The organism is Pseudomonas sp. R151218B TE3479, from assembly GCF_053629195.1.
Genome location: NZ_JBRJHV010000001.1, coordinates 851,182 through 966,524, shown reverse-complemented (window position 1 = coordinate 966,524; position 115,343 = coordinate 851,182). Strand labels below are relative to the sequence as shown.

89 protein-coding genes and 1 pseudogene (2 of these 90 only partly in view) are annotated in these 115,343 nt (G+C 59.5%); 50 read left to right on the top strand and 40 right to left on the bottom strand.

Annotated elements, in window-relative coordinates:
• The 6 genes from atpD to AB7M32_RS04370 all read left to right on the top strand — a co-directional run.
• Nucleotides 1–534 carry the final stretch of a F0F1 ATP synthase subunit beta gene (atpD, locus tag AB7M32_RS04395; protein ID WP_003187186.1) on the top strand. Its footprint begins 843 nt before the window's first position, so 534 of the gene's 1,377 nt are visible here — the last part of the coding sequence; its start codon lies beyond the left edge, outside the window; its stop codon occupies nt 532–534.
• A 45-nt stretch (nt 535–579) separates the two neighbouring features.
• Nucleotides 580–1,005 (top strand): F0F1 ATP synthase subunit epsilon, encoded by a 426-nt coding sequence (locus tag AB7M32_RS04390; RefSeq protein ID WP_072407653.1) that lies wholly within the window; start codon nt 580–582, stop codon nt 1,003–1,005.
• Nucleotides 1,006–1,120: 115 nt separating this feature from the next.
• Entirely contained in the window at nt 1,121–2,488 is a 1,368-nt protein-coding gene (gene glmU / locus AB7M32_RS04385; protein WP_454249194.1) for a bifunctional UDP-N-acetylglucosamine diphosphorylase/glucosamine-1-phosphate N-acetyltransferase GlmU, read from the top strand.
• Nucleotides 2,489–2,694: 206 nt separating this feature from the next.
• A complete protein-coding gene (locus AB7M32_RS04380) occupies nt 2,695–3,471 on the top strand; it encodes a DeoR/GlpR family DNA-binding transcription regulator (protein WP_060739917.1) in 777 nt (258 codons plus the stop codon).
• 1 nt (nt 3,472) lies between these two features.
• Complete coding sequence (gene glmS, locus AB7M32_RS04375) at nt 3,473–5,305, top strand: glutamine--fructose-6-phosphate transaminase (isomerizing) (protein ID WP_454249193.1); 1,833 nt, start codon at nt 3,473–3,475, stop codon at nt 5,303–5,305.
• A gap of 783 nt (nt 5,306–6,088) precedes the next feature.
• Nucleotides 6,089–7,081 (top strand): hypothetical protein, encoded by a 993-nt coding sequence (locus AB7M32_RS04370; RefSeq protein WP_454249192.1) that lies wholly within the window; start codon nt 6,089–6,091, stop codon nt 7,079–7,081.
• A gap of 501 nt (nt 7,082–7,582) precedes the next feature.
• Here the strand turns inward: AB7M32_RS04370 and AB7M32_RS04365 are convergent.
• On the bottom strand, nt 7,583–8,257 hold the full coding sequence (locus AB7M32_RS04365; protein WP_454249191.1) for a hypothetical protein: 675 nt from the start codon (nt 8,255–8,257) through the stop codon (nt 7,583–7,585).
• Between the two features lie 450 nt (nt 8,258–8,707).
• Between AB7M32_RS04365 and AB7M32_RS04360 the strand changes: the two genes are divergently transcribed.
• The 4 genes from AB7M32_RS04360 (at nt 8,708) to AB7M32_RS04345 (ending at nt 16,035) form a co-directional block, all read left to right on the top strand.
• Entirely contained in the window at nt 8,708–10,603 is a 1,896-nt protein-coding gene (locus AB7M32_RS04360) for an ATP-dependent nuclease (RefSeq protein WP_454249190.1), read from the top strand.
• Nucleotides 10,600–12,318, top strand: a complete 1,719-nt coding sequence (locus AB7M32_RS04355; protein WP_454249189.1) for a UvrD-helicase domain-containing protein — start codon at nt 10,600–10,602, stop codon at nt 12,316–12,318. The genes AB7M32_RS04360 and AB7M32_RS04355 overlap by 4 nt, the downstream gene beginning before the upstream one ends.
• Nucleotides 12,319–12,535: 217 nt before the next feature.
• The gene (locus AB7M32_RS04350) at nt 12,536–13,801 is read left to right on the top strand and encodes an abortive infection family protein (RefSeq protein WP_454249188.1); all 1,266 of its coding nucleotides are present in this window, start codon (nt 12,536–12,538) and stop codon (nt 13,799–13,801) included.
• 824 nt (nt 13,802–14,625) lie between these two features.
• Nucleotides 14,626–16,035: a DUF3298 domain-containing protein gene (locus tag AB7M32_RS04345; RefSeq protein ID WP_454249187.1), complete on the top strand. Its 1,410-nt coding sequence runs from the start codon at nt 14,626–14,628 to the stop codon at nt 16,033–16,035.
• Between the two features lie 1,679 nt (nt 16,036–17,714).
• Here the strand turns inward: AB7M32_RS04345 and AB7M32_RS04340 are convergent.
• The gene (locus AB7M32_RS04340) at nt 17,715–18,647 is read right to left on the bottom strand and encodes a hypothetical protein (RefSeq protein ID WP_454249186.1); all 933 of its coding nucleotides are present in this window, start codon (nt 18,645–18,647) and stop codon (nt 17,715–17,717) included.
• 14 nt (nt 18,648–18,661) lie between these two features.
• The gene (locus tag AB7M32_RS04335; RefSeq protein ID WP_454249185.1) at nt 18,662–19,006 is read right to left on the bottom strand and encodes a hypothetical protein; all 345 of its coding nucleotides are present in this window, start codon (nt 19,004–19,006) and stop codon (nt 18,662–18,664) included.
• A 127-nt stretch (nt 19,007–19,133) separates the two neighbouring features.
• Between AB7M32_RS04335 and AB7M32_RS04330 the strand changes: the two genes are divergently transcribed.
• Entirely contained in the window at nt 19,134–19,319 is a 186-nt protein-coding gene (locus tag AB7M32_RS04330; protein WP_454249184.1) for a hypothetical protein, read from the top strand.
• Between the two features lie 535 nt (nt 19,320–19,854).
• On the opposite strand, the gene AB7M32_RS04325 is transcribed toward AB7M32_RS04330, so the two are convergent.
• Both AB7M32_RS04325 and AB7M32_RS04320 read right to left on the bottom strand, forming a co-directional pair.
• Complete coding sequence (locus tag AB7M32_RS04325) at nt 19,855–20,562, bottom strand: NUDIX hydrolase (protein ID WP_454249183.1); 708 nt, start codon at nt 20,560–20,562, stop codon at nt 19,855–19,857.
• Nucleotides 20,552–21,109, bottom strand: a complete 558-nt coding sequence (locus tag AB7M32_RS04320) for an adenylyltransferase/cytidyltransferase family protein (protein WP_454249182.1) — start codon at nt 21,107–21,109, stop codon at nt 20,552–20,554. The genes AB7M32_RS04325 and AB7M32_RS04320 overlap by 11 nt, the downstream gene beginning before the upstream one ends.
• 179 nt (nt 21,110–21,288) lie before the next feature.
• Here AB7M32_RS04320 and AB7M32_RS04315 point away from each other — a divergent pair, with 179 nt between their 5' ends.
• From AB7M32_RS04315 to nudK, 4 genes are read left to right on the top strand one after another with little or no spacing between them, the layout of a single operon-like run.
• Nucleotides 21,289–21,936: a nicotinamidase gene (locus tag AB7M32_RS04315; protein ID WP_454249181.1), complete on the top strand. Its 648-nt coding sequence runs from the start codon at nt 21,289–21,291 to the stop codon at nt 21,934–21,936.
• Between the two features lie 9 nt (nt 21,937–21,945).
• The gene (pncB, locus tag AB7M32_RS04310; protein ID WP_454249180.1) at nt 21,946–23,175 is read left to right on the top strand and encodes a nicotinate phosphoribosyltransferase; all 1,230 of its coding nucleotides are present in this window, start codon (nt 21,946–21,948) and stop codon (nt 23,173–23,175) included.
• A 1-nt stretch (nt 23,176) separates the two neighbouring features.
• Nucleotides 23,177–24,010 (top strand): ammonia-dependent NAD(+) synthetase, encoded by an 834-nt coding sequence (gene nadE / locus AB7M32_RS04305; RefSeq protein ID WP_454249179.1) that lies wholly within the window; start codon nt 23,177–23,179, stop codon nt 24,008–24,010.
• Between the two features lie 42 nt (nt 24,011–24,052).
• Nucleotides 24,053–24,649 (top strand): GDP-mannose pyrophosphatase NudK, encoded by a 597-nt coding sequence (nudK, locus tag AB7M32_RS04300; protein ID WP_092257085.1) that lies wholly within the window; start codon nt 24,053–24,055, stop codon nt 24,647–24,649.
• A 28-nt stretch (nt 24,650–24,677) separates the two neighbouring features.
• On the opposite strand, the gene ftrA is transcribed toward nudK, so the two are convergent.
• Entirely contained in the window at nt 24,678–25,673 is a 996-nt protein-coding gene (gene ftrA / locus AB7M32_RS04295) for a transcriptional regulator FtrA (RefSeq protein ID WP_454252098.1), read from the bottom strand.
• A gap of 325 nt (nt 25,674–25,998) precedes the next feature.
• Here ftrA and AB7M32_RS04290 point away from each other — a divergent pair, with 325 nt between their 5' ends.
• From AB7M32_RS04290 to AB7M32_RS04270, 5 genes are all read left to right on the top strand, one after another.
• The gene (locus AB7M32_RS04290; protein WP_454249178.1) at nt 25,999–27,282 is read left to right on the top strand and encodes a cation:proton antiporter domain-containing protein; all 1,284 of its coding nucleotides are present in this window, start codon (nt 25,999–26,001) and stop codon (nt 27,280–27,282) included.
• Nucleotides 27,283–28,077, top strand: a complete 795-nt coding sequence (locus AB7M32_RS04285; protein ID WP_454249177.1) for a HalD/BesD family halogenase — start codon at nt 27,283–27,285, stop codon at nt 28,075–28,077.
• Nucleotides 28,078–28,159: 82 nt separating this feature from the next.
• Nucleotides 28,160–28,906, top strand: coding sequence for an iron-containing redox enzyme family protein (locus AB7M32_RS04280; protein WP_454249176.1), 747 nt, complete (start codon nt 28,160–28,162; stop codon nt 28,904–28,906).
• Nucleotides 28,903–29,832: an EamA family transporter RarD gene (gene rarD / locus AB7M32_RS04275; protein WP_454249175.1), complete on the top strand. Its 930-nt coding sequence runs from the start codon at nt 28,903–28,905 to the stop codon at nt 29,830–29,832. The genes AB7M32_RS04280 and rarD overlap by 4 nt, the downstream gene beginning before the upstream one ends.
• 55 nt (nt 29,833–29,887) lie before the next feature.
• Nucleotides 29,888–30,877 carry an aspartate-semialdehyde dehydrogenase gene (locus AB7M32_RS04270; protein WP_454249174.1) on the top strand — a complete coding sequence of 330 codons (990 nt, stop codon included), beginning with the start codon at nt 29,888–29,890 and terminating at the stop codon, nt 30,875–30,877.
• Between the two features lie 58 nt (nt 30,878–30,935).
• Here AB7M32_RS04270 and AB7M32_RS04265 read toward each other — a convergent pair whose 3' ends face one another.
• Nucleotides 30,936–33,149 carry an LTA synthase family protein gene (locus AB7M32_RS04265; RefSeq protein ID WP_454249173.1) on the bottom strand — a complete coding sequence of 738 codons (2,214 nt, stop codon included), beginning with the start codon at nt 33,147–33,149 and terminating at the stop codon, nt 30,936–30,938.
• A 335-nt stretch (nt 33,150–33,484) separates the two neighbouring features.
• Here AB7M32_RS04265 and AB7M32_RS04260 point away from each other — a divergent pair, with 335 nt between their 5' ends.
• A complete protein-coding gene (locus tag AB7M32_RS04260; protein ID WP_092442639.1) occupies nt 33,485–34,387 on the top strand; it encodes a LysR family transcriptional regulator in 903 nt (300 codons plus the stop codon).
• Between the two features lie 125 nt (nt 34,388–34,512).
• Nucleotides 34,513–35,139, top strand: a complete 627-nt coding sequence (locus tag AB7M32_RS04255; protein WP_454249172.1) for a glutathione S-transferase family protein — start codon at nt 34,513–34,515, stop codon at nt 35,137–35,139.
• Between the two features lie 190 nt (nt 35,140–35,329).
• On the opposite strand, the gene AB7M32_RS04250 is transcribed toward AB7M32_RS04255, so the two are convergent.
• The 8 genes and pseudogenes from AB7M32_RS04250 to AB7M32_RS04215 all read right to left on the bottom strand — a co-directional run bounded on the left by AB7M32_RS04250 (nt 35,330) and on the right by AB7M32_RS04215 (nt 44,334).
• Nucleotides 35,330–36,460, bottom strand: coding sequence for a glycosyltransferase family 4 protein (locus tag AB7M32_RS04250; RefSeq protein WP_454249171.1), 1,131 nt, complete (start codon nt 36,458–36,460; stop codon nt 35,330–35,332).
• A complete protein-coding gene (locus AB7M32_RS04245) occupies nt 36,461–37,591 on the bottom strand; it encodes a glycosyltransferase family 4 protein (RefSeq protein ID WP_454249170.1) in 1,131 nt (376 codons plus the stop codon).
• Entirely contained in the window at nt 37,582–38,949 is a 1,368-nt protein-coding gene (locus AB7M32_RS04240; protein ID WP_454249169.1) for a glycosyltransferase family 4 protein, read from the bottom strand. The genes AB7M32_RS04245 and AB7M32_RS04240 overlap by 10 nt, the downstream gene beginning before the upstream one ends.
• Nucleotides 38,946–40,211: an ABC transporter ATP-binding protein gene (locus AB7M32_RS04235; RefSeq protein ID WP_454249168.1), complete on the bottom strand. Its 1,266-nt coding sequence runs from the start codon at nt 40,209–40,211 to the stop codon at nt 38,946–38,948. Before AB7M32_RS04235 ends, AB7M32_RS04240 begins: the two co-directional genes overlap by 4 nt.
• The gene (locus tag AB7M32_RS04230) at nt 40,211–41,008 is read right to left on the bottom strand and encodes an ABC transporter permease (protein WP_072407617.1); all 798 of its coding nucleotides are present in this window, start codon (nt 41,006–41,008) and stop codon (nt 40,211–40,213) included. Before AB7M32_RS04230 ends, AB7M32_RS04235 begins: the two co-directional genes overlap by 1 nt.
• Nucleotides 41,008–42,450, bottom strand: coding sequence for a mannose-1-phosphate guanylyltransferase/mannose-6-phosphate isomerase (locus AB7M32_RS04225; RefSeq protein WP_454249167.1), 1,443 nt, complete (start codon nt 42,448–42,450; stop codon nt 41,008–41,010). Before AB7M32_RS04225 ends, AB7M32_RS04230 begins: the two co-directional genes overlap by 1 nt.
• A gap of 3 nt (nt 42,451–42,453) precedes the next feature.
• Complete coding sequence (gene gmd, locus AB7M32_RS04220; RefSeq protein WP_454249166.1) at nt 42,454–43,422, bottom strand: GDP-mannose 4,6-dehydratase; 969 nt, start codon at nt 43,420–43,422, stop codon at nt 42,454–42,456.
• A pseudogene (locus tag AB7M32_RS04215) lies at nt 43,419–44,334 on the bottom strand (GDP-mannose 4,6-dehydratase). The gene gmd and the pseudogene AB7M32_RS04215 overlap by 4 nt, the downstream one beginning before the upstream one ends.
• A 427-nt stretch (nt 44,335–44,761) precedes the next feature.
• Here AB7M32_RS04215 and AB7M32_RS04210 point away from each other — a divergent pair.
• The 7 genes from AB7M32_RS04210 (at nt 44,762) to AB7M32_RS04180 (ending at nt 53,982) form a co-directional block, all read left to right on the top strand.
• Nucleotides 44,762–46,381, top strand: a complete 1,620-nt coding sequence (locus tag AB7M32_RS04210) for a glycosyltransferase (RefSeq protein WP_454249165.1) — start codon at nt 44,762–44,764, stop codon at nt 46,379–46,381.
• The gene (locus tag AB7M32_RS04205; RefSeq protein WP_454249164.1) at nt 46,375–47,667 is read left to right on the top strand and encodes a glycosyltransferase; all 1,293 of its coding nucleotides are present in this window, start codon (nt 46,375–46,377) and stop codon (nt 47,665–47,667) included. The genes AB7M32_RS04210 and AB7M32_RS04205 overlap by 7 nt, the downstream gene beginning before the upstream one ends.
• A complete protein-coding gene (locus AB7M32_RS04200; RefSeq protein WP_454249163.1) occupies nt 47,664–48,533 on the top strand; it encodes a class I SAM-dependent methyltransferase in 870 nt (289 codons plus the stop codon). Before AB7M32_RS04205 ends, AB7M32_RS04200 begins: the two co-directional genes overlap by 4 nt.
• A complete protein-coding gene (locus AB7M32_RS04195; protein WP_072407606.1) occupies nt 48,530–49,684 on the top strand; it encodes an acyltransferase family protein in 1,155 nt (384 codons plus the stop codon). Before AB7M32_RS04200 ends, AB7M32_RS04195 begins: the two co-directional genes overlap by 4 nt.
• Nucleotides 49,678–50,490, top strand: coding sequence for a class I SAM-dependent methyltransferase (locus AB7M32_RS04190; RefSeq protein ID WP_454249162.1), 813 nt, complete (start codon nt 49,678–49,680; stop codon nt 50,488–50,490). The genes AB7M32_RS04195 and AB7M32_RS04190 overlap by 7 nt, the downstream gene beginning before the upstream one ends.
• Nucleotides 50,491–50,651: 161 nt before the next feature.
• Nucleotides 50,652–51,845, top strand: coding sequence for a DUF3142 domain-containing protein (locus tag AB7M32_RS04185; protein ID WP_454249161.1), 1,194 nt, complete (start codon nt 50,652–50,654; stop codon nt 51,843–51,845).
• Nucleotides 51,832–53,982 carry a hypothetical protein gene (locus AB7M32_RS04180; RefSeq protein ID WP_454249160.1) on the top strand — a complete coding sequence of 717 codons (2,151 nt, stop codon included), beginning with the start codon at nt 51,832–51,834 and terminating at the stop codon, nt 53,980–53,982. The genes AB7M32_RS04185 and AB7M32_RS04180 overlap by 14 nt, the downstream gene beginning before the upstream one ends.
• A gap of 134 nt (nt 53,983–54,116) precedes the next feature.
• On the opposite strand, the gene lpdA is transcribed toward AB7M32_RS04180, so the two are convergent.
• A complete protein-coding gene (lpdA, locus tag AB7M32_RS04175) occupies nt 54,117–55,517 on the bottom strand; it encodes a dihydrolipoyl dehydrogenase (RefSeq protein ID WP_454249159.1) in 1,401 nt (466 codons plus the stop codon).
• Nucleotides 55,518–55,738: 221 nt separating this feature from the next.
• Between lpdA and AB7M32_RS04170 the strand changes: the two genes are divergently transcribed.
• From AB7M32_RS04170 to cfaB, 5 genes are all read left to right on the top strand, one after another.
• Nucleotides 55,739–57,700, top strand: coding sequence for an SPFH domain-containing protein (locus tag AB7M32_RS04170; protein WP_454249158.1), 1,962 nt, complete (start codon nt 55,739–55,741; stop codon nt 57,698–57,700).
• Nucleotides 57,697–58,737, top strand: a complete 1,041-nt coding sequence (gene hflC, locus AB7M32_RS04165) for a protease modulator HflC (RefSeq protein WP_454249157.1) — start codon at nt 57,697–57,699, stop codon at nt 58,735–58,737. The genes AB7M32_RS04170 and hflC overlap by 4 nt, the downstream gene beginning before the upstream one ends.
• Nucleotides 58,734–59,786: a protease modulator HflK gene (hflK, locus tag AB7M32_RS04160; RefSeq protein ID WP_454249156.1), complete on the top strand. Its 1,053-nt coding sequence runs from the start codon at nt 58,734–58,736 to the stop codon at nt 59,784–59,786. The genes hflC and hflK overlap by 4 nt, the downstream gene beginning before the upstream one ends.
• Entirely contained in the window at nt 59,783–61,702 is a 1,920-nt protein-coding gene (locus AB7M32_RS04155; RefSeq protein ID WP_454249155.1) for a heavy metal translocating P-type ATPase, read from the top strand. The genes hflK and AB7M32_RS04155 overlap by 4 nt, the downstream gene beginning before the upstream one ends.
• A 182-nt stretch (nt 61,703–61,884) precedes the next feature.
• Nucleotides 61,885–63,072: a C17 cyclopropane fatty acid synthase CfaB gene (gene cfaB / locus AB7M32_RS04150; protein ID WP_072407588.1), complete on the top strand. Its 1,188-nt coding sequence runs from the start codon at nt 61,885–61,887 to the stop codon at nt 63,070–63,072.
• Here the strand turns inward: cfaB and cls are convergent.
• Nucleotides 63,069–64,508 carry a cardiolipin synthase gene (gene cls / locus AB7M32_RS04145; RefSeq protein ID WP_060739952.1) on the bottom strand — a complete coding sequence of 480 codons (1,440 nt, stop codon included), beginning with the start codon at nt 64,506–64,508 and terminating at the stop codon, nt 63,069–63,071. The genes cfaB and cls overlap by 4 nt on opposite strands.
• 141 nt (nt 64,509–64,649) lie before the next feature.
• Here cls and AB7M32_RS04140 point away from each other — a divergent pair, with 141 nt between their 5' ends.
• A complete protein-coding gene (locus AB7M32_RS04140) occupies nt 64,650–65,171 on the top strand; it encodes a DUF3617 domain-containing protein (RefSeq protein WP_454249154.1) in 522 nt (173 codons plus the stop codon).
• Between the two features lie 124 nt (nt 65,172–65,295).
• On the opposite strand, the gene AB7M32_RS04135 is transcribed toward AB7M32_RS04140, so the two are convergent.
• The 5 genes from AB7M32_RS04135 to AB7M32_RS04115 form a co-directional block, all read right to left on the bottom strand.
• Nucleotides 65,296–66,171, bottom strand: a complete 876-nt coding sequence (locus AB7M32_RS04135; protein ID WP_454249153.1) for a metal ABC transporter substrate-binding protein — start codon at nt 66,169–66,171, stop codon at nt 65,296–65,298.
• 11 nt (nt 66,172–66,182) lie between these two features.
• Nucleotides 66,183–67,049: a metal ABC transporter permease gene (locus tag AB7M32_RS04130; protein WP_454249152.1), complete on the bottom strand. Its 867-nt coding sequence runs from the start codon at nt 67,047–67,049 to the stop codon at nt 66,183–66,185.
• Nucleotides 67,049–67,717 carry a metal ABC transporter ATP-binding protein gene (locus AB7M32_RS04125; protein WP_454249151.1) on the bottom strand — a complete coding sequence of 223 codons (669 nt, stop codon included), beginning with the start codon at nt 67,715–67,717 and terminating at the stop codon, nt 67,049–67,051. Before AB7M32_RS04125 ends, AB7M32_RS04130 begins: the two co-directional genes overlap by 1 nt.
• On the bottom strand, nt 67,714–68,610 hold the full coding sequence (gene folE2, locus AB7M32_RS04120) for a GTP cyclohydrolase FolE2 (RefSeq protein WP_454252097.1): 897 nt from the start codon (nt 68,608–68,610) through the stop codon (nt 67,714–67,716). The genes AB7M32_RS04125 and folE2 overlap by 4 nt, the downstream gene beginning before the upstream one ends.
• A gap of 115 nt (nt 68,611–68,725) precedes the next feature.
• Entirely contained in the window at nt 68,726–69,118 is a 393-nt protein-coding gene (locus AB7M32_RS04115; RefSeq protein WP_454249150.1) for a glutamine synthetase, read from the bottom strand.
• A 145-nt stretch (nt 69,119–69,263) separates the two neighbouring features.
• Between AB7M32_RS04115 and zigA the strand changes: the two genes are divergently transcribed.
• Together zigA and AB7M32_RS04105 are read left to right on the top strand one after the other, a co-directional pair.
• Nucleotides 69,264–70,472 (top strand): zinc metallochaperone GTPase ZigA, encoded by a 1,209-nt coding sequence (gene zigA, locus AB7M32_RS04110; RefSeq protein ID WP_454249149.1) that lies wholly within the window; start codon nt 69,264–69,266, stop codon nt 70,470–70,472.
• Nucleotides 70,472–71,122, top strand: a complete 651-nt coding sequence (locus tag AB7M32_RS04105) for a DUF1826 domain-containing protein (RefSeq protein ID WP_454249148.1) — start codon at nt 70,472–70,474, stop codon at nt 71,120–71,122. Before zigA ends, AB7M32_RS04105 begins: the two co-directional genes overlap by 1 nt.
• Here AB7M32_RS04105 and AB7M32_RS04100 read toward each other — a convergent pair.
• On the bottom strand, nt 71,119–71,472 hold the full coding sequence (locus tag AB7M32_RS04100) for a hypothetical protein (RefSeq protein WP_060739960.1): 354 nt from the start codon (nt 71,470–71,472) through the stop codon (nt 71,119–71,121). The two genes, AB7M32_RS04105 and AB7M32_RS04100, sit on opposite strands and share 4 nt — an antisense overlap.
• A 27-nt stretch (nt 71,473–71,499) precedes the next feature.
• Between AB7M32_RS04100 and AB7M32_RS04095 the strand changes: the two genes are divergently transcribed.
• The gene (locus AB7M32_RS04095; protein ID WP_454249147.1) at nt 71,500–72,465 is read left to right on the top strand and encodes a CobW family GTP-binding protein; all 966 of its coding nucleotides are present in this window, start codon (nt 71,500–71,502) and stop codon (nt 72,463–72,465) included.
• A gap of 12 nt (nt 72,466–72,477) precedes the next feature.
• Here the strand turns inward: AB7M32_RS04095 and AB7M32_RS04090 are convergent, their stop codons facing one another.
• A complete protein-coding gene (locus AB7M32_RS04090; protein ID WP_053126721.1) occupies nt 72,478–72,900 on the bottom strand; it encodes a DUF3301 domain-containing protein in 423 nt (140 codons plus the stop codon).
• A 119-nt stretch (nt 72,901–73,019) separates the two neighbouring features.
• Between AB7M32_RS04090 and pdxY the strand changes: the two genes are divergently transcribed.
• Nucleotides 73,020–73,892: a pyridoxal kinase PdxY gene (gene pdxY, locus AB7M32_RS04085; protein WP_072343581.1), complete on the top strand. Its 873-nt coding sequence runs from the start codon at nt 73,020–73,022 to the stop codon at nt 73,890–73,892.
• A 123-nt stretch (nt 73,893–74,015) separates the two neighbouring features.
• Here pdxY and AB7M32_RS04080 read toward each other — a convergent pair whose 3' ends face one another.
• On the bottom strand, nt 74,016–74,501 hold the full coding sequence (locus AB7M32_RS04080) for an acyl-CoA thioesterase (protein ID WP_039593237.1): 486 nt from the start codon (nt 74,499–74,501) through the stop codon (nt 74,016–74,018).
• A gap of 279 nt (nt 74,502–74,780) precedes the next feature.
• Between AB7M32_RS04080 and AB7M32_RS04075 the strand changes: the two genes are divergently transcribed.
• A complete protein-coding gene (locus tag AB7M32_RS04075) occupies nt 74,781–76,544 on the top strand; it encodes a cation:proton antiporter (protein ID WP_072407564.1) in 1,764 nt (587 codons plus the stop codon).
• Between the two features lie 13 nt (nt 76,545–76,557).
• Here AB7M32_RS04075 and AB7M32_RS04070 read toward each other — a convergent pair whose 3' ends face one another.
• The 3 genes from AB7M32_RS04070 to uvrD all read right to left on the bottom strand — a co-directional run bounded on the left by AB7M32_RS04070 (nt 76,558) and on the right by uvrD (nt 80,458).
• Nucleotides 76,558–76,965 (bottom strand): SMI1/KNR4 family protein, encoded by a 408-nt coding sequence (locus AB7M32_RS04070; RefSeq protein ID WP_042731763.1) that lies wholly within the window; start codon nt 76,963–76,965, stop codon nt 76,558–76,560.
• Nucleotides 76,966–77,105: 140 nt separating this feature from the next.
• A complete protein-coding gene (locus AB7M32_RS04065; RefSeq protein WP_454249146.1) occupies nt 77,106–77,981 on the bottom strand; it encodes a Tim44 domain-containing protein in 876 nt (291 codons plus the stop codon).
• A gap of 296 nt (nt 77,982–78,277) precedes the next feature.
• Complete coding sequence (gene uvrD / locus AB7M32_RS04060) at nt 78,278–80,458, bottom strand: DNA helicase II (RefSeq protein WP_072407560.1); 2,181 nt, start codon at nt 80,456–80,458, stop codon at nt 78,278–78,280.
• Nucleotides 80,459–80,720: 262 nt separating this feature from the next.
• Here uvrD and AB7M32_RS04055 point away from each other — a divergent pair, with 262 nt between their 5' ends.
• Nucleotides 80,721–83,594 carry a putative bifunctional diguanylate cyclase/phosphodiesterase gene (locus AB7M32_RS04055; RefSeq protein ID WP_454249145.1) on the top strand — a complete coding sequence of 958 codons (2,874 nt, stop codon included), beginning with the start codon at nt 80,721–80,723 and terminating at the stop codon, nt 83,592–83,594.
• Nucleotides 83,595–83,663: 69 nt separating this feature from the next.
• Here the strand turns inward: AB7M32_RS04055 and AB7M32_RS04050 are convergent, their stop codons facing one another.
• A complete protein-coding gene (locus AB7M32_RS04050; RefSeq protein ID WP_454249144.1) occupies nt 83,664–83,978 on the bottom strand; it encodes a hypothetical protein in 315 nt (104 codons plus the stop codon).
• A 431-nt stretch (nt 83,979–84,409) separates the two neighbouring features.
• On the opposite strand from AB7M32_RS04050, the gene hexR reads away from it, so the two are divergent.
• Together hexR and AB7M32_RS04040 are read left to right on the top strand one after the other, a co-directional pair.
• Nucleotides 84,410–85,276 (top strand): transcriptional regulator HexR, encoded by an 867-nt coding sequence (hexR, locus tag AB7M32_RS04045; protein WP_003187110.1) that lies wholly within the window; start codon nt 84,410–84,412, stop codon nt 85,274–85,276.
• A gap of 229 nt (nt 85,277–85,505) precedes the next feature.
• Nucleotides 85,506–85,715, top strand: coding sequence for a PA3496 family putative envelope integrity protein (locus AB7M32_RS04040; protein ID WP_092200358.1), 210 nt, complete (start codon nt 85,506–85,508; stop codon nt 85,713–85,715).
• Here the strand turns inward: AB7M32_RS04040 and AB7M32_RS04035 are convergent.
• Entirely contained in the window at nt 85,657–86,619 is a 963-nt protein-coding gene (locus AB7M32_RS04035) for a LysR family transcriptional regulator (protein WP_092442671.1), read from the bottom strand. The two genes, AB7M32_RS04040 and AB7M32_RS04035, sit on opposite strands and share 59 nt — an antisense overlap.
• 187 nt (nt 86,620–86,806) lie before the next feature.
• On the opposite strand from AB7M32_RS04035, the gene AB7M32_RS04030 reads away from it, so the two are divergent.
• Together AB7M32_RS04030 and oadA are read left to right on the top strand one after the other, a co-directional pair.
• The gene (locus AB7M32_RS04030; RefSeq protein ID WP_025216234.1) at nt 86,807–88,222 is read left to right on the top strand and encodes an acetyl-CoA carboxylase biotin carboxylase subunit; all 1,416 of its coding nucleotides are present in this window, start codon (nt 86,807–86,809) and stop codon (nt 88,220–88,222) included.
• 13 nt (nt 88,223–88,235) lie between these two features.
• On the top strand, nt 88,236–90,044 hold the full coding sequence (gene oadA, locus AB7M32_RS04025; RefSeq protein ID WP_072407549.1) for a sodium-extruding oxaloacetate decarboxylase subunit alpha: 1,809 nt from the start codon (nt 88,236–88,238) through the stop codon (nt 90,042–90,044).
• 197 nt (nt 90,045–90,241) lie between these two features.
• Here the strand turns inward: oadA and AB7M32_RS04020 are convergent, their stop codons facing one another.
• The 3 genes from AB7M32_RS04020 to AB7M32_RS04010 all read right to left on the bottom strand — a co-directional run bounded on the left by AB7M32_RS04020 (nt 90,242) and on the right by AB7M32_RS04010 (nt 94,417).
• Nucleotides 90,242–92,347: an autotransporter domain-containing protein gene (locus AB7M32_RS04020; protein WP_454249143.1), complete on the bottom strand. Its 2,106-nt coding sequence runs from the start codon at nt 92,345–92,347 to the stop codon at nt 90,242–90,244.
• 418 nt (nt 92,348–92,765) lie between these two features.
• Nucleotides 92,766–93,599, bottom strand: coding sequence for an amino acid ABC transporter permease (locus tag AB7M32_RS04015; RefSeq protein WP_454249142.1), 834 nt, complete (start codon nt 93,597–93,599; stop codon nt 92,766–92,768).
• Nucleotides 93,596–94,417 (bottom strand): ABC transporter substrate-binding protein, encoded by an 822-nt coding sequence (locus AB7M32_RS04010; protein ID WP_454249141.1) that lies wholly within the window; start codon nt 94,415–94,417, stop codon nt 93,596–93,598. The genes AB7M32_RS04015 and AB7M32_RS04010 overlap by 4 nt, the downstream gene beginning before the upstream one ends.
• A 114-nt stretch (nt 94,418–94,531) precedes the next feature.
• Here AB7M32_RS04010 and AB7M32_RS04005 point away from each other — a divergent pair, with 114 nt between their 5' ends.
• The gene (locus AB7M32_RS04005) at nt 94,532–95,431 is read left to right on the top strand and encodes a homocysteine S-methyltransferase family protein (protein ID WP_454249140.1); all 900 of its coding nucleotides are present in this window, start codon (nt 94,532–94,534) and stop codon (nt 95,429–95,431) included.
• Between the two features lie 176 nt (nt 95,432–95,607).
• On the top strand, nt 95,608–100,557 hold the full coding sequence (locus AB7M32_RS04000; RefSeq protein WP_454249139.1) for a hypothetical protein: 4,950 nt from the start codon (nt 95,608–95,610) through the stop codon (nt 100,555–100,557).
• A 54-nt stretch (nt 100,558–100,611) separates the two neighbouring features.
• On the opposite strand, the gene AB7M32_RS03995 is transcribed toward AB7M32_RS04000, so the two are convergent.
• From AB7M32_RS03995 to AB7M32_RS03985, 3 genes are read right to left on the bottom strand one after another with little or no spacing between them, the layout of a single operon-like run.
• Nucleotides 100,612–101,286 carry a GNAT family N-acetyltransferase gene (locus AB7M32_RS03995; RefSeq protein WP_454249138.1) on the bottom strand — a complete coding sequence of 225 codons (675 nt, stop codon included), beginning with the start codon at nt 101,284–101,286 and terminating at the stop codon, nt 100,612–100,614.
• Between the two features lie 10 nt (nt 101,287–101,296).
• Nucleotides 101,297–101,743: an N-acetyltransferase family protein gene (locus AB7M32_RS03990; protein WP_454249137.1), complete on the bottom strand. Its 447-nt coding sequence runs from the start codon at nt 101,741–101,743 to the stop codon at nt 101,297–101,299.
• A 2-nt stretch (nt 101,744–101,745) separates the two neighbouring features.
• Nucleotides 101,746–102,387, bottom strand: a complete 642-nt coding sequence (locus AB7M32_RS03985) for an FMN-binding negative transcriptional regulator (RefSeq protein ID WP_454249136.1) — start codon at nt 102,385–102,387, stop codon at nt 101,746–101,748.
• Nucleotides 102,388–102,487: 100 nt separating this feature from the next.
• On the opposite strand from AB7M32_RS03985, the gene pdxR reads away from it, so the two are divergent.
• On the top strand, nt 102,488–104,032 hold the full coding sequence (gene pdxR, locus AB7M32_RS03980) for a MocR-like pyridoxine biosynthesis transcription factor PdxR (protein WP_454249135.1): 1,545 nt from the start codon (nt 102,488–102,490) through the stop codon (nt 104,030–104,032).
• A gap of 218 nt (nt 104,033–104,250) precedes the next feature.
• On the opposite strand, the gene AB7M32_RS03975 is transcribed toward pdxR, so the two are convergent.
• The 3 genes from AB7M32_RS03975 to AB7M32_RS03965 all read right to left on the bottom strand — a co-directional run bounded on the left by AB7M32_RS03975 (nt 104,251) and on the right by AB7M32_RS03965 (nt 111,240).
• The gene (locus AB7M32_RS03975; protein WP_454249134.1) at nt 104,251–108,864 is read right to left on the bottom strand and encodes a dermonecrotic toxin domain-containing protein; all 4,614 of its coding nucleotides are present in this window, start codon (nt 108,862–108,864) and stop codon (nt 104,251–104,253) included.
• Nucleotides 108,865–109,096: 232 nt separating this feature from the next.
• A complete protein-coding gene (locus AB7M32_RS03970) occupies nt 109,097–110,197 on the bottom strand; it encodes a polyamine ABC transporter substrate-binding protein (protein ID WP_454249133.1) in 1,101 nt (366 codons plus the stop codon).
• 11 nt (nt 110,198–110,208) lie between these two features.
• Nucleotides 110,209–111,240 carry a histone deacetylase family protein gene (locus AB7M32_RS03965; RefSeq protein ID WP_072348086.1) on the bottom strand — a complete coding sequence of 344 codons (1,032 nt, stop codon included), beginning with the start codon at nt 111,238–111,240 and terminating at the stop codon, nt 110,209–110,211.
• Between the two features lie 679 nt (nt 111,241–111,919).
• Between AB7M32_RS03965 and AB7M32_RS03960 the strand changes: the two genes are divergently transcribed.
• A complete protein-coding gene (locus AB7M32_RS03960) occupies nt 111,920–113,620 on the top strand; it encodes an ATP-dependent nuclease (protein ID WP_454249132.1) in 1,701 nt (566 codons plus the stop codon).
• A gap of 103 nt (nt 113,621–113,723) precedes the next feature.
• Entirely contained in the window at nt 113,724–114,788 is a 1,065-nt protein-coding gene (locus AB7M32_RS03955; protein WP_454249131.1) for a hypothetical protein, read from the top strand.
• Between the two features lie 287 nt (nt 114,789–115,075).
• Here the strand turns inward: AB7M32_RS03955 and AB7M32_RS03950 are convergent, their stop codons facing one another.
• Nucleotides 115,076–115,343 carry the 3' portion of a DUF6124 family protein gene (locus AB7M32_RS03950; RefSeq protein ID WP_454249130.1) on the bottom strand. Its footprint extends 92 nt past the window's final position, so 268 of the gene's 360 nt are visible here — the last part of the coding sequence; the start codon falls outside the window, past its right edge; its stop codon occupies nt 115,076–115,078.

Genomic DNA, 115,343 nt, shown 5'->3' with positions numbered 1-115,343 from the left:
ACTTCCACCAAGCAAGGCTCGATCACCTCGATCCAAGCGGTATACGTACCAGCGGACGACTTGACCGACCCGTCGCCAGCGACCACCTTCGCCCACTTGGACGCCACCGTCGTTCTGTCCCGTGACATCGCTTCCCTGGGTATCTACCCAGCGGTAGACCCACTGGACTCGACTTCGCGCCAACTGGACCCGAACGTGATCGGCCAGGAGCACTACGACACCGCTCGCGGCGTACAGTACGTGCTGCAGCGTTACAAGGAACTGAAGGACATCATCGCGATCCTGGGTATGGACGAGCTGTCGGAAGCCGACAAGCAGTTGGTAAACCGTGCTCGTAAGATCCAGCGCTTCTTGTCGCAGCCGTTCTTCGTGGCTGAAGTCTTCACCGGTGCCTCGGGTAAATACGTTTCCCTGAAAGACACCATTGCTGGCTTCAAAGGCATCCTCAACGGTGACTACGACCACCTGCCAGAACAAGCGTTCTACATGGTCGGCGGCATCGAAGAAGCGATCGAGAAAGCCAAGAAACTGTAATCCCGGCGCCCGGCAACGGGCGCTAATTTAGGTTGAGGCAATCAGATGGCTATGACAGTCCATTGCGATATCGTCAGTGCGGAAGGGGAAATCTTCTCCGGTCTGGTCGAGTTTGTGGTTGCGCACGGTGAGCTGGGTGATCTTGGTATCGCCCTGGGTCACGCACCGCTGATCACCAGCTTGAAGCCAGGTCCGATTACTCTGACCAAGCAGGGCGGGGAAAGGGAGGTGTTCTACATCTCCGGTGGTTTCCTCGAGGTTCAGCCGAACATGGTCAAGGTCCTTGCCGACACCGTGCAACGTGCTGCCGACCTGGACGAAGCCTCCGCTCAGGAAGCCGTCAAGGCTGCCGAGAAGGCTCTGAACGAAAAAGGTGCAGACTTCGACTACGGTTCTGCTGCCGCACGTCTGGCCGAGGCCGCAGCCCAGCTGCGTACCGTCCAGCAGATCCGCAAGAAGTTCGGCGGCTAAGCCGTCTGCTTTCTGTGCGATTGATTAAAAAGGGTAGCCTCGGCTACCCTTTTTTCTTTTCCCCCTATTCATTACCTGGTCGCAGCCGCTGACCACCCAGGATTGGTAGCCAGTCATGTCTCTTGAAATCGTTATCCTCGCGGCCGGCCAAGGCACCCGCATGCGTTCGGCGTTGCCCAAGGTCTTGCACCCGGTCGCCGGCAATTCCATGCTCGGTCATGTTATCCACAGCGCGCGGCAACTTGATCCACAGCGCATTCACGTGGTCATCGGCCACGGTGCCGATGCGGTACGCGAACGCCTGGCAGCGGATGACCTGAATTTCGTCCTGCAGGACAAACAACTGGGCACCGGCCACGCCGTGGCCCAGGCCGTGCCGTTCATCACGGCCGATACGGTGCTGATTCTCTACGGCGATGTGCCGCTGATCGAAGTCGAGACCTTGCAGCGCCTGCTCAAGCACGTCGCCCCACAGCAATTGGGCCTGCTGACCGTCGAGCTGGATGACCCCACCGGTTACGGCCGCATTGTGCGCAACGCCGACGGCCAGGTGACGGCGATTGTCGAGCAAAAGGACGCCAACGAAGCCCAGCGCGCGATCACCGAGGGCAACACCGGGATCCTGGCTGTACCGGCCGAGCGCCTGGGCGATTGGATGAGTCGTCTGTCGAATAACAATGCCCAGGGCGAGTACTACCTGACTGATGTGATTGCCATGGCTGTTGCCGATGGGCTGGTGGTCGCCACCGAGCAGCCGCTGGACGCCATGGAAGTGCAGGGCGCCAACGATCGCCGGCAACTGGCCGAGCTGGAGCGCCACTATCAATTGCGCGCCGCCCGCCGCCTGATGGCCCAAGGCGTGACCCTGCGCGATCCATCCCGTTTCGACGTGCGCGGTGAAGTCAGCGTGGGTCGCGACGTGGTCATCGATATCAACGTCATCCTCGAAGGCAAGGTCGTCATCGAAGACGACGTGGTCATCGGCCCGAACTGCGTGATCAAGGACAGTACCCTGCGCAAGGGCGTGGTGATCAAGGCCAACAGCCATCTCGATGGCGCGGTCATGGGCGAAGGCAGCGACGCCGGCCCGTTTGCGCGCTTGCGTCCAGGCTCCGTGCTGGAAGCCCGTGCCCATGTGGGTAACTTCGTCGAACTCAAGAACGCCCATTTGGGCGAAGACGCCAAGGCCGGCCACCTGACCTACCTGGGGGACGCTGAAGTTGGCGCCCGCACCAACGTTGGCGCCGGCACCATCACCTGCAACTACGATGGCGCCAACAAGTGGAAAACCGTAATGGGGGACGATGTCTTCATTGGCTCTAACAACTCCTTGGTGGCGCCTGTGGATATCTCCAGCGGTGCGACCACGGCGGCCGGTTCGACCCTGACCCAGAATGTGGATAACGGCCAATTGGCGGTGGCGCGCGCGCGCCAACGCAACATCGACGGCTGGAAGCGGCCGGAAAAAATCAAGAAGTCCTAAGTTATCCACAATCCCTGTGGGAGCGGGCTTGCTCGCGATAGCGGTGTATCAGGTAAAGCTGTATTGCCTGGCCTGGCCCCTTCGCGAGCAAGCTCGCTCCCACAGTCATGAGAGGATTTCTGAATTTTTCTCCTGGCGCCTTGACGATATCGTTGCAATAGGTTTTGATTGCTTACGTTATCTTTCGAATCGAAACTTAAGTCGCCATGTCGAAACGCAATACACCCCAGCGCCGTCACAACATCCTTGCTTTGCTCCAAGAGCAGGGCGAGGTCAGTGTGGATGAGCTGGCCAAGCGTTTCGAAACCTCGGAGGTTACGATCCGCAAGGATCTCGCCGCCCTGGAAACCAATGGCCTGTTACTGCGTCGCTACGGTGGCGCGGTGCCGATGCCGCAGGAGTTGGTGGCCGATAACGGGCAAACCGTTTCCAAGTACAAACTCGCCATTGCCCGTGCCGCCGTGAAGCGGATCCGCGAACATGCGCGAATCATCATCGACAGCGGCAGTACCACCGCCGCCATGATCCCTCAACTCGGCCAACAGCCGGGCCTGGTGGTGATGACCAATTCCTTGCATGTCGCCAATGCCTTGAGCGAACTGGAGCACGAGCCGGTGCTGTTGATGACCGGCGGCACCTGGGACCCTCACTCCGAGTCGTTCCAGGGCCAGGTGGCCGAGCAGGTTCTGCGTTCCTACGACTTCGACCAGTTGTTCATCGGCGCCGACGGCATCGATCTGGTTCGAGGTACCACCACCTTCAACGAACTGCTGGGCTTGAGCCGCGTGATGGCTGAGGTTGCCCGGGAAGTGATCGTGATGGTGGAGGCCGACAAGATCGGCCGCAAGATCCCCAACCTGGAGCTGCCGTGGAGCAGCGTCCATACCCTCATTACCGATGATCGCCTGCCCGTAGAGGCCCGCGATCAGATTCAGGCCCGCGGCATCACCGTGATCTGCGCGCCTGTCAGCCAGGAGAAATAGCATGTGTGGAATTGTCGGCGCCGTTGCTGAACGCAACATCACAGCAATCTTGCTCGAAGGCCTCAAGCGCCTGGAATACCGCGGCTACGATAGCGCCGGTGTGGCGGTGTTCACCAACGACGAGAAGCTTGAGCGCATGCGTCGTCCGGGCAAGGTCAGCGAACTGGAGCAGGCGTTGGACGCCGAGCCGCTGCTCGGTCGCCTCGGTATCGCCCACACCCGTTGGGCCACCCATGGCGCGCCGTGCGAGCGTAACGCTCACCCGCATTTCTCCGGCGATCTGGCGGTGGTGCACAACGGCATCATCGAAAACCACGAAGCCCTGCGTGAACAGCTCAAGGCGCTCGGTTATGTGTTCACTTCGGACACCGACACTGAAGTCATCGCCCATCTTCTCAACCACAAGCTCAAGGACCTGGTGGATCTGACCGTGGCCCTCAAGGCCACCGTCAAGGAGCTGCACGGTGCCTATGGCCTGGCGGTCATCAGCGCGAAACAACCTGATCGCCTGGTCGCAGCCCGCAGCGGCAGCCCATTGGTGATCGGCCTGGGCCTGGGGGAAAACTTCCTGGCTTCCGATCAGCTGGCGCTGCGTCAGGTCACCGACCGCTTCATGTACCTGGAAGAAGGCGATATCGCTGAAATTCGCCGCGACAGCGTGCAGATCTGGGATATCGACGGCAAAGCCGTGGAGCGCGAGACCGTCCAGTACCGCGACGGTGCCGAAGCCGCCGACAAGGGCGAGTTCCGCCACTTCATGCTCAAGGAAATCCACGAACAACCGGCCGTGGTGCAGCGCACCCTGGAAGGCCGCATGAGCCAGAGCCAGGTGCTGGTCCAGGCGTTCGGCCCACAGGCCGCCGAACTGTTCGCCAAGGTCCGCAACGTGCAGATCGTGGCGTGCGGCACCAGTTATCACGCCGGCATGGTCGCCCGTTACTGGCTCGAAGAACTGGCCGGTATTCCGTGCCAGGTCGAAGTCGCCAGCGAGTTCCGTTACCGTAAGGTGGTGGTGCAGCCGGACACCTTGTTTGTCACCATTTCCCAGTCCGGGGAAACCGCCGACACCCTGGCCGCTCTGCGTAACGCCAAGGAACTGGGTTTCCTTGCCAGCCTGGCGATCTGCAACGTCGGCATCAGCTCGCTGGTGCGCGAGTCCGACCTGACCCTGCTGACCCAGGCCGGCCGTGAGATCGGCGTGGCGTCGACCAAGGCATTTACCACGCAACTGGTGGGCCTGCTGTTACTGACCCTGTCCCTGGGCCAGGTCCGCGGCACGTTGGGCGAGGGCGTCGAGGCCAAGCTGGTGGAAGAGCTGCGCCGCCTGCCCGCCCGCCTGGGCGAAGCCTTGGCCATGGACAGCACCGTGGAAAAAATCGCCGAGCTGTTCGCCGAGAAGAATCACACCCTGTTCCTCGGGCGTGGCGCGCAATTCCCGGTGGCGATGGAAGGGGCCTTGAAGCTCAAGGAAATCTCCTACATCCACGCCGAGGCCTACCCGGCCGGTGAACTCAAGCACGGCCCGCTGGCGCTTGTGGATAACGACATGCCGGTGGTCACCGTGGCGCCGAACAACGAACTGCTGGAAAAACTCAAGTCCAACCTGCAGGAAGTGCGCGCCCGTGGCGGCCAGTTGATTGTCTTTGCAGACGAGCAAGCCGGCATGACCAACGGTGAAGGCACCCACGTGGTGCACATGCCGCACATTCACGACATCCTGTCGCCGATTCTCTACACCATCCCGTTGCAACTGCTGTCGTACTACGTCGCGGTGCTCAAGGGCACTGATGTGGACCAGCCGCGTAACTTGGCGAAGTCTGTGACGGTGGAGTGAGTCGTCTGCCAAGAGCCAGGCTTTGGCTTTTGAGAATTAAAACGGTCGCGTGTGAATTAAAACTGTTGCAGGTGGCCGTTTGATCCCTCGGGCTGTTCTTGACGTGTACAGGAAGGGCCAGGCCCAATTCGATCATGGAGTGACCCTAGTAACCTACGTCGTGACAAGCTCAATGTGGCATCGAGGCTCTTCGCGGCTGGCTCAACCTAATTGCCGAGTGGCCCCTGACTCAGCCTGCTTCTTTCCGACCATCTCCGGAGCTGGAGCTGTGGGTCGGTTCGCCGATGCCATCGGCTTGTGCGATTTTTCGGTCAAGCTCATACGCGTCGCCTGGATAAATCACGGGTAAAAAAGCTGCCTTTTAGGGGCGGCTATTTGTGCCTGTCCGGTTATGTAGCCGGGTTGGGTCGTTCACAGGGAACGCATGGTGCGAACTGAGCTTACACATGTGGCGAGAGCGGTCGAGACTAGCCCATCAGGCGAATGGTGGAAACGATGCAGGGCTGATCCGCACCTACGAACAGCACTTCATCAACCATCCATTGAAAGAAATTGAGATGAGCCACGAACGAGCGGCTAGAAAAAAGGAGCGTGATAAAAAGCGAGCTGCGGCTGAGAACACTTCAGTGCCAGATCCCCCTACTCCACTCATACCAGTATCTGTTTCCGGGGCAACATAGTGCTGCTGGTAAGGTAACGGCGCTTTCTTTTTCATTGATTCCAATATGCAGTTACTGGGTTAATATACAGTTCTCTTCCTGGTGTTCGCTCAAAGAGGACTGAATGGCTCCTACTCATGGCATCATCGAAATCAGATCGCTTATCGATCTCCTCTCCCTGTTCAATATCTGCGCTGACATAACCTTGACCAAGGAGCAGTACAGCCACCCACTGCGACCCTATCGCTTGATTCAGCCTGAAGCCAGTTGCCAATACCAGAAAAAAGGTACGCGCTGTTCGAAGATGCATCAACATGGCTTTGTCGTCGAACTCAAAGATGGCTCTAACGTACTGATAGGTCATTGCTGCGCCCACAATCACCTGGGCCTTCATGACGCTGAGGTCAAAGGCGCGTTAAAACAGCTTTCAGCCGCAGAAAAACGAAACATTCGCCGCCATAAGGTGGAGAAGTTACTCCTCCGGCGGGATGCTTTTATTGAACGGGTAAGAACGGCAAATATTAGGCATCGCGGGCTATTAGAAAGAATCGACCACCTCATGCAAACCTTTCCCGAGCGTGTGGGTGACATCCTGCAAACTCGGTGGAAAAGTAGCCAGTTGGAAGTGCTATGGGACTATCAGATCATCAAGAAAGGGATTGATGAGAAGGGTAAGACCTATGAGGAGCGTCGCTGGTACCCCCATTCCTTCGGAAATCTTAAAGGCATGGGGTTATGGCTACAGTTGGGTCAGCAGCGGTATCAGGAGCGTCTGCTCGATTTTCGCCGCTTACTTGAGGCTATTCCTTCAACTACTCGTTTGACCAATGCACAGGTAGAACAGGCAGAGGCTGTTTTCAACCGACTGAATGAGCTGACAGTCATCGAGAGAGATATACAGTCCCAGACGAAGCTGATCGATGAATTCCTTAATCCCGCCAACCTGGAAATGGTTATCCAGTTGACCAGCAATCAAAAAATTCGCGCGGAAACGGTGCTCGCGGTGCACCAGCTTCGAAATGAGCCTTGCGGCACGGCTCCTGAGAAATACGTAGCCGAAATCGACCGAATGCTGAAGCAGCGATATTCCGCCGGAGCCATACGAATCTCTGAGTGATTCTTCTCGCCCCGGCGTCAAAGCTCGAGTCGCCGATATCGACCTCTCGTGCAGAGCGCGCTGGTCCTACGTTGGCGTCGGGGGCGGGTTGGTGTTTTGCTGAGCGATGAGCTGTGCTCGATAAATTCGCCAAGTCCAGACAATTGTGGTGAGCATGCAAATGACGGCCTTCTCCCTGCCGTAAAAAGATAAAGGGGTGCTAGACTCCTTGCGAGGTCTAGCACCCCTAACCTTGCACCACCACAGCCCTGACCAGTCAAGACTCGACCTTCAGCTGGTTCAGGGCTTTATTTTTGAGGGCGTCGAGGTGGGTGGATTGGCACTCGGCGCCCGCGACTCTTCTCCTAAGTAACTGCATTTTCGGCCTCCTCTAGGTTGTATCGATCAGCTAAGTGTTGAGCCACAAAAATCCTGTCCAGTCAAGACTCGACCCTCAGTTGGTCCAGGCTTTATTTTTGAGGACACCGATGGGTGTATTAACACTCAGCGGCCCGTGCTCTTCTACGCATTAGCATTCGTCCTCCTGATACGCTTGGGTTTGGTGGGTGGAGCTGGGGCCGGCTCGTCCAATACGGAGGGGCTCGATGCCTGCTTAGCAACTTCAGCAGCCACAGCCGCCTTCTCTGCTTCTTTGAGCGCGGCCCAATAGGCATGGAGCGTTTCTATGTCACCATAGGCACCGATCTCCGGAAGTCGCTCGATGAAGCGGCTATACAGGCCATCCTGAACCTTGCTGTGGTTGCGCATCCACTCGACCGCAGCGTTAGGATTGGTGAGCATCACGTAGTGAAATTCGCCGGATGCGCCTGGCTTGGTCATGATGAAGTTCAGCTCCCGGAGCTTCTTCATCCGGCGACGCCAGGTGTCCACGGCCCGCTCCCCGAGAAACCCGGCTTCAGCCGCAAACGTGCTTGGGTTCTCGATCGTTATGACCGGATGATCGGGCATACGCGCCCATAGACAAAACAGCACATGGCCGGCAGGCTGCCCCTTCGAATCGGCGTCAATAATCTGCATGGCAATAGGCAGGGTTCGAGGAATTGTGCTAAAGCCGTCGTGGGTTTTTCGCGTCCATTTCAACGCATCGGGAATGTCGGGAAAGTGGACCAGCATCAGTTGCTGAGCACGTTCCGCCATCGTTAAGCGGCGTTTTGCTGACTGTTTTGCGTTGGCCATTGTGCAGCCCTTATCCGTTTTCTGTTGAGTCCAGTTTCCGGGCATCTGTCGACGATGGCAAACCGTCATTACACGCTCATATCGCGCATTTCTATGCACGTGAATGAACGATACAGATCACTCAAATTCCTGATATGAGGCTAGTTCAGATAATCGAATTGCGCGATATCGCGCAGAAAATATTTATAACCTATTGAATTTAAATTTTTTATTTTTGTTTTTCGGTGCTCAGATGTGCTGAATGTACTCCGCGTACTCAATGTGCTCGCAGTGCTGCAGGGTGTAGGGTGTGGGAAGAGGGGCATGGTGAGGTGGGGTAGCATCAATTTTTCGCACCTGAATGCACGATCGCCTTCATCAAGCGGACCTTTAGAATTCGGAGTGAGGAGGCCCTATTGCGCACTTCAGCTCATATAGGCTTCTATCCGCACAACAAGGATGGAGAATTTCATGTACCTCGCTGAGCTGACTATTAAGAATTTCCGCAAGCTACGTGACGCCAAGCTGAAATTTCAGCCTGGGTTGAATGTGCTGGTAGGTCCAAACAATGTTGGCAAAAGCGCTGTAGTGGATGCGCTTCGGACCCTTCTCGCAGGTCATGACGAACCGTATCCCCGCCTTGATGTCGCCGACCGGCACCGTCCGCTTGAAGGCGAGCCGGCTGGCGACATTTCCTTCCATTTTGTCTTTCGGGATTTAAGCCACGATGATGAAGCAGACTTTATCGCTGCGCTCAAGCCTGCAGCTGATAAGACCATGGAAGCCCATATCCATGTCCGCTATACCGACGCAGATCAGACAGGACGCTTCAGGGTAAAACGTTGGTGTGGCGATCATCAGGACGTGGCCCTTACCTCAGACATGATGGAAAACCTCAGGGGCGTTTATCTCCAACCCCTGCGGGATGCCGCTCAGGGACTTCGACCCAGCCGCAACAGCCAGTTGGCACGCCTGCTTCACATGCTCACGGATGAACCAGGCCGTGACGCGATTAACCAAGCATTGAAGGAACTGGACGAAAAGCTCCAACAGACCGAAGCGATCCAGCACACCCATACCGCGATTTCGTCCCGACACGGCCTGATGATGGGCGATCAATTGGCACAGACACTCTCTGTTGGGCTTAGCGCGACGGACTTTCAGCGATTATCTGCTCGGCTTTCCCTCACGGCTCAAGCAATGGAAATTGAGCAGAATGGCCTGGGTTTCAACAACCTGATTTTCATGGCGGTAGTGCTAAGCGAGCTGGCCAAGAATCCGGACGCCGCGTATCGCAGCTTGATTGTTGAAGAGCCGGAAGCCCATTTGCATCCTCAGCTGCAGCGCGTGTTGTTGCGCTACCTCGCAGGCGTGCCAACGAGCGAAGGTGAAAAGGCGGTGCAGCTGTTCGTCACCAGTCACTCCCCCAATTTTGCCAGCAACTCTAAGCTCGAATCCCTGGTGTGTTTGGTTGAGAACGATGCCGGCGTAGAGACCTTCTTCCCGCGCGACATCAAGTTCGGTAAGGGCAAACGCGAAAAGCTGGAGCGCTATCTGGACGTGACCCGAGCCGAACTTTTTTTTGCTCGCCGGGTAATATTCGTGGAAGGCGCCGCCGAGCTCATGCTCGTCGATGCTCTGGCCACGCTCATGGGGCTGGACCTGCGAGAGTTCGGGGTCAGCCTGATCAGTGTCGAAGGACTCAATTTCGATTCTTTCCTACCCTTGTTCGGTGAAAACGGACTTCGGATCCCGGTTGCCGTCGTAACAGACGCCGATCCTTTCGAGGAGGAAGAGGCCAACGAGCTTGCGGAAGGTGCGCTGGATGCAGGTGACATCGAAGACATTCTTGCCGAGGCTGCGTATCTCGAAGAAACGGATGCCCCTGTCGCCGATGGTCCTGACGCGGATGATCCGTTAGCTGAGCCTGCCAAGAAAAAGAAGAAGCTAAAACGGAAAGAAGTCTACCCGTCGCTGGGAGACGAAGTGAGGCTATCGAGCAACACCGTCAAGATGAAGAAATCGGAAGACGCTTTCGTCAAAGTGTTCCACGGTTTGAAAACGCTGGAGTACGACCTTGCATTGCTTGAGGCGAACCGCGACTCGATGCTCAAGGCCTTGGCTGACCCTCATCCGATCATTTCGGCAGCGCTACGCAAGATTGTCGATGCTCAGCCAGACAACACCGCGAAGGCAAAGGCGCTGTTTTGTGGCATGTTCGAGCGTAAAGCGAGTAGCGGTAATCTGCAAAAGGGGCGGTTTGCCCAGGCTTTGGCTGAACAGATTGCTAGCACGCCAAAGTGCGAAGTACCTGACTATCTCCGCAAAGCGATTGAGCATGTCTGCCAGGGAGCGATCAAACCATGAAGCTCTCCGATGAGCAGAAGGACATAATCAACGCGCCTCTAGGACCTATCGCAGTCACGGCCTGCGCAGGTAGCGGCAAGACGGCAACAGCGATCAGGCGTCTGATTGCCGTCCGGCAAAAAATGGAAAATAGTCGGGGTCGGGTTGTCCTTTTGTCTTTCTCTAATGTTGCGGTCAATACCTTCAACAAAGGCTATGCCCAGCTCGCTTCAGACCTTCCAGACGACGCTAACCGCAAGCGCGTAGAGGTGGACACGCTCGACGGTTTCTTCACCCAGCATGTGCTGCGTCCCCACGCTTACCGGACAATGTCCTCAGACCAAGCGGCGTACCTCGTGTCCGGTACAGAGCCGTTCCTGGCCAACTTTAGGTACTGGCCTGAGGAAGGACGTCCGACCCCCATCAAAGACGTCAAAGTGGGCCTGGAGCATGGGAACTTCTACTTCTTCACCGGTACTCACGATGATTTGGTGAAACTCGATACTGTCAGAGCATCAGATACGATCAAACGCCTGGGTCGCATTGGAGCCTACACGCACGAGCTTGGTCGGTACTGGGTGTACCGAACGTTGGTGGGTCAACCTGCAGTCTTGCGCGCGCTTGCCGCCCGCTATCCGCAGCTTTTGGTCGATGAGTCCCAGGACCTGGGCACCTTGCATCAGGCTATCTTGGAATTGCTCATCAAGGCTGGAGTCCATGTTTCGCTCATTGGTGACGTGAACCAGGGCATTTACGGCTTCGCAGGAGCTGACGGTTCGTTTCTGAGCACTTATTACAACCGTGCTGGCGTGAAGGATTTCAAGCTCACGCGCAATTACCGCTCACTGCCTCCAATCATCAGCATCGCCAATTCGCTCTGTGGCCGCGAGGATGAACCCGATCGGGAGCCTGAAAACGGAGGGGCATATTTCGTCGGGTACAAGGACTCCGAGCTTCCTAAGCTTTTTGAATCGTTCAAAGCGCAAATTGATGACTTGGGCATGCAATATCAAGATGCGGTGATCCTCAGCCGGGGGACTGACCGGGCGGCAGTGCTATCCGGCAAAGCTGCTCCCCCAGGTCAAGGTACGGTCGCTCTTTTCACCAAAGCAGCATTGGTCCGAGACCAGCAAGGCCGCTATCAAGACTGCTTCAAGCTTGTGTGCCGAGGGGTGGAGGGTTTGATGGAGCAGCCACCGCATGGCCTCAGCACCCACCTTCAGGGTGCCCCGCAGGATGCATGGATGCTTGGGCTTAGACGACTGCTGTGGGGGTTCATCCGCGACGCTGAGGCCGGACTACCTTTGTCTACGCTTTTGGCTAAAACCGAGTGGCATCCCCAATTAGTGACTAATCTCAAAAAGCTTCTCTCGACCATCGAAGGACAATTTGGGTTGAAGACCGCAGACAGGCTGGGCAACAAGCTGGCTAAAACCGGGTTGTTGGACCTTCCCCTAACTGGTGCGGTAGAGGAGAAAGATCGGAGCCCCGGGATTAGAGTGGAAACCATCCACCAAGTGAAGGGCGAGTCTATCGGTGCGGTTCTGTACGTAACCAAAAGACCGAATGTTGACGCCTTGCTTGCCGGTACCCTTACGGAGGAAGGTCGCATCGGCTATGTCGCCGTGACCAGAGCGCGGAACCTGTTCTGGTTGGCCGTGCCACATACTTGCTTGAAAGCACTTCGCCCGAGTCTGGTTGCCGCTGGTTTTGAAGAGTTTCCTGCCCGCAAGTAGCCCAGAATCAAGCGGTATTGCTCAGATGGGCATCAAGGCACGCTTGCAGGTTCAGGGAATGTATGGAAAGGGCTGAAAAGTGAAAGGCATGTAAATGGCCCCTAGTTTGCTGGGCATACCTCAAGTTTAGCTTTTTTACCAACATATCTAGTTTTTGATAGCAGATGGCCCGTCCTGCTAGCTACGATGACTTTCAGTTATCTGGATTGGGGGCCGTATGGAGCAAACCGAAATTGAGCCGCTTTTGGCGACGGTATACGCGGTTCTCCGCGCAGAGGGTGCTGATGAGGCGGCGGAGGTAGTCCGCGGTCATCCTGCGAATGCGGAACTGACAGGCAACGACAACTGGAATGGCGGCACCAACTATTGGGAAATCCACTTCATCATTCCTGCTTTGGAGTACGCCAAGCTCGGGGTCAAACGGGTCCAGCTCCAGGAAAGGATCACAACCGCGCTAAGGACGGTAACTGAGCACGAGCAAAGCGACGCGTACTCGGCGCTGATCGTGCCTGCACGTGAGTATCAGGTGGATTGGCGTTCCGGGAAGTCTTCCAACCTACCGAAATCGGTGCGGCAAAACATCACGGATGGGCTACGTCTAGAGAACGTAAAGTGGTATGGGGAGCTCAATGATGTTGAGTTTCTGAGTCGCCTGTATGAGCTCGAAACCCTTCCTTCCACGGACAATCGCTACAAAGACGCCGTCGGCGACATTTGGCAACATCGCTACAACAACGATGACTGGGAGGATGACTGGGTCTTCAGCGACTCCCGATTCAACCTTTTCGATGGGAGCGCTGAGGCATTTCTCCGGTTTCTCTGCGAAACGGTGCACCCCGTAGTTCGTCCCCAACGAGAAGAAGCGATTAAGCTCGTTGAGCATTTCAACGATCAACTCCAGAACGCCGGCTGGGAGTTGTACCAGGAGCAGCAAATCGCCGGCCGCCCGCGCTTTTCCTACCGGTTGATAAGCAGCGCTTCGACAGAAGCGAACGCAACCAGGTCGGTCATGCGAGCGAGAGTTGTTGTCGAGGCGCTGAGCGCCGGATGGATGGCGAAGCAAATTGAACGTCTGGAATATGCCGTCGATTCAGACCCCGAATTGGCGATCGGGACAGCCAAAGAACTGGTGGAAAGCTGCTGCAAGTCCATTCTCACGAAACGAGAAATTCCGTTCACCAAGGCCGATGACCTAGGTAATCTGACAAAGAAGGTTACCAAAGCATTGCAGTTGGTTCCCGACGGAGTCAGTGAAGCAGCTAAGGGCGCTGAAAACATCAAGAATATCCTTCGCAACCTCACTCAGTTGACCAGCAATCTCACGCAGTTGAGAGGTTTGTACGGTACCGGACATGGCAAGGACGGCCAACATCGCGGGCTGCAGCCCAGGCATGCTCGGCTTGCGGTTGCCGCAGCAGTGGCATTTATCGATTTCGTGTCGGAAACGCATCGATACCGAGAAGCTTCCGAGCCGGAGAGGTGAAGAGCTTGGCAGAGCAGTCGTTTGCACGACCTGAAAGCACCTCGGCCAGGGCCATCTTACCGACTTGGCAGAGTAAACCAGCTAACTCGATAGTAGCCACCCGGGACGCCACGCTTAAGGTTCTCGGCGAAACTGGCTCCAGCCGAGTTGTTCTATGGCCCATGCGCAAAACCAGCTGTCGGTGTGGCTAACCAAGTAGAACCGGATATGGAAGCGATTCTCAGGGGAGGATGCAATCGGAAGAAGGCTCAGTGCTATCATGACGGTACTTACTCACCAGGGACCGACTAATGGATTTTGTTTACAGGATCAGGATGACATTTGGCACTTCACCTCACGAACCCAACCGTTCACAAGCATTCAATATATCGTCCGAAGCCGTTAGCTACGCTAGATCCGGAAATGTTTTGGATGCGGCCAAATGGGCTGAGCTAGTAAAAAAACATTGTCCCTCCGCCGGCCAGTGGATCTATAAGGGGCTTGATAACTCCGATATCAGAACCTTGCTTGCGTTGGCAATCCAAGTCACAGAAGGGCGGGCGGAATGATTGCTGGGAATTTCAGGGAGTTTCTCGAGCGGACAGGAAAAATACGGAGCTGGGCTCCTAGTTCGATGGACCTCGCAAGAATAGAGAGCCAGTTAGGAGCTCTAAAGGCGTCAAAAAGAATCATCACATCGACCGATATCGCATTGATCGTTGCTCGGCAATGTCCTGGCACTCAATTTTTTGTTACCGCTGGCGTGGATAATAAAGATATCTCGATGCTGTTAACTTTGGCCTTGCAGCAAACCAGACGATGACCGTCTCAAGTAGGCAGAACAATTGAGTACGAAAGAGCAAGATGTTGTTTTCGCCAAAAATAGACTGGCGGAATTTAAGTCAAGTTACGTTGATGCTATCACTCATTATGTGATTAAAACCCAAGGCGAGTGGGACCCGGTGGCGGCCACTTCAAACCTCTTGGAGATTCAACGTAAAGGTTCTGAATACTATAATTTCTGCGAGGAATTTGTTGGTAATAGCAGTTTGCTAGGCGCTCATGGCGACGGTTTGTGGGCACAGGGTTTTGCTGAAGATTGTTATGCGATACTACAAACCATGCCACAACATTTTAGCCTTTTACAGGCTGGCTTTCAGAGACTGAATGTTGAAGGTAGCTGTAGACCGTCCAGTACCGAATACGCGAATATGCAGCGGCTATGCAAAAAGTACTTGAAAGCGCCACTCATTCGTTCGCTGCGTCAAAGCCTAGTTGAAAATAGTTTGCCAACCTACGGCTTCGATAATAGAGAGGGATTTACGTTGACTTCTGGCGTCCGAATAATGATTTCCTTCGGCTTTGGCGTCGTGTTTCTGATTGCGACTATTGCGATTGCGATTTTTTTACCGAACCCGACCGATTTCCAATATATAATTTTTCGACTTGTTGCGTCGCTGTCTGCGGCAGGTGTTGTAGCTGTAATGTCTGGTTTCATAGAAATAAAATTTGGCGGTTGGCTACGAGCCGGTGGCGCACTGGCTGTATTTGCGGCCGTTTTCTGGACGAACCCTGCAGAAAAAATAATGAGTATAAAACCCGGGGAGTCTGTTCCTGAACAACATGTGCCTGCGCCTCCTCCTGTCCCTTATCAACCCAAGCTTGAGTACCGCAAGGTCAGTAAACATATAAAGGATTATAGGCCTGATACAAATGTAGAAGTCGCCACTATTGAATTAGAATACGTTGAGGTGTCTGGGCTAGGCGATGCCTATTTGGAGAAAAAAATCAATTCTCAAATTCAACGTCGAATAGGCGTAAATGAAAGCTTCGACGGCACTGAGGATCGTATCATGCATGTAAAAAGTGCAATGATTGATGGGGGGGTTTTAAGTGTTGTGGCGGAAGGATATTTTTATGGTCACAATGCCGCTGGTGCACACAATGAAGTTGTTAGTCTGAATATAAACATAGGGAACGGTGAGCCTGTCGAATTTAAAGATTTATTTCGCTCAGGCTATATCAAACAAATAAACACTATGGCTAGCACTGAACTGGCGAAGATGATACCCGGGAACTGGTTTGAGACGGTGTCCGACAATCAGTGTTACTATTTCGACAGCAGTTACTTATATTTGTGTTTTTCCGAATATGAAGCTGCTGCCGGTGCAAATGGTATTGTAACTGTACGACTGAGCCTCGATGATTTAAGAGGTTTGGTCAGCTTAAATGGTCCATTGGCTTACATTCTATAGTGTGATTAAAACTATAAAGTAAATTGCCCCTAATTTCGTAGACTGTTGGCGCTGTCCTTGGATTGACCTAGCTACCGACGCAAGACTGCAACATCTCCAACGTTGCAAAAATCCAGCACAGACAATGATTCACTAGGAGCCAGACAGGGAGGTAAATCTCGGCATCGGCGCCGAAACGCTAGCGGGTCACTATGAGAATTGGTTGTAAATCGTGTCCGCCTATCAACATGAACGTGGAGTTAAGACTCTAATGTTGTTTGGCAGTTGCGCAGTCTGCGCGACAGTTTGATAAATCGCTGTTGGCGCCAATGTCGAATTGACCTTGTTGCCGAGATGCCCCTGACTCAGTCTGATTCTTCCCGAACCCTTGTCTTTGCTGGGTTTTGCCGAGCCGGAGGTGGTTAATCCGGTGTCGGCACACGGGGCAATTCGGCATAAACGTCAACAAGGGGAGCGAAGTGACAACATACCCGCTGGACGATTGCGGGTATGCGAGAGCCAACGTCAAGTTATCCGAACCTAATTTCAAACATCGGTATAGTTACTCGTAATAACCGTGATCCTCCGCCTCTTTCCGGCGTGCCTCATGGTATTCGCTCAAGACCCCACTGTAATTGGTCATAAGGTATTCGTAGCTGTGGTAGCTCTGACCAAAGCTCCACACCCGGTTGGCATACTCAAAGTGAAAAACGGGTGAATAGTCTGCGTCAGTCAGGTCATGTAGTGGCAGCCATAAATCTCGTACCCATGTGAACTGCCGATCTGGGTTTGAATACAAATGCTGCACTGCCGGCTTGCTCCTACAAGGAATCAGTTCAATCCATTCGTCGTGGATCGTTTTGATTTTTAGCTCCCAGCAATGTGTCTCTGGCGATTTCACCATATCTACCTCCTTGAGCGAAAAAAACAGAAAACCGGGCGCTGCCACACCGGTCAATCGCGAGCATAGGAGAAGGCCCTCGCAGGGGCTCTCGCTGGATCGGCTGAACTTAGTATAGGGGAGCGCATGGCTTAGTCGTAACTGGTAAGCGTGAGTTTCCCAAGCACTCTAAGCTGATAGAGACTCGTGCCCAAACTAACTGAAGCTCGTGTCTCGATAGACTGCCACGAAGAAAGCGTTGGCACTTGGCGTCTATGGCCCTGCCGCACTGAATCCCGGCATCGATAGGCTGCATGCTTCAGATGCAGGAGCATACTGAGCGTGGGGCTCATCCAACCCCAAAACAGCGTCACCATTAGTTGCGACATATTCAATTCTCTAAAATCAGGATGACCCTGCTGCCGACTTTGCGTTGCCCCATAAGCATTCAGCCTAAAGTCATACCTGCTAGCGCTTTACGAAGTAGAAGCTTGGGTCAGGTAAATTTCGGCAGTTGGGTCAATTTTGCATCAGCCGCAACACCCATGACCCCCTTCGGCGTCAAAACCCAAGGCGGGAGCCGTATGCGGTAATTCTGCTCGTACGGATCTGTGGGAGGGGGTGGCAGGTGACTGCCATTCCTACCGCGACCCCCATCCTCGTTGATGACACCCGGTACGGCTCCGCCTTGGCGGGGCCGCAGAGCATGGCGAGCAAGAGGCAGAACAGCGATGGGGTCAGTGCCGATCGACTCAATGGGGCCGCGTGTTGCGCAAGGGCAGGTGAGTATTGACGTTGGCCCGCATCGCTGGTTAGTAGGCTATTCGACTGCTGCTGGCTTGGTCGACTGTGCGGTGCAGAGGGTGAGGACTTGGCCTTGCTGGGTCTCGTTCTTCGCGAGGGCCAGTAATTTTGCGCACTGCTCCAGCAGGCTCGACGTTTCGAGGTGCCGGGTCAGGTTCTGTGCGGCGATGCCGGTGGAGAAGACTTTGCCGATGCGGTTGGACAGGCCTGAATCGCCAGTCGTGTGACCGAAGGTTGTGCCGAAGGTGCTGAAGACGGACATGGAGTCCTTCTGCATATCAGCGTAGACCTGGCCATAGTGGGCTTGCGCTACGCTCGTGTCGGCGGCCGCCAACCGCTGTTGCTCCTGTGCCTTGCTAATGCTGGCCTCTTTGTCGACTGAAGTCAGCGGCTTGCCAGTTTCAACTTTCTGGATGATAGCGGAGGGAACTTTCAATGCATTGAGATTGGCGAGTAGCCTCTCGGCGATCGGTTTTATGCGTGCTGTATTTACTCCCGCTGACTGGACGGTAGCGGAGTACTCTTGCAAGTTGCTCGGCAAGGCATTTACTTGGGCCGTGGTTTTGGCCTCCTCCTGCGTTGCTCGTTGCAATTCTTCAGTGGCCGCTTTGACTTCCGCAGCCTTCTGAGTGTTGTTAACCACTACTTTATCGGTTGCTGGGGTCGGTTGTGCATTGACCTCAGCCTCCGTGCCCCCACTCCCATGCGTCGCAAAAATCTGTTCAATGCCGAAGTGCATCGTACTTTCCGGCTTCTTCGAAACCGCCAACGGAATATATACCGCGTCCAGGTTCATGAACCCCAGATTGAACGTCAGGCTCGGGGACTCGGCCGTCGGCGTCGTCAAATCAATTCCCAGCGTCTGCTTCGACGTATACATCAACGGCGCCTGCTGCAACGGCGAGCACCCGGAAACTAGCACGCAAGCGATACCCAGTTTTCTATACATGGACCAATCCTCGTTCAGGGATAAGTGCAGAGCCGCGTCAAGTCGACAGCGGCGGCGGTGAGCACATCCATCGTTTCACGCGTCGGCTTTATAAACACGGCGACACAGCGCGTATCCGCGAGGCTGATAGTGGTTTCCTCCATATAGCCGATCGAAAGGCCCTTGGCGCCGGGGACGACGCCAAAACCTCGGGTTTCGATGTAGGCGGGGGCACCGGACAAGGCCTCGGCAGGATTACTGTTGAGCAACCCGACCTGCCGCTCGGTGCGGATTCCATCTTCATAGACATTCACGACAGTACAACCCGGCATGCACAGGAGTAATCCCAGGCTGCCGGCCATGGCGGTATGCACGGACATGGGGGTACCCCTGTTGGGCCAAGGTTGATCTGTACTTCGGAAAAATGCTTTGGACGCAAAATGAATATAGCCAGCGCCGACCAAAGCGCCAGTGCTGGTTCACGTAGGGCTAGCAGTATGTGGTCGCGTGGATGAAGCGCTTAGCGAAATCTGGGCGCTGGACGTTGAAGAACCTGTGAAGCGCCAGTTGGAGATTCAAGCACTGAACCGCAGCAGTTTCCGGGAAAGAACGCTTTCTGCGCTCGAGGCCTATGTGGAGAAGGGCTTTGACTTGACGCCAGACGTTGCTGTCAGATTTGGACGTATCGCCTAGCCGACACCCTAGGTTAGCCTCTCCCTCGACGAATGCTCATGACCGGACGGAAGGCCGCGGCGTGTTTGGCTGCGACAGTTTTAATTCTCTAGAGCATGTGGTGCCAAGGGCGATTTGGACGATTGCGACAGTTTTGCGTTTCCTTCGCCACTAGATGGGGGCGCGTAAATTCGGGCATGTCAGCGACAGTTTTAATTCTCTAAATTCAGCTTCTTGGTGATCCTACGTAATGAATCTGGTCGGGTTTAGCGCTGCTAAACCCACTCATTCGTCCAGGTCGTTCCCTTACGCATTGCGGGCCCTTCACCAAATAGCTGAAGAGAACCCGACCTAATATTTGCGCTGATCCTTGAGAAACCAAAATTTGGATTGGAAGGTATTTTTCGATTTATTTCGTGAATCTGAAAAAATACTTTCACTTTGCCTCGTTAGAAGCAGATATCAGCCATCTCCCGTTTTGCGAACGGATCGAGCTGGCTCGTAAGCGCAATGAGCAGAAGCGGGTGGCGCCAGCATTTGGCTGGCCTGTTAAGCGTTACTCCAGAAAACAACGATCGAAAAGGTAAACGCTGGCCGGCTTGAGGTTTTCCACCGTGCGTTGCGGCCGGCCGCCGTCGCCGCTTTTCTTGCGACCAGTCTCCTGCAAATAACCCGCCTCGGTCATTTTCAGCAAACGCTGGCGCATGCTGGTCTTGAGCACCGGGCGGTCGAGCACCACGGAGAAAATGCTCACCGCTTCCGGCGCGCTGAATTCCGGGCCCAGGAACATCAGCGGCAGGCTGCTGTAGAGGGCCTTGGACAGCAATCGCTCCTGGACGGCGGCCACCAGGCTGTTGTGGTCGAAAGGGAGTTTGATCGAGGCGTCAGCGACGTCCTTGAGAGGGAAAAACCCCTGGTGTTCGGCGAGCTGGACTGCCTCGCTGACAATCGCAAGATAGAAAGTCGACGATGACCAGCAGCGCGGATCGCGGAACGCGTCACCGACGGTGCCGACCTGTTCGATCCAGGCCAGCGGCATGCCCACTTTGCTTGAGCTACGCAGGCGCTCCACGGCGTCGTTCAGCGTGAGGTCTTCTACGCCACCATTGACCACGATCCCAGGCAGCGCCCAATGACCGGCGAACGGCTCGGCTTCCCGTCGGTTCAGGAGGATTTCCAGCGCCTGGGTCTCCCGGCAGAAGCGCAGCACACAGAGGTCGATGGTGTGCAGATAGTCGCGCGCGGGGGCTGTGCTAGTGGGCATGTCGATTTCCGTGGGTCGCATAAAGGTCATAGTTTAACGGGTTCATGCCTGGGGCCATCCAGTCGCTGGGAAGCGACTCGCCCAACGCCAGTCGTTCGCGAACCACGGTGCTGCGCACGTGGATCTTTTCTTCCACGCGAAGGATGGAAAAACGCTCCAGTAATTCCTGGCCGCGATAGAAGGTCGGTAGCTGATCCGCGACATCCTGGCCCACCACCAACGCAATCCGTTTGCCGTCCAGGGCCAGGCTGTCGGCGAGGTGGGCGAGGAGGGTGTAGCTGTAGATCGCGCCTTCAACGCCACGGGCCACGACCTGTTCCACCCGGCTTGCACGCACTTCGGCGCGGCACAGCGGTTGAACGTTCTCGACGATTGATTCCAGCCAGTTCAGGCGCACCTCATAGTCGACCATTTGCTTGCCGTAGGGATGCCGCAAGCTTGGGACCACCAGCACGCGCCTGGCTTGGCATGAGGCCTCGATCATCACCTGGGCATGACCGGCGTGAGGGGGATTGAAGGCGCCGCCATAAAGGGCTATTTCGAACATGGCTGATCCTCTTTTAGTACATGACATGTACTCTATCAGTAAAATCTTTTTTGTGAAAATCTGCTTTTTCCGCACCAGTTAAACGGATTAGAAGGACACATCAAAAATATTTCTACTTGTGGCTTGTGATGAAAGTACACCTTGTGTACTCTCGTTCCCATGAAGAGGAGAAACCCAGCATGAACAGCCTGACCCGGAAAACAGCTTCCTTCGATGTCGATGCGCAAAAGAGCTTCACGCCGCTATGCCCCGATGAGCTTCCGGTGCCGGGGGGTGACCAGATTGCCGGTGAGCTGAATTTCATTGCATCCCTGGCCAGCCTCCGTATCGGCAGCAAGGACGCCCATTCGCCCCTGGCCCCGTGGGTGGTCGCCGATCACGCACAGATGTTCGTGCCGACCGGGCTCGAGCATGCCGACATCACTTGGGTCAGCCACTGCGTCCCTGGTACCGAAGGTTTCGCCCTGCTGGATCAACTGCCGACCCCCTACGACTACGACTATTTCGTCTGGAAGGGTGTCGAGCCGGATTTGCACCCGTACGGCGCCTGCTACCACGACCTGCACAGCAAGCTGTCCACCGGGGTGATCGAATACCTGAGAGGCCTGGGTGTCGAGCAGGTCATTGTCGGCGGGCTGGCGCTGGATTTCTGCGTCAAGACCACCGCTCTGCAACTGGTTGCCGCCGGCTTCAAGGTGATCATTCACCTCCCGGCTTGCCGGGCCATCAGTGAGGAGGGGGCCCTTCAGGCCATCCAAGACATGCAGCAAGCGGGGATCTCGGTTGCCGCGACCCGCGAAGAAACCATCCGCCTGGCAAACCCATAAGGAAAAGACATGGACAGTGCATTCGATCCAAGCAGCGGCACCATCCAGAGCCTTCTGGATACCGACTACTACACCTTCACCATGATGCAGGCGGTCTTGCACCAGCACCCGAACGTCGAGGTGGAATACCAGTTCATCGTGCGTTCCAAGGAGCGGCTCGGTCACCTGATTCCGGACATTCGTGTCGAGTTGGAAAAGCTCGCCGGGTTGCAGCTGCGCGAGGGGGAACAGCGGTTTCTGTTCAACAAGCGTTTCCGTGAGTACCTGACCCCGGACTTCGAACAGTTTCTCGGCCTGTTTCGCTTCAATTTGCGCTACATCCACGTTTCGGAAGTCGATGGCCAACTGCACATCCGTGTCCGTGGGCCGATGCTGCACTGCATCATGTTCGAACAGCCGGTATTGGCGATGGTCAGCGAACTGCGCAATCGCGAGAAATACCCCGAGGTCGAGTTGGCCGACGTCACCCGCAAGCTGTACCAGAAGTTCGAATGGCTGGAGAAAAATGCCAGTCGTGAAGAACTCGCCGAGTTTCGCGTTTCAGACTTCTCCACCCGGCGGCGGCTGTCGTTCAGGGCCCAGCGTGAAGTGGTGAATGTGATGCGCAGCGATTTTCCTGGAGTCTTTGTCGGCACCAGTAACGCCCACCTGGCGTACGAGTTCGATCTGCCCCTGATTGGCACAATGGCCCACCAGTGGCTGATGGTGCACCAACAACTTGGGCGCTTGCGCGAGAGCCAGAACGCGGCCTTGGAAAACTGGGTACATGAGTACCGCGGTCGGCTTGGTATCGCCCTGACGGACTGCATCAGCACCGACTTTTTCCTCAAGGATTTCGACCTGTACTTCGCCAAGCTCTATGACGGCCTGCGCCAGGATTCCGGTGACCCGATCGTCTGGGCCGACAAGGTGCTGGGGCGCTACCAGGAACTCGGTGTCGACCCACGCACCAAGGACCTGATGTTCTCCGATGGCCTCAACTTCGAAAAGTGCCTGCCGATCCTGCGTCATGTTCGCGGCAAGGCCAAATTCGGTTTTGGCATGGGCACCAGCCTGGCCTGCGATGTCGACGGTGTCGAACCGCTGAGCATCGTCATGAAACTGGTGCGGGTCCACGGTGAACCGGTGGTGAAGTTCTCCGACGATCCGATCAAGAACGTCTGCGAGGACGCCTCGTTTCTGCGCTACGCCGCCCAAGTGTTCAACGTCGCCCTGATCAATCCACAGTTGGGAGCTTGATATGACTTCGTTTCAGCAAGAGAGCATTGCCCAGGAATTGGGCATCGACCGCCAACTCACACGGGGCGGCGAAGCAAACGAGATTGCCCGCCGCGTCGAATTTATAAAGCAGATCTTGCGCGAGTCGGGTTGCCAGTCCCTGGTCCTGGGGATCAGTGGCGGCGTCGACTCGCTCACCGCCGGCCGCCTCTGCCAGTTGGCCGTGGAGCAACTGCGGGGTGAAGGCTACGCGGCGCGGTTTATCGCCGTCCGGCTGCCGTACAAGGCCCAGGCCGATGAGCAAGACGCCCAGGCTTCCCTGGACTTCATCCGGCCGGACGTGATCACCACCAGCAACATCGCCGCGTGTGTCGACGGGCTGATGGGCAGTATCGCCATCGAGGGCTTGCAGCCTTCGCCCGAACTCATCGACTTTGCCAAAGGCAACGCCAAGGCCCGGGCACGGATGTTGGCGCAATACGCCATTGCCAATCTGAGCAACGGGTTGGTGGTGGGCACCGATCATGGGGCAGAGGCGGTGATGGGATTTTTCACCAAGTTCGGCGACGGCGCGTGCGATCTGGCACCGTTGTCCGGGCTGACGAAGTCCCAGGTGAGATGGTTGGCCGACGCGATGGGCGCCCCCGCGCACCTGGTGCGCAAGGCGCCGACCGCGGATCTGGAAGACCTGGCGCCCGGCAAGTTGGATGAAGTGGCGTATGGCTGCAGCTATGAGGAAATCGATGCGTACCTGATGGGCGAAGAGGTGTCGCCCCAGGCGCGCCAGATCATTGAACGCGCCTACCTCAAGACAGCCCACAAACGCGCATTGCCACGCGTCCCTGCATCGTTGTAATAGGGTTCTAATGGGACATTTGGTTTTGAACGGAGTGGGTAAATGACACAGGCAATCAGCATCAAGGATCGCGTACGCATCAAGCACGTCGAAGTCCTTTCGGACGATTGGTACGTGCTGCGCAAGACCACCTATGACTACCTCGGCCGCAACGGCCAATGGCGCGAACTGACGCGCGAGACCTATGACCGGGGCAACGGCGCCACCATCCTGCTGTACAGCAAGGCCAAGCAAACGGTGGTGTTGACCCGGCAGTTCCGCTTCCCGGCCTTCGTCAACGGGCACGATGACCTGTTGATAGAAACCTGCGCCGGCCTGTTGGACAACGACGACCCGCACACCTGTATCCGCAAGGAAACCCAGGAGGAAACCGGCTACATCATCCAGGACGTGCGCAAAGTGTTCGACGCCTTCATGAGCCCGGGCTCGGTGACTGAGCGGGTGCATTTTTTCGTCGGCGAATATTTCGACGAAGACAAGCAGCACGAAGGCGGCGGCCTTGAAGCCGAGGGCGAAGAGATCGAAGTGCTGGAGCTGTCCCTCGACCAGGCCTTGGGCATGATCGAGACCGGTGAGATCTGTGACGGCAAGACCATCATGCTGTTGCAGTACGCCAAGCTGCATCGGTTGCTGGATTAGCCCAGGGAGGGCCCTCGGTGATCATGATTCAGCAGTTGGCTACCCAGGCTGCGTGTTGGCTGACTCCCCCGCTGCCGAATCTTTCGCGGTAGGCAGACGGTGGTAAACCAACGGCGTTCCTGAACGCCGCTCGGAAACTTTCGACTGACCGGTACCCGCAGGCCTGAGCGATTCCGGCCGTGCTCTGGTCAGTGCTTTCCAGCAGCTCTCGGGCCCGGTTCAGTCGTTCCTGTTGCAACCAGACCTTGGGCGACAGGCCTGTGGTTTCGATGAATCGTCGCAGGAAGGTGCGTTCACTCATGGCCACGCGGGCAGCCATGTCGCAGATACTCAGGGGTTGATCGAGGTTTTCGCGAATCCATTGCATGACACGGGTCAATTCGTTGCGCGGCGATTTGCAGACTGGCGCGACGATGAATTGTGACTGACCGCCGGTTCTTTGCGGCGCCATGACCAGGCGACGGGCCACCGAATTGGCAATGTGTGTGCCGAAATCCCGTGCTATCAAGTGCAAGCAGGCGTCGATACCAGCCGCACTGCCCGCTGAGGTAATCAATTGCCCCGCATCGACATACAGCACATTCGGATCGACTTTGATGAGGGGAAACCGCTCGGCCAGCTCACGGGAAAACTGCCAATGGGTGGTCACCGTCTCGCCATCAAGCAGCCCCGTGGCGGCAAGTACGAACACGCCCGAACAGATTGACAACAAACGTGCTCCCCGGGCATGGGCGCTTCTGAGGGCTTGCAGCAAAGCTTCCGGAGGCGGTTCCTGACGGTTGCGCCAACCGGGAACGATGATGGTTTGCGCTGTTTCAAGGACTTCCAGCCCTGCATCGACGGAGATCTGAAGACCTCCCAGCGCATGCATCGGCCCCGCGTCGACGGCGACGATCCGAGGGGTGTACCAAGGGATGTCCAGTTCTGGGCGAGGCAGGCCGAATATCTCCAGGGCGATACCAAATTCGAATACGCAAAGGCCCTCATAGACGAGGATTGCCACGGTTCCAGGATGAGCGTGCATTTGGCGTAAATTCACCGTTTATTGTCGATTGCTGCACTGTAGCGGACTGTCCCATCCCCCTACAATCGCTGGTAGACAATCAGGAAAACCAAGACGGCTGCGCCCTACAACGGTGACAGTTGCATTGCCGGCACTGCCCACATGCACCGGTACACGATTGTCGCCTTCCAGGCCTATTCCTGTTTTTTTGCCTTCATCGATAGATCGAGTCGGTGAAGTGCGCGTGAACCATTGAATTCATATAAAGGAGTTTGTTGAAGATCGAGGCGCTGATGTTGATTTAGGTGAACACGGGATTAACTTGGACGTTGTGAAGGAATGGACTATGTTGCTGATCCAGATATTGTTCGTCATGTTGTCAGCAAAACTTCTGGGCGCGGTATTCAATCGTTTGGGACAGCCTCAAGTCGTGGGGGAAATGGTCGCCGGCTTCCTGTTGGGCCCCGTGATTCTGGGGCAGTTGGTCCCGGTCTTCCATCAACAGTTATTTGATAGTAATGCCATCACTCAGCTAAAGGTATTAAGCGAGCTGGGTATCTTGTTGTTCATGTTTGTGATCGGTGCCGAGTTCCGGTTTCCGCTGAAGCAGAGCAAGACCGGCTTCAAGGCCATCGTCATCGGCTCTTTCAGTATCGTCATTCCTTTCTCGCTTGGTGCTGCAATCGCTCCCTGGCTGTTCGAGCATTTCGCAGTGCCTGGCACCTCTCGGCTGGGCTTCATCCTGTTCATAGGCACCGTGTTTTCGGTCACGGCGTTCCCCGTGCTGGCGCGGATTCTCAAGGAGCGCGGCATGCTCGCGACCCAGGTCGGGGCAATTGCCCTGTTGGCTGCGGCCATGAGCGATGTCGTGGCCTGGATGCTGATTGCCGCCGTGGCGATGGTGAACGGTCACGACAGCAACTGGATCGCCCTGGTGGTTCGCGGAGCCTGCCTGGTGTTGCTGGTGGCGTTTACTTTCCTGATTCTCAGACCCCTGTTGGCCCGCTGGCTAGCTGCAGAAGGGCGACTTGCCCAACCGATGGTGCTGGTGTTGCTGCTGGCCGGAGTGCTGATCTATGGCAGCGTGACCCATGCGCTGCAGGTACATGCGGTGTTTGGCGCCTTCCTTTTCGGGCTGTGCCTGCCTCGAGAGCAGCGCTTGCTGGACATGATCATCGAACGCCTGGAACACGTATCGTTGATCATTCTGATGCCGTGTTTTTTTACCCTGGCCGGGTTGAGCACCACTTCATCGGCGTTTACCGGCCTTGGCATCTGGGTGCTGTTGGTGATTTTGCTGGCCGCCGTGTTCGCCAAGGTCGCTGGCAGCGCGCTGGGAGCCCGGCTGGTGGGCTGTTCCTGGCCGACCTCGTTGACAGTCGGCGCTTTAATGAATACCCGCGGACTGATGGAACTGGTGGTTCTGAAAATCGGCCTGGACATGGGAATCATCGGCGCCGAATTGTTCACGGCCCTGGTGATTATGACCATCGTCACGACGCTGATGACCGGACCGCTGATGAGTTTGCAGAACAGGAAGCTGTTTCCCCGTGGGCACTTGGTGAGTCTTGAGCATGCAGTGCCCAATGGGTTTGTAACACCGACCGATAACAATGGAATGGAGCGATAAATGAGCAAACAAACACCGAGCTTGGTCATTGATGTAATGGAGCAGCAACTCTCCAAGCACTTCCAGGTTCTTTTGCAAGATGAAAACCGTATGAAGCAGATTCGTAATGAATTTCGCCGCGATGGTTATTTCAACTTCAAGAACTTTTCGTTTCTACCGAAGCGAATCCTGGAGAATGTTCATACTGAAGTGCATGCATTGTTGGATGAATATTCCGTACGCCGTGATGTCACTGTTCCGTCGACCGGTAATACCTATCGCAAGATGTATAACGTCAATCAGCCGGAAATCGCCGAGGGTGGGACTTTTATTCCGGCGCTTTACCAGTCCGAGTCGCTGCGCAATTTCCTTGGCAACATCGCAGGTGATGATCTGGCGTCCTGCTGGGAGCAGGAACAATACCTGATCACCAAACTGAGCCATCCAGGCGACACCCATGGCTGGCACTGGGGTGACTACCCCTACACCATGATTTGGATCATCGAGGCCCCTGAGGACCCTGCGATCGGCGGCGTATTGCAATGCGTACCGCACAGCGAGTGGGACAAGGAGAACCCACGGATCTGGCAATACATTCTGAACAATCCGATCAAGTCCTATCACCACCTCAAGGGTGATGTGTATTTCCTGAAGTCCGATACCACGTTGCACCACGTGGTGCCGATCCAACAGGAAACCACCCGCATCATTCTCAACACCTGCTGGGCCAGTGCCCACGACCGGCGAACCGATGTCGCCCATGAAAGTATCGAAGTGATCTGGGACACCAAAGCCAGGACCGCCGAAGAGGCCTGACAGGCGCGGGGCCGGATGGACGGGTGTCCGTCCGGTTTCTTATTTGAATCAACGTTGCCCCCGGGGCTCAAGGAAGCAAGCCATGTCCATTACACAAGAAACCTTCCAATCCGAAACCGCCTACGTCGTACGCAACGAGGGTGTCGACCTGGAACTCAAGCTGTTCATGGATGAGCAGATCGACTACATCCTCAAGCACCGCGCTACCGAGCACCCGTTCCTCAATGCCTATGCCGAGCATGGCTTGCCGCCAGAGCAGAGCAAGGTGCTGTACCTGGAGACGCTGCATTACTTCAAGTACCTTCCGTTCTACGTGTGCGGGATTTCCACCATCACCCGCGACGAAGCGGTGCTGCGTACCATTGCGTTCAACGCCCGTGATGAATTGGGTGAAACCCATTCCCATTCGGACCTGTACCGCAAGTTCCTGCTCGACAAGGGCATCAGCGAAGAACAGATCGAAGCCTATAAATGCCTGCCCAGCACTCAAGCCTTGAATGACGGCATCTGCGCGCTTTACAGCAAGCCGCCATTGCAGAAAGCCCTGGGAGGCCTGTTCGCCGACGAGGCGATGTCCGCGTCGATGGTTTCCAAGTACAACGACGGTCTGGTCAAGGAAGGCGTGAGCGAACGCGGCCGCTTCTTCTGGACGCTGCACATGGAAGTCGAAGTCGGTCACTCCAACGCCGTATTCAACGTCATGGAAAAACACCTGCAAACACCACAGGAACGTCGTCTGTTCGCCGAGGGTATTGAACAGTACCTGCACCTGATGGAAGTGTACTGGGACGGTATCGAGCGCAAACTGAACGCTGAGGGACGCCAATGACCGCGAAAAACGAATCCGGGCAAGGCGTGGCCTTCGGGCTCGGCGCCACGTTGCTGTGGGGATCCTACCCGCTCTGGTACAAACCGCTGGCGGGCCTGGATGCTTACCATCTGCTGTCCTGGCGGGTTGTATTTGCCGAGTTGTTTCTCGTCGCGCTGGTGTTGCTGACCGCGCGGGTGGGAACCCTACGGGCCACGCTCAAGACTGTTCGTCCAGTCAATGTGCTCACCGTGTCCGCGGTACTGGGGCTCTGGTGGCTGATGTACATCTACGGGATCATGACCGGGCGGGTGCTGGAAGTGGCCTTCGGCTATTTTCTTAGTCCGATCATGAGCATGGTGGTGTCTCGGGTTATCTTCAAGGAGCGCCTGACGACGCTCCAGACCTGGGCCATCTTTCTCGCCGTGACGGGCGTGACATTGATGGCCTTCGAGCTGCTGAACCTGCATTCCTTTCCCTGGATCGCATTGGTCATCGGTTTCTGCTATTCCTTCTACGGGATCTTCAAGAAGAAGGTTCCAGGCGATCCAGTGGTTATCCAGACCCTGGAAATTGCTGTGCTGCTGCCGTTTGCTGCCCTGTTCCTGCTACTGGCGCAAGCACAGGGGTTGGGTCACCAGTTCATGCAGTCGGGCACCCGGGACTTGTTGCTCGTTGCGACGGGGCTGATCACCGTGCTGCCGTTGTGGTGGTACAGCCTGGCTGCCAAGCAACTGTCAATGATCACGCTGGGCTTCTTGCAGTTTGTTCCGCCAATCTGCAACTTCGTGTTGGCGGCGTTCGTTTATGGTGAACCGGTCTCGTCGTTGAAGCTGGCGGCGTTTTCGTTTATCTGGCTGGCGCTTACGTTGTTTACGTTGAATTCGATCCGGGTCCAACGGGCGGCGGCAGCTGCCAGATCATCCGTGCAAATGCGCACGGCGTAATAGATCGCCCGCGCCGTCTTCGGGCAGCGCGGGTTTTTTGGATAAGGGAATCGAAATGAAGAAAGTCGCCGTGGTGGGTTGCACTGGTGCAGTGGGTTTGACCATGTTGCAATTGCTTGAAGACACCGATTACGAGGTGGTCTGCATGGCCTCCGAGCGTTCGGCTGGCAAGCGCTTGAAGGCGGGTAACACCGAGTACCTGATCGAACCCTTTTCGGTCGAAGGCTGTGCTTCGTGCGATATCGTGTTTTTATGTGTTTCCGGATCCTTTGCCCTGGAATATGGGGAGCGTCTGGCTGAAAACTCCTATGTCATCGATAACTCTTCGGCGTTCCGTTATCACCAGGATATTCCACTGCTTGTACCGCCGATCAATGGTCAGCGTTACAAGGGTGAAAAACTGATCGCCAACCCCAACTGCTCCTCGGCCATTGCGCTGATGGTGCTGGGGCCATTGCATGACGCCTTCGGGCTGGACAGTGCGATCATCTCCACCTACCAGGCAGCCAGTGGCGCCGGGCAGCCAGCAATGCTGGAATTGCGGGAAAAGGCCAAGGCCTTCACTGACTATGGTGACCAGGATGGGAGTGACAACTTCGCCCATAACCTGGCGTTCAACGTGATTCCCCAGGTCGATTCGTTTGAAGAGAACGGCTATACCCGTGAAGAAATGAAAGTGGTCTGGGAGTTGCGCAAGGTCTTGGACGAGCCGGAGTTGGCCATCAGCACCACGGCCGTTCGGGTACCCACCTTGCGTTCTCACGCCGAGAGCCTGAGCCTGCGCTTCAAGAAACCCATCCAGTCGCTGGAGCAGGTGCGCGAGCTGCTGCGCGCCGCGCCAGGTGTCGAAGTGGTGGATGAGCCTGCGCAGAGCGTTTATCCGATGCCCATGACGTCGACCTATAAGCACGCGGTGGAGGTTGGGCGGATTCGCTACAATCTGATCTACGGTGAACACGGGCTTGACCTGTTCATCAGCGGTGACCAACTGCTACGGGGTGCGGCGCTGAATGCGTTCGAGATCATGCAACTGGTCAATGATTGAGCCTGTCTGGCCCTGGATAAAAACGCGCAGTGCTGTTCAATAGCTGCGCGTTATTTATTCAGCTGGATTGGAGCTCCCGGTCTTCCTGCATATCATCCAGGTATTCAGGGTGGTCCGTTTGGTCCGGCAGTTCGGTCACGACGCTGAAGTCGCTGATCTCGATGGCGCCGACGCCATGACCGAGCAGATGGAAGGAAAACGCCTTGCGCTGCTGTGGGTTGTCGAAACTGATGTTCATCACCAGCGGCTGGTCGGGTGTCACCGCCACCTCGGTCGGCAGGTCCATCGGCACATCCTGCTCGAACTCCTTGGCCTTGAGGGAGATGTAGGCGGCATGGTCTGCCTCCACCGCGCGGATGGTCAGGCTGACGCGGGTCTGTGAACCCTTGGGCATTTCCAGGTATTGGGCACCGATCAGGTTGTCGGTCCAGTCGTTGGTGACCTGGGCCGGTAGCGGGATCTTGTCGGCGCTGCCGAACTGATAGTGCTGGTTCAGGGGCGTGCGCAACAGGGTCTGGTCCAGGGCTGTGGCCCGGGCGCTGATCAATCGGGCGCGCTGGCCGCTGTATTGCCCACCGTAGGTGGCGCGATCGGCGATGAAGCCTTCGCTGCTGTAGTAACGACAATGCTGGAGGAAATCGCATTCGGTGAACGTGCCCTTGCCGTCGTGGTAGCGCAGCTTGCCATTGGTGAACGACATGATTTCCCGACCCGTCGGGTAGTCCCTGAACATCGAGCGACCGGACAACGATGTGGGCACCGTGAAGCCGAAGTAATCGAGGATCGAGGCGGTCAGGTCCACATGGCCGTAGGTGCCTGACTTGATCCTAGGCAACGGTTCCGGCGCCAGCGTCAGGTTGAACCCCCAGGACGAGGCCAGCCGCACATCGTCGATGCCATGGGATTCGTCCGAGGTGATGACCACCAGGGTGTTGTCCAGGATGCCCTGGCGTTCCAGGCCCGCCAGGAAGCTTGCCAGTGCGTCGTCCAGGTAACCCACTGCCGCTTGCTTGGCGGTGTCGTAGCGTTGCAAGTAGTCATCCGGAGCCGAGTAGGGTTGGTGCGTGCCCACGGTCAGCAAGGTCAGCATCCAGGGCTTGTCCGCTTGCTGCAGTTGCCCGACGTAGTCCAGCGCGCCTTCGAAGAAGGTCTTGTCGTCCTTGCCCCAAGGGAATTCCAGGTAGGCGGGGCGAGTGAACCACTCCATGCCCAGGGTCGTGTCAAAGCCGATGTGCGGCATGATCCGATCCTTGGCCATGAACCGCAGGCCTGCGCCCTGGAGGAAATGCGTGGAAAAGCCGTTCTGGCGCAACTGGGCCGGCAGGCAGGCCTGGTTGCGCTGAGTCTGGTTGAGCATTTCGACGCCTTTGGGCGTGCCGTCGTCGAGCTTGTCGTAGTCGCCACACAGCATCGCGTACAAGCCACGAATGGTCTGGTGGCTATGCAGGACGTAATCAGGGGTGTTCATGCCGCGCTCGGCCCAGGCGCTGAGGTTGGGCATCAGGTTTTCCTGATAACCGCTTTTCAAGGCTTGGCGATTGGCACTCACGTAGGCGCCGGGAATGCCCTCCAGGGCGATGACCAGGACGTTGCGCGCACGCCCCGGCTCGGCCAGCAGTTTGTGGCCATCGAGGTCCAGGCGGGTCAGCCCTGCCATGGGCGGGGCGGGGTCCACGGCATCGCCATCGAGCCATTGCCGGGCTTGGTCCTGCCCGGCCGCTACACCCGCCGTGACGAGTTGATGGGGCAAGTTGAACACATTCCATTGGTCCGCCTCACTGGGACGCCAGGCTTGCAGCGCGCCATGGCTCATCAGGAGCAACACAGGCACGGCCCAGGCGTGGCGAGGCAAGCGTGGCGCCGAATGTGGGCGGCTGGTCCATTGGGTCATCAGCCAGAGCGCCAGCGCGGCCAACTGGATCGCGGCCAACCATGGATGGGCGAAGCCGCCGCTGGTGGAGTTTTCAACGAACTGCGGGTCGGTCAGGTAATGAATGTCCGAAGGATTGGGCATCCGCCCCACCGCACTGACCAATTCGATGCTGGCCAGCGTCAATGCGCTCCAGGCCAGCAATACCGGCAGTACCAGCCACCAGGGGCGACGGTAAAGCAACGCGATCAGTAATCCACCGATGCCCAGGTCCGACAGATAGCCCAGCGGGTCGGACCAGCCGAGGGCAAGACGCAGGCCCATGGGGACGAGTAGTACGCAGCCAATCAGGGCGATGAGGGCGGCGCGGGGGTGGGTTGAAGCGCGATAGATAATATTCACGAGAAACGGGCCTTTCTGTTGAAGCCAATCCATTGAACGACACACCCACCCTGTGGGAGCGAGCTTGCTCGCGATAGCGGTGTATCAGTCCCTATGGCATGTGACTGATTGACGCCATCGCGAGCAAGCTCGCTCCCACAGCAGGTTCTTCCTTCAGTCATGAAACTGTCATGAGGAGGGATGGTACCAAGGGCTATCGCCGCGGGTCGGGCCAATGTCCCGGTGTCCGGCTGCGCTACGCTGTGGTTCACTGGCGCAGGCCTCTACAATGGCGGCGCAGCGCTGCTTTTGTGGCGCGCGAAAAACTTGTATCAGGATTTCTCATCGGGGGATGGATGGACAGGTTCCAGGAAATGCAGGTTTTTCTCGCCGTGGCCCAGGAGTCGGGGTTTTCGGCGGCGGCGCGGCGCCTGGGCCTGTCGGCGGCCAGCGTCACGCGGGCGGTGGCAGGGTTGGAACAACGCATCGGCACGCCATTGCTGGTGCGCACCACCCGCAATGTGTACCTGAGCGAAGCCGGTCAGCGCTTTCTCGAGGACTGCCGGCGGATCCTGAGCGATTTGCAGGAAGCCGAGGATTCAGCGGCCGGCAGCCACGTCCAGCCCCGTGGACAATTGACGATCACCGCGCCGGTGCTGTTCGGCCAGTCGTTCGTGACGCCGCTGCTGGTGGATTACCTGCATCGGTTCCCTGAGGTCAGCATCAACGCTTTGTTGTTGGACCGCACGGTCAGCCTGGTGGAGGAGGGCATCGACGTTGCCCTGCGCATTGGAGAGCTGCCGGACAGCAATCTGCACGCGGTGCGGGTCGGGGAAGTACGGCGAGTGGTGTGCGGCTCCCCGGATTTCTTTGCACGCCATGGGCGGCCCCGGCATCCGGATGACTTGGAGCGAATGCCCGTGGTGGCATCGTCGGCCATTGGCCAGGTCAAAAGCTGGACCTTCATCGATTCAGGCCAAGCGTTGGCCGTCCGGCCCGTGCCTCGGCTGGTGGTGACGGCCAACCAGGCGGCGATCACCGCCGCTTGCCAGGGGTTGGGAATGACACGAGTCCTGTCTTACCAAGTGGCGGGCAACGTGGCCGCCGGTGAACTGGAAATCGTCTTGGCCGATTTCGAATTGCCGCCTCTGCCGATCCATGTGGTGTACCAAGGCGGACGCAATGCGCCGGCGCGGGTCCGCAGCTTTGTCGATTTTGTCGTCAGTGCCTTGCGCGAACATCCAGCTTTGAGCGGCTGATGCATTGTTTCTCTGGCTGAAACAATGGATTGCATTTCTGGGTGATTCTCTTGTTTTGGCCCGGAGCGGAAGATGACCCCATCGACGCCGTTGTGCTGATGGCGTCACTTCCTGCGGAGTCGACCATGAACCCTATCAAGCACTATCACTTCCCGCTTTCCGGCCATTCCCATCGCGTTCAATTGATGCTTTCGTTGCTCGGGCTACCGGTCGAGGAGGTCTTCGTCGATTTGGCCAAGGGCGCGCACAAGCAGGCGGATTTCCTCGCGCTCAATACGTTTGGCCAGGTACCGGTCATTGACGATGACGGCGTGGTGCTGGCGGACTCCAACGCAATTCTGGTGTACCTGGCGCACAAATATGGCAATGGCCGCTGGCTGCCCACCGATCCAGTCGGCGCCGCGCGGGTGCAGCGCTGGTTGTCGGCGGCGGCCGGGCCGATCCATGCGGGGCCAGCCACGGCGCGGCTGATCACGGTGTTTGGCGCGGCCTACAACGCCGAGGACGTGATTGCCCGTTCCCACGCTGTGTTGAAAGTCATTGATCAGGAATTGAGCAGTCGTGATTTTCTGGCCGGTGATACGGCGACCGTCGCGGACATCGCCGGCTACAGCTACATCGCCCACGCACCGGAAGGCAATGTGTCGCTGCAGGACTACGCCCATGTGCGGGCCTGGCTGGCGCGGATCGAAGCCTTGCCCGGGTTCGTGGGCATGCCGCGTACGGTTGCCGGGTTGCAAAAGCACTCATGAGTATTTGAATGGGGCGCTGTGGCGGGGGGCGCTCGCTCCCACTGGGTTGAGCTGTAGGAGCTGCCGAAGGCTGCGATCTTTTGATTTTGATCTTTCGCTTGCGACTCAATGGTCTGGGACAAGATCGCCGCCTCGTTGCACTCGACAGCTCCTACAGGTCCAATGGGAGCAAGCTCCCTTGCCACAGGTATCAGGCGTAGGAAAGCGCCTTTTCCTCCAACAGTTCCTCGTACAACTGCACCCACTTTTGACCCATTTCTTCGGAGGTGAACAACTGGCGGTAACGGGCTTCGGCCTTGACGCCCATTGCCTGGGCTTGCGCCGGGTTTTCCCACAGGGTGCGCATCGCCTCGCGGAAAGCCTCGGGGTTGCTGGGTGGCACCACCAGGCCGGTTTCGTCGTGGATGTTGATGTAGCTGGTGCCGGTGCCGATCTCGCTGGAGATCATCGGTTTGCCGAACATCGCGCCTTCGAGCAGGGAGATGCCAAAGGCTTCGGAGCGCAAGTGCGAAGGGAACACGATGGCATAACTCAGTTCCAGCAATGCGACCTTGTCTTCGTCCCCCAGGCGCCCGAGGAAATGCAGGTTGCGCAGGCCGAGTGCCGCGGCCTGGGCATGCAGTTGCTTTTCCAATGGGCCGGCGCCCAGGATGACGACGGGGTAATCCACGCCTTTGAGGGCGTCGAGCAGGATGTGCAGGCCTTTGTAATAACGCATCACCCCCACGAACAAAAAGAAGCGCTCGCCCAGTTTTGCCTTCCACTGCGCCATGCGCTCGGCGTCAGGCTGTGGATAACTGGCCTTGTTCAGGCCGTAGGTGATGATGCGGGTCTTGGCGCTGTAATCCTTGAGCACATCGCTGGTATGAACATAGTTCGGCGAGGCCGCGACGATGCGATCGGCGCCGTCCAGGAAGCGTCGCATCAGCGGCCGATAGAGCTTGAGCAGGTGCCGCTGGCGAACGATGTCCGAATGGTAGGTCACGACGTAGGGTTTTCTCACGGCACTGCAAAAGTGCACCAGGTCCATGAACGGCCAGGGGAAGTGGTAGTTGATCACGTCCGCTTCGGCGGCCAGCTCACGGAATTTCTTGAACACGCTGTAGGAGAAACCGGTGGACGCCAGTTGGAAGTCCATCCGGGCTTGGTGGACGACATGCTGTCGAAGCTGGATCGGTTCTGGCGATGGCTGCCCGCTCAGGGCCAACACGGTGTTATCGATATTCAGCCGATCAGTGCTGTCGCAGAGTTGAAAAATCACCTGTTCGATGCCACCCATGGAATCAGGCAAATAGGTTTTGTAGAAGTGCAGGACTCGCATTCAACCTCCCAAGACCTGGCGATACGCGTGGGCTGTGACTTTTGCACAGCGCTCCCAGGAAAACAGCGCGGCCTGTTGTAATCCCGCCTCCCGACATGCCTGCCAGTGCAGGCGATCTTCAATCAACCGCTCCATGGCGTCGCGCATGCCGTGCGGATCGTCGGACTCGCAATAAATACCGGCCGGCCCGGCCACTTCCGGCATCGCCGAGCAGCGGGTGGTAATCACCGGTGTGCCACTGGCCATGGCTTCAAGCACTGGCAGGCCAAAGCCTTCGTAGTACGACGGGAACACCAGTGCCCGTGCCCCCGCCAACAGTTGGGCGACCTGTTCGTCAGGCAGGTAACCCGCCAGACAAACATGACCGCCAGCCAGGGCGCGTTTCAACTCATCATTGAGCTGCGCCTGTTGCCATCCGCTCATTCCTACAATGAACAAAGGAAAAGCCTGACGTAGGGATTCAGGGAGCCCGGCATGAGCGCGCAGGGCCAACGACAGGTTCTTGCGTGGCTCCAGGGTGCCGACACAGAGAAAGTATCGGCCATGCTCCAGCCCATGGGCCTTGAGCACGGTGTCGATCGCTTCCGGTTCGCGCGGGTGGAAACGTGCCGCGACCCCCAGCGGCGCGACCCTCAGGCGCTCGACGGGCAGGCCGAAATACTGCTGGGCTTCATCGGCGATGAACTGCGAGTCGGTCAGGATCAGCTGCGCCTGTTCCACCGCACGGCTGAGTCGTCGCTCGATTTCCTTCAGGCGTGCCGGTGGTTGCGTCTCGGGGTAGCGCAGGTGCGTAAGGTCATGGAGAGTGATCACCGTCGGCCCTTCGAAGACCAGCGGCCAAAGGCTGGGTTCGTGATACAGGTCGATAGCTTTGGAACGACCTTGATCGAAGCGTTTCTGCTCCAGCCAGCGCCGCGCCTGATAGGCGCCCGGAACCCGTCGCAGCAAGGGGCTCAGCCTTGAATAGCCAGGCTTGGCTGTGGGCGGCAATTGCGGGCTCCAGCCCCAACCGTGGAACAGTGACAACTGCACATCCGGCTCCCGGCCCAAGGCCGTCGCCAGTTCCGCTACGTAGTGGCCGATGCCGGTGCGTGGCGCCTGGAGAATGCGCGCGTTGAGGGCTATCCGCATGCTGTTTCCCTGTCGATGACCACTTCGCCGACGTGTTGCTCGATCCGCTCCACCAATTGCGCGCTGGCCTGGCGCCAACTCAGCCATTGCCATTGATCCAGGTTGCGCCTGGCCGGGAATACCCCGGTGTGTTCCATGTCGATGACCAGGTTCGCCAGGCTTTGGGGATCGTTGAGATCGAAGTAGGCCATGAAGTCACCGCCGATTTCCCGAAACACCGGGATGTCGCTGCCCATCGCCGGCAAGCCGCGTTGCATGGCCTCCACCAACGGCAGGCCGAAGCCCTCCACGTAGGACGGGAACACCAGTGCAGTGGAGTGTCGATAGGCGTGCTCCAGGCTTTGGTCCGCCAGGTTGTTGAACATGAACAGGCGGCTGTCGAGCTGTGGATGACGTTGGATACGTTCGATCAGGGCTTCGCATTTCCAGCCGATTTTCCCGACGATGCATAACCGTGCTTGTGAACCGGCGGCCCAGGCCCGCTCGAACGCATCGATCAGGTAGGCATGGTTTTTCCGCGGTTCGATGGTGCTGACCATCAGGAACACCGGCTCGGGGCGTTTGAACAGCCGCAACAAGCCCGGGTCGACGGGTTGAGTGGTATCGATCAGGTCCAGTTCGCTGCCCAAGTGGAAATAGTCGAACCAGCGCTCGCGCACCTGTTGCTCGCCAACACGCCGAACCATTTCCTGGCGAAGCTGGTCGCGGATGGTGGTGGAGATGGCCATGTAGCCGTCGGCGGTGCGGGCAATCCAGTCGAACCAATGGTTGAACACCTTGACCAGCCCGGCGTCGCAGAATTGCGGATGGGTCAGGGGAATCAGGTCATAGATCACCGAGATGATCCCGACGCCATCACGCTTGAGCCGTTCGGCCAGGGGAAAGAAACCTGAGTGCCAGGAAGAGTCCAGCAACACCAGTTGATCGCCGGCTCGATGTGCCAGCGGTACGCTACGCGCCGGGGCCGGCTTGCGTTTGAGCAGGTGATCGAGGATTCGAATGGGGAGGCTCAGGCACCCCAGGGCGAACAGTCGGCAAGCAACGTACAAGAAGCGGCGTGCCCAGATCGACTGGCTGAAGGGGCGCTGCTGTTCGAGGGACCGATGTCTGACCCAGAACAGGTTGGCGAACTGTAGCAGCCGTACTCGCAGGCCGGCCAGATCCAGTCCGTTCGTGGGCAGGGGGGCCAGGCTTATCACTTCATACAGCTTGCCCTGCAGCATCACCACGGGAATGCATTCGCGGTCCTGGTCCTTGGCCGGCAATTGGCGAATGACGTTGCGCACCACTCGCTGAATGCCGGAGTTGTCATTGGGGTGGTCGTATACGTAGGTGCAATCCACCAGCAGGCGGCTCATGGCAACTCCTTTTGCGGCAACGCCTCGACGGCAATCTGGCTCGAACGCTGGATACTGGTCCGGGCCTGGAGCCAGGAGCAGCCGACGAAATCCTCCTGGCGATTATTGATGACGTGAAACACCAACCCGTAGTCGCGCCATTCGAAATTACGGTCCAGGTGCGAGTCCAGTCGCGACAGGCTGAGGGCGACGGAGTAATTGCCCTTGCCCAGGCGCATGTCGAAACTGAAACGGAAGGTGATCTGTTCGCCGGCCTTGAGGTCGGTCACGGCTTTGTCCTGGCGATGGGTATTGATGCCGTACATGGGCTGGCCAAGGCGATCCTTGATCAAAAAGCCCAGCACCAGCCGCTCGATGTCCTGGCGGATTTCAACCCGCACTTGCAACACCATCGGCTGGCCGATCTCGGCGACCTCCACCGGCTGCCCCTGGCTGTTGAGCAATTGCACATCGACGATGCCGGCCTCGCCGGTACCGGAAATCGTGCGTATCTGGCCGTTGGCGAGCATCTCCTGGCGAACCACCTGGCCCTCGCGCTGGGCCAGCATCGCGTTGTAGTAATCCATCACCTCTTCCGGCTTGCCGCGCATGGCCATGCGCCCGTGTTCGAGCAGGATGGCGGTGTCGCAGATCGACTGGATCGCCGAGCGATCGTGGGACACGATCAGCAGCGTGGTGCCGGCCTTGCGGAAGCTGCGGATGCGCTCGAAGCTCTTGTGCTGGAAGTAGGCATCGCCCACCGACAGCGCTTCGTCGACGATCAGGATGTCCGGGCGTCGGGCGGTGGCAACGCTGAACGCCAGGCGCATCTGCATGCCGCTGGAGTAGGTGCGTACCGGCTGGTCAATGGCCTCGCCGATTTCGGCGAACCCCTCGATCTCGGGCATCAACGCTTCGATTTCCTCCACGTGCATACCCAGCAACTGACCGGCCATGAACGCATTCTGGCGGCCGGTGAAGTCCGGATGAAAGCCCATGCCCAATTCCAGCAACGCGGCGACGCGGCCTTGCAATTGAATGTGGCCGCAGGTGGGTTGGGTGGTGCCGGTTATCATCTTGAGCAACGTGCTTTTGCCGGCACCGTTGACCCCGACGATGCCGACGGCTTCCCCGGGCTGGATCTCGAAATCCACGCCTTGCAGAATCCAGTGCAGTTGATGGCGCTGGCGGGAAAACGGGATCAACCACTCGAACAGCCGGCTCCAGCGGTTCGGATACTGCTTGTAGGCTTTGCCCAGGCCGGTGACGCGCAAATGTCCCATCAGAGTTCATCCACCATTTCACCGCCGCGCCGGCGAAACATGCGCAGGCCCAAGGCACACAACAACAGGGCGACCACCAGCAACGGCACCAGCGAGCTCCAGACCGGCCACTGGTTATAGAGAAACAGGTTCTGGTAGCTCTGCATCAGGGCGGTCATGGGGTTGAAGGCGAGCAGTCGCTGGATCGATGGCGGTAGGATCGTCATCGGGTAAACGATCGGCGTGAGCCAGAACCAGAATTGCAGGCAAATGCCGAACAATTGCCCGACGTCGCGGAAAAACACATTGAGGATGCCCAGCAGCATGCCCAGCCCGGCGGCGAACATCACTTGCAGGGCCAGCAGCGGCACCAGGGCCAGCAAGGTCATGCCTGGCCAGCGTCCGGTGATCAGCAGGAAGCCGAGAAAAAGCCCGAGGATGATCGCGAAGTTGATCCCTGCGTTGAACAGCACGATCACCGGCAGGCAGATCCGGGGGAAGCTGATCTTTTTCAGCAGGTTGGCGTTTTCCAGGAACATGCCCTGGCTGCGGGTGGTGATTTCCGCGAACAACCCCCAGGTCAGCAACCCGGCACAGAGGTAGACGCTGTAGGCCATGCCATCTTCGACCCCGGGCAGGCGGGCACGCATGATGTGGGAAAAAATCACCGTGTAGACGAGGATCATCGACAACGGGTTGAGCACCGTCCACAACGCGCCGAACAACGAGTTGCGATAGCGTGCCTGGAACTCGCGCTTGACGCTGCCCAGGACGAAGCCGCGGTAGTTCCACAGTGAGCGTTGTAAGGCCAACAGCATCAGACGGCCCTGCCGTAGTGGTCTTCGAAGCGGACGATGTCGTCTTCCCCAAGGTATTCGCCGCTCTGGACCTCGATGATGACCAGGTCGATGACACCGGGGTTTTCCAGGCGATGCTTGTGGCCGGCGGGAATGAAGGTGGATTCGTTCTTGGCGACCAGGTGCGAGCCCGAGCCGTTATTGGTGACCTTGGCCATGCCTTCGACCACTACCCAGTGTTCGTTGCGGTGATGGTGCATTTGCAGTGACAGCGATGCGCCAGGCTTGACCACGATGCGCTTGATCTTGAAGCGTGGACCTTCTTCGAGGACGGTATAACTGCCCCATGGACGGCTGACCGTGCGATGCAGGCGATAGGCTTCGTGGTCCTTGTCCTTGAGTTGCCGGGCGACGCGGCGAACATCCTGGGCGCGGTCGGCATGGGCCACCAGCACGGCATCGGCGGTGTCGATGATGATCAGGTTTTCCACGCCCAGGGCGGCCACCAGGCGGCTGTCGCTCTGGACGAAGTTGTTCTGGCTGTCGATAAACAGGGCTTCGCCGGTGGTGCGGTTGTTTTGTCCGTCGGCGGGTACCAGGCTGGCGACGGCGCTCCAGGAACCGATATCGCTCCAGTCGAAGGCGGCTGGGATCACCACGACGTTGGCTGAGCGCTCCATCAGGGCGTAGTCGATGGAGATGTCCGGCATTTCGGCGAAATGCGCCGGGGACAATTCCTGCTGCACACAACCTGAGGTTTCCACCGCCGTGCTGGCCGTGACACAGGCGCGCGCCTGTTCCAGCAGCTCGGGGGCGTGGGCGTGCAGCTCCGCCAACAGGGTCTTGACCGAGAAGCAGAACATCCCCGAATTCCACAGGAAACGGCCACTTTCCAGGTACTGGGTGGCGGTCTGCAAGTCGGGCTTTTCGACAAATCGCACGACCTTGGCCGCGCCCTTGGTATCCAGGGGCTGGCCCCGTTCGATATAGCCGAAGCCGGTTTCCGGCGCCGAGGGCAGCACGCCGAAGGTCACCAGATGGCCATTTTTGGCCAGCTCCACGGCGTGCTCAACGGATGCCTTGAAGGCCGCCTCGTCCTTGATCAAGTGATCGGCAGGCATGACCACCAGGATCGCCTCGTCACCGTGCAGGGCCTGTACCGCGAGGGTGGCCGTGGCAATGGCCGGCGCGGTGTTGCGACCCGTGGGTTCAAGTACGAAGTGACCGCGATAGCGCTCCAGGTGGGCGCTTTGATAATGATCGCGGCTCTGGAAGTAGTACTCGCGATTGGTGACGGTAACAATGTCGCCCCGGCCGTCGAACAACCCCGCCGCTCGCCGATAGGTCTTGCTCAGCAGTGACTGGCCGTCGGGCAAGAGCATGAAAGGCTTGGGATGGCCCTCGCGGGACACCGGCCACAACCTCGTCCCGGCACCGCCGGAAAGAATCACGGGAATGAGCATGGCCTACTCCTTGGCGACGCGTTTCATGTCCGCATCCATCATCATGCGGATCAGGGTGTCGAGGTCGGTCCGAGGCTTCCAGCCCAGGACACGTTGTGCCTTGGCCGGGTTGCCGAGCAACACCTCGACTTCGGCCGGGCGGAAAAACGCCGGGTCGACCTTGACGAAGTCACGGTAGTCCAGGCCCACGTGTTCGAAGGCAATCCTGCACATCTCGCGCACGGTGGTGGTGACGCCGGTGGCCACCACGTAATCGTCGGGGTTGTCCTGTTGCAACATCAGCCACATGGCTTCGACGTAGTCGCCGGCAAAGCCCCAGTCGCGCTTGGCGTCGATATTGCCCAGGCGCAACTCCTGCTGCCTGCCCTGCTTGATGCGCGCAGCGGCATCGGTGACCTTGCGAGTCACGAACTCGATGCCGCGCAGCGGTGATTCGTGGTTGAACAGGATGCCGCTGCTGGCATGCAGGCCGAAGCTTTCCCGGTAGTTGACGGTGATCCAGTGGCCGTACAGTTTCGCCACGCCATAGGGGCTGCGTGGATAGAACGGGGTGTGCTCGTCCTGTTGCTCGGCCTGGATCAGGCCGAACATTTCGCTGGTGGAGGCCTGGTAGAAGCGAGTCTGCACACTGAACTGGCGAATGGCTTCGAGCAGGTGGGTAACTCCCAGTCCATCGACGATGCCGGTGGTCACCGGCTGGTCCCAGGAGGCCGCGACGAAACTTTGCGCGGCCAGGTTATACACTTCGTCCGGCGCCGACTTGATCACCGCCCGTTGCACCGAGCAGGCATCGGCCATGTCACCGTCCAGGTAAACGATGTCCTGTTCGATGCCCATCTCTCGCAACCGCCAGCGCGAGTCGCTGCTGCGTCGCGCCACCAGGCCGTGGACTTTGTAACCCTTGTCGAGCAGCAACTTGGCCAGATACGCGCCGTCCTGGCCGGTGATCCCCGTGATCAATGCACTTTTCATTCTTGTCGTACCCGTATCTCCCAGTCGGACAGGATCGCCCGCAAGGATTGTTGTGTTGTTGTTTCGGGCGTCCATCCGGTGGCCTGTCGTAGCTTGGCTGGGCTACCACAGACGCGACGCTGTTCTGCGCGGCGAAGACGCGCAGGGTCTTGGATCAGTTGCACATCGACCTGGGCGAGATCGCCCAGTTGTTCGATCAGGCTGCGAATGCTTTGCTCGCGCCCCGAGCAGATGTTGTAGACCTGCCCCGGGGCGCCTTTTTCCAGCAGGGTCAGGTAGGCTGAAATCACATCGCCGACATCGAGGAAGTCGCGGGTCACATCGATATCGCCCACTTGCAGCCGGGCCGGTTGCAGGTCCAGCTTGATCCGGCTGATCTGCCGGGCGGCGCTGGCAATGACGAAGCTGTCCTTCTGGCCGGCACCGATGTGATTGAACGGGCGGGCCACCAGCACCGGCCAGCCTTCGCTCATGCCCCACTGCAGGCTCAGCAGTTCGGCCGACAGCTTGCTGACGGCATACGGGTTGCGCGGGGCGGGCGGTTGCAGTTCGGTAATCGGCAGCTGGTCTTCGCTGACCTGGCCATAGACATCACCGCGAGCTGACATACAGGAACGTCCCGGTGAAACCCCGGGCCTTGAGGGCCTGGAGCAGGTTCAAGGTGCCCAGCAGGTTGATGTGCAGGGTGCGCGCCGGATCGCGAAAGGCTTCGGGCACAAAGGTCTGGCCCGCCAGGTGGATCACGGCGTCGGGAACCTCGGGCCAGAGGCCCTCCAGGGTCTTGGCATCCGTCAGGTCATAGCGCGCGACGACAGGCATCACCTGCCACGCCGAATCATGAACGTTCAGTCGAGATTTGAGGTGACGTCCAACGAAACCGCTGAGGCCCGTAACGAACAGACGTTTTTTCAAGCTCCAGTCCCCTTGACGGTCGCTTCGTCTATTGCGAACTGAGTGGGAAATTTCCGTAAGATCGGAGAAAAGTCACTCAACGATTAGCCTAGAGAAGCGTTTGTTGTAGTTGTTTGGTTGCCAATCTGTGCCAATTTTGCAGCAATTTCAACAGCGCAAATCGTGACTGGTCAGTTCTCATATTTATAGCGGGTTTATTCTTGCCGGGCGGTTCACGAACCCTTGGCGGATGTGTTTAGAATGCCCCTCGTCACGCTGTCCCTGGTTTCGATCTTCGAGATGAACCGCCAGGGGCGGGACCATAAAAAAACAAGAACGAGACGGGTAGCGAGATGAACGACGCGTGGCGGCCCCTGGGCCGGCTCGATGCGTGACTCGACCGTCATGAAGTGGGGCCGCCGGGACGGCGGTGCCATGATGGGATGCCATGAATTTCATTCTTTACTCGGACGTAAACGATCACTCCATCAGCCAGAGCCTCGGGCGCCCTGAGTACAGCTATTACTTCGTGCTCAAGGCTTATCGTCCCGTGCTGGAAAGCCTGGGGCCGGTGCATGTGGTGTCGTCGGTCGCCGAGGTCGATCCGCTGTATCAAACACTGCAGCAGGCCGGGCAGGACTGCTTGTTCCTTTCGTTTTCACCCCCGCACAAGACGCCGCAGGACCTGCTTTGCCCGATGGTCTGCGTGGTGGCCTGGGAGTTCGATTCGATCCCGGCCGAGCACTGGGACGACGACCTGCGGCATGACTGGAGTCGCACGCTGGCCCGCCATGGCCGGGTGATTACCCTGTCCAGCCATACGGCCGAGGCGATCCGCCGGACCTTGGGCGAGGATTTCCCGGTATTGGTATTGCCCACGCCGCTGTGGGAGCGTTTCGCGGCGGTTCGTGAGCGACACCCGAGCCTGCCGATCAACCCGGGAACGACCTTGCAGATCAAGGGCTGCATCATCGACAGCCGGCCTCTCGGGCTGTCGGCCGATGGCTTGATCGCGCCGATCCTCGAAGAAGCGCCGGAACCGGAACCAGAGCCGGAACCGATCATTGAGCCACCCCCTCTGACTTGGCGGCGGCGCGCATTCATTTCCCGCCATTACCTGCGCGAAGTCATCCGCGCCTTCACCGGCAAGCGCGAGCAGGGCCCCGTGTGGCTGTGCAAGCACAACCTGCTGTGCTGGTATCGCGAGGCGGTCCGCGACTTGGTGCCCGTGCCGGTGCGCGTTGCCACCAGCAGGATCCTGAGAGGGCCGGCACCGCTGCCGGTGGCTGTCGAGCCCGTTCCAGAGCCTGTTCCCGAACCGGCGGCACCGGCACATCCCCAGGCCGTGCTGCCGGACACCCACCAAGTGGTGGAAACCGAAGTCAACGGCGTGGTGTACGTCAGCGTGTTCAACCCCGATGACGGGCGCAAGAACTGGCATCAGTTGGTCACCGCATTCTGTTGGGCCCTGCGTGATGTCGAGGACGCCACGCTGGTGCTGAAGATGACCCAGAACGACCTGTCGACCTACTACGTCGAGCTGTTGACGCTGCTGTCCCAGCTGTCGCCGTTCAGTTGCCGGGTGGTGGTGATGCACGGTTACCTGGAGGACGAACAGTTCGCTCGGCTGTATGGCGCGGCGAGTTTCTACGTCAATGCGTCCCGCTGTGAGGGCCTGTGCCTGCCGTTGATGGAGTTCATGTCCTGTGCACGCCCCGTCATCGCGCCGGACCACACGGCGATGCGCGATTACATCGACGCCGAGGTGGCCTTCATCGTCAAGTCCAGTCGCGAACCGACCATCTGGCCGGAAGACTCACGCATTTTGTATCGCACCCTGCGCCATCGACCCGACTGGGGCTCATTGAAACTCGCCTATCAGCAGAGCTACGCCATGGCCAAGCACCAGCCACAGGCCTACCAGGCCATGGCTGTTGCCGCGAACGAGCGGATGCGCCGCTATTGCGCGTTCGCCCCGGTGCAGCAGCGCCTGGCGGATTTCCTGGCGGAGCCAGGCTGTGACGAAGGGCTGCCGCTGGCGGTCCAGGCAGGTAGCGCCTCATGTTGATCATCATTTATTCGGAAACCAACCAGAGCAACATTCTGGAAAACCTCGGTAAGCCCGAGTACAGCTATTACTTCGTGCTCAAGGAGTTTCGCCCGGTGCTGGAGCGGCTGGGGCGGGTGGTCGAAGTGACCCGGCCTGACGAGGAGGTCGATCAGCTGTACGCCGATTGCCTGGAGCGTGGCGAGGATTGCGTATTCCTGTCGTTTTCACCGCCTCATCGCACCGCTGCCCACTACGCCTGCCCGACGATTCCGGTGTTCGCCTGGGAATTCAGCACCATCCCTACCGAAAGCTGGCAGGGCGAGGCCCGGCACGACTGGCGAGTGGTCTTGGGCGCAACCGGCATGGCGATCACCCATTCCAGCTTCACCGTCAGCACCGTTCGTGAGGTGATGGGCGCGGACTTTCCCATCGCCGCTGTCGCCGCGCCGGTATGGGACCGCTTTGCCGCCCGTGGTGCGGTGCTGGCCCAGCGGCCGACCGTGGATCACATGCACCTGCAATTGCGTGGCCTGCTGATCGACAGTCGCACCACCGATCTGCGGCCATATGGCCCACCGGTGCATCAGGCCGGCACGCCGCTGGTGCTGGACGGCCCGGCCGAGGATTGCGAGTTACTGCTGGACGGTGTGATCTATACCTCCGTGTTCAATCCCTACGACGGGCGCAAGAACTGGAAGGACATGATCAGCGCATTTTGCGCGACGTTTCGCGATGTTCCTGACGCAACCCTGGTACTCAAGCTGACTCACCACGATGTCACCGCCGCGCTCACCGACATGCTCCACCACGTCTACAAGAACCAGTCGTACCGCTGCCGCATCGTGCTGATTCACGGGTACCTGGCGGACGCGGACTACGAACGGCTGGTGGAAGCCACCCGGTACGTGGTCAACAGTTCCTATGGCGAAGGGCAGTGCCTGCCGTTGATGGAGTTCATGTCCTGCGGCCGTCCGGCGATTGCGCCGTTGAACACGGCGATGGCCGACTACATCGATCACGACAATGCCTTCGTGGTGGATTCGACCGAGGAACTGACCGCCTGGCCCCACGACCCGCGTGCGGCTTACCGGACCCTGCGTTATGTCACCGATTGGGACTCGCTGTGCTCGGCCTACCGCGCCAGCTACGACGTGGCTAAAAATGATCCCGAGCGTTATCGCCGCATGTCGGCCCATGCCGTGCACAGCCTGGAAAAATTCTGCAGCCAAGCCAACGCCGAGCAGCGTTTGCGGGCATTTTTCGAACAATTGTCCGAGCGTCGCCGGAACGCGGCGCAGCCATGATCCGGCGATGGCTGGCCGGGCGCAGGCCAGTGGCGTCTCCGCCAGCGCCGACGGTGGCCGTTTCGCCCCGGGATGCCGGCCTCTACGACGCGATGCTCGACGGCTGGTTTCGCAGTGAAACCGGCGAATTGCTCAAGGGCTTTGCCATCACGGCCGGCGATACCTTGCTGGATGTGGGCTGCGGCGAAGGTGTGGCGACGCTGTTTGCCATGCGCCAGGGCGCGTCCGTGATCTTTACCGACAGCGAACAGGACAAGGTGCGCGACCTGGCTCGCCAAGTCGAGGCCCAGGCCGCCGCGCCGTTCCTGGGGCTGGTCAGCAACAGCCTGCCGCTGCCCCTGGCCGATGGCTGTGCGAACAAGATCGTCTGCATGGAGGTGCTCGAGCATATCCATGAGCCCGAGCCGTTCATGGCCGAACTGGTGCGCATGGGCCGGCCCGGGGCGCAGTATTTGCTCAGTGTGCCGGCCTCGGTGGGCGAGCATTTGCAGCAAGGCATTGCGCCGCCGGGCTACTTTCAAGCGCCCAACCATGTGCAGATTTTCAGTGCCGAACGATTCGCCGCGCTGGTGGAGGACGCCGGGCTGGTGATCGAGCATCGCCAGGCCAGCGGGTTTTTCTGGGTCATGGGCATGATTTTCTTCTGGGCCAGCGAACGAGCGGCCGGTCGGGAGCTCGAGGGAGCCGTGCGCGACCGCATCCAGGCACCGTATCCGCCATTGATGGAGCGTTGGGCGAGCCTCTGGCAGGACTTGCTGACGCAACCCGACGGCCTGGTGATCAAGCAGGTGCTGGACCGGTTCATGCCCAAGAGCCAGGTCATCATCGCGCGTAAACCCGATCCTTCTTCCGGGAGTACTTCATGAGCGGCAAGCGGATCCTGGACATCGAGTTGCTGCGCGCCGTTGCGGTGATCGGCGTGCTGTTCCATCACCTGCAAGGCATGCCGTTTCCTGGCGGATGGCCGCGCCTGGCAGCCCTGGCCGACAGTTTCCAGTTGTGGTGGGGGGTGGACCTGTTTTTCGCGATCTCCGGGTTCGTCATCGGGCGCAGCCTGATCCCGCAATTGCGTCGCTGCGACAGCCCTCGGCAATTCTGGGCCGTCACCCGGGAGTTCTGGATTCGCCGGGCGTTTCGCCTGTTGCCGTCGGCCTGGCTCTGGCTGCTGCTGGTGTTGTTCGCGGTGTTCTTCCTGAACCGTTCCGGCGCGTTCGGCAGCGTGCAGGCCAACCTGCAGGCGACCCTGGCCGGTTTCCTGCAATTTGCCAACCTGCGTTTTGCCGATGCGTTCATGCAGTATGAATACGGTGCGAGCTTCGTGTACTGGACGCTGTCGTTGGAAGAACAGTTCTATTTGATCCTGCCGCTGCTGGTGTTCGTCTCGCGTCGCTATTTGGTGTGGGTGCTGCTGGCGGTGGTGCTTGTGCAGTTTTTCACCTGGCGGGCGCTGTGGTTGTCGGTGATCCGTACCGATGCCTTGGCGCTGGGGGTGTTGTTGTCGATCTGGAGCCTGCGGCCCAGCTACTGGCGCTTCGAGCCCACGTGGTTGCGCCGCCCGCCCTTGGGTGTGCTGCTGGTGCTGGGCCTTGGCGGCGTGATGGCCTGGATCGCGACCGAGCACTTCAATTTGGCGTTCTACCGTCTCGGGGTCATCGCGGTGCTCAGTGCCGTGCTGGTCTGGGTGGCCTCTTACGATCAGGATTACTTGTTGCCCCGCGGTCGGCTGAAAACGGCGCTGACCTGGGTGGGCAGTCGTTCCTACGGGATCTACCTGATCCACATCCCGGTGTTTTTCCTGCTGCGCGAGTTGTGGTTTCGTTTCGCCCCCTTGGGTTCGCCGGACCCGGCAAGCCATCCCTGGCCGGCCCTGGCGTGCGCGTTGTTGTTGATCGGGCTGTTGAGCGAACTCAACTACCGTTGGGTCGAAATGCCCATGCGCAATCGTGGCGCCCGGTTGGTCGAACGCCTGTCCGCCGCCCGAACCGTCCTTCCTGTTTCTGGAGCCCCGTCATGCTGAGCCTTTTGAAGAAACTCACCACGGGCACGCCCGCGCCCGTCGAACCGGCCGCCGAGAAAGTCGACCCGTATATGCTCGGGCTGCACGATGCGATGCTCAGCGGCTGGTTCAACCAGCAAACCGGCGAACTGTTCACGGGTTTCCCTGTGACGCCTGAGGACACGTTGCTGGACGTGGGCTGTGGCGATGGCGGCAACGTGCATTTTTGTGGGATGCGCGGGGCGAAGATCATCATCGCCGACATCGATTCGGCCAAGGTTGAAGCCACGCGCCAGCGCTTGAGCGACACCCCTGCGCGCGGTGTCGAGTGCCATGTGACCGACTGCAACCCACTGCCCATTGCCGATGCCACAGCCACCCGGGTGGTGTCCACCGAAGTCATCGAGCACGTCGACGACCCGGCGCAGTTCCTCGCCGAACTGGTACGGGTCGGCCAGCCCGGCGCGCTGTACCTGCTGAGCGTGCCGCACCCCAGCTCCGAGGATCTGCAAAAAGACATCGCCGCGCCGGAGTACTTCCGCAAGCCCAATCACATTCGCATCATCAGTGAAGAGCAGTTCAAGTCGATGGTCAGCGAGGCCGGGCTGGAGGTGTTGAGCCACAGCCAATACGGGTTCTATTGGTCGATGTGGATGCTGTTGTTCTGGGAGGCCAAGGTCGATTTCAGCAACGCCGACCACCCGTTGCTCAATCACTGGGCCGACACCTGGCAGGCGGTGCTGAACTCACCGCGCGGGGCGCAGATCAAGCAGGCGCTGGACGCGGTGGTGGCCAAGAGTCAGGTGATTATTGCGCGTAAGCCTTGATGACGTTGGTAGACCTCAACCCTGTGGGAGCGAGCTTGCTCGCGATAGCGTTGGTTCAGCCGCCTATAGATTGACTGACCCACCGCTATCGCGAGCAAGCTCGCTCCCACAATGACGCGCTCGGCGTTAATCTGCACATCTTTTGCCCGCGGTAAGGCTTCATGACTGTTTTTTTCCGGCTCTCCCTGGCCCTCGCCATGTTGCTTTTGGCGGGCTGCGAACAACCTCCACCCCCAGCCCTGGATCAACAGTTGTATATCTGGCAGCGCCAATGGACAAAGGCTCATGAGCCGGCGCTGCACCAAAGCCGGGGGGATTTTTCCACGCTGCGGGTGCTGGCGTTGCAGGCTTTTCCCGGGGCGGGCTGGCGCCGTGCGCGGATCGACCCAGGCCTGCTCAAGGCGGACGGCCGTCCGCTGATCGCCGTGATTCGCCTGGACGGCCAGCTCAAGGCCTTGAACCAGGACGAGGTCATTGCGCAAATCCAGCAAGTGCTGGGCGATTGGCAAGCCCAAGGCCTGACCCCGGTGGGCGTGGAGGTCGACCACGATGCCGGCAATGCACGGCTGCCGGCCTATGGAAACTTCCTCGGCCAACTGCGGCACAGCCTGCCGGCCAACCTGCGGCTCAGCATCACGGCGCTACCGGCCTGGCTCGACAGCCCCGCATTGCCGGGATTGTTGGACGCGGTGGACAGCAGCGTGCTGCAGGTCCACGCGGTGAGCGATCCGCGGCAAGGGCTGTTCGATCCGAAACAGGCCCGGCACTGGGCACAACGCTGGAGCGAGGTCACCACGCGGCCGTTTTATCTGGCCCTGCCAGCCTACGGCGTGGCGCTGCTGTCCCAGGAGAGCGGCGTGCCGGTAGTGGAAAGCGAAGTGCCGATCGATCGCGGCGGCGAGCGTCGGGAGTTGTTGGCCGATCCACAGCAAGTGGCCGGGCTTGCGGCGGATTTGCGGGCTGATCCGCCGCAACATCTCGCCGGGCTGATCTGGTTTCGCCTGCCGCTGGCCGGCGACCGGCGAGCGTGGAGCCTGACCACGCTCGGCGCCGTTGCCCGGGGCGATCGCCTGGACAGTCGCCTGGCGTTGCAATGGGGGGAGCAGGGCGGTTTGTACGATATCCGCCTGGTCAACCAGGGCAATCTCGACAGTCCCTGGCCCCAGCGCTTGACGCTGGCTGTCGGCGCCTGTGACGGCGTCGATGCATTGGCAGGCTATACGTTGCAACAAACCCCTGGACTGCTTACCTTCACCCGCATTCAGGAAGGCCGCTTGGCGGCTGGTAGCCAACGAGCAATCGGTTGGGCGCGCTGTACGAAAATCGACCAAGGAGGTTTCAATGTTTACCCGTAAGTGGCCTCGTCACCTGCTGTGCCTGAGCCTGTGCCTGCCGCTGGGCTCGGCGCTGGCCTGCGGGCCGGATTTCCCGATGCGCCTGCTGGATAACCGCGCCCAGACGCTGGCGGAGTTGCCCGAAGGCAGCTTTCGCTTCGAGGTCAGCCGCCTCGGCCAGGCGATTGCCGGGCTCAAGCCGGCCACCGAGGCGACGCGCAACCCGGACTACAGCTATGACGACCTGCCTTCCTACGTTGAACAACGTAACCAGGCCGAGCAGATTGGCCTGACCCCGCCGCAACAAGCGGTGGTGGAGCGCCTGCGTGCGTTGACCGATATCGACCAGGTGGCGGCCGAAGCGGCCAACCTGCCCGATGAGCTGCGCCTGTATGCGCTCGGCGCGGCGGCTTTCAACGTCGGTGAGCATCAGCGCGCCGTGGAAACGTTCCAGCAATTGCTGGCGTTACCGGCTGACCAGCGACGGTTGCGCAGCACCTGGGCCGCGTATTCCCTTGGGCGGGCATTGTTTGCCGTGAGCACCGAGGCGGGCAGCGGCGACCCTGTGGCCTTGCAAGATCAGGCGCGTGCGGCATTTCGTCAGGCCCGGGAAATGAGCATCGCCGGGTTCAGCGATCCGCTGGAACTGGGCATCGCCAGCCTCGGCGAAGAGGCCCGGGTGGCCTACACCGCCGACGACTGGGACAGCGCCATCGGCCTGTACGCGATCCAGAACCTGCAAGGGTCCCCGGTCGGCTACAGCTCGTTGCTGCAATTGGCACAACGCCTGAGCGTCGAGTCGGATGAACGTTTGAGCGAGTTGCTCAAGACCAAAGCGGTGCAGCGACTGGTCACCGCCTACCTGCTCAGCCGCGTTGGCTGGTGGGACGGTGAAGAACCTTCGGGTGAGAAAAGGCTGGTCAAACTGTTGCAGACCAACGCCCGGGATAACCTGGATGATGCTGACCGTTTGGCGGCGGTGAGTTACCAGCACGGCGATTACGCCAACGCTCAAGCGTTTGTGCAAAAGGCTCCCGACACAGGCTTGGCCTGGTGGGTGCGCGCCAAGCTGGCCTTGCGCGACGGCGACAAGGTGGCCGCGGCGGCGGCTTATGCCAAGGCTGCCCAGGCGTTTCCGAACGATGAATCCTGGGGCAGCCGGCGCACACCGGATTGGAATTACGAATCGGTGCAACCCAAGTGCCGGGTCGAAGGGGAAAGCGCGATCCTGGCCTTGCAGCGCGGTGATTACCTGCAAGCCTTCGATCAGCTCTATCGCGGCCAGAGCAACTATTGGTACGACGCCGCCGCCGTCGCCGAGCGGGTGCTCACAGTGGATGAGCTCAAGCAGTACGTCGACGCTCAAGTCCCGGCGCCACCGGCGTTGAGCCAAGAGGACCGGGACAACTACGTGCCGCTGCCAGTGGCCGCGAGCTTACGCAATCTGCTGGGCAGGCGTTTGCTGAGGGAAGGGCGCTTTGATGAGGCGCCGGCTTATTTCGATAACCCGGACCTGCAGAACAAGGCCCGTGCCTATGGGCAATTGCGCCAGGACGCCGAGTCCAAATGGTGGCCAACCCGGCGGGCCGAGGCGTATTTCCATGCGTCCTGGATGGCGCGCAAATGGGGTATGGAACTGCTCGGCTATGAGATGGCGCCGGATTACGCCAGCCTGGGCGGCAATTACAGCCTGGAACCGGTCGAGCTGAACGTCGGGCCACTGGTGGCCGAAGGTGAAGTGCAACGCCAGCAGGCCAACGCCGCGCAGCCGGACGTGCGCTATCACTATCGGTTTGTCGCCACGGCGCTGGCGAGCCAGGCGGCGGATTACCTGCCCCATACCAGCCAGGCGTTTGCGGCGGTGCTGTGCAAGGCGGTGGGGTACAACTCCAGCCTTGAAGAGCAAAGCGCGCTGTACCAGCGCTATGTGAAGGAAGGCCCGTACGTGGATTGGGCTGGGGATTTTGGTCATCAATGCCAGCAACCGGACTTCGGCAAAGCGAACAAACGCTACGTGACCCAGGCCCTGGACCCGATCCGCTCGGCGCTGCGACCTTACAAGGTTTGGCTGGAAGTGGGCGGGGTCGTGCTGGTGGTGGCGGTGGGGTTGGGGTTGATCAGCCGTCGGCGGCGCAAGGCCCGGATGTCAGCCTCCTGAGGTGAAGCACCCATTGTGGGAGCGAGCTTGCTCGCGATAGCGGCATTGCAGGCACTACAAGTGCCTATGGATGACCACATCGCGAGCAAGCTCGCTCCCACAGGGCGGGTGTTATCGCCCGTGGAGCGTCGTTCCTACATCTGCGTCGCCATTCCCTCCACATTCATGGCCGCCTGGCGCAACGCCTCTGAACGGGTAGGGTGCGGGTGGCAGGTCAGGGCGATGTCCTCGGCCGAGGCACTGAACTCCATGGCCACGCAGTACTCCCCGATCATCTCACTGACGCTCGGGCCCACCAGGTGCACGCCAAGGATTTCATCGGTGCGCTCATCGGCCAGGACCTTGGCGAACCCTTCGGTTTCGTGGTTGATCTTGGCCCGGCTGTTGGCCGTGAACGGAAACTTGCCGACCTTGTAGGCGCGGCCTTCGGCCTTGAGATGCTCCTCGGTCTGGCCGACGCTGGCCAGTTCCGGACGGGTGTAGATGACGCTGGGAATCAACGCATAGTTGACCTCGGCGGCCTTGCCGGCGATCTGCTCGATGCAGGCCATGGCTTCGTCTTCGGCCTTGTGGGCCAGCATCGGTCCGGCCGTCACGTCGCCGATCACCCAGACGCCGGGTGCTTCGGTGCGGTGACGCTGGTTGGCGAGCATGCCGCGTTTATCGGTGCTCAACCCGACGTTCTCCAACCCCAGCCCTTGTGTGTAGGGCCGCCGACCGATGGCCACCAGCACGTAATCGGCATCCAGGGCCTGTGCTTCGCCGCCCGCCGCCGGTTCGATCTGCAATTGCACGCCGCTGGCCGAGGTCGTGGCGCCGGTGACCTTCGAACTCAACTTGAACTCGATACCTTGTTTAGCCAAGGCTCGTTGCAAGGTCTTGCCGGCCTCGCCGTCCACACCCGGACAAATGCGATCGAGGTATTCCACCACGGTCACCTGGGCGCCCAGGCGCCGCCAGACCGAGCCCAGTTCGAGGCCGATGACGCCAGCGCCGATCACCACCAGATGCCGGGGCACCTCACCCAGGGACAAGGCGCCGGTGGAGTCGAGGATGCGCTGGTTGTCGATGGTCACGCCTGGCAGCGGCATGGGTTCCGAGCCGGTGGCGATGACGATGTCCTTGGCGTTGAGTTCGGTCTTGCTACCATCGGCACCGGTGACGGTCACCTTGCCCGGTCCGTCGATGTGGCCCCAGCCTTTGATCCAGTCGACCTTGTTCTTGCGAAACAGAAACTCGATGCCCTTGGTCAGGCCCGTCACGCTTTCGTCTTTCTGCTTCATCATTTGCGCAAGATTGAGGGTCGGGCTGACTTCAATCCCCAAGTTGGCGAACTCCGTGCCCGTGGCCGCTTCGTACAGTTCCGAGGCGTGCAGCAACGCCTTGGAGGGCATGCAGCCGACGTTCAGACAGGTGCCGCCCAGGGTGGCTCGACCTTCGACACAGGCAGCCTTCAACCCTAACTGCCCGGCCCGAATCGCCGCGTTATACCCACCGGGGCCGCCGCCCAGAATGACCACGTCGTAGTTGCTCATCGCTGTTCTCCCGCTTGGCTTGATAAAAAATTATGGTCGTAATATGAGCGTTTGCAGAGATTCCGGTCAAGGCTTAAGTCAAGAGGCCGGCGTGGGCCTTGTCATGAAGAATTCAAAACGGAAATTTCACAGTAATCGTTATAAGGTAACGGCCTATAACGAAGCGGCGGTGGCGTCTGCCCACAGGCCCGGATTTTGATCGCCACGAAAGCTGGGATGGTATGCAAGTCGATCTAGATATCGAAGGGGCACAAGTGGCCGAATGGCCGCGTTTCCAGCGCGCGTCGTTTCAAGGGCGCCGCTTGAAGCTTATCGCCTGCGCCTTGGGAAGCGTGGCGGGATTGGGCTTGGTCCTGGCGTTTTTTATCGGCGTGTTTTCGCCGCAATCTTTGTGGCCAGTCTTGCTGGTCAGCCAAGGCGCGGGACTGTTGGTGCTGGTGGCGGGCTTGCAATCCGCTTGGTGGGTGACCCAATGGCGCAGCAGGGCGTTGCTGCCCGCTGTGGATAACCTGCCGGCGGAAAACGAGCCTGTTGATAACTTGGGTTGGTATGAGCGGCTGCTGGACCGCATCGGTGCCCGTTCGGTCGGCCTGCTCAAGCAAATCGGTGCGCCTGCGTTGTGGTTGGCCGGTTGGGCCGTGTTGGTATTGCTGGGCCTGGAGCAAGCCTGGGACTTGCAATTGCCGGCTGCCGCCCTCGGTGTTTCGGCCAGTGTGGGGGCAGTGCTGTCGTTGTTGTTGGCGTTCGGGTTATTGGTGTTCGAGCGGCAATTGACCCAGCAGCGCCCCGTGGAATGGCCGGAAGCGCCAGCGCTGGCGCAACTGACGCGGGTGGCGATCATCGTGCTGGTGCTTGGCGCCTTGTGCTTGCTGTTCGCTGCAGAAACGTCCATCTGGCCGGTGCGCCTGGCGGTGTTGATGGGGCTGTTGCCGGGGCTGGTGGCGGCGGAGTTGTTGTTGCGCGCGGTGCTATCGTGGTTTATCCCGCGTCGGGACGCCCTGGAGCCGACGCTGCTGGGCCGCAGTGTCATCGCCGATCTGCTGCGCTGGCCGCCGCAACCCTGGCTGGCCTTGCAGCATGAACTGCATAACCGTTTCGGCATCGACCTGCGCCAGATCTGGGCCTTCAGCTACATGCGTCGGGCTTTTTTGCCGGTGTTGGCGTCAGTGGCGCTGGTGGGCTGGTTGTTGACTGGTGTGCATGAAGTGCCGCTGCAGGGGCGGGGCATCTATGAGCGCTTCGGTAAACCGGTAGAGGTGTTCGGTCCCGGCTTGCATGTCGCATTGCCTTGGCCGTGGGGCAGGGTGCTCAAGGTCGAGAATGGCGTTGTGCATGAACTGGCGACCATCGTTGCGGATAGCCGTGCGGTGGTCGAGGCTGAACCGGCGGAGGGGCCGGCACCGGCCATTGCCAATCGCTTGTGGGACGCCAGTCATGTGAACGACAAATCCCAGGTCATTGCCAGTCGTCGTGCCGACCAGCAGAGCTTCCAGATCGTCAACATGGATGTGCGCTTTGTCTATCGTATCGGCCTGACGGATGCCGCGGCGTTGGCGGCGACTTACAACAGCGCCGATGTGCCGACGCTGATCCGCAGCACCGCCAGCCGCATCCTGGTGCATGAGTTTGCTTCGCGTACGTTGGATGGTTTGTTGGGCGCCGACCGTGTGAGCCTGGCCGACGAAATCGGTCGCGCTGTCCAGACTGATCTGCAATCCCTCGACAGCGGTGTGGAAATCCTGGCGACGGTGGTGGAGGCGATTCATCCGCCGGCCGGTGCGGCCAATGCCTACCACGGCGTTCAGGCGGCGCAGATCGGCGCCCAGGCATTGATCGCTCGGGAGCGTGGTGCGGCGGCGGAACAGACCAACCAGGCGCAATTGCAGGCCAGCATCGCCCATGACCGGGCCAGCGCCACCGCGCGGGAAATCAACGCGGCCGCCCAGGCTGCCGATTTGCGTTTCAACGCCGACCGTAAAGCCTACGCCGCGGCGGGGCACGCTTTTGTGCTGGAACATTATTTGAGCCAACTGAGCCAGGGCCTCGGCAATGCCCAGTTGCTGATTCTCGATCATCGCCTGGGCGGTAGCAGCAACGCGCCGACCATCGACTTGCGAACCTTCACGCTGCCGGCCGACCCCGCGTCGCCGCGTAACCCTGTCCCGCCAGGAGCTGCCCATTGAGCCAGTCCTCTTCACACGGTCACCACGACCACGCCGGTCACGATCACGGCCATGCCGGTCATCACCATGGCCATCATCACCACCATCACGGCGACCCGCAGCAAGCCGGTCCGTTTCCTTGGCGGCGGATGGGCTGGGCGGTGTTGTTGGTGGCATTTGCCGTCGCGGCCGCGAGCCTGGTGCAAGTGCGGTCGGGGGAGGCCACGGTCATTACTCGTTTCGGCAATCCGGCCCGGGTGCTGCTGCAACCTGGCCTGGGGTGGCGTTGGCCGGCGCCGTTCGAGGCGGCGATCCCGGTGGACCTGCGATTGCGCACCACGTCCAGCGGCCTGCAGGATGTCGGTACCCGCGATGGACTACGGATCATTGTCCAGGCCTACGTAGCCTGGCAGGTCCAGGGCGATCCGGACAACGTACAGCGTTTCATGCGCGCGGTGCAGAACCAACCGGACGAAGCTGCGCGGCAGATCCGTACATTTGTCGGCTCCGCGCTGGAAACCACGGCCGCCAGTTTTGACCTGGCGAACCTGGTCAACACCGATGCCAGCCAAGTGCACATCGCCGATTTCGAAGCACAGTTGCGTCAGCAGATCGATCAACAGTTGCTCACCACTTACGGTGTGCGAGTGTTGCAAGTCGGTATCGAACGCCTGACTTTGCCATCGGTGACACTGACCGCAACGGTAGACCGCATGCGGGCCGAGCGCGAAACCATCGCCACCGAACGCACCGCCATCGGCAAGCGCGAAGCGGCGCAGATTCGTTCCGCCGCAGAACGTGATGCCCGCGTCGTGCAAGCCGATGCCACGGTAAAGGCCGCTGACATCGAGGCGCAATCCCGGGTAGACGCGGCCGAAATTTATGGCCGGGCGTACGCCGGCTCTCCCCAGCTCTACAACCTGCTCCGGTCGCTGGACACCTTGGGCACTATCGTCAGCCCAGGCACCAAGCTGATTTTGCGCACCGATGCCGCGCCATTCCGTGTCCTGGTGGACGGTCCTGCTTCCATGGACGGCAAAGGTGGAACACAACCATGAGTTTGGTTCCACGTGGAACAAATGTGTTATCCAGTCCGTGGATCCAGGCCGGGCGTTTGGCGTTTCTAGCGCTTTACGCCGTCACGGTGTTGGCGGCGTTGGCCTGGGTATTTTCCAACGTGCGACAGATCGACCCGCAGAATCGTGCGGTGGTGCTGCACTTCGGCGCCTTGGATCGTATCCAGAATGCCGGCCTCTTGCTGGCCTGGCCGCGCCCCGTGGAACAAGTGATCCTGCTGCCAGCAGCGGATCGGGTGCTCGAGCGGCGGGTGGAAAATCTGCTGCGCTCGGACGCGGCCTTGCAGGCTGATCGTGTGGCCAGTTTCGCCACGCCGGTGAGCGATGCATTGGCCGGTTCCGGTTATTTATTGACCGGTGATGCCGGCGTGGTGCAACTGGATGTGCGGGTGTTCTACAAAGTGACTGACCCTTACGCTTTCGTCTTGCAAGGTGAACATGTCTTGCCGGCACTGGACCGACTGGCGACCCGCAGTGCCGTGGCCCTGACCGCGGCCCGGGACCTGGATACCATTTTGGTGGCGCGCCCCGAACTGATGGGCAGCGACAACCAGGCGGCCGAGCGCCGCGAACGCTTGCGAGGCGATCTGGTTCAGGGGCTTAACCGACGCCTGGCTGACCTGGCTACGACGGGGCAGGGGCTGGGCATCGAAGTGGTGCGGGTCGATGTGCAATCGAGTCTGCCCGGGCCAGCGGTGAGTGCTTTCAACGCGGTACTGACCGCCAGTCAGCAGGCCGACAAAGCCGTGGCCAACGCCCGGACCGAAGCGGAAAAACTCACCCAGGTCGCCCGGCAGGACGCTGATCGTACCGTGCAAGTCGCCCATGCCCAGGCCAGCGAGCGGCTTGCCAAGGCTTCGGCCGACACAGCCACGGTGCTCGGGCTGGCGAAGACCCAAGGCAGCGATCCGCAAATGCTGCTGCGCCTGTATCGCGAACGCATGCCTGCCATCCTTCGCCAGGCCGGTTCAGTGACCACGGTCGACCCGAAAGACGATTCTCGCCTGATCATCCAGGGAGCCGGCCAATGACCGCTCGAACGCCTGCTGTACCGATGTTGTCCTCGGCGGAGCAACGCATCGCCGCCCGGCAACTGACCTTGGCGATGCTCGCTCTCGGCTTGCTCGCATTGGGCCTGGCCTGGCGCGGCTGGTTGCCGGAGCAGAGCGGCGTCAGCCAACTGCTGTTGGGGTTCGCCTCGCTGTTGGTGGCGGTGCCGGTGATGCGTTCGGCCTGGTACAGCTTGCGGTACCCAAGCCTGCACGGAATCACTGATCAACTGATCGCCCTGGCGATGCTCGGCGCCTGGGCCACCGGCGATCTGCTGACCGCGGCGTTACTGCCGATCATCATGATCTTTGGCCATGTGCTGGAAGAGCGCAGTGTCATCGGTTCCCAAGAGGCGATCCATGCCCTTGGCCAACTGACCCGCAGCCAAGGTCGCAAGGTACAGGCCGATGGCTCGATCATCGATGTCGACAACGCGACCCTCCAGGCCGGCGATGTCGTGGAAGTGCGCGCCGGTGACCGGGTGCCGGCCGATGGTCGGGTGCTGTCCGGCCAGGCCAGCCTCGACACCGCGCCTATCACCGGTGAGTCGGTGCCGCTGGAGGCGGTGGTTGGCACGGAAGTCTTCGGTGGTGCGATCAACCTCGATGGCCTGCTGCGCCTGGAGGTGACCCGTACCGGCGAAGCGTCCACCCTGGGCAAAGTCATCGCCTTGATGCAAAACGCCGAACGTTCCAAGCCACCCATCACCCGTTTGCTGGAACGCTACGCCGGCAGTTACCTGGTATTGGTGTTGTTGCTGGCGGCAGTGACCTGGTTCGTGACCAACGATGCTCAGGCGATGTTGGCGGTATTAGTGGCGGCGTGTCCCTGCGCGTTGGTGCTGTCGGCGCCGGCCACTGCCATTGCCGGGATCGCGGTGGCGGCACGCCACGGGATCCTGATCCGCAGCTCGGCCTTCCTGGAAGAACTGGCGGACCTGACCTCGTTGGTCGTCGACAAGACGGGCACCTTGACCTATGGCGTGCTGCGCCTGCAATCCATCGAGCATGCCCAGGACGCTCACGCATCGTTGCTGCTGCCGTTGGCTGCCAGCCTTGGTTCGGCCAGCAGTCATCCGGTCAGTCGTGCCTTGGCGGGGCTGGTGGAACAGGACAACTGCCTGGCTCTGACGGACATTCGTGAGCGCCAAGGGTTGGGTGTGGTCGCGATGACGGCTCAGGGCGAAGCGGCGCTCGGACGGCCGGAGTTGTTTGCACAGCTGGGCATTCAAACATCAGCGGTTCCTGAGCACGACGGCCCGATTGCCGGTCTGGCGCTGGATGGGCAGTTCCTCGCCTGGCTGCTGTTGGCCGACAGCGTCAAGCCGGAGGCGGAGGTGGCCATGGCCGAGCTGCGCGAGTTGGGTCTGGGCCGTCAGTTGCTGTTGACCGGCGACCGCCAGAGCGTGGCCACGACCCTGGCCCGGGATGTCGGCATCGGCGATGTGCAAGCCCAGGCCTTGCCGGAAGACAAACTCAAGCGGGTCATGGCTGAAATCGACCATGGGTTTCGCCCGATGGTGGTGGGCGATGGCATCAACGATTCCCTGGCGCTCAAGGCCGGGGTGGTGGGTGTTGCCATGGGAGCGGGTGGTGCAGACATCGCCCTGGCGTCGGCGGACATCGTGCTGATCGGCAGCGACCTGCGGCGCCTCGGCACCTGCGTGCGATTGAGTCGCCAGTGTCGGCGCACGTTGCAGGTCAACGTGATCATTGGCTTGGGCTGGACGCTGGCCATTGTTGCCTTTGCCGCCTTCGGCTGGCTTGGCGCGGCGGGGGCGATGATCGCTGCGCTGCTGCACAATCTCAGTACCCTGCTAGTGTTAGGTAATGCCGGGCGCTTGCTGCGGTTCCAGGAGCCACTGCTCAAGATCCAAGCGAAGGGCACCGTTGGGTAGGGTCAGCGAACTGCGCGTGGTACTTGCAGTCTGCTATTGGAGAGGGCGTGCCAGCGCAGAAGTTACCCGCCACAGGAGTGATTTGGGACAGCGATAGAAAAAGGCTATAAATTCGATAGCCTGCTATTTTTCTAGCATGGTCTACCCTCATTTCAGACGTCTGAAACAAGGGGGGATTCTCCATGCTCGCGCAACTTCCACCGGCCTTACAGAATCTGCATTTACCGCTTCGGCTGCGGCTCTGGGATGGCCATGAATTTACACTGGGGGCCGACCCCAGCGTCACGATTGTGGTTAAGGACCCACAAATGGTCGCGCAATTCACCCACCCCAGCCTGGACGCATTGGGGGCGGCGTTTGTCGAAGGCAAGCTGGAACTCGAAGGCCCGATCCACGAAGTCATTCGGGTCTGCGATGAATTGAGCCAGGCCTTGGTCGCGGACGATCCCGAGAACCAGCCGGTACGCTCGGTCCACGACAAGGAAACCGACGCCAAGGCGATCTCCTACCACTACGATCTTTCCAACGCGTTTTATCAGCTATGGCTCGACAGCGACATGGCCTATTCCTGTGCCTATTTCGAGACAGGCAGCGAAACCCTCGAGCAGGCCCAGCAAGCCAAGTTCCGCCACCTGTGTCGCAAACTGCGGTTGCAACCGGGTGACTACCTGCTGGATGTCGGTTGCGGATGGGGCGGCCTGGCGCGTTATGCCGCTCGGGAATTTGGTGCCAAGGTCTTCGGCATTACCCTGAGCAAGGCGCAGTTGATGCTGGCCCGGGAGCGGGTCAAGGCCGAAGGCCTGGAAGATCAGGTCGAGTTGCAACTGCTGGATTACCGTGACCTGCCCCAGGACGGCCGCTTCGACAAAGTGGTCAGCGTGGGTATGTTCGAGCATGTCGGCCACGCCAACCTTGCGCAGTACTGCAAGACGCTGTTCGGTGCCGTGCGCGAGGGTGGGCTGGTGATGAACCATGGCATCACTGCCAAGCACACCGACGGGCGTCCGGTCGGTCGCGGCGCGGGCGAGTTTATTGAGAAGTACGTATTCCCCAACGGCGAGCTGCCGCACCTGTCGATGATTTCCGCGCAGATCAGTGAAGCGGGGCTGGAGATCGTCGATGTGGAAAGCTTGCGCATGCACTATGCACGCACGCTCGATCACTGGAGTGAACGCCTGGAGGACAACCTCGAGGCAGCGTCGAAGGAAGTGTCGGAGCAGGCACTGCGGATCTGGCGTCTGTACCTGGCCGGCTGCGCCTACGCCTTCGCCAAGGGCTGGATCAACCTGCACCAGATCCTGGCGGTGAAGGCCCATGCCGACGGTAGCCATGAGCTGCCCTGGACCCGCGACGACATCTACACCCCTTAGAGAATCGGGGAAATAAGCCGGGCGATCCGCATGCCGACCTTCTGCAGGCGGTGGGTCTCCCGGCTTTCCTGTTTGTCGATTTCCTGGGCCTGGGCAAAGTCCTCTTCAAGCATTTGCTCGACTTCGCTGGCGAATGGAATATCCACGGTGAGCAGCATGACTTCGAAGTTCAAGCGGAACGAACGGTTGTCCAGGTTCGCACTGCCAATGGCGCTGATTTCCCGGTCGATCAACACCACTTTCTGATGCAGGAAGCCCGGTCCATAACGGAACATCCGCACACCGGCCCGTACCGCTTCAAACGCGTACAGGCTGGACGCTGCGTAGACGATCTTGTGGTCGGGCCGCGAGGGCAGCAGAATGCGTACATCCACGCCGCGCAGCACCGCCAGGCGCAAGGCTGCGAACACTGCTTCGTCGGGGATGAAGTAGGGTGTGGTGATCCAGACGCGTTCGCTGGCGGCGTGAATGGCCTCGACGAAAAACAGCGAGCAGGTTTCATAAGCGTCGGCCGGGCCGCTGGCCAGCAACTGGCAAAGCACGCCGTCGTCCGGGTAGCTGTCCGGCAGGATCAGCGGGGGCAGGGATCGGGCTGCCCAGAACCAGTCTTCGGCGAACGACTCTTGCATACTCGCCACCACCGGCCCGCACACTTGCACGTGGGTGTCGCGCCACGGCGCCAAGGGTGGTTTATCGCCCATGTATTCGTCACCGACGTTGTGCCCGCCGACGAATCCTTGCACGCCGTCCACCACCACGATCTTGCGATGGTTGCGAAAGTTGACTTGGAATCGGTTGAGCCAGCCGCTGCGGGTGGCGAACGCTTTTACGTGGACGCCACCGTCGCGCAAGGCTTGCACGTAGCGGTGGGGCAGGGAGTGGCTGCCAATGCGGTCATAGAGCAGATACACGGCCACGCCTTCGGCGGCTTTCTTCAAGAGCAGCGTGTGCAGGCGTTGACCGAGACGGTCGTCATGGACGATGAAAAACTGGATCAGCACGGCCTCTCGTGCCTGCTCGATGGCCTGGAAAATCGCCTCGAACGTGGCGTGGCCGTTGACCAGCAAACGCACCTGATTATTGGCCAGGCACGGTGTGCGCCCCAGTTTCGGCATGGCCCGTAACGAGGCGTAGGCTTGGGAGGCGCGAGCGGTCAGGGCTTCTTCGACCCAGGGGCGCCAGTTCAATTCGGAGATTGCCTTGCGCATTTCTTCGTTGGCTTGCCGGCGTGCCTTGATGTAACCATCGAACGTGCTGCGGCCGAACACCAGGTAAGGAATCAACGTTAGGTAGGGAATGAAGGTCAGCGACAGGGCCCAGGCAATCGAGCCTTGGGCGGTGCGCACCGTCAGCACGGCGTGGACGGCGGCAATGGAACCCAGGGTGTGGAGCAGCGCGATCAGGTAACCGAAAACATGCGGGCCGAAATAATCCATGGGGCAGCCTTGCTCCTGAAGTTTCAATGCTTAACAGACCATGTTCCGTGGCGAATGTCGCTATTTAATTCACCGGTTCAGGCCCTGAACCGAAGCCCGTGGCCGGCGTCTAACGGCCACTTGTCCTCTGGAGTTCGTGTAATGAATGTTCGTCTGCTGGGTGTGGCCTTGGCGATGGGTTTGTCGGTTTCGATGGCGGCTCAGGCGCAGATGCTCCAGCCGGGTTTGTGGGAATTGACCACCAGCAATATGAAGGTCGATAACCAGAACCTGCCGGACCTGCAACTGATCCTCGGCCAGTTGCAAACCCAGATGACCCCGGAGCAACGGGCGATGCTGGAAAAGCAGGGGATTACCATGGGGGGGAAAGGCATTCGCGTGTGCCTGACCCCGGCGCAGGTGCAAACCAATGATATCCCGCTGCAGGACCCGCAATCGGGTTGCAAGCAGCAGATCACCGAGCGCACCGGCAATCAGTGGAAATTTCGCTTCAGTTGCCCGAAAGCCCAGGGTACTGGGGTCGCGACATTCCAGAGTGATCGTGAATTCACCACCAAGGTCAACGGCACGTTCAATGCCACCGGCATCCAGCAGAACGGTAGCCTCGATACTCGCGCGGTATGGCTGGGCCAGGATTGCGGGACGGTCAAGCCGAGGGCCTGAAGCTCCTTTGAAGTAATCGCTCGGTGAGCCTGTGGAAGCCACGCGTGCTCGCGATGCAGACAAATCGGTGAGTCGCCAAGGGCATCACCGTTCATCGCGGGCAGGCCGTGCTCCCACAAATACTCTAAGGCCGACTCAGCGCCTCGTACAACGTGTTGAGGTTGTATTCGAACAGGCCGGTGAACGTGCTGGCCGGTCCGCTGGCGGCGAGTGCATCGGAGTAGAGCGTGCCGCCGATGTGAGCGCCGCTCTCCTCGGCGATCTGCTTGAGCAGGCGGGCGTCCTTGATGTTTTCCATGAACACCGCTTTGACTTTCGCCTGACGGATCTGGGTAATCAGCGCCGCGACTTCTGCCGCCGACGGTTCACGTTCGGTGGATAACCCCTGGGGTGCCATGAACTCGATGCCATAGGCCTGGCCCAGGTAACCGAATGCATCGTGGGACGTCACGATCCTGCGATTACCAGCAGGCAATGCGCCGAGCTTGGCCTTGGCTTCGGCAAGTAGGGCGTAGATGTTCTTCAGGTATGCCTGGCTGTTGCGTTCGTAGTCGGCCTTGTTGGCCGGGTCGGCAGCTTCCAGTGCCTTGGTGATGTTGCTGACATACAGCTCGGCGTTCGCCAGGTTGTGCCATGCGTGCGGGTCGGGGATGGTCTCGCCGTCCTCATCCAGTGACCGCGGGATGACGCCACGGCTGGCGCTGATCACCGGGGCGCTGGTTTCGGTGCTGGTCACCAGGCGGTCCAGCCACGGCTCGAAGCCCAAGCCATTCTTGATGATCAGTTTTGCCCTGAGCAACGCCTTGGCGTCATCTGGCGTGGGTTCGTAGGTGTGTGCATCGGCGTCCGGCCCGACCATGTTGGTGATTTGAATGTGCTCACCACCGACCTGTCGGGTCATGTCGGCGAGGATGCTGAAGCTGGTCACTACCTGAAGCTTTTCGGCGGCGGACAGGGACATGGACAGCATCAGACTGATTAGCACGAGCAGTACGCGCATCGGGAAACACCTCATTGGGATGTGAGCAAGGGCGGGCGGCGCAGCAAACCGTGCACCGGCCCGAATACCACCGACAGCAGATACGACACGCCCGCCACCAGAACGATGGACGGTCCGCTGGGCAGTGAGTAATAGAACGACAACAGCAGGCCGAGCCAAACCGAGAGGCAACCGAACAGCGCAGCGATCAGCATCAGCAGCGGCAGGCGACGGCTCCAGAATCGCGACGCGGCGGCTGGCAGCATCATCAGGCCGACCACCATCAACGCGCCGATGGCCTGGAAACCGATCACCAGGTTCAACACCACCAAGGTCAAGAACACGCCATGGGCCAATGGGCCGAGACGACTGACGGTTTGCAGGAACAGCGGGTCGAGGGTATCGAGCAGCAGCGGTCGATAAATCAACGCCATCGCCACCAGGCTGACGCCGCAAACCCACAGCATGCCGTTGAGTGTGGGGCCGTCCACCGCCAAAGCCGAGCCAAACAGCAGGTGCAGCAAGTCCAGGCGTTTGCCGGCCATGCCGAGGATCAACACCCCGGCCGCCAGGGAAATGGGATAAATCGCCGCGAGGCTGGCGTCCTCTCGTAGGCCTGTGCGCCGGGTAATCCAGGCGGCGAGCCCAGCCATGCTCAGGCCCGCACCCAGGCCGCCCAGGGTCAAGGCCGGCAGGCTCAGCCCGGCGAACCAGAAGCCGAGGGCGGCGCCAGGCAGGATGCCGTGAGCCACGGCGTCACCGATCAGGCTCATGCGCCGAAGGATCAGGAACACACCCAACGGCGCCGTGCTGCATGCCAATACCAGGCCACCCAGCAAGGCCCGACGCATGAAGACAAACTCTTGGAAGGGTTGCCAGAAATGCGTGGCCGCGAGCATCAGGCCACCCACGCATGGGGTTGTTGGGCGATCAAATCGACACTGCGGCCCAGCACGCAGCCGGTGTTTTTGATCAGCAGTGTATGGGGGACATGTTGGCGTACCGCTGCCAGATCATGACACACCACCACGAGGGTCCTGCCCGCCGCGTGCCAGCGATGAATGTGCTTCCACAGTAGCGCCTGGCCTTGTTCATCGAGGGCGGCATGGGGTTCGTCGAGCAGCAGCAAGGGCGCTTCGGCCAGGCTCAGGCGAGCGAGCAGGGCGCGTTGCAGTTCGCCTCCCGATAGCGCCATTAGCGGACGCTGCTCAAGGCCGCTCAGTGCCCAATCGTCCAGTACGGTCTGCAGCAACTGTCTACGCATGGCTGGTGTGTGGCGATTGCCCCAAGAGCCGGCCGCCACCAGATCTTGCAAGTTGATGGGAAATTGCCGATCCAGATGTTGCTGCTGAGGCATGAACGAGACGCCACCACGCCGTGGAACACTCAAGGTAACTTTGCCGGCTAGCGGCTTTTGCAGCCCCGCGAGTACTTTCAACAGGCTGCTCTTGCCCGAGCCGTTGGCACCGATGATGGCGGTGAGGCTGCCTGCCGGTCGCTCCATGGCGAGGGGCGGGGTGAGGGGTTGTCCGGGAGCACCCCAGCGCAGTGCTTGGCAATTGATCATGATGGTTCCCGGGTCCAGCGGCTTTGTGCCACGGCGTCATGGGCATGAAGACTTTCGGCGTGAACAACACGGACATCCAGGGCGGTGATCTGCGATGAGCAGGCCAGGGCCGTACTCAATCGCCGCGCGGCGTCTTCGCAGAACATCAGGTTTTGCCCGTTGGCCAGGGCGAATGCTTGTTCATCGGCGCGTTTCACGGCGGTCTGCACGGCGGTGCCGAGGGCTGCTTCGGCTTGGTTGATGAACCACTGCAGCGGCAATTCGTCGACAGCGGCGTCCAGACGTAGCGTCAAGGTCGCTGTGCTGCGCTGGCTATGCGGCGTGGCGACAATGCCGTTCGATGAGCCCAACCACGCGAGAATTTCGGCATGCTCAAGTTTCTTGTTAGCAAAGTCGTCGACAAATTGCTGTTGGATCAGCTGCCGGGCAAGGGCTGCCGAACAAGGGCAAGTCGAGGAATAGGGGATCTGAATCTTCAGTTCCACGTGGAACATTGTGTTTTTCAAGTGAGCTTCGATGCTCACCGGATAGCTTTTCCAGCCTGCCAACGGGCTGATTAACGCCGGACGTTTGAGCAGCAGATCGGCATGCACGCTGAGCGAAGCCGCACGGGATAAACCTTCATGGCTGTCGAGGAATTGCTCCAGGATTCGGCGCAAAAGCGCGGGCGAAAGTGGCGTCTCTTCCAGCAACCCCAGAGCCAGGTATAAGCGCGACATATGAATGCCACGCGCCTCGCTGTCATCGAGGCTGACACCGGCGTCGACCGTTGCGCCGAGGCGCTGGCCATCAATCAACACCGGCGTTGCGATGCCGCACATGCCTACCCAATCAAGGGGCAGGGTTTGATGTGAAACCTGCGCAGCCACATCGGGCAGTGTTAACGCATTCATGGTCAAGGCCCATCGAAGGTTAAAATTAGATGTTATAGTATAACAGTTAATTTTAAGAAGCCTTTTCCATGAAAGGAGTTTCATCTCCCTGAATGCTCACGTTCCACGTGAAACATTAACGCGATAAATCTTGGCATCCATTCATGCGGCCGCATGTAAATGCGCCGGTGCTACCGCCCGAGCTGGAAAAACGATTGAGGGTTGTCCAGCCCACACGTCGGCTGTATCCAACCCAACTTTCTCCATCCGACGCCAGTCCGGTAAAGAACGTGAGCTGACCGTAACGGCTGTTCGTTTGCGCCCAATAGCGGCGACTGGTGGCTTCAAAACCGCGTAAATAAATAGTGTTTCCAGCCGTCGCAACGCTATAGGCATTGCCTTGTATATCCACACACGCCAGCAAATTCGCGCTACGAGTGCAGTTTGCCAAGAGCGGACTCTGAGCCGCAGCGCCTAACGCCCACAGCAACAGTGAGCTCGCAAAAACAAATTTCAGATGATTGCGCATGAATTGATCTCAGACCAATGAAGAGCGGCGGGACTGGTTAAATTGTGTAGTTATACTATAACATAAAAAGCAACCAGGCCCTGAACCCAGCCGAACCCTGGAACCGAGCCGTCATCGAAGCGGCCGTCCGATGAGGATATACCTGATGCCCAATCGTCTTCCCGTCACCGTACTTTCCGGATTCCTCGGTGCCGGTAAAAGCACACTGCTCAATCACGTCCTGCGTAATCGCGACAACCTGCGGGTTGCTGTGATCGTCAACGATATGAGCGAGATCAACATCGATGGCAGCGAAGTCCAGCGTGATGTCACCCTGAGTCGTTCCGAAGAGAAACTGGTGGAAATGAGCAACGGCTGCATCTGCTGCACGTTGCGTGAGGACTTGCTCGAAGAAGTCGGGCAACTCGCCAGGGAAGGCCGTTTCGACTACCTGCTGATCGAATCCACCGGTATTTCCGAACCGCTGCCAGTGGCGGAAACCTTCACGTTTCGCGATGAAGAGGGCCGAAGCCTGGCCGATGTGGCGCGACTCGACACCCTGGTAACGGTGGTCGATGGGGTGAATTTCCTACTGGATTACCAGGCCGCCGAAAGCCTGGCGTCACGGGGCGAAACCCTGGGTGAGGAGGATGAGCGCTCGATCACCGATCTGCTGGTCGAACAAATCGAGTTTGCCGACGTGATTCTGATCAGCAAGATCGACTTGATCAGCCAGCATGAGCGGGAAGAGTTGACCGCGATTCTGCAGCGTCTCAACGCCCAGGCGCAGATCATCCCTATGGTCATGGGACAGGTGCCACTGGGCAGAATCCTCGACACAGGCCTTTTCGACTTCGAACGCGCCGCCCAGGCACCTGGTTGGCTACAGGAACTGCGCGGTGAGCATGTGCCAGAAACCGAGGAGTACGGCATCGCCTCGACCGCTTATCGGGCTCGCCGGCCGTTTCATCCCCAGCGGTTCTTCAACTTCATCGACCGGCCGTGGCCTAATGGCAAACTCCTGCGCTCCAAGGGGTTCTTCTGGCTGGCCAGCAAGCCTGAGGAGGCGGGCAGCTGGTCTCAGGCTGGTGGCTTGATGCGACATGGCTTCGCCGGACGCTGGTGGCGGTTCGTGCCGAAAAACCAATGGCCGCAGGATGAAGAGAGCACAGCGGCGATCATGAAGAACTGGCTGGCTGCCACAGGTGATTGCCGTCAGGAGCTGGTCTTCATTGGTCAGGACATTGATTTTGGTCAACTCGCCGCTGAACTGGATGCTTGCCTGCTCACCGATGCGGAGATGGCCCTCGGGGTCGAAAGTTGGCGCTTGTTGCCGGACCCGTTCGGACCGTGGCATGAAGAGGCGGCAGCGTGATGCTGGCGCCCAGTCTGAAACGAGCGACACAAGTTCGACAGGTCCAAGGTGATACGCCACGGGTATTCACGCAGATCCTGGACGACGGCACCAACCTGGCGGTCTGGCAGCGTCAGCTTCCCGCGCATATCAGCGATTTTGCTGCCATGGTGCTGGCGATGGACCAGCCGCTGGCTGAATCACGGGTGCTTGAGTTGCCAGAGGAAGACACCCAGCCAGCGCTGCACGGTCTGGCCGGGGGCTTCAGCGACCTGCAGGGCTATGAAGGCTTTATCGCCGATGTTTCCTGGCTGGTCTGTGCGTTTGCCTGCCTGTTGGGCGCGCAACGTGTGGGTCTGCGTCTGCGCACGCTGGACAAGGCCATGTGCCCGCGCTTCCACGTTGACCACGTACCGGTGCGATTGCTGACCAGCTATGCGGGCGTCGGCAGCCAGTGGCTCAAGGAAGAGGCCATGGATCGCCTGCACTTGGCACAGCCTGGAGCAGGGCCGGTTGATCCGCACGTGATCCAGCAGTTTGGTTGCGGTGATGTCGGCTTGCTTAAAGGCGAGAAATGGCACGGTAATGAGGGGTTTGGTCTGATCCATCGCTCGCCGGAGCCTGCGCCGGGAGAGCGTCGCCTGATTCTCACGCTGGATTGGCTGGCTTAAGGCTTGAGCCAGGTGCCTTGGCTTTGCCCTTCGCAAAATGGCTGCAGGTACGCGGCATCGGTCGCCACGCCGTAATAGTGAATATCCTGGCGGTAAGGCATATTGGCGACCTGGGCGTTGCTGCAAACGCCGAACGCGCCGCCAGGGCATTGATCGACGTATTGCACCTCGACCTTCTGGCCGGCAAGGTTTGGCTGGCAGAAGCCATCGGCAAACAGTTTCTGCGGAATGCTGCGGTTCTGTTGGCAGACTTTCACATCGAGTCGTTCCGCCTGGCTGTGAACCACGCAGGCCTGGGCCAGCGCCTGGTCCGACGTCAGTGCCAGTAACAACCAGCCGATCAATCGCATATTCACCTCCATCGAAAGCCGTCGATTATGTTGCAGCACATTCCCACCCATGTCATTGCTGGCCCGTTGGGCGCCGGCAAGACCAGTCTGATCAGGCATCTGCTGGCCCAGCGACCGGCCAATGAACGCTGGGCGGTGCTGATCAACGAGTTCGGCCAGATCGGCCTGGATGCCGCGCTGCTGACCCAGGCTGGCGATGGTATCGCACTGGGCGAAGTGGCCGGCGGCTGCTTGTGCTGCGTCAACGGCGCGCCGTTTCAGATCGGTCTTGGGCGTTTGCTGCGCAAGGCCCGGCCGGATCGGCTGTTCATCGAACCCTCGGGCCTGGGTCATCCGGCACAGTTGATGCGACAACTGAATGAAGCCCCATGGCTCGGCGTGCTCGCGGTACAACCCTGTGTGCTGGTGTTGGATGCCCGGGCAATGGCGGACGGCAAACCCTTGCCCGATGCACAGCGACAAACCCTGACGAATGCCGGACTGCTGGTGCTGAACAAATCCGAGAGCGTCACGCAGGCCGATCGCGAACGGGTGACGGCACAACTGTCAGGGTCTGCGTTGTACTGGACGCAACACGCGGCATTACCGATTGATCGATTGCCAGGCCTTGCGGCTCAGGGCAGCGGGTCTGTGGATAACGTGAACCTGCCCAAGAGTCTGGGGCAGATCCCGGCGATCTGGACCGATCCGACGCAACCCATCTGCCTGTATCAGCAGCAGGACGGAGGCTGGAGTATCGGCTGGCGCTGGCATCCAAGCCAACGATTCGACGCAGCGGCGCTGTCGCGATGGCTACAAGACCAGGGCTGGAAACGGGCGAAGATGGTTATCCACAGCCGCGACGGTTGGGTTTCAGCCAATGCGTTGGAGGGGGCGGCGCTGGGTTGGCAAGCCAGCGAGTGGCGCCAGGATTCTCGGATCGAGCTGATTTTCGATCAGCCGCAAGACGTCGATAGCCTCAAAGCCGGTCTGGTGAGTTGTCGTTGTTCCTGAATCAGCCCTGTTTCAAGGCTTCCACTTGTTGTGTTCCTGGCGCCACTGGCTCAATTCGATGACTTCAGCCCTGGGCCTGGTCTGGACCGGTTCGATGGGCGCTGGCGGTGTTTCTTCGAAGGGCATCGGGTAGGGCGCCAGCTCTATGTGTGCGCTGTGGGCCCCAAATTGGGTGATGGTGCCCGAATGGCGGCTTTCGCCGGTGACGGTGAACTCGAAGGTGTAGACGCGAGCCAGGCGTCGTCGACCATTGGCGTCCTTCACGAAGCCGATTTTTTTCAGCGCCACGTTGCCGTCCAGCAGCTCGATCTTGAGGTTGGCGCAATGCTGCATGACCCTCGCCAACGCCCGTTCGCGCAAGCCATGGTTGTGCCACAGCCAGGCGCCGCCGGTGGCCAGCAGCATCAGCACGAAGATGTTTCCAAGGGTCAGCATGAACGAAGTGCTCCAACAAGTTGCTGTCAGCTTAACTGTCTCGCCGGTCTGTCGTACAGGCTGGGTTTAGTCGCATACTGCGCGGCTTGAATTTCAATCGTTTTACGGAAACTTCCCGCATGAAACGTACGCCTCATCTGCTTGCCATTCAGTCCCACGTGGTGTTCGGTCACGCTGGCAATAGCGCCGCAGTGTTTCCGATGCAGCGGGTCGGCGTGAACGTCTGGCCGCTCAATACCGTGCAGTTTTCCAATCACACCCAGTACGGCCAATGGACCGGTGAAGTGCTGGCCCCGGAGCAGATACCGGCATTGGTAGAGGGCATTGCCGCTATCGGTGAGCTGGGGCATTGCGATGCGGTGTTATCCGGTTACCTGGGCAGCGCGGCCCAGGGGCGGGCGATTCTGAAGGGCGTGGCGCGGATCAAGGTCGCCAATCCCAAGGCGCTGTACCTGTGCGACCCGGTCATGGGTCACCCTGAGAAGGGCTGCATCGTGGCGCCCGAGGTGAGCCAATTTCTCCTGGAAGAAGCCGCTGCCGTGGCGGACCTCATGTGCCCCAACCAATTGGAGCTGGACAGTTTTTCGGGGCGCAAGGCGCAGTCGTTGCTGGACTGCCTGGCCATGGCCCGCGCGTTGCTGGCCCGTGGGCCGAAGGCGGTGCTGGTCAAGCATCTGGCCTACCCCGGCAAACCCGATGACAGTTTCGAAATGCTTCTGGTGACCGCCAATGACAGCTGGCACCTGCGTCGTCCGCTGCTGGCTTTCCCGCGCCAGCCGGTGGGCGTGGGTGACCTGACGTCGGGGTTGTTCCTGGCGCGGATTCTGCTGGGGGACAGTTTGGTCGCGGCGTTCGAATTCACCGCAGCGGCGGTGCACGAAGTGCTGCTGGAGACCCAGGCCTGCACCAGCTATGAGCTGGAACTGGTCCGCGCCCAGGACCGGATCGCCCATCCACGGGTGCGGTTCGAGGCTGTGCCAATCAGCCTCTGATCGCCCCCGTGCAAATGCTGAAAATCCCTGTGGGAGCGAGCTTGCTCGCGATGAGGCCATCGAATTCAACATCGATGCTGGCTGTGACATCGCCATCGCGAGCAAGCTCGCTCCCACCGCCGCTTAAGGCCCGTCCGCCTTGATCTCCTGGTAGCGCCTCTCCAGTTCCTGGCGGATCTGCCGGCGCTGCTGGGCTTGTTCGTAGCGGCGTTTTTCTTCGCTGTTTTGCGGCTGCAAGGGCGGCACGGGCGCGGGCTTGCGTTGGTCATCCACTGCAACCATGGTGAAGAAGCAACTGTTGGTGTGGCGCACCGAGCGTTCGCGAATATTTTCGGTCACGACTTTGATGCCCACTTCCATCGACGTGTTGCCGGTGTAGTTCACCGAGGCCAGGAAGGTCACCAGTTCGCCGACATGAATCGGCTCACGAAAGATGACCTGGTCGACCGACAGGGTCACCACGTAGCGTCCGGCGTAGCGGCTGGCGCAGGCGTAGGCGACTTCGTCGAGGTATTTGAGCAAGGTGCCGCCATGGACATTGCCAGAGAAATTGGCCATATCGGGGGTCATCAACACCGTCATCGACAGCTGGGCGTTTCCGGGTTCCATAACGTACTCACGGTTCAAGGCAGTCATTCGGGAGTGCACCTCTGCGGGTGCTGGGGAGTGGCCTGCGAACAGGTCACCAGATTTTTAAAACCACCGATATCGGGACGCTGCGCCTGTGGTTGCCGTCACGCGCCGATGGATCTGTTTCCATATATTGCACCGTCTTTTTGTCGGAAGTCGCGGTGTTACCCTTCAAAAGCCCGTTGCGAGGGCAATTCCTACAGAGGAAACGGATTTCTCCAGCTCTGCAGTGAGTCATTTTGAACAGGGAGCCCCGACATGCATGCCATCAGTTTTATCCAGGATTTGGCGATCATCATGATGGCGGCGGGGTTGGTGACCGTACTCTTTCATCGTTTCAAACAACCGGTGGTATTGGGCTACATCGTAGCCGGCTTCATCATTGGCCCGCATACGCCACCGTTCGGTTTTATCCATGACGAAGACACGATCAAGACCCTGGCCGAGCTCGGGGTGATCTTCCTGATGTTTTGCCTGGGCCTGGAATTCAGCCTGCGCAAACTGTTCAAGGTCGGCGCCACGGCCTTCATTGCGGCGTTCCTCGAAATTGTGCTGATGATCTGGATCGGCTACGAAATCGGCCGCTGGTTCGACTGGAGCACCATGGACTCGCTGTTCCTCGGTGCAATCCTGGCCATTTCCTCCACCACGATCATCGTCAAGGCGCTCAACGACCTGAAGATGAAAAACGAGCGCTTCGCCCAGCTGATTTTCGGGGTGTTGATCGTCGAGGACATCCTGGGCATTGGCATCATTGCCTTGCTGTCGAGCATTGCCGTCAGCGGCACCGTGAGCTCCGGCGAGGTGTTTTCCACCGTTGGCAAGTTGTCGTTGTTCATGATCGTCGCGTTGGTCATCGGCATTCTGCTGGTGCCGAGGGTGCTGGCCTACGTGGCGAAGTTCGACAGCAACGAAATGCTGCTGATTACCGTACTGGGCTTGTGTTTCGGCTTCTGCCTGCTGGTGGTGAAACTGGAATACAGCATGGTACTCGGGGCGTTCCTGATTGGTGCGATCATGGCCGAGTCCCGGCAACTGCTGAAGATCGAGCGACTGGTGGAGCCGGTGCGTGATCTGTTCAGCGCGATCTTCTTCGTCGCCATCGGGTTGATGCTCGATCCGGCGATACTGCTGCAGTACGCCTGGCCGATTGCCGTGATCACGGCCGCAGTGGTGCTCGGCAAGATGTTGTCCTGCGGCCTTGGTGCTTTTATCGCCGGCAACGACGGACGCACCTCGCTGCGCGTTGGGATGGGTCTTTCGCAGATCGGCGAATTTTCCTTCATCATCGCGTCGTTGGGGATGACCCTGCAGGTCACCAGCGATTTTCTCTACCCGGTCGCGGTCGCCGTCTCGGTGTTGACCACACTGCTGACGCCGTACCTGATCCGGGCTGCCGACCCACTGTCCGTCAAGTTGGCGACAGTCATGCCGAAACGGCTGACTCGGGTGCTGGGGATGTACGGCGAATGGCTGCGTAGCATCCAACCCCAGGGTGAAGGGGCGATGGTGGCGTCGATGATCCGGCGAATTTTGCTGCAGGTCGGCGTCAACCTGGCGCTGGTGATTGCGATTTTTGTCTCGGGTGGTTTTTTCGCCGAGCGGATGTCGGCTTACCTGCAAGCATGGATCAGCGACCCGAGCTGGCAGAAAGCATTGATCTGGGGCGGGGCGTTGTTGCTGTCGCTACCGTTCCTGATCGCCGCGTACCGCAAGCTCAAGGCGCTGTCGATGCTGCTGGCGGAGATGGGCGTGAAGCCGGAGATGGCTGGCCGTCACACCCAGCGTGTGCGTCGGGTGATCGCCGAAGTGATCCCGATTCTCTCGCTGCTGGTGATTTTCCTGCTATTGGCAGCCTTGTCGGCCAGCATTCTGCCGACCAACAAGTTACTCGTACTGATCGCCGTGGTGGCGACTGCCGTGGCGGCGCTGCTCTGGCGCTGGTTCATCCGCCTGCATACGCGGATGCAGGTGGCCTTGCTTGAAACCCTGGACAACCACAAGGAGTCGTCCGGGCATTGACCGGCTGCGGGGCTCAGCTTTCCAGCCAGACGTCCCGGGCCCAGTGCCAGACCGATTCCCAGGTTTCCTCGGCGATCAGTTCTTCTTCGGCTTGCCACAGCACTACAGTGCCGTCCTCTTCAACGCAGTAATAATCGTCGCCGTCCTGGCAGATCGGGATCAGGCTGCGGTCGACACCGGCATCCCAGGCGTTGGCGGCCACCTCCGGTAGGTAGGTGTGGGACTGTGGATCGGTAACGGTCACCGGCTCCAGGCTGCCGTAGACGACATCGCTGACGGTCAGCAAAAACTCCCTGAAGACGAATGGGATATCGATGAACAGCTGCTCTTCGATCTCTACCAGCAAATCTTCGTCGGGCAATTCCAGCGGGACCGGTACGGGCTCGTTGGCTTCACGCAATTGTTCGATGATTTCTTCCACGTCCGGGGATCCTCTTTCTCGATGGCGCGGTTTTATATGAAGCGGTTTATACAGTAGCTCGCTATAGATGCAACCGCGAAATAGAAAACCCCGGCCTGGGCCGGGGTTCTTTTATTTCAACATGCAAAACGGGCAAAGGTTCAACCGTTCTGGCGGATACCTGCCACCAGCCAAGGCTGGTCATCGCCCTGGGCGCGTTCCATGTTCCAGCTTTCGCTGAACGCTTCGCCCTTATCGAAGCGAGAGTCCTTCGACACACCGATGAAGGTCAGGGTGGCGATGGTCTTGTCGGCGCGATCGTCGACACCATCCAGTTGCACCTGCAGGTTATCGATGTAGGTGGACTGGAAGCCATCACCCAGCTCGGCTCGCTCGCGCTTGAGGAACTCCAGCAGTTGCGGGGTCACGAACTCGGCGATCTTGTCCATTTCGTTCGCGTCCCAATGCTGCTGCAAGGACATGAAGTGGTTGCGGGCGGCTTCGATGAAGCGTTGCTCGTTGAACCAGGCCGGCGCGTTGATGACCGGACGAACGGCCGCAGGCGCTGCCGAACCACCGAAGATCGAACCACTGGCAGGCTGCTGGTTGAACACTTCACGCTGCATGGGCGCGTGGCCGGCTGGAGCGAGTTGCTCCTGCTGCTTGCGACGACGAGCGGCAATGAAGCGGAAGACCAGGAAGGCGATGACCGCCATGATCAGGATGTCGAAGATCTGCATGCCCTGGAAGCCGTCGCCCATGAACATGGAGGCGAGCAGGCCACCGGCGGCGATGCCGGCCAGGGGGCCGAGCCAGCGCGAAGCGCCGCTGGCCTTGGTGGCAGCGCCTGCGGCACCGGCCGCGCCTGCGGTGGCAGCGGTGGAGCCGGCAGCAGAGGACGGCGCCATCTGGCTGGTCTGGTGAGTCGGGGCTGCCCCCGAGCTTTTACCACCGCCAAAGCGCTTGGCAGCATTGGCATCGATGGCCATCGTCAGGCCGATGCACAACGCCATGGCGACGCTAAGAAAACGTTTCATATAAAGGCATTCCCATTTGTGGATAGCACGCGGGCCATGTTGCACAGCTGAAGTGTTGCTGGCTAGCGGCAGAGTGTTTCCGGCTTTTGCGTGACAGGTTAGGTTCAGCTTCGGCTGTGCAAGAAGGCTTGTTCACTTTGGGCTGTAGGAAAGCGGAACAAGTTCTATCGGAAATGTTTCCCAGAACAACTGTGGGAGCGAGCTTGCTCGCGATAGCGGTGTGTCAGTCAGCACCAATATTGACTGATCGACTGCTATCGCGAGCAAGCTCGCTCCCACAAGGGCTTACACATTCCCTAGATCGCCTCGAGCTTGGCATACCCCAGCATCAGCCACTTGCTGCCTTCGCTGAAGTTCACCTGCACCCGGGCCTGGGCGCCGGCGCCTTCGAAGTTGAGGATGACGCCGTCGCCGAACACCGAGTGCCGCACGGTCTGGCCGAGGCTGAAGCCGGTTTCCGGAATGTCGCTGCCGCCGAACAGACTGCTGCTTTGTTGCTGGCCGCCGCCGAACGGTCGGCTGACACTATTGGACAGCCGCACTTCCTGGATCAGGCCCTTCGGCACTTCACGTACGAAGCGCGACACCTTGTTGTAGGTCTCGCTGCCATACAAACGTCGGGTTTCAGCGTAGGTCAGCACCAGATTCTGCATGGCTCGGGTGATACCAACGTAGGCCAGGCGTCGTTCCTCCTCCAGGCGTCCCGGTTCTTCCAGGCTCATCTTGTGGGGGAACAGGCCTTCTTCCATGCCCACGAGGAACACGTAGGGGAACTCCAGGCCCTTGGCGCTGTGCAGGGTCATCAGTTGGATGCTGTCTTCATGTTCGTCGGCCTGGGTATCTCCGGCCTCCAGGGAGGCGTGACCCAGGAAGGCCGACAGGGGCGAGAGGTCTGCGTCTTCTTCGGTGTTTTCGAAGTTGCGTGCGGCGCTGACCAGCTCCTCGAGGTTTTCCACCCGGGCCTGGCCTTTCTCGCCTTTTTCCGCTTCGTGGTAGGCGATCAGGCCGGACTGCTCGATGACGGTCTGGGTCATCAAGTGCAGAGGCATCTCCCCGCACTTGGCGGCCAGGTCTTCGATCAGGTCCATGAAGGCTTTCAGGGCGCCGGCGGCACGACCGGTCACGCCTTTGTTGGCCACCAGTTGGCGCATGGCTTCCCACATGGACACGTGGCTGTGGCGCGCGTGATCGCGAATCGCTTCGACGGTTTTTTCACCGATGCCCCGTGTCGGTACATTGATCACCCGCTCCAGGGCCGCGTCGTTGCCGCGACCTTCGAGCAGGCGCAGGTAGGCCATGGCGTTCTTGATTTCAGCACGCTCGAAGAAGCGCTGGCCGCCATAGATGCGGTAGGGGATCCGTTCGCGCAGCAACGCTTCTTCCAGCACCCGCGATTGGGCGTTGGAACGGTACAGGATGGCGATGTCGCTGCGGGCCAGGCCGGTTTTCAGCGCGCTCTCGATGGTTTCCACCACGTAGCGGGCTTCATCGTGTTCGTTGAAGGCCGCGTAGAGGTTGATCGCCTCGCCTTCGCCGCCATCGGTCCACAGTTCCTTGCCCAGGCGCCCGGTGTTGTTGGCGATCAGGGCGTTGGCGGCCTTGAGGATGCCGGCGGTTGAGCGGTAGTTCTGTTCCAGGCGGATGACTTCGGCGTCAGGAAAGTCCGCCGAGTACTGGTGAATGTTCTCGATCTTGGCGCCGCGCCAGCCGTAGATCGACTGATCGTCGTCACCCACCACCATCAGGCTGTCGCCGCCCTTGGCGAGCAAGCGCAACCAGGCATATTGCACGGCGTTGGTGTCCTGGAATTCGTCCACCAGTACATGCCGGAAGCGCTTTTGATAGTGGGCCAGCAGGCCAGGGTGGTCGCGCCATAGGTCCAGGGCCCGTAGCAGCAGCTCGGAAAAGTCGATCACCCCGGCACGCTGGCACGCCGCCTCGTAGGCTTCGTAGATGCTGCGCATGGTCGCCAGGAACAAGTCGCCGCTGGCCTGGATGTGCTGCGGGCGCAGGCCTTCGTCTTTCTGGCCGTTGATGAACCATTGGGCCTGCCGGGCCGGCCAGCGCTGCTCGTCCAGGCCCAGCTCGCGGATCACCCGCTTGACCAGGCGCTGCTGGTCGTCGCTGTCCAGGATCTGGAAGGTCTGGCTTAGCCCGGCTTCCTGCCAATGCGCCCGCAACAAGCGGTGCGCCAGGCCGTGGAAGGTGCCGACCCACATGCCGGCGGGGTTGATGCCCATCAGTTGTTCGATGCGATGGCGCATCTCGGCCGCGGCCTTGTTGGTGAACGTCACCGACAGGATCGAATGGGGCGAGGCGTTCTCGACCTGGATCAACCAGGCGATACGGTGCACCAGCACTCGGGTTTTACCGGAGCCGGCACCGGCCAGGACCAACTGACGACCCACGGAGGCTGCTACGGCCTGACGTTGGGCATCGTTGAGGGAGTTCAGCAGAAGGGAGAGATCATCGCGCATCGGGGCATTCTAGGGTGCGGCGCCACCCCGGGCAAACCGAGCTTTGCATCAGCCGATAAAAAGACCGCTGGGTGATGACCGGCGGGTCACAGGCTACAGGCGTTGGCGGGACTCGCTCGGGAGCGGCGCCACCCAATGAAATAGCGACTTTTTTCCTTGTTTTTATGAGCTGGGACAGTGTGGGAAGGCCCATGGCTTGTGTATGCTCGGTGCTCGTTTCGGGTTCTCCACGTTTCACTGAATAAGAACAAGAACAGTGCCAATGACCCTCAATTCCGATCCGGCGGGCCCCTGTGTGGAACCGCGGGTCATCTGCAAGCAGTACGCCACGGAGATGGCGGTCGAGCGCACACGTCTGTTGTATCAAGGCTCACTGCTGCCTACGCTGTTCATGCTGCTCAATGGTCTGGTCTGCGCCGCGCTGTTATGGGAGCCGCGGCGCTATTTCCTGGTGAGCGTCTGGCTCGTCTGGTTGTTGTCGCTGGTGGCGCTACGGGTAATCCAAGTGGCGGCTTTCGATTCGGCGATGCCAAGCCGCCAGGCGCACCCGATCTGGTTGCGCATGTTTTTGCTGGGCTCGGCGATGACCGGCCTGACGCTGGCCGGGGCCGGCATCGCGTTGGTCCCGGCCGACAGCTTCCAGCAGCAGGCCTGGGTGTTCGGCCTGATTGGCGCGGCGGCGCTGTCGGCCAGTGTGGCCTATGCCGTGAGCCTTCCAGCGTTCCTGTCCTTCACCTTGCCCTGCCTGTTACCGGCCATCGGTTATCTCTTCTGGGGCGGCGATGAGCAGCAACGTGGCTGGGGTTGGCTGGGGCTGATTTTGCTGGTTTCCCTGATCGTGGTGGCTTGGCAAGTCAATCGCTTGATCCAGAGTGGCATGCTGCGACGCTTCCAGAACCAGGCCCTGATCGAGCATCTGCAGCAAACCCAAACCCGCAGTGCGTCGCTCAACGAGGCGCTGGCCCGGGAGGTCGAGCAACGTCGCTCGGCCGAGGAGAAACTGCGGGCGGCCCAGGTTGGTCTGGAGGCGCGGGTCGCGCAACGCAGCCTTGAACTGGAGGTCGCCAGCCAGGCCCTGAGCAAGAGCGAGGCGCGCCTGGCCCTGGCCCTCAAGGCCAGTGAGCTGGGGTTGTGGGATTGGAACCTGCAGACTGACGAAGTCCATCACACCCAGCTCAAGGAGCTGTTCGGCCTGGAGCCCGAATACGTCACGGCGATGCTTAGCCACCTCACCCCGCGCCTGCACCCCCAGGACGTGCCGGCGCTCAAGCGGGCCCTGGTCGAACACCTCAAGGGTCGCAGCGAGGATTACCAGATCGAATACCGTGTGCGGCACGGCGATGGTCACTGGGTCTGGATCGAAGACCGTGGCCGGGCTGTGGAGCGCAGCGCGAGCGGACGGGTGCTGCGCATGGTCGGCACCCGGCGCGACATCAGCGCCAGCAAGGAGCTCGAGCAGCAACGCCAGCTGGCGGCCACGGTGTTCGAGGCCGCCAGCGAAGGTATTGTGATTTTCGACCCCAGCTACCTGTTGCTCGCCGCCAATCAGGCGTTCATGCGGGTCACCGGTTTCAATATCGAGGACATGCTCGGGCGCAACGTAGTCGACCTGCCGTGCAGCCGCGATGCGCGCCGGCACTACTCCGTCATTCGCCAATCGCTCAAGCAGCACGGCACCTGGCAGGGGGAATTGGTGGAGGCGCGGGCCAACGGCGAGCTGTATCCGCAGTGGCTGCAACTGAACGTCGTGCGCGATGCTCGGGGGAACGTCAGCCATATCGTGGGCTTCTTCGCCGATCTTTCGGCACGGCGCGAATCCGAAGAACGGATGCGCTACCTGACCCATTACGACGAATTGACTGGGTTGGCGAATCGCTCGCTGTTTCGCGAACGCCTGAACGAAGCCCATCAGCGGGTGCGCCAGGGTGGACGGCGCAGCCTGGCGTTACTGCATATCAACCTGGACCGTTTCAAATTGCTCAACGACAGCCTCGGCCATGACATCGCCGACCAGTTGTTGCAGAAAATGGCGCGGCGCCTGATCAATGCGTTGCCCGAGGCGGATACCATCGCCCGATTGTCCGGCGATGAGTTTGCGGTGTTGTTCGATGCCTACGGCAACCTTTCAAGCCTGGCGCGAGTGGCGACCCGGCTGGCCGCCAAGCTGCGCGTGCCGCTGACCATCGAGGGCCATGAACTGGTACTTAGTGCTTCCATCGGCATCAGCTTGTTGCCTGACAACACGCGGGAAATTGCCACACTGGTCAGCCAGGCGAACATGGCCATGCAGCACGCCAAGCATTTGGGGGGCAACAACTTCCAGTTCTACACCGAGAGCCTTCAGGCCAGCACGCTAGAGCGCCTGCAACTGGAAAACCAGTTGCGCAAGGCCTTGGAAGAGCAACAACTGAAGGTCTTTTATCAGCCGAAACTGTGCCTGGCGACCGGTCGCCTGAACGCCGCCGAGGCGCTGGTGCGCTGGGATCATCCGGCCATGGGGCGGGTTCCGCCGGGGGATTTCATCGGTCTGGCCGAAGAGACCGGGTTGATCGGGCCGATTGGCGAGTTCGTGTTGCGACAGGCCTGTTGGCAGGCGTGCGAGTGGCAGCGCCAGGGGCTCGAGCCGATCAGGGTGTCGGTCAATCTGTCGGTGCATCAATTGCGCCAGGGCAAGCTGGTCAGCCTGGTGCGACAAGTGCTGGAAGAAACCGGTTTGGCCCCTCAGTACCTGGAGCTGGAGTTGACCGAGAGTCAGTTGCTCGACAGCGTCGAGCACATCATCGCCACGTTCCAGCAATTGCGTGACCTTGGGGTCAAGCTGGCGATCGACGATTTTGGCACCGGCTACTCATCCCTGAGCTACCTCAAACGTATCCCGGTGGACTACGTGAAGATCGATCAGGCGTTCATTCGCGGGCTGGGCGAGGGTAGCGTGGATACCGCCATTACCCGGGCAATCATTGCAATGGCCCATGGATTGTCGCTCAAGGTAGTGGCCGAAGGCGTCGAGCGGCAGGAGCAGCTCGATTTCCTCAAAAACGAGCGTTGCGATGAGGTGCAGGGGTATCTGATCAGTCGGCCAGTGGAAGCTGATGGGCTGGCCGGGTTGTTGCGGATGCAACACATGACTGAATGAACCCGATCCTCGATTTGGAACTTCCCGCCAGACGCCATTAGTGTCTGACGGGAAGTGGTTAACATGCGCTTAGTTGGTCACGAGTACTTCATCAATGTGATGCAGCAACTGCCCTTCGAAAAAAATGCTCACGCCAGTGACATGAGATTCGCCCGGTACTTTGTACTCGACGACTTTGTCGGTAATGACCGGCAGTGAAACTTCATTGGAAGATTCAAGTTGCAACTCCAGTCGCAGATCAAAGGACTTGTCCTGCATCGGGCTTCGTACCAGCTTTGGCGTAATGCCGGTGTGGGGTACGGTGACAGTGCCAAAGGTACGGAACGACGCGGCACCTGGCATGCGATCGATTTGTGCGGCCCAATCTTTGGTTGTGATTTTCATGGTAGTAACTCCTGTAATTAAGTTGATTGCGTCCTGCGGGAGCCAATATATCGACTTTGACTTGATAGTGTCTGGAAAATTGAGAGGGGTATTGTAAGAAGACGTTAGTTGCTGAGTGAGTTGTCAGGTTGTTTGTTGGTCATGTTATTGATGACGGCTGGAGTATGTTGCTGGGGAAGTAGCAAGTAGTCAGTGATTGAATAGACGGTTTTTCTCCCAGCCAGGGCTCAGGTCACGTCTGGGGACCCGTGGATCGGCAACGCAGAGGGTTTGCGTCAAGGCACAGGCTGCTACATCTGGCGATCCTCGGCCAAAACAAAGGGGCGGGGTGGCAATCCAGTTACGTTTTGGACGGGCAAAGCGCCAATTCTTGTAGTATAACTACAAGCTTGCTACATCCCGGCATTTGCCCATAACAAGAGTCCAGCCCCTTGAACCTGTTGCAACACATCGCCCAGTCACGCCACTTGCTGCGCAAGTCGGAGCTGAAAGTCGCCGATCACGTACTGCTTGATCCAGCGGCCGTGATGCATAGCTCCATGGCCGATCTTGCCCACAGCGTCGGCATCAGCGAACCGACCATCGTGCGCTTCTGCCGGGCCATTGGTTGCTCGGGTTTCCAGGACCTGAAACTCAAGCTGGCACAAAGCCTGGCCGCCGGGGCGAGCTTCGGTCAGTTTGCAATCCATGAAGATGACTCGGTGGCGGACTACAGCCTGAAAATCTTCGACACCACCCTGCATACGTTGATGGAGGTTCGCGAGAAGCTTGACCCGGTGGCGTTGCAAAAAGCTGTCACGGCCATGTCCCAGGCCCAGCGTGTCGAGTTCTATGGCTTCGGCGCTTCGGGCGCAGTGGCGGCCGATGCCCAGCACAAGTTCTTCCGGTTGCTGCTGACGGCGGCAGCCTATTCCGACCCGCACATGCAGGCCATGTCGGCGGTGACGTTGAAACCCACCGATGTGGCGATCTGCATTTCCCAGTCGGGGCGTTCCAAGGACCTGCTGATCACCGCGAACCTGGTGCGTGAAAGCGGTGCCTCGCTGATCACCTTGTGCCCGAGCCAGACACCGCTGGCGGAGCTTTCCACGGTGAACCTGGCCATCGACGTGCACGAAGACACCGAGATCTACACGCCGCTGACTTCGCGTATCGCCCACCTGGTGGTGATCGACGTATTGGCAATGGGCGTCGCCATGGCCCGTGGCCCGAGTCTGGTCAACCACCTCAAGAGCGTGAAGCGCAGCCTTCGCAGCCTGCGGCTGTCGCCCAAGTCGGTGAAGGCGCTGGACGACTAAAGTCCCGAGCTTTGGGTTGAGGGGTTTTTGTGGCGAGGGAGCTTGCTCCCGCTGGGTTGCGAAGCGACCCCAACACTTATCCAGACACGCCGCATTGGCAGGTTTGCGCAAGCTCCCTTGCCACAGGGTGTCATCCGCCCGAATTCATCGTTCTGTAACCCCCGCGCCGCCAAACGGTCATCGCGCGCCTTCATCGTGAAACTCCCGTATACGTCTTGGGAGTCTCGACATGACCCAGTCCTACGAAGAACGCAGCGCCGTCAAAACTCGTCGTCAGCAGGAAGATCAGCGCCGCATGGCGTTCCGTCGTGCCATCGAAGACCGCTATGAACAGCGCCAGCTCCTGGCCGAGATCAGCGAATTTCCTGACGTGGCAGAATTCAACTACTGGCAGGCATCGTCGGCGGCTTCCCGTCGAAACGCTCAACCAGGCCAATGATCTGAGCGCGCTCGCCGCGCACGAACGCCAGGAAGGCGTGGGCCACCGGTGACAGGCGCTTGGCCCTGGCCTGCACCAGGCACCAACTGCGATACAGTGGCAATTCCTCCACCGGCAATTCGATGAGTGCGCCGGACGACAGCTCCCGGCTCACGGCGTGGCGCGTCAACAGCGCCACGCCCAGCCCGGCCACCACGCATTCGCGCTGGGCTTCCGCCGACGCCACTTCCAGCGTCTGGGTGAAATGCACCCGTTTCTCCTTGAAGTATTCCTCGCAGGCCAGTCTCGTGCCGGAGCCAGGTTCGCGCAACAGCAGCGTGTAGGGCTCCAGGTCCTGCAAGCGCAGCGGACCCAGGTGGCACAGCGGATGGTCGGGCGGCGCCACGGCGACGATCGGATTGTTGAGGAAGGGCAGGAACTCCAAACCCATGTCCTGGGGCACCATGGACATGATCACCAGATCGTCTCGGTTGTCCGAGAGGCGTCGGATGACCTGGCCGCGATTGACCACCGTTAGGTTCAGATTGACCTCCGGATGCTGGCGCTTGAACGCGGCGAACAGGTGCGGGACGAAGTACTTGGCGCTGGATTCCACCGCCAGCTTCAATTGACCTTGCAGCGATCCCTGCATGTCCGAGAGCTGCATATCGAGGTTTTCCAGGCGCCCGAAGATGTCTCGGCTGGCACGTTGCAGAGCTTCGGCGGCTTCGGTCATGTAGAGTTTCTTGCCGACATACTCGAACAGCGGCTGGCCAATCAGCTCTTCCAGGGATCGAATCTGTAGGCTAACGGCCGGTTGCGTGAGAGACATTTCGTCGGCTGCACGGCTGTAAGACCTCAGGTCGCACACCTCATTGAAAATCTGCAATTGACGCAAGGTCATACGCATCAATGACTTACGCATTTTCTAAGCACTCTGGAGTGGGGCGGATAACGCAACTATAAGTCTTTGCTTATGCATGACCCAATAATTATTCATTTTTGTTAATCCACAGCCAGGACTAGTGTGGAGCTGCGACCAATTGTTACATCTGGTCACGCGTCGGCCTGGACCTCAGGCCGTGGTATCACCGGCTCAAGGGAACCTCCAATTGATAACAAAGATCCTGATCGCCAACCGCGGTGAGATTGCCGTCCGCATCGTGCGCGCTTGCGCCGAGATGGGCATTCGCTCGGTCGCGGTCTACTCCGACGCGGACCGTCATGCGTTGCATGTCAAGCGTGCGGACGAGGCCCACAGCATCGGCGCCGATCCGCTGGCCGGCTACCTCAACCCGCGCAAACTGGTGAACCTGGCGGTGGAAACCGGCTGCGATGCCTTGCACCCCGGTTATGGTTTCCTGTCGGAAAACGCCGAGCTGGCAGATATCTGCGCTGAACGCGGCATCAAATTCATTGGCCCGTCGGCGGAAGTCATTCGCCGCATGGGCGACAAGACCGAAGCGCGCCGCAGCATGATCAAGGCCGGTGTGCCGGTCACGCCAGGCACCGAAGGCAACGTCTCGGGCATTGAAGAAGCGCTGACCGAAGGTGATCGGATCGGTTACCCGGTGATGCTCAAGGCCACGTCTGGCGGCGGCGGTCGCGGTATCCGTCGCTGCAACAGTCGTGAAGAACTCGAACAGGCCTTTCCCCGGGTCATCTCCGAAGCCACCAAGGCATTCGGTTCGGCGGAAGTGTTCCTGGAAAAATGCATCGTCAATCCCAAGCACATCGAAGCGCAGATCCTGGGGGACAGTTTCGGCAACGTGGTGCACCTGTTCGAGCGTGATTGCTCGATCCAGCGCCGCAACCAGAAGCTGATCGAAATCGCCCCGAGCCCGCAGCTGACCCCCGAGCAGCGCGCCTACATCGGCGACCTGTCGGTGCGCGCGGCCAAGGCCGTGGGCTACGAGAATGCAGGCACCGTGGAGTTCCTGCTCGCCGAAGGCGAGGTGTACTTCATGGAGATGAACACTCGGGTGCAGGTGGAACACACCATCACCGAAGAGATCACCGGTATCGACATCGTTCGCGAACAGATCCGCATCGCTTCCGGGCTGCCACTGTCGGTCAAGCAGGAAGACATCCTGCACCGGGGTTTTGCGTTGCAGTTCCGTATCAACGCCGAGGACCCGAAAAACAACTTCCTGCCCAGCTTCGGCAAGATCACCCGCTACTACGCCCCTGGCGGCCCGGGTGTGCGCACCGACACGGCGATCTACACCGGCTACACCATTCCGCCGTTCTACGATTCGATGTGCCTGAAACTGGTGGTCTGGGCGTTGACCTGGGAAGAAGCGATGGACCGTGGCCTGCGAGCCCTGGATGACATGCGCCTGCAGGGGGTCAAGACCACCGCCGCGTATTACCAGGAGATCCTGCGCAATCCGGAATTCCGCAGCGGCCAGTTCAATACCAGCTTCGTTGAAAGCCACCCTGAACTGACCAACTACTCGATCAAGCGCAAACCCGAAGAGCTGGCCCTGGCCATCGCCGCCGCCATTGCCGCCCACGCAGGCCTGTAAGGAAAGTATGACCATGTCCAAGAAGATCTTTGTTACCGACACAATCCTGCGCGACGCCCACCAATCGCTGCTCGCCACCCGCATGCGCACCGAAGACATGTTGCCGATCTGCGACAAGCTCGACAAAGTCGGCTATTGGTCGCTGGAAGTCTGGGGCGGCGCGACATTCGACGCCTGCGTGCGCTTTCTCAAGGAAGACCCGTGGGAGCGTCTGCGCCAGCTGCGCGCGGCGCTGCCCAACACCCGCTTGCAGATGCTCCTGCGCGGCCAGAACCTGCTGGGCTACCGCCATTACAGCGATGATGTGGTCAAGGCGTTCGTGGCAAAGGCCGCCGTCAACGGCATCGACGTGTTCCGTATTTTCGATGCGATGAACGACGTACGTAACCTGCGGGTGGCCATCGAAGCGGTGAAGGCCGCCGGCAAGCACGCCCAGGGCACCATCGCCTACACCACCAGCCCGGTGCATACCATCGAGGCGTTCGTGGCGCAGGCCAAGCAGATGGAGTCCATGGGTTGCGACTCGGTGGCGATCAAGGACATGGCCGGCCTGCTGACCCCGTATGCCACTGGTGAACTGGTCAAGGCGCTGAAGGCCGAGCAATCGTTGCCGGTGTTCATCCACTCCCACGACACCGCCGGCCTGGCCGCGATGTGCCAGCTCAAGGCCATCGAAAACGGTGCCGATCACATTGACACCGCGATCTCCAGCTTCGCCTGGGGCACCAGCCATCCGGGCACCGAATCCATGGTCGCGGCCCTTAAAGGCAGTGAATTCGACACGGGGCTGGACTTGGAGCTGTTGCAGGAAATCGGCCTGTACTTCTACGCCGTGCGCAAGAAGTACCACCAGTTCGAAAGCGAGTTCACCGCAGTGGACACCCGCGTCCAGGTCAACCAGGTACCGGGCGGGATGATCTCCAACCTCGCCAACCAGTTGAAAGAGCAGGGCGCACTGAACCGGATGAACGAAGTGCTGGCGGAGATCCCGCGGGTGCGCGAAGACCTCGGCTTCCCGCCGCTGGTAACCCCGACCTCGCAGATCGTCGGCACCCAGGCGTTCTTCAACGTGTTGGCCGGTGAGCGCTACAAGACCATCACCAACGAAGTGAAGCTCTATCTGCAGGGCGGCTACGGCAAGGCGCCGGGTTCGGTGAGTGAAAAGCTGCGTCGCCAGGCCATCGGCAGCGAAGAGGTGATCGACGTGCGTCCGGCCGATTTGCTCAAGCCGGAAATGACCAAGCTGCGTGGCGAAATCGGTGCGCTGGCCAAGTCCGAAGAGGACGTGCTGACCTATGCCATGTTCCCGGACATCGGTCGCAAGTTCCTCGAAGAACGCGACGCCGGCACCCTGACCCCGGAAGTGCTGCTGCCAATTCCCGAGGCGGGCAGCGTCAGCTCCGCGGGCGGCGAAGGCGTACCGACCGAGTTCGTCATCGACGTTCACGGGGAAACCTACCGCGTCGACATCACCGGTGTGGGCGTCAAGGCCGAAGGCAAGCGTCACTTCTACCTGTCCATCGATGGCATGCCGGAAGAGGTCGTGTTCGAACCGCTCAATGAGTTTGTCAGCGGCGGCAGCAGCAAGCGCAAGCAAGCCACTGCGCCGGGTCATGTCAGCACCACCATGCCGGGCAACATCGTCGATGTCCTGGTCAAGGAGGGTGACGTGGTGAAGGCGGGCCAAGCGGTGCTGATCACCGAAGCCATGAAGATGGAAACCGAAGTGCAGGCGGCCATCGCCGGCAAGGTCACCGCCATTCATGTGGCCAAGGGCGACCGGGTCAACCCGGGCGAGATCCTGATCGAGATCGAAGGCTGAGTTAACAGCCTCGATACAACGCTTTAACCTCGGGGGGGCATGTGCTCCCCTTTTTTTTACCTGGCTTTGCGCGGTCCCCCTGTGGGAGCGGGCTTGCTCGCGAAAGAGGTGTGACCGCCAGCAAAAATGTTGAATGTGCCGACGCTTTCGCGAGCAAGCTCGCTCCCACAGAAATGGCGGCGCTATCACCCGGATAGTCAGAACATCATCCGCCACTGCCCCATCAGCGCGCCGTTGCGATTGTCCTGGCCGGTTTCACCCTTGTAGCTCACCCCCAATGTGTGTCGTGGCGAAACGGCCAGGTCCAGGCCGGCTTCCAGGAGCAAGCTGTCCCGGTCCAGCTTGATGCCCTCGACGGTATAGGTCTTGCCACCGCCGACCAGACGTTGACGGGAGCTGCCTCGGACGTCGCCATAAAGGTGTTTCCAGCCGACATTCAGGCGCGGCGTCAACCGCGCTCCCTGGTCAAGAACGAAGGGGCGGGCGAGGTGCAGGCCCAGCTCGCTGGTATAGTGGTCCTGAGTCTGGCTCTCGAACCGCAGCGCCGCGTCGCCACCTTTCTCCGTGAAGCGATCGCGTTGGTAGCGCTGGTAGCCCAGTTGGACATAAGGCTCGATATCGAAATGCCCGACGTCCAGGTTGTAGCCGACTTGTCCGAAGACCTGCTGCGTGTTGGCGTCGTAACGACCTTTGAGTCGATCGCTGAAACCGTTGAAAGCCACGTGGCGTTTGGTGCTGCCGTCGTGATCGCCATACACCGCGCCCAGGCGTAGCGCCAGCGGCCCATCCTGACGCAAGGCATAGGCGCCGATATGCCAACTGTCGAGTCGGCCATCGAATCGATGACCGTCCAGCCGCGTCTCGCTCTTGGCGCCAATGACCCCCAGGCGCCAAGTCGGGTTGATCGTCCAGTCGGTTCCCAGCAGCAAACCGGTTGTCGAATGCTTTAGTGCGTAGTCGTTCAGATGCTTACCGATGCGGCCACTGTTGCCGATGGCCTGGACCCAGACCTGCCCATTGCCATGGGCGCCCTGTGAAGTGTTCTGGCCGATGGCCGCGAGTATCCCGGTGCTGATGGGGGCGACACTGCCCAGGGTAGCGTTGCCCAGCTCAGCTGTGTCGTAGCCGCTCAACTGGTCGAGGGCATCGGCGGCGGTGACCAGGCTGCTACCGAGCAGGGCGTTGATGGCGGCGTTGGGCTTGGGGGCCGGTTGGTTGGCGGGCGTGGGCGTGGCGCTGGCGATTTTTGCGGGTTCCGCGGGCTTGGGTGTGATGTGGTGGGGGTGCGGCTCGGTGGCAGGCGGTTGTGGGGCTGTTGCCGTGATGATGGGTTCTGGGACTGGTGCCAGGATGCTGGTTGCAAGTGCCTGGCCGTTCTCAGTGGTCGCGGCTTGTTCGATCGGGACATTGTTACGTGTGTAGGTCAGGCCGACCTGTTTTCCCGTGGTGTAGTCCACTGAAGCGCTCATGAACGCAAGGTCATTGACGATCTTCCCGAATTCCCCCTCGACCTTGTCCGCGTCGATCACGATGTGTCTGCTCGTGTCGATGTATTCGCCCGGTACGGCTGCGATTTTCAAGATGGCATTGTCCAGGGTGGCGGTGCCGCCGACCTTGATCGTGGCGCTGCCTTTCTTTGCGTCGATGCCATAGACCAGCGTCGCGCCCTTGGAAAGCCTGAGGTTGTTGATCACTGAAGGGGCGCCCATGTCAGGGCCGACTTCCATCGAGCCCGCCACGTCCAGCGCGTCGACCGTTCCGCTGCCGCTGAACCTGGCCTTTTTCCCCACGAAGACCGGCCCGGCGACGGAGCCCTGGTTAGCGAACTCACCCAGAACGTGAACCGCACCACCGATACGGCCGGTGTTGAGCAATTTGGCGTTCGAATCAATCAGGCTGCGGCTGTCGAAATCCTTGCCGTTTGACCATTCGCCTCGCTTCAAATACACATCCTGGATATTGCGTATCTCGCCTAACTCGCCGCCTTTGGCGATCTCCAGTTGCAAGACATTGGCACCGCCACCGCCGTCGGTGAGCCCGACGAGTTCGCCCTGCCTGCTGACAATCACCAGATCATCGCTGTCGTCCTTGGAGAGGGGCGTTTCCCGGGCTTTGGTGACTCTATCGATCTTTGTATCCGGGTCATCCGCGAACGCCTTGAGGCGAGCCTGCATCTCGGCGGTTGTTTCGAAGGGGAAGGTTTCCCCGGCAACTGACTGAGCCATCGAAACCTCGGCACAGCCAAGTGCCAAGGCTATGGCCAGCGCGAGGTGTTGGGGCAGGAACAGGTGTTGGGTAGGCATCGAATGCGACCTCTCATGAAGGAGATCGCACTTTAAAAATTTCACCCTCGGCGGCGATGCCAGTCACTTTCTCGCCGCGAGCAGGATTCGGCGGACGAAATCTGTAGGCAGTTCGTACTGCGATCAGCGTGGCGGTTCGTTGGCTTTCATGGTTCGAAGCTTTGCCTTACAGCCCGCACGGACCTTTCTATTTGACCGGCGTTTGACGGAGCAATGGCCCACCACTAGGCACCTCGTCTAGGCTCGGTGCATGGTTAGGAATGAACACGTTCCTCCTGTGGGAGCGAGCTTGCTCGCGATAGCGGTGAGGCAGTCTGCGGTGATGTTGGCTGTGCCGACGTCATCGCGAGCAAGCTCGCTCTCACAGGTTTTTGTACCGGGCCATGCGGGTGAGTCATACCGGCACTCTGGCAACGGCTCAGCGGTTATTCAGATACGCCTTCCCATAATGCCGCTCCATCCGCGCCTGGATCAGCTCCAGCGCAATGGACATCAACCAGTAAATGATCGCCGCCGTGGTGAGCATTTCGATATAGCGATAGCTGGAACGACCATAGGACTGCGCCAGGAACATCACCTCCCAAACCCCCATCACCGAGATCAGCGAAGAGTCCTTGAGCATGGAGATGAATTGGTTGGTGGTCGGCGGGATGATGGTGCGCATGGCCTGGGGCAGGGTGACGCGCCAGAAGATCACGGTTTCGCTCAGGCCCAGGGCGAGGGAGGCTTCGCGTTGGCCGTTGGGGACGCCGAGGATGCCGGCGCGGAAGATTTCGCTCAGGTAGGCGCCGTAGTTCAGCGACAGGGCGATGATCCCGGCGGCGATGGCGCCCGGGACCACGCCCAGTTGGGGCAGGCCCAGGTAGATCAGCAGGATCTGGATGAGCAGGGGCGTGCCGCGAAAGAACGACGCGTAGAAACTGGCGATGCCGAACGCCACCGCGCTGCTGGACAGCCGCGCCAGGGCGGTGATGAAGCCCAGCAATGACGAGGCGACGATCGAGCACAAGCACAGGAACAACGTCAGCACCGCACCCTGCAAGAAGCCATTGGGCGCCAGGTGCACACCCAGCAGGTTCGGCAGTTTGTCGAGGATGATGGAGAACTTCAGGTCGAAGCTCAGGAAGAAACTCGCGAACAGCACCAGCATGGCCGCCCAGGTCAGATACAGCCGGGTGCGGAAACCGAAAATTTTCTGCAGGCGTGACTCAGCCACCGATGGCGGTGGCTGAGGGGGTAGAAAAGAAGTCATTGGGTGATGTCGGCGCCGATCCATTTTTGCGAGAGTTTGCTCAAGGTGCCGTCCTGTTTCAACTGGGCGAAGACTTCACGCACTTTGCTGCCCCATTGGGCGTCGCCTTTTTCGATGGCCACCGAGTTCGGTTCGGAATAGAGCGGCTCGCCGGCCAGCTTGAAGCGCTTGTCTTCGGTCAGGCGCGGCTGCGCCGTCACCAGGTTGGTCAGCACCGCGTCCAGGCGCACCCCGGCGCCCAGGCCCAAGTCCTGGAACGCCACGTTGTCGGTATCGTACGGGGCGATCTGTACGTCCTCGAACGGATAGCTCAGTTGGGTATCCTCGGCGCCTTCGATCACCAGGTTCTTGTTCAGGTAGCTTTCGTAGCTGGAGGCGCTGGTGAGGCCGACCTTCTTGCCGCTCAAGTCCTTGGCGCCGTGGATACGGTCGTCCTTGGCGTTGACCACGATCACCGCGGGTGAAGCGTAGTACTGCACGGGGAAGTCGAACACTTCGGCGCGGGCCTTGCTCGGCGTCATGGAGCAGATGCAGATGTCATAGCGTCCGCTCCAGTGACCGGCCGCGATCACGTCCCAGGACGGCGTCTCCAGGCGCAGCTTCACCCCCAGTTTCTGCGCCACGGCCTTGGCCACATCGACGTCGAACCCGTCGAGTTGGTTCTGATCGTTGAGAAACGAGAAGGGCGGATAGCTTTCCATCAACACGCCGACCAGTTCTTTTTTCTGTTCGATGCGATCCAGCGTGGCACCGGCAAACGCTTGCGAAGAGGCGGCCAGCAATGTCAGGCCCAGGGCCAGCAATGGTTGTGATTTCACGGAAAGTCCCTGGGTAGAAAAATAAGTTGTAGTTAACCGTATGGTGCGTATTAAATAGTTATAAGAACAACTCCGGTAGTGAGTATTTTTCATAAGCTTATGAGTGAATCGCATATGGGCGCAGCAACGACAGTCATTCTCGATGGCGGCATGGGCCGCGAACTGCAACGCCGGGGCGCGCCGTTCCGACAGCCCGAGTGGTCGGCCCTGGCCTTGAGCGAAGCGCCCCAGGCGGTAGAGGCCGTGCACGCGGCCTACATTGCCAGCGGCGCCAACGTGATCACCAGCAACAGCTATGCGGTGGTGCCGTTCCATATTGGCGAAGCGCGTTTCGCCGCCGAAGGCCAAGCCCTGGCCGCATTGGCTGGCGAGCTGGCGCAACGGGCGGTACAGGCCTCAGGCAAAGCGGTGCGCGTGGCCGGGTCGCTGCCGCCGCTGTTCGGTTCCTATCGACCGGACCTGTTCGACGCTTCCCGCGCCAGTGAACTGTTGGCGCCCCTGGTGAGCGGCTTGGCCCCCCATATCGATTTGTGGCTGGCCGAGACCCAAAGCTCCACGGTCGAAGCGCGGGCGATTCACGCCGGCCTGCCGAAGGACGGCAAGCCGTTCTGGCTGTCGTTCACCCTGAAAGACGAAGACACCGATGAAGTGCCGCGCCTGCGCTCCGGTGAACCGGTGGCGGACGCCGCGGCGGTGGCGGCCGAACTGGGCGTCGAGGTGCTGCTGTTCAACTGCAGCCAGCCGGAAGTGATCGGCGCGGCGATTGACGCTGCCCGCGATACCTTCGAGCGCCTGGGTGTGACGATCCACATCGGGGCCTACGCCAACGCCTTTCCGCCGCAACCCAAAGAAGCGACCGCCAACGACGGCTTGGACCCGTTGCGCGAAGACCTCGATCCACCGGGTTACCTGCAATGGGCGGCGGACTGGCGCAAGCGCGGGGCCAGCCATTTGGGTGGCTGCTGCGGGATCGGGCCGGAGCATATTGCGGTATTGGCACAGCAACTGGGCTGAGCCGTCTGGCGGGTGACTGCCCTCACGCCAGGCCAGCCCCACGGCCGTGGATAGAGGGCGACACGTTGGATTACGTTTTTCGCCAGGCTGCCTAGCCACGCTATAAATATGTATGCCGTTTGGGCGGCGACGGCGCGATAGGGTCCGGATTCTTCAATCAGAACCGGACCATTCAGATGGCTACTTTCTCCAAAGGCGATCCGGCCAACGCCGTCGTCCCCCAGGGCGAACCGCTCAGTGCCCAGGCAAGGGTGCAACTCAGGCAACTGGAGTTGCTGGACAACAACCAGATTCAACTCACTCAGTTGTTTGCAGGCCTTCCCACGTTCGACGGGGTGCTAGGGAACCTGCTGGTCAGCCTGCTCAAGACGAAGATTCCCGCCGACAGATTCCGCCCATCGCTGCTCGCGGACATCGATCCGGATAACTGCTACGTGAACCGCTTTACCACGGACCAGGCCGGTGATCGCGCCCTGACGTCCTCGGAGCGTTTCACCGATGTCCTGCGCAACGGTTTGCTCAGCGACACGGCGCCTGACTTCGCGAACGGTGGCGTCGGCTTCTTCACCCGTCCGGACTCGCTGGAGGAGGCCGACAGCGTATTTGCCCAGCAACCGGACGCGCAGACGCTACGGGCCTTGGCGTCGGTGTTCCACATTTCCCGACCCACGGCGAACGAACGGCTGAAACGTCAGTTTCGTGACGAACTGGCGCGCTTTCGCCTTGGCAAGAACCGGGGCGACGCCAGCGAGGCGACCGCACCGTCCACGGCTGAAGCGGTCCTCGCCCAATTGCTTGCCCAACGATTCCTGCACCTGTTCAATTTGTATAAAGCGGATCGGGATCCTGCCGCTGCACTCACCCAAGCTGCGCGCATCCAGCAGGCCGATGACGATCGCCTGCTCGACCTCATCACCATCCATCCCTCCCAGGCTGACAGAAGCCGGCTGCTACGGGCGCCCATTCCCCACGTCTATGCCGTCTTGCTCGACCAGGGCACGGCTTTGCCGCAGAAATGGCCCGCGGCAATGGTGATCAAGTTCACCGATCGGCCCTCGTTGTTCCTGTATTCCCTGGAACGCGGGCTGCAGCGATTTCATTCTTTCCAGGATCTCGTCGACAACGTCCGTCCGCTCCACGAGGGCCAGGAACGCTCGATCCGGGATATGTCCTCTGAACTGGCCGGGCCTGTGTTCGAGGTGGCGGCAGCGGACTTGCTGCAGATGCAAAGTGCCGCCCTGGAGGCGGTGTTGACTGCGCCGGACAACGCAACGGTGCCGGTGGATGTCTTTGCCCAGCGAACGGAAGCTGCCCTTGGCTTGCCCATGTTGTCACTGACCGGGCCACTGGCGGCCCGCCAGGAAACCTTGGTGGACAATCGTCGCCCGGGTTTCTATAGAGCCGCGACACGGGCCGAACAGACCCGCTACCGCCAGCTCGAAGACCGGGTATTACAGGCTGTCTACGCGTTGGGCAGCGGTGTCCCGACGCTGGTGCAGTTCACTCGCCAGAAGATCCGGCAATACCTTCAGCAAACCATCCACCCGCGCATAGAGCCGGATCCGGACCGGACCATGGTCAAGCTGTTCTTCGGCGACCGGGCCAACCCGAGGCAATGCCGGACCAGCAGCGTGACGCAATTGATGCTCGATAATCTGCGTGCACCGCAGTACCCGAACGCAATGAGAGAAGTGCCGGCCGTTGACCTGGTCGATTGGCATGGTCAACGTGTCAGGCACCCGACAAGCGGTTTCCTGATCACGGTGACCGGGAGCGAACTGGCCCGGATGGCGTCGAGCATCGATGCCGGTGGCCGCTATGAAATCCTGCTTCGCGAACAAATGAACGCGCCGCAATACAAGGCGGCCTGGCAGGCGGCGTACCTGGCCAACCTGGAGTTCAAAGGCTACGCGGCCGGGCTGCGGGGCGACGACGTGTTCAAGGCGACCGTGATCAATCCCGACGTCAGCCCACCCAAGGCGCAGAAGCTCGTCGCGGGCTGGCTGGAGGCCGTGCTGCAATCGCCCACCGCCGCCAAGCGCGCAGCGGTCGGCGGGCGTAGTGTGCGCGTCTACGGACTGCTCTTGGGCGGCACCGTCGGTTTGCAGCACGGTACGATGGGCAACGCGATCAGTATCGATGGTGTGCTGATTCTTTCAGACCAGCCGGGGCCGCAGATTACGGGAACCGTAGGCGTCTATTTCCCGGACAGCCCTCATGGCGATGACTTCCAGGAGTTTTCGGACCTGAGCGACGGCGTCACAGGGTTGCTGCAGCAAGAAGAATGGCGCACGTATTTCCGTTCGCGCATGTCCACCCTCGACTCGGAGGAGATCAAGCGTGCGTTGGGGCAGCATCGCGGTCGCCCCATGGTCCGAGGGTTCCTGATCAGTGGCAATTTCCTCGAGGACTTTCATCGGGCCCATGTCAATTTCCACAGTGCCCATGCCGATCACCGTTCCAACAGCAACCGGGATATCAGCCACCAGACCGCCTTGAGGCTGGCGATGATGGTGGTGGAGTTGGTCATGGACCTGGCTGGCCTGTTGCTCATCCCCGGTTTCCAGATGCTGGCGCGTGCGGTCAAAACGGGCTTGCTGGTGCTCAAGACCGGTGCCGTGCCCACGCATCTGGACACGCTGATGTTCGTGCACACGGTGGCGAACACCCGTCGGTTGCCAGGCCTCGGTGGTGTGCCATTCAAGGTGCGAGGCCAGGGGACTTTCCTGCCGGCAGCGGCTCGGCAGAACTCGACTGAAGCGCTGCTCGGCTTGCCCCTGGAGGACGCGCTGTATCGTCGTTATGCCGTGACGGATACCGCGTTGCTCCGTGGGGTGCCAGCGGATGCCGGGGGCTTCTATCGCCCCAGCATCACCGATGGTGCCATGGGCCGCGTCACACGCCAGGTGTATGTACGGCAACCCGATGGGACGGTGTTCCGAGTGCATGACCATACGCCGCTCAAGGCCACCGAAGCCACCATCGTCAACCCGGCCACAGGGTTGAGCATCCGCTCCAGCGGGGTGATGAGGAGCACCGTGGCCCGTGGGCCCGATGGCGAGTGGCGCGCCGTGGGATCTGGCCTGGGCGGAGGAGGCAAGCGGCCGTCGCAAGGCTCTCCCCAACCGGGCCCCTCAGACCCCAAACGGTCGGCGCCATCGCTTCGCGTCGTTTCCGACCTGATCCGTACGCCAGGGGTATGGGACGTCCAGATCATGGAACTGGTGCCCTCATTCATCACCCGCATTGCCAGTTGGCCGCGAAATCGCAGCCTGCTGATCATCGACCGACGCCATGGGCACCGGGATTGGACCGTGCGTTTCACCCCAGGGCAGTACGAAAGCAGCTACCCATCGGGCGCGCATCCGCTCAGGTCAAGCACGGACGTGGTGCTGATACGCACGGGGCAAAACCATTACACATTGAGGCTGGCTGACAATACGGACGTCACGTTCGCGGCCGACGGCGATTGCTTCTTCAACGCCGTCGCGCGGGGATTGAACGAGGGGCAGGCGCAGCCGAGGTTTTCGATGCAGGGGCTGCGCAATGAAGCCGCCGCCTACATCGATCAGCACCCGGAGCTCAACAATTACCTGGTGAGGCAGCCCACCGGCCTGCAGCAAGCGCTCGCCGATAACGCACGTTCCCTGGAGAACCTGTTGGGCGAAGGGGCGGTATTCGACCTGAGCCAGATTGTCTACGGGGTGCGCAACCCGCATAACCTGTTTCAACCGTTGTTGAGGCTCTTGCACCTGCATGCAGACGACATGGCGCGCAGGGTATTGAACCAGGCATCGGACGCTGCGTTACCGCCGGAAATACTGCGCTACATCGGCAGCTTCGTGTCTCCCCGGGCTCCGGGGCGACCGGTGCTGAGCAGCATTCCCTACTACACCCAGAACGATCAATCCCTGCGGAGCTTTTTCGAGGACACGCTGCTGGCGCCTGTCGTGCCTACGGAAGTGGCCGAACTGCTCAGCAATGAATTCCTCATGTTCTCCCAGGACGTGCTCCATATCATGCTCGAGTACGGGGTCAAGGCCCGGGACCTGACCGATCACCACCCCAAGAACAGCATGGCGTACGTCCGCTACGACCAGGCCGTGCATGGTCATCTCAGCGAAGAGCAGCTCGAAAACACGCTCAACGGTGCCTATCTGGTGGACAGCGGAGACTTGAAGAAGGTCGGGACAAGGTTTAAGGAGGAAACCGGCCGCAGCCTGTTCGACGATGAAGATCTGTTGGCGCAATTCATCCAATACGACCGGGCCGAGGATCTGGTCGACCTGCTCACCGTTGCCCTCGAACGATTCCCTATCTTGTCGAGGCGGGCGAACATCCTGCTCAGGTCGCCCTTGATCGCTTCCAACCTGGGCGGGCTGTTCCCTATGAACCTGCTTTCGCAATGGATACGCACCCCTGGCTTATCCGATGCGCGGCTTGACCTCATTGCCCGATATCTCACGGGCCGTTATGACGAACTGGAGCTTTACGGCAGCATCGATATCCGTTGGATGCAGCCGTTCGATGATTGGAATCTGCAAAACCTGTTCACGCATCGGCAGGCCTTGCTGGAGTTCTCCGGCTTTATCCTGGAGGCCCGATACGTCCGGGACAGCGACTTGTCTGCTGTCGCCAGGTTGTTCAATGCACCGGGGCAGCCGTTTTCCAATAGCCGGATCGCTGTCCTGTTCGACAGGCCGGACCTGTGGTCGTCCATTCTCGCCATGCGCGGGATCACGCGCGCAAGCGCCAGGACCATTTGGCAGGATCTGATGGGGCCGCACTTCAGCAACGACAACATCCGGTTCGTGCTGGGCCGACCCGGGTCGCTCGACAGCGAGTTAACGTTCGCGAGCGCCTTGATCGACAGCCTGACCCAGGACGAGGCCCGGGCGCATCGGCTGATTTTGGATGCCTACAACATGAGCGACAGGCAAGCCCAGTACTTCCTCTACAATTTCGATTTTTCGGGAGGGCTTGCGGGGCACGGCCGATTGGATTTCGCCAGTTATGTGAACGCCCATGGGGCCATACCGCAATGGGCTTGGCCGTTTGCCCGAAGAGGGGTGACGCCCGAGGTGCTCAAGCCCTTCCTGGCCACGAGGAAACCGCCTGAGGCCTGATAGGCCGTCTTGAACGATCGCCACCGTGAACGTATGCGCGGTGGCGATCATTCATCAGGCTGAGCGACACTCCGCCAGGCTACGCACCTGGCTGCCCTCGCTTTGATTCTCGTCGCTCAACCAACGCTCGAACCCGGCGCCAATAGCGGGCCATTCCGAATCCAGCATCGAATACCACGCGGTGTCGCGGTTCTGGCCCTTGACCACCATGTGCTGGCGGAACACGCCTTCGAACGTGAATCCCAGCCGTTCGGCGGCATATTTGGAGCGAGCGTTGCCGTTGTTGCACTTCCACTCCAGCCGGCGGTAACCCAGGGCGAAAGACTCCTTGGCCAACAGGTAGACCGCCTCGGTGCTTTTCGGCGAGCGCTGCATCGGTGCGCCGAAGGTCACGTGGCCGATCTCGATGCGGCCCTGGGCCGGGACGATGGACATGAGGCTGAGAATGCCCTGCACCTCGCCGCTGGCGCGGTCGATCACGCTGAAGAAATACGGGTCGGTGTTGGCGGCGTGGTTGTTCAGCCAGGCATCGAACGCGTCGCGCTCCTTGAACGGGCCATAGGGCAAGTAATCCCAGAGTTTCGGGTCGGCCCCGGGGCCTTCGAGGGCTTGCCACAGGCCGTCGCCGTGCCGCGCCGGATCGAGTTTTTCCAGGCGGATGAAACGCCCTTCGAGCAATTGCGCGGAGGGCGCCGGGACACCTTTCCAATCAGCGAGTGAAGACGACATGGGGCGCTCCTTAAAGGGCTTTGCGAAATTGAATGAAGCCTGGGCGCTCGGCGATGCGCTCGTACAGCTGGATCGCCGTGGCGTTGGTTTCGTGGGTCAACCAGTGCACCTTGCAGCAGCCATCGGCCTTGGCGGTGGCGTAGACGAACTCGATGAGCTGGCGACCCACACCGGTGCCACGGCTCTGTTGCGTCACCAGCAAATCTTGCAGGTAGCAGGAGTTCTCGATGCTCCAGTTCGAACGGTGATAGATAAAGTGCACCAGGCCCACCGCCGTGTCGCCCTTCCAGGCCAGGGCAGCATGGGTCGGTTCATGCTCATCAAGCAAGCGCTGCCAGGTGCTTTGGCTGACCGCCTCCGGCAGTTCGGTGTTGTAGAAGCGCAGGTAGGCTTGCCACAACGGCAGCCAGGCGGCGTGATCGTCGGCGCTGACGCGGCGGATGTCGAGTTGGCTCATGTTCACTCCTTGGACGATGGTTCAGGCATCAGGTGGGCGAGGGCCCGGTCCTGCGGGTCGGGGCTGGCGGCGAGGCCGCTGCGGACCCCGGCGGCATCCGCGGGGCTGCGGTTCTGGCTGAGCTTGCGCTTGCCTTCCAGGCGCTGGATGGGCAGGGCGAAGCCGACGATGGCCTTGAGCATGCTGTCGATGTACTCGGCCGGTGCATCATCGATCTTCCACGGCTGCTCGCGAGCGGTTTCGTGGCGGTCGGTGAGGGCGCCGACCAGGTTGCGCAGGCGCTGCGCGTCGCTGAACACCTCAGCGTTGCCGTAGGCGTGTACGGCCACATAGTTCCAGGTTGGCACGACTTTGCCGTGTTCGGCCTTGCTCGGGTAGAAACCCGGGCTGACGTAGGCCTCGGCACCGGCGAATATCACCAGGGCCTCGGCGCCGGCTTCCAAGTCGCGCCATTGTGGATTGGCCCGGGCCATGTGCCCGTAAAGGGTGCCGTTCGGCCCCTGTTGCGTGTCCAGCAACAGCGGCAGATGGCTGGCCTGCACACCGTGTTCACTGTGGGTGACCAGCACGGCCAAGCGGCAATCGCCCATCATCTGGTGCAACTGGGACAGGTCTTCGACGGCAAAGGCTTTGGGGTTGTACATGATGATTTTCCTTGGCGAATGCGAGCATCCTAGGCAGGCTATTGGTCTGTTGTAAGAGCCACTTCCGGCCAATTCGATAGGTCCATTCGCGAGGGCTGTCATGCACAACGTCGTGCCGCCACTGTCGTTCAACCCTGCCGGCATCGAGCTGGACCGCCGCCAGGGGCTCAGCCGCCAGCTTTACCAGGCGTTGCGGGCCCGGGTGCTGGACGGACGCCTGGCCAGCGGCACGCGCCTGCCGGCCAGCCGTGACCTGGCGGCGGCCTTGTCGATTTCCCGCAACAGCGTGGTGCGGGCCTACGACCAACTCTACGCCGAGGGCTTCATCGAAGGGCGGGTAGGGGACGGCACTTATGTGGCGAAACTGTCCTCGACGACCCTGCCGCTGAAAAACATATCCACAAAAGTATCCACAGGGTTTTCAACAGGCTTACCCACAGCCTTATCCACAGATTGGCTCGATTTGCCTGTGGTTCCATCCAGTAAAGTTATCCACAGCGATGCCTTGAATCGGGTCGAAAACCACCATTTACCCCAGCCGCCCAGTGGCCCGCCGCGAGCATTCAGGGTCGGTGTGCCGGCGTTCGATCTGTTCCCTTTCGACGTCTGGGCCAAGCTGAACGCGGCTTTCTGGCGCAAGCCGGATCTGCAACAGTTGTGTTATGGCGATTCCCAGGGGGATGCGCGCTTGCGCGGGCTGATCGCCGCTTACCTGCGCAGCTCCCGAGGGCTGCACTGCACGGCTGAACAAATTGTGATCACCAGTGGTGCACAACAGGGCATCAGCCTTTGTGCACAGCTGCTGGTGGACCCGGGCGACGTCGTGGCGGTGGAAAATCCCGGGTATCGCGCGGCCGGGCATGCGTTCGCCGTCGCCGGTGCCGACGTCAAGGGCGTGCCGGTCGATGATGAGGGCCTGGATTGCACGGCGCTCGGTGGGTTGAGCCACTGCCGGCTGGCCTACGTCACCCCGTCCCACCAGTACCCGACCGGGGTGGTCATGAGCCTGCCACGGCGCCTGGAACTGCTGGCGTGGGCCGAACGCAACGACGGCTGGATCGTCGAGGACGACTACGATGGCGAGTACCGCTACAGCGGCGCGCCCCTGGCGCCCTTGGCGGCATTGGATCGCCAGGGGAGGGTGCTCTACGTCGGCACGTTCGGCAAAGTGGCGTTCCCGGCCTTGCGCCTAGGCTACCTGGTGCTGCCGCCGGGCCTGGTCAACGCCTTCGCCCGGCGTCGCGCCGTGGACGTACGCCATTCCGAAGTCAGCACCCAGGCCGTAATGGCCGAGTTCATGGCCGCCGGACATTTCCAACGCCACATCCGGCGCATGCGGCGGGCCGCGCTGGTCCGACGGGACGCGCTGCTGGCGGGTTGGCCCAAAGACATTCCAGGGGTTGGCACCTTGCCGACCGTCGTGGCCGGGTTGCATGTCACGGTGCCGGTGGACAGCCTCGCCCGGGAGCGCGAACTGATTGCCCAGGCGACGGCGGCGGGGGTCGAAGTCAATGGCTTGAGCAGCTACTGGTTGCCCAGCACCACCACGCCTATCCACGGCGGGTTGGTGCTGGGATTCGCCGCGGTCCCGCCCACGGCGATCGCGACCGCGCTGGCGAGCCTGGCCCAAGCCTGGAGGCCCTGACGCCCCGGGTGCATGACCGTAATACGGTTCACTTAAGGCAATCGACAAACCCGTGGCGAGGGAGCTTGCTCCCGCTGGGCCGCGAAGCGGCCCCAAAACCTGCCAAATGCGCAGCATCAGACACACCGCACCCACAGGTTTACGACTGCTTCGCAGCCGAGCGGGAGCAAGCTCCCTCGCCACAAGTCCATCGTTGTCTTAAATGAATTGCATTAGGTTCATGAGCGGGCTTTTTGAAAGAACACTTCCTTGGCCTGGTCCACGGCAATTTCGCTGCGGTAATGGTCGACCAGTTGTCGCTGGGTGAGGGACTGGGTGTCTTCGACATCGAGGGCTGCTTGACCGGCTTGTTCGATGGTTTTCAAGCGTGCAGAAAGAAATGCGTAGGCGGGGACCCAGTTTGTCGAGTAACGGAAATCCGCGAACCAGAGGGTTTTATTGGTCTTCACGTCCTTGATCTCGTACCGGTCGAGATAGCCGTAGGGCGGGGTCTTGATGCGTTGACGGCTCTTTTGTTTGGTGATGGAAATCTGGTTCCGGCTCTTGAGCCACAGGATGCTGCTCATGGTCGGCGGGCGTTGCTTGATGAGATTCAAGACCGTCTCGAAGCCCAGGCTGTAAAGGGCGCTCGACTCCCTTTCGAGCTGCCCGCGCAAGGTTTCGGCCGCGCGCCGTTGCTCTGTCGGCAGTTCGAGCGTTTCGTTGGAGGCCACGCCTTGGGCCTGGTCGAGCGCTTTTTTGATTGCCGCGCTGATTTTCTCCATCCTGCCGGCGTGGGCGTTGAGGATCATCCCGAGCCCGGTGGGCGTTTGGTTGGGGGTCTTTGCGGTTTCTGCGATCTGCGCCTTGAACGCCGCCAGGCCGTTGATCAGGTCAGTGCCCTTGGCGACGCTGATGTTCAAGGCCGGCACAGCGGCCGGTGCAGCATCGGGCTTCATGTGAGGAATCCATTCGCCGGTTTCCTTGCGGTGGAACGTGACGATGATCTCCCCAGAAAATGGTTTCTTCACATCGACCCAGTCCGTTTCCTCCATGAACTTGGACAAGCGAGGCTCGCCACTGACCAGGCCCCAAAAACGCGCCCGGATGAATTTCTTCCTGGGCCTGGGTCGTTGCTCATAAGGCGACCCCGAACTGCGCCGATCCTTTCGTTCATCCAGGGCCGCCCCCAGATGACGCAGCGTCCATTGCTCCAGCGTGGCGATCCCTGAGCGCAGTCGCGCCAGTTGTAACGGCTGCACGCTGCCCTTGTATTCGTTACCCAGGTATTGGAGATGTTCACCGATGGCCACGAACTGTTCGGCCAGGCTGCCGAATGCATCGATTCGCTCGTCCAGCCGGATCACGCTTCGCTCATCGATCGCGTCACGCAGGCTCTGGAACGCCACCGTGGCGTTATCGACGACCTGGTTGAGCGCCTCCCAGCCTTCGGGCATCGACTCGACGCTTTCCAGCGACAGGCAGAGATGGCGATACATATCCAGCTTGATCATACGAAGGTCGGCGCCCGTATAGAGCGGCATCTTCTTACGGTGCCGGCGGATAAATTCGAAGCCTTCGTAGCCCACGGTCTTCAGCTCGGTGAAGCGCGTTTCCATATAGTCCAGGCGTTCGATCATGTGGTCGCCGATGCTGATCATGCTCTCGGCTGCATCGATGTGCTGTTGCTCCAGCACCTCGACCCCGGAGGTGATCATGCCCTTGGCCTTGGTCAAGGCCGGGATGAATCGTTCCTGGAGCGCCTCCATTTCGGCGAAGGTGAAATCGATCTGCGCGTTCAGGTAACCCAGCCGGGTGCGAGCGTAGTCGGGCCTTGACTGGAAGAGCGGCCATTCCATCAATGTCCGCAACGCCTTCTCGTAGTTTTCCCGCTGTGTTTTCAGCAGGTCGACATATTCGTCGCGCTTTGTTTCCTTGGCCGGCCCCGCAGCCTCGTTCATTTCCTTGGCTTGCATGGTCAGCAGTTTCTGGTTCTGCGGCTTCTTTTCTTCGAAGCGGTTCAAGGAGGCAAGCAGATCGGTCCGGCGCCGTTGCGCGTCGGCGATGACTTTTTGCCGGACGCCTTTGGAGCCGCTGCCACGCAATCGAAGGCGCGTATCGATATGCCATGTGCCGTGCGTATCATTGATCAGGGAGGGGCCCTCGCGGGTGGGATCTTTCCCGTCGAGGATAGAGACCGATTCGCCTTCGACTTTTACTTTGAACCAGCTCCCCGCCATTTTTGCGTACCAGTCCCCGCTTCGTTCGTAGAGCCCTTTCAGCGCGCCTTCGGCCTGGAGTTGTCCGGACTCTGCGGGCTCGTCGATGCTCAAGGCGTCCAGGAGCCGGGTGCTTTCCCTCGAGCGTCCCATCAAGGCGCCACTGGAACGGATGGCCTCGTAGTGTTCGGTCGGCAGCGCCGTGCTCGACAATGGTTCGAGCTGTTCTATCACCAGCTCGTGCTTGGGTTTTGGCAGGCTCTCCAGTTCGCGCACCTCCTTCGATGCCTGTGCCCGATTTGGACGCCTGGCGGCCCTGGCGCGGTCGATGGCGTGGGTAATGATCGCCAGTGCGATGTTCAACAACAGGTCGGCGAACGCCTCCCACTTGGCCGGGCGATTGGCTTCGTCGCTGCGCTGCGACAGCTTGTCGATGTCGTCCATGATCTGCCAGAGCCAGGCTGCAGTGCCGACGGTGGTCCCCAAGTAAGGCAGGGCCAGGTTGAAAATCAGCCAGCCTGCTCGCTTAAAGGTCTCCCAACGATTTTCACGGTTGGACACCGCTTGCCGATCGGCCAGCTCCACCAGGGCATCGGCGTTGGCCTTGAACAACGGCGGCAGGAAATCCGCCCCGAGGCTTTTGTCGGTCAACCTGACGGGGCCGCTATTGGCCAATGAGGTCAACGGGGCGACCGCGAACGCCACGATGCTCCAAGGAGAGGGCAGCACGTCGGGAAAAACGAACCGGCCGTAATCCTCGCGCACCCCATCGGGTAACCACGCCAGCACCGATTGACGCAAAGAAGGGGTTTGCCGGATCGCGTACAACAGGTTGCTGAACGCCGGGTACTGGCTCAACTGCGGCTCCATCATGGGGCGATACAGCAGGCAGGGCCCGGCGTTCGAATCCTCGGGGCCGATGATGAACATGTTGGCCACGACATCCTCCGCGTCGCCCAGTTGCAGCTCGGGCACGAAGGCCAGCTTGCGCAGGACGATGGTTTTTCCGTCCACCTTGCGATTGGCTTCTTCGAGCTGCATCAGTGCGGCGACGTAGCGGTAGCCCCGATCGTCCAGGTGACCCACGCCACGGATCTTGCATTCCAGCGCGAGCATCGGCAGCTGGATGCGTAACTGGGCGGTGTAGAGCTTTTCGCGGCGGCTCGACTCCGCCGGATCGTCGAGCAGCTTGTGCTTGATCAGCTCGGGGTAAACGCGGCCGATGTCGACCTGGGTGATGAGGTTCTCGACGTACTCGACGGTCATCCAATCGGGCAACTCGGTGTCGTCCACGAACTTGACGACCTTGTCGCCAAGGGGGAGGGCGATGAGGTTTTGCAAGGCGAGCTCGACGAGGCTGAACCGGGTGGTCTCGATCTTGCCGGGCACCACGAAGCTGCCCCAGACCACGGGGCTGCGCACCTCGATCTCGATGGCGTCCAGGTCGAGCTTCGAGGCGTCGGCGTGTTCCGAGACCATCTGCTTTTTCAGCAGGCCGAGCGCATATTCCTTGAGGGGAGGAATCTCATCCAGGTAGGTTTTGCCGGCATGGACCTGATTCAAGATCGACAGGTTCTTCATGTGTTGGGCGAACAGGATCTGGTCGGACGGCGAGGCCCCCAGCAACCAATCGGGCATTTGCTTCTGGAACCAGGCCACGAGGGCGTCGTCGTCCGCTTCTTCGCCGTTGGCCGGGGACGAAGTGTTTTCGTAGGTCGCCCATGTTTGCGGAAAGGTCCCGAGGATCGTGACTTGCTCGGCGATTATCCCGCAGGCCTTGTAATCGAAAATATTGCCGTCGGGCTCGTACAGCCGCCATTGGAGTTTCCGGTAGCTGGCCGGAGCGAAGTGGGACGGCAAGGATTTCCCCAGGGCCTGCCGTGAATCGAACTTCTCATAACCGTTGCTGAGCGAGTAGGCCAGGATGACTTCCTTTTTATCGACGGTGCCGGTCAGCACCACGAGCGAGTTGTCACCCAGGCGTCTGACCTCAGGGCCATCGACGTTATCGATGTCGATCAGGTACGCGTGGCTGTCATAAGGGTCGTTGTCCTTACGGTCCTTGCGGTCGGGGTAATGGAACAATTGCCGGGCCATGGCGCATTCAGTGGCCGTCCAGCCCTTGATGCGCCCGACGTCCCAGGCCTTGCGCAGGGTGCTGGAGAGTTCATGCCAGAGTGGGCCGGACTCGCCCTGCGGCGCATTCCAATACGCCAGTTGCTGCTCCTGACAGGCCGTCAGCATGGCCGGTACCAGTTCGTTGAGCAGGCGCCCGATCTGGTCGATGCGCACCGGCAAATGCACTGGCGGCTCGGTGAGCGGCAATTGGGTCAGGAAGTGCAAGCCTTCGATCAACAGCATCGGGTCGCTTTTTTCGTTCACCAGCCCGGCCAGCATCTCGCTAAGGGTTTCGTAGCGGGTCGGGCGCCGCACGATTTCGTCATCGACAATGTCCCAGGCCGGCTCGCCCACCACGGTATTGTGCGGGTCGAGGTTGAGCGTGGGGTAGAGCCTCTTGAGGCCATCGCGCAGGAGCACGGCCGCGACCTCTGGATAAGTGGGCCCTGCGAGCAACTGGTTGTAAACCGCTTCCTTGGGGTCGGCTTTGGGCCCGGTGATCGACGTAGATGTCATCTGAGTCTCCCTGTCTTGTGATCCATGGCGTTCCCGGAGCGAAACGCTCGGGGTTTTCCATGCTAGGGCGGCTCAAAACGGGGAAGGTGGTAACTATGTATGGGACGGGGATAACGCCTGTGGGAGCGAGCTTGCTCGCGAAGACGCCGGTACATTCAACACCACCGGCACCTGATGCACCGCTTTCGCGAGCAAGCTCGCTCCCACAGGTTTTCTGTTTAGCTTGGTGATCTCATTGGCCGGACTTGATCCGCGTCCAGGCCCGTGTCCGCGCCCGTTCGGCATCCCGTGGCAACGGTTGCAAGGTATAGAGCGTGGTCATGGCCGCTTCGGTCGGGTACAGGTTGGGGTTGTTGCGGATCGCCGGGTCGACCATCTCGGTCGCGTCCTTGTTCGGGTTCGGATAGCCGACAAAATCACTGACCGGCGCGATCACCTGCGGTTGCAGCAAATAGTTGATGAAGGCGTAGGCGTCCCCTGGGTTGGCGGCGCCTTTGGGAATGGCGAGCATGTCGAACCAGATCGGCGCGCCTTCCTTGGGCAGGCGCATGTCCACCTTCACGCCGTTCTTGGCCTCCTTGGCGCGGTTGGCCGCCTGGGAAAAGCTGCCGGAGTAACCCACCGCCACGCAAATGTCGCCGTTGGCGATGTCGGCCATGTACTTGGACGAGTGGAAATAGGTGATGTGCGGGCGAATCTTCATCATCAGCGCTTCGGCCTTGGCGTAGTCCGCCGGCTTCTTGCTGTTGGGGTCCAGGCCCAGGTGCTGCAAGGCCAGGGGCAGGATCTCCGACGGCGAATCCAGCAGCGCCACGCCGCACTGCTTGAGCTTGCTGATGTTCTCTTCCTTGAAGATCAGGTCCCAACTGTCCACCGGCGCGTTGTCGCCCAGGGCGGCCTTGACCTTGTCCGGGTTGAAGCCGATCAGGATGGTGCCGTACATGTAGGGCACGGCGAACTTGTTGCCCGGGTCGTTGGCTTCGATCAGCTTCATCAGCTTGGGATCGAGGTGGTTCCAGTTCGGCAGCTTGCTGCGGTCCAGGGGTTGGAATACCCCGGCTTCGATCTGCTTGGCCAGGAACACGTTGGACGGCACCACCACGTCATAGCCGGAATTACCCGTCAGCAGCTTGGCCTCCAGGGCCTCGTTGGTGTCGAAGATGTCGTAGACCAGCTTGACCTGGCTGTTCTGCGCCTTGAAATCCTCCAAGGCCTTGGGCGTGATGTAGTCGAACCAGTTGTAGACGCGCAAGGTGCGCTCCTCGGCCTGGGCAGCGCCGCAAAGCAGCGCGGCGCACACGGCTGGAGCCATAAAACGCTTGAGTCTGTTCATGCTGTGATTCCTCATGGGGCGCTTTGGAAACCTTCAAGAACGTTCACGGCATTGATGCCGATTTCTGCCACCGCGTAGCCGCCTTCCATCACGAACAGCGTCGGCTTGCCGAGCGCCGCGATGCGCTTGCCCATCGCCAGGTAATCCGGGCTGTCGAGCTTGAATTGCGAGATGGGGTCGTCCTTGAACGTGTCGACACCCAGGGACACGACGATGACATCGGCGTCGTAACCCCGGATTTGCCCACAGGCCTGCTCCAGCGCCGCGCTCCAGGTGTCCCAGCCGGAGCCGGCAGGCAAAGGGTAGTTGAAATTGAAGCCCTCGCCGTCGCCCTCGCCCTGCTCGTCGGCATACCCCAGGAAGAACGGAAACTCCGCCTCGGGGTGACCGTGAATCGAGGCGAACAACACGTCGCTGCGCTCATAGAAAATCGACTGGGTGCCGTTGCCGTGGTGGTAATCCACATCCAGGATCGCGACCTTCTGATGGCCCTGGTCGAGAAAGGCCTGGGCGGCGATGGCGGCGTTGTTGAGGTAGCAATAACCGCCCATCAAATCGCCGGCGGCGTGGTGCCCCGGTGGGCGGCACAACGCAAAGGCACTGCGCGCGCCGCGCTGGATGTCTGCCTGAGCGGTGAGGGCCACTTGCGCGGCGCTGTAGGCCGCCTGCCAAGTGCCGGCGGTAATCGGCGCACCGCCGTCGAAACTGTAATAACCCAACTGGCCGTGCAGGCTCGTAGGGATGACCGAGCGCAGGGTTCGCGCCGGCCAGGTGAAGGGCAACAAATCACCCTCGCGGTTGTACTTGGCCCAGCGGTCCCAGGCGCCTTTGAAAAACTCCAGGTACGCGGCACTGTGGATGCGTTGGATCGGCCCCAGGCCAAAATCCTGCGGCGCCTCCACCGGCCCCAGCCCCCGCGCCTTGACCCGCTCCAACACATGATCGGCCCGGGACGGCATCTCGAAGCAAGGCATCAATTGCCCATCCATCAACTCGCAACGCCCGTGGTGCAGGTGGTGATCGTCTGAGTAGATCGTCAGCATTTTTTTGTTCTCCGCTAGGCTGGTCGGTTTGAACACAGTCTTGCGGCGCGGGGCGTTTCAGAGAACGGCAGGAGAGGCCAAAAGGGGATCGAAATGGCCAATAAGTTTGACCGTAAATCGCCCCTTGTTGGCGCGGGTGTGCGCGGGGTTGGGGCAGAAGGGGCGGCAGTTTCGATGGCGAGGTGGTGATTTTGCATGAGGGGCTTGCTCCCGTTCGGCGGCGTGGCCGTCGTAGGGAGGCACAAAGTTTCGAGCGTAGTCGTCACATCAGTTGATGCCGCGTGTCTGGAATTGGTCGAGGTGGTCGTTAGTGGGCAGCCAGAGGAAGTCGTGCAATTGGTCAATCAATTGAGTTTACGACCAGCGGCGGGCGCTCCCCTTAACACCCATTAAGAAAGCACTTCTTCGACGAAAGCTACCGCGTTCGGTGCAGTTCGTTCGACCTTGGGCGCATATGGCAAAATGATGTCTCTCTGCTAGCATTCATGGGCTGCACCGCTATTTTGGGCACGAAAAATATGAATTGAGCAGGCAATCTCAGACTCGGTAACTGGGAGCGGTAGAAATATTAAAGGACGCGGCTAGGGAAATTTGGGAAAGAGATATTTGGCAAAAGCATCAGTTTTAATTGAATGTTTCATCTGCCGAATCGACTTGCTTAATAATTAAAGGAAGAAAAATGCGAATTGTCAGCATACGGATAAAAAATTTTAGGACTATATCGACTGATCAGACATTAAATATAAAAAATGGTCTTACCCTCATAGGTCCGAATAACTCAGGTAAAACAAATGCGTTATTAGCGCTTTATTATTTTTTTACCGGTCATGATAATAAATATAACTATGATCCAGAACGCGACTTGCCATTTAATTCGAAAAATATTCAAACTAGTTTGACTTGTTTCTTTGAAGCCGACCCCGGTGCCGATAAAGAGATTTTAGATAAGCTTAGAAAATTGAGGCAAATGCTTAAAGTTCCAAAAACCGAAGCGTCTGAAAACACATTTTCCATAAATGTTTATTTCAATAAGTCGCTCCCGGTCTATCAGGTTTACCCGGGGGCGAAAAAAGCCGAAGGCAAGTCTCCGCAATATTCGACGCTGCAAAAAACCATAGTCACTTCCGTGCTGGAATGTTTCCAGTGTTATTACATTCCGTCGAACAAGTCAATTGCGCAACTGTATGATGAATTTGTTTCGCCTTTTGTTAAAAAGCAGGTTGCTGAGGCTCTCAAGCCTTACGATTTAGAAATAAGGAAAAGCATATCGTCTCTTACCGATAGTATGGACAAAGAGCTAGCTGAGTCAGGTTTGAGTAAAGTTAATTCATACTTAGAGTATCCTCGAAATGCGCTGGAGCATTTGATTTCAGGTTTTGAGTTGATGGTGCATGATACGAGTAAAAGCTCAATTTTCACGAAAGGTATGGGGTTGCAATCGGCGGTACTTCTGTCGTCGTTTAAATGGATTACCCAACAAAATCCCGAGAAGTCTGTAATTTGGTTAATCGAAGAGCCGGAGACGTATATGCATCCTTCCCTCGCTTATCAAAGTTCTAAAATATTAGAGCAGCTTTCCAGCATCTCCACTGTGATAAAAACGACGCACTCCTTAAGTTTTATGCCGCAATCAGTTGCAGATGTTCAAGGTGTTACAACCGGGCCGAGAGGTGCTGGAACACGTCTTCACGTATATGACACTATGCAGCAGGCAACTGAAGATATTCGTGTGTCGTTAGGAGTTAAGTTTTCAGACTATTTTGGGTTAACTGATCTCAATGTATTTGTTGAGGGGGAGACTGATATTAATTGTTTGACTACGATGGCGGATTATTATCAGGGCGCATATGCTACGCCGATGTTGTTGGCGTCAGATACTGTCCAGTTTCGAGAGTTTGGAGGAGTTACAGAACTGAAAGGTTTTTTGCGTGCGAATTATGAACTAATGCGGCAAGAAGTCGCAGCAGTTTCGCTATTCGACGGTGATGATGCAGGAAGAAGAGGCGTTCAAGAGTTATCTGGTTATTTTGGAAAGAAGGGGTGTTTTAACGGTAATCTAGACTACGTAATTATTCCCAATAAAGTCGCGATTGAGGGGTTGTTCCCAGATCATTGGGTTGTAGAGCTACACCAGAAACATCCTGGATGGTTTGAAGTATTTATGCCTGATGCTGCGGGTGGCGTAAGTGAGTTCAAAGTTGGTGGGGCTCATAAAAACCAATTTATGTTAACGATGCTTGCAATGGCTGAGGCTTCGCCAAACTACGATTTTTTAGAAAAGTTTGAGCCAGTGTTAGAAGCATTAGAAAATGCCTTAGTGGCTGGGATGAAAAGATTGTGGCCTGAGGGAGCTTTGTACCAGCAATGGAAGAAGGATTAGATAAGCTCCTTGCATTAGAAAAAAACTAGGTTTCCGAAACCACATTTGTGATCGGTTTGAGTTGTTGTCTGGAATTTCTTATCGGATTTTTTTGGTACATATAATGGCTATTGATGATTTCAAAAACGACACGCGTAATCAACATTTTGTTTCGCAAGCGGAGCAACGGCTTAATTCCTGCTCGGTTGATCCGTACTCAAAGAAAGCGGAAATACACCGCTTCGATGTGGTCGATAAAAAAAGGCAGCAGATTCGCTCCAATGGAAAGAGTTTAATTAGAAAAAATCTAGCATTTCAGGATCTTTTTACGTTTGCTCGCGTAGGGGATTCCGAGAGAATTAATTTTGAGAGGCTATTCAATAAGTATGAGGGCGGTTATCCGGCGCAGGTAGCTGGCCTACTCGATTGGATCACTGTTGCTAGAACACGCGTTGATGTTACTAGCGAATCGATTGATCTAAAAAAAATTAAAGGGTGTGATTTCGCAATTTTTTTAAAGCATGTTAAATATATATATACTTATAAATTAATGAACTGGTTAAGAAATCCATACAAAATTAAGGAGGTCTTGAGAAATTTTGACTCTTATGTGGATCATTGTATCGATAAGCCAGGGGCCTTTGCGCTCTATGTAGCTCTAACAGAGAAGAATAATGCAGAAGAAAAATATATCTGCGACTCCTACGGGGTCTCACCAAAGGAATATAAGGAATGGATTCGACTGCTGCTGTTGTTTTTGTACGCTGAAGGTGATGAATCGACAAGCCTTGATGGGTTTGTTGATGAGTTTTTTTTGGCTAAAGAGTTTAGCACGAGCATCCTGGCCTTCGTGTTTGATGAAAAGTGTGCGCTACTATCTGACACCGGAGTCATTAAAGAACCGCTTAAAACTGGGCCAGCTATATATATGAATATAACTAAAAATTGCATAATTTTACTGCAGCATGCATTCGTGGATGGAAAGTACTTAGATGAGCTTATGGCAAAGCTATCATTACCAGAGAGCGAGCGAGAGCGTCTAATGGAAATTCTTTCAACAAACGTGTACGGCAAGCTGTCTATTAACGACGAGGCGATGCTTGCTGGATACAACAAACTTTGCGTTAGAGAGGCTGCGTTACAAGTGTTTTGTGCGTCTCCTGATGTGTATGGCGTAGAGGTGGTTTAAGGGGAACAGCCTTCTAGTATTTCCGATCACTAGCTCTAACTGTTCCCAGTTACGGCGGGTAGCCTAAAGTTGATCCTGACGAACGTTGATAATCGTCCACTGCTGTTATTAGGTGAGATATCTCACCCTTGAACTGTTCAGGCTGAGCTTTTACAAAATAGGGTTATCGCCAATTCTGTGTGTGCTAGCTAGCGAAGACGATAGAACGTTTATTATCCGCTCCGAGGACGTACATGGTTTGTGGCGAGAGAGCTTGCTCCCCCGCCACGGGGTTGGTGGTGCTGCGGTTAGCGCGGGTCGACGTTATCCAGCACTCGGTTTGCCAGCAACGAACTCAGTTCAATCAGTTGCTGGATGCCGAGGGCGATGTGGCGGCGGGGGCCTTCCAGATCGAAGGCCAGGTTGCTGATCATCGCGTCGGCGGATGCCAGGTTTTCGCTAAGGTTGGCGAGCAGGCATTCGTTGTCGGCGTTTTTTGCCACGGTGAAGAGCTGGCCCGGTTTGGATGCATCTTCGGACTTTTCCAGTTTCGGTAGCAGGTAAAAATCCAAGGCG

Excerpts from the sequence above, each read along its gene's own strand:
- AB7M32_RS04390 (WP_072407653.1), top strand. The coding sequence starts at position 580 with ATGGCTATGACAGTCCATTGCGATATCGTCAGTGCGGAAGGGGAAATC.
- glmU (WP_454249194.1), top strand. The coding sequence starts at position 1,121 with ATGTCTCTTGAAATCGTTATCCTCGCGGCCGGCCAAGGCACCCGCATG.
- AB7M32_RS04380 (WP_060739917.1), top strand. The coding sequence starts at position 2,695 with ATGTCGAAACGCAATACACCCCAGCGCCGTCACAACATCCTTGCTTTG.
- glmS (WP_454249193.1), top strand. The coding sequence starts at position 3,473 with ATGTGTGGAATTGTCGGCGCCGTTGCTGAACGCAACATCACAGCAATC.
- AB7M32_RS04370 (WP_454249192.1), top strand. The coding sequence starts at position 6,089 with ATGGCTCCTACTCATGGCATCATCGAAATCAGATCGCTTATCGATCTC.
- AB7M32_RS04365 (WP_454249191.1), bottom strand. The coding sequence starts at position 8,257 with ATGGCCAACGCAAAACAGTCAGCAAAACGCCGCTTAACGATGGCGGAA.
- AB7M32_RS04360 (WP_454249190.1), top strand. The coding sequence starts at position 8,708 with ATGTACCTCGCTGAGCTGACTATTAAGAATTTCCGCAAGCTACGTGAC.
- AB7M32_RS04355 (WP_454249189.1), top strand. The coding sequence starts at position 10,600 with ATGAAGCTCTCCGATGAGCAGAAGGACATAATCAACGCGCCTCTAGGA.
- AB7M32_RS04350 (WP_454249188.1), top strand. The coding sequence starts at position 12,536 with ATGGAGCAAACCGAAATTGAGCCGCTTTTGGCGACGGTATACGCGGTT.
- AB7M32_RS04340 (WP_454249186.1), bottom strand. The coding sequence starts at position 18,647 with ATGTATAGAAAACTGGGTATCGCTTGCGTGCTAGTTTCCGGGTGCTCG.
- AB7M32_RS04335 (WP_454249185.1), bottom strand. The coding sequence starts at position 19,006 with ATGTCCGTGCATACCGCCATGGCCGGCAGCCTGGGATTACTCCTGTGC.
- AB7M32_RS04325 (WP_454249183.1), bottom strand. The coding sequence starts at position 20,562 with ATGCCCACTAGCACAGCCCCCGCGCGCGACTATCTGCACACCATCGAC.
- AB7M32_RS04320 (WP_454249182.1), bottom strand. The coding sequence starts at position 21,109 with ATGTTCGAAATAGCCCTTTATGGCGGCGCCTTCAATCCCCCTCACGCC.
- AB7M32_RS04315 (WP_454249181.1), top strand. The coding sequence starts at position 21,289 with ATGAACAGCCTGACCCGGAAAACAGCTTCCTTCGATGTCGATGCGCAA.
- pncB (WP_454249180.1), top strand. The coding sequence starts at position 21,946 with ATGGACAGTGCATTCGATCCAAGCAGCGGCACCATCCAGAGCCTTCTG.
- nadE (WP_454249179.1), top strand. The coding sequence starts at position 23,177 with ATGACTTCGTTTCAGCAAGAGAGCATTGCCCAGGAATTGGGCATCGAC.
- nudK (WP_092257085.1), top strand. The coding sequence starts at position 24,053 with ATGACACAGGCAATCAGCATCAAGGATCGCGTACGCATCAAGCACGTC.
- ftrA (WP_454252098.1), bottom strand. The coding sequence starts at position 25,673 with ATGCACGCTCATCCTGGAACCGTGGCAATCCTCGTCTATGAGGGCCTT.
- AB7M32_RS04290 (WP_454249178.1), top strand. The coding sequence starts at position 25,999 with ATGTTGCTGATCCAGATATTGTTCGTCATGTTGTCAGCAAAACTTCTG.
- AB7M32_RS04285 (WP_454249177.1), top strand. The coding sequence starts at position 27,283 with ATGAGCAAACAAACACCGAGCTTGGTCATTGATGTAATGGAGCAGCAA.
- AB7M32_RS04280 (WP_454249176.1), top strand. The coding sequence starts at position 28,160 with ATGTCCATTACACAAGAAACCTTCCAATCCGAAACCGCCTACGTCGTA.
- rarD (WP_454249175.1), top strand. The coding sequence starts at position 28,903 with ATGACCGCGAAAAACGAATCCGGGCAAGGCGTGGCCTTCGGGCTCGGC.
- AB7M32_RS04270 (WP_454249174.1), top strand. The coding sequence starts at position 29,888 with ATGAAGAAAGTCGCCGTGGTGGGTTGCACTGGTGCAGTGGGTTTGACC.
- AB7M32_RS04260 (WP_092442639.1), top strand. The coding sequence starts at position 33,485 with ATGGACAGGTTCCAGGAAATGCAGGTTTTTCTCGCCGTGGCCCAGGAG.
- AB7M32_RS04255 (WP_454249172.1), top strand. The coding sequence starts at position 34,513 with ATGAACCCTATCAAGCACTATCACTTCCCGCTTTCCGGCCATTCCCAT.
- AB7M32_RS04250 (WP_454249171.1), bottom strand. The coding sequence starts at position 36,460 with ATGCGAGTCCTGCACTTCTACAAAACCTATTTGCCTGATTCCATGGGT.
- AB7M32_RS04245 (WP_454249170.1), bottom strand. The coding sequence starts at position 37,591 with ATGCGGATAGCCCTCAACGCGCGCATTCTCCAGGCGCCACGCACCGGC.
- AB7M32_RS04240 (WP_454249169.1), bottom strand. The coding sequence starts at position 38,949 with ATGAGCCGCCTGCTGGTGGATTGCACCTACGTATACGACCACCCCAAT.
- AB7M32_RS04235 (WP_454249168.1), bottom strand. The coding sequence starts at position 40,211 with ATGGGACATTTGCGCGTCACCGGCCTGGGCAAAGCCTACAAGCAGTAT.
- AB7M32_RS04230 (WP_072407617.1), bottom strand. The coding sequence starts at position 41,008 with ATGCTGTTGGCCTTACAACGCTCACTGTGGAACTACCGCGGCTTCGTC.
- AB7M32_RS04225 (WP_454249167.1), bottom strand. The coding sequence starts at position 42,450 with ATGCTCATTCCCGTGATTCTTTCCGGCGGTGCCGGGACGAGGTTGTGG.
- gmd (WP_454249166.1), bottom strand. The coding sequence starts at position 43,422 with ATGAAAAGTGCATTGATCACGGGGATCACCGGCCAGGACGGCGCGTAT.
- AB7M32_RS04210 (WP_454249165.1), top strand. The coding sequence starts at position 44,762 with ATGAATTTCATTCTTTACTCGGACGTAAACGATCACTCCATCAGCCAG.
- AB7M32_RS04205 (WP_454249164.1), top strand. The coding sequence starts at position 46,375 with ATGTTGATCATCATTTATTCGGAAACCAACCAGAGCAACATTCTGGAA.
- AB7M32_RS04200 (WP_454249163.1), top strand. The coding sequence starts at position 47,664 with ATGATCCGGCGATGGCTGGCCGGGCGCAGGCCAGTGGCGTCTCCGCCA.
- AB7M32_RS04195 (WP_072407606.1), top strand. The coding sequence starts at position 48,530 with ATGAGCGGCAAGCGGATCCTGGACATCGAGTTGCTGCGCGCCGTTGCG.
- AB7M32_RS04190 (WP_454249162.1), top strand. The coding sequence starts at position 49,678 with ATGCTGAGCCTTTTGAAGAAACTCACCACGGGCACGCCCGCGCCCGTC.
- AB7M32_RS04185 (WP_454249161.1), top strand. The coding sequence starts at position 50,652 with ATGACTGTTTTTTTCCGGCTCTCCCTGGCCCTCGCCATGTTGCTTTTG.
- AB7M32_RS04180 (WP_454249160.1), top strand. The coding sequence starts at position 51,832 with ATGTTTACCCGTAAGTGGCCTCGTCACCTGCTGTGCCTGAGCCTGTGC.
- lpdA (WP_454249159.1), bottom strand. The coding sequence starts at position 55,517 with ATGAGCAACTACGACGTGGTCATTCTGGGCGGCGGCCCCGGTGGGTAT.
- AB7M32_RS04170 (WP_454249158.1), top strand. The coding sequence starts at position 55,739 with ATGCAAGTCGATCTAGATATCGAAGGGGCACAAGTGGCCGAATGGCCG.
- hflK (WP_454249156.1), top strand. The coding sequence starts at position 58,734 with ATGAGTTTGGTTCCACGTGGAACAAATGTGTTATCCAGTCCGTGGATC.
- AB7M32_RS04155 (WP_454249155.1), top strand. The coding sequence starts at position 59,783 with ATGACCGCTCGAACGCCTGCTGTACCGATGTTGTCCTCGGCGGAGCAA.
- cfaB (WP_072407588.1), top strand. The coding sequence starts at position 61,885 with ATGCTCGCGCAACTTCCACCGGCCTTACAGAATCTGCATTTACCGCTT.
- cls (WP_060739952.1), bottom strand. The coding sequence starts at position 64,508 with ATGGATTATTTCGGCCCGCATGTTTTCGGTTACCTGATCGCGCTGCTC.
- AB7M32_RS04140 (WP_454249154.1), top strand. The coding sequence starts at position 64,650 with ATGAATGTTCGTCTGCTGGGTGTGGCCTTGGCGATGGGTTTGTCGGTT.
- AB7M32_RS04135 (WP_454249153.1), bottom strand. The coding sequence starts at position 66,171 with ATGCGCGTACTGCTCGTGCTAATCAGTCTGATGCTGTCCATGTCCCTG.
- AB7M32_RS04130 (WP_454249152.1), bottom strand. The coding sequence starts at position 67,049 with ATGCTCGCGGCCACGCATTTCTGGCAACCCTTCCAAGAGTTTGTCTTC.
- AB7M32_RS04125 (WP_454249151.1), bottom strand. The coding sequence starts at position 67,717 with ATGATCAATTGCCAAGCACTGCGCTGGGGTGCTCCCGGACAACCCCTC.
- folE2 (WP_454252097.1), bottom strand. The coding sequence starts at position 68,610 with ATGAATGCGTTAACACTGCCCGATGTGGCTGCGCAGGTTTCACATCAA.
- AB7M32_RS04115 (WP_454249150.1), bottom strand. The coding sequence starts at position 69,118 with ATGCGCAATCATCTGAAATTTGTTTTTGCGAGCTCACTGTTGCTGTGG.
- zigA (WP_454249149.1), top strand. The coding sequence starts at position 69,264 with ATGCCCAATCGTCTTCCCGTCACCGTACTTTCCGGATTCCTCGGTGCC.
- AB7M32_RS04105 (WP_454249148.1), top strand. The coding sequence starts at position 70,472 with ATGCTGGCGCCCAGTCTGAAACGAGCGACACAAGTTCGACAGGTCCAA.
- AB7M32_RS04100 (WP_060739960.1), bottom strand. The coding sequence starts at position 71,472 with ATGCGATTGATCGGCTGGTTGTTACTGGCACTGACGTCGGACCAGGCG.
- AB7M32_RS04095 (WP_454249147.1), top strand. The coding sequence starts at position 71,500 with ATGTTGCAGCACATTCCCACCCATGTCATTGCTGGCCCGTTGGGCGCC.
- AB7M32_RS04090 (WP_053126721.1), bottom strand. The coding sequence starts at position 72,900 with ATGCTGACCCTTGGAAACATCTTCGTGCTGATGCTGCTGGCCACCGGC.
- pdxY (WP_072343581.1), top strand. The coding sequence starts at position 73,020 with ATGAAACGTACGCCTCATCTGCTTGCCATTCAGTCCCACGTGGTGTTC.
- AB7M32_RS04080 (WP_039593237.1), bottom strand. The coding sequence starts at position 74,501 with ATGGAACCCGGAAACGCCCAGCTGTCGATGACGGTGTTGATGACCCCC.
- AB7M32_RS04075 (WP_072407564.1), top strand. The coding sequence starts at position 74,781 with ATGCATGCCATCAGTTTTATCCAGGATTTGGCGATCATCATGATGGCG.
- AB7M32_RS04065 (WP_454249146.1), bottom strand. The coding sequence starts at position 77,981 with ATGAAACGTTTTCTTAGCGTCGCCATGGCGTTGTGCATCGGCCTGACG.
- uvrD (WP_072407560.1), bottom strand. The coding sequence starts at position 80,458 with ATGCGCGATGATCTCTCCCTTCTGCTGAACTCCCTCAACGATGCCCAA.
- AB7M32_RS04055 (WP_454249145.1), top strand. The coding sequence starts at position 80,721 with ATGACCCTCAATTCCGATCCGGCGGGCCCCTGTGTGGAACCGCGGGTC.
- AB7M32_RS04050 (WP_454249144.1), bottom strand. The coding sequence starts at position 83,978 with ATGAAAATCACAACCAAAGATTGGGCCGCACAAATCGATCGCATGCCA.
- AB7M32_RS04040 (WP_092200358.1), top strand. The coding sequence starts at position 85,506 with ATGACCCAGTCCTACGAAGAACGCAGCGCCGTCAAAACTCGTCGTCAG.
- AB7M32_RS04035 (WP_092442671.1), bottom strand. The coding sequence starts at position 86,619 with ATGCGTAAGTCATTGATGCGTATGACCTTGCGTCAATTGCAGATTTTC.
- oadA (WP_072407549.1), top strand. The coding sequence starts at position 88,236 with ATGTCCAAGAAGATCTTTGTTACCGACACAATCCTGCGCGACGCCCAC.
- AB7M32_RS04020 (WP_454249143.1), bottom strand. The coding sequence starts at position 92,347 with ATGCCTACCCAACACCTGTTCCTGCCCCAACACCTCGCGCTGGCCATA.
- AB7M32_RS04015 (WP_454249142.1), bottom strand. The coding sequence starts at position 93,599 with ATGACTTCTTTTCTACCCCCTCAGCCACCGCCATCGGTGGCTGAGTCA.
- AB7M32_RS04005 (WP_454249140.1), top strand. The coding sequence starts at position 94,532 with ATGGGCGCAGCAACGACAGTCATTCTCGATGGCGGCATGGGCCGCGAA.
- AB7M32_RS04000 (WP_454249139.1), top strand. The coding sequence starts at position 95,608 with ATGGCTACTTTCTCCAAAGGCGATCCGGCCAACGCCGTCGTCCCCCAG.
- AB7M32_RS03995 (WP_454249138.1), bottom strand. The coding sequence starts at position 101,286 with ATGTCGTCTTCACTCGCTGATTGGAAAGGTGTCCCGGCGCCCTCCGCG.
- AB7M32_RS03990 (WP_454249137.1), bottom strand. The coding sequence starts at position 101,743 with ATGAGCCAACTCGACATCCGCCGCGTCAGCGCCGACGATCACGCCGCC.
- AB7M32_RS03985 (WP_454249136.1), bottom strand. The coding sequence starts at position 102,387 with ATGTACAACCCCAAAGCCTTTGCCGTCGAAGACCTGTCCCAGTTGCAC.
- pdxR (WP_454249135.1), top strand. The coding sequence starts at position 102,488 with ATGCACAACGTCGTGCCGCCACTGTCGTTCAACCCTGCCGGCATCGAG.
- AB7M32_RS03975 (WP_454249134.1), bottom strand. The coding sequence starts at position 108,864 with ATGACATCTACGTCGATCACCGGGCCCAAAGCCGACCCCAAGGAAGCG.
- AB7M32_RS03970 (WP_454249133.1), bottom strand. The coding sequence starts at position 110,197 with ATGAACAGACTCAAGCGTTTTATGGCTCCAGCCGTGTGCGCCGCGCTG.
- AB7M32_RS03965 (WP_072348086.1), bottom strand. The coding sequence starts at position 111,240 with ATGCTGACGATCTACTCAGACGATCACCACCTGCACCACGGGCGTTGC.
- AB7M32_RS03960 (WP_454249132.1), top strand. The coding sequence starts at position 111,920 with ATGCGAATTGTCAGCATACGGATAAAAAATTTTAGGACTATATCGACT.
- AB7M32_RS03955 (WP_454249131.1), top strand. The coding sequence starts at position 113,724 with ATGGCTATTGATGATTTCAAAAACGACACGCGTAATCAACATTTTGTT.